General features: G+C 56.4%; 114 protein-coding genes, 2 tRNA genes and 4 pseudogenes (2 of these 120 running past the window's edge). 49 read left to right on the top strand and 71 right to left on the bottom strand.

The genetic code is table 11. From position 1 onward, the window contains the following. The 5 genes from CHB79_RS16680 to CHB79_RS16660 all read right to left on the bottom strand — a co-directional run. Positions 1–100, bottom strand: partial view of a Trm112 family protein gene (locus tag CHB79_RS16680; RefSeq protein ID WP_089360718.1) — the 5' portion only. Its footprint begins 86 nt before the window's first position; 100 of the gene's 186 nt are visible here — the first part of the coding sequence; the start codon lies at positions 98–100; its stop codon lies off the left edge, out of view. A 49-nt stretch (positions 101–149) separates the two neighbouring features. Continuing rightward, positions 150–1151, bottom strand: coding sequence for a tetraacyldisaccharide 4'-kinase (lpxK, locus tag CHB79_RS16675; protein WP_089360717.1), 1002 nt, complete (start codon positions 1149–1151; stop codon positions 150–152). A gap of 13 nt (positions 1152–1164) precedes the next feature. After that, positions 1165–1593 (bottom strand): ExbD/TolR family protein, encoded by a 429-nt coding sequence (locus CHB79_RS16670; protein WP_089360716.1) that lies wholly within the window; start codon positions 1591–1593, stop codon positions 1165–1167. Continuing rightward, a complete protein-coding gene (locus CHB79_RS16665; protein WP_010488974.1) occupies positions 1590–2222 on the bottom strand; it encodes a MotA/TolQ/ExbB proton channel family protein in 633 nt (210 codons plus the stop codon). The genes CHB79_RS16670 and CHB79_RS16665 overlap by 4 nt, the downstream gene beginning before the upstream one ends. Positions 2223–2294: 72 nt before the next feature. Then, positions 2295–4517 (bottom strand): DNA internalization-related competence protein ComEC/Rec2, encoded by a 2223-nt coding sequence (locus CHB79_RS16660; protein ID WP_425439609.1) that lies wholly within the window; start codon positions 4515–4517, stop codon positions 2295–2297. 136 nt (positions 4518–4653) lie between these two features. Between CHB79_RS16660 and CHB79_RS16655 the strand changes: the two genes are divergently transcribed. Then, entirely contained in the window at positions 4654–5184 is a 531-nt protein-coding gene (locus CHB79_RS16655; RefSeq protein WP_089360715.1) for a DUF2062 domain-containing protein, read from the top strand. Positions 5185–5237: 53 nt separating this feature from the next. Here CHB79_RS16655 and CHB79_RS16650 read toward each other — a convergent pair whose 3' ends face one another. From CHB79_RS16650 to CHB79_RS16640, 3 genes are read right to left on the bottom strand one after another with little or no spacing between them, the layout of a single operon-like run. Then, complete coding sequence (locus tag CHB79_RS16650) at positions 5238–6482, bottom strand: lipoprotein-releasing ABC transporter permease subunit (protein WP_089360714.1); 1245 nt, start codon at positions 6480–6482, stop codon at positions 5238–5240. Then, positions 6482–7165 (bottom strand): lipoprotein-releasing ABC transporter ATP-binding protein LolD, encoded by a 684-nt coding sequence (lolD, locus tag CHB79_RS16645; RefSeq protein WP_010488978.1) that lies wholly within the window; start codon positions 7163–7165, stop codon positions 6482–6484. Before lolD ends, CHB79_RS16650 begins: the two co-directional genes overlap by 1 nt. Positions 7166–7187: 22 nt before the next feature. Further along, positions 7188–8438: a lipoprotein-releasing ABC transporter permease subunit gene (locus CHB79_RS16640; RefSeq protein WP_089360713.1), complete on the bottom strand. Its 1251-nt coding sequence runs from the start codon at positions 8436–8438 to the stop codon at positions 7188–7190. Between the two features lie 96 nt (positions 8439–8534). Here CHB79_RS16640 and CHB79_RS16635 point away from each other — a divergent pair, with 96 nt between their 5' ends. The 7 genes from CHB79_RS16635 to CHB79_RS16605 all read left to right on the top strand — a co-directional run bounded on the left by CHB79_RS16635 (position 8535) and on the right by CHB79_RS16605 (position 13927). Further along, positions 8535–9116 carry a PilZ domain-containing protein gene (locus CHB79_RS16635; protein WP_010488980.1) on the top strand — a complete coding sequence of 194 codons (582 nt, stop codon included), beginning with the start codon at positions 8535–8537 and terminating at the stop codon, positions 9114–9116. Positions 9117–9139: 23 nt separating this feature from the next. Next, a complete protein-coding gene (locus CHB79_RS16630; RefSeq protein WP_010488981.1) occupies positions 9140–9442 on the top strand; it encodes a hypothetical protein in 303 nt (100 codons plus the stop codon). Positions 9443–9529: 87 nt separating this feature from the next. Continuing rightward, positions 9530–10267 (top strand): glycerophosphodiester phosphodiesterase, encoded by a 738-nt coding sequence (locus CHB79_RS16625; protein WP_089360712.1) that lies wholly within the window; start codon positions 9530–9532, stop codon positions 10265–10267. 203 nt (positions 10268–10470) lie between these two features. Beyond that, positions 10471–10875: an RNA polymerase-binding protein DksA gene (dksA, locus tag CHB79_RS16620; protein WP_089360816.1), complete on the top strand. Its 405-nt coding sequence runs from the start codon at positions 10471–10473 to the stop codon at positions 10873–10875. 55 nt (positions 10876–10930) lie between these two features. Further along, positions 10931–11836: a GTP cyclohydrolase FolE2 gene (gene folE2, locus CHB79_RS16615; RefSeq protein ID WP_089360711.1), complete on the top strand. Its 906-nt coding sequence runs from the start codon at positions 10931–10933 to the stop codon at positions 11834–11836. A gap of 175 nt (positions 11837–12011) precedes the next feature. Further along, positions 12012–12392 (top strand): tautomerase family protein, encoded by a 381-nt coding sequence (locus CHB79_RS16610; RefSeq protein WP_089360710.1) that lies wholly within the window; start codon positions 12012–12014, stop codon positions 12390–12392. Between the two features lie 443 nt (positions 12393–12835). Continuing rightward, the gene (locus CHB79_RS16605) at positions 12836–13927 is read left to right on the top strand and encodes an SMP-30/gluconolactonase/LRE family protein (RefSeq protein ID WP_089360709.1); all 1092 of its coding nucleotides are present in this window, start codon (positions 12836–12838) and stop codon (positions 13925–13927) included. Positions 13928–13958: 31 nt separating this feature from the next. On the opposite strand, the gene CHB79_RS16600 is transcribed toward CHB79_RS16605, so the two are convergent. The 10 genes from CHB79_RS16600 to hpaC all read right to left on the bottom strand — a co-directional run bounded on the left by CHB79_RS16600 (position 13959) and on the right by hpaC (position 21494). Continuing rightward, positions 13959–14564: a LysE family translocator gene (locus CHB79_RS16600; RefSeq protein WP_089360708.1), complete on the bottom strand. Its 606-nt coding sequence runs from the start codon at positions 14562–14564 to the stop codon at positions 13959–13961. Positions 14565–14672: 108 nt separating this feature from the next. After that, the gene (locus tag CHB79_RS16595) at positions 14673–15509 is read right to left on the bottom strand and encodes an AraC family transcriptional regulator (protein WP_089360707.1); all 837 of its coding nucleotides are present in this window, start codon (positions 15507–15509) and stop codon (positions 14673–14675) included. Positions 15510–15656: 147 nt separating this feature from the next. Beyond that, positions 15657–15836 carry a hypothetical protein gene (locus CHB79_RS16590; protein WP_029529619.1) on the bottom strand — a complete coding sequence of 60 codons (180 nt, stop codon included), beginning with the start codon at positions 15834–15836 and terminating at the stop codon, positions 15657–15659. After that, positions 15833–16984, bottom strand: a complete 1152-nt coding sequence (locus tag CHB79_RS16585; RefSeq protein ID WP_089360815.1) for a PepSY-associated TM helix domain-containing protein — start codon at positions 16982–16984, stop codon at positions 15833–15835. The genes CHB79_RS16590 and CHB79_RS16585 overlap by 4 nt, the downstream gene beginning before the upstream one ends. Before the next feature lie 290 nt (positions 16985–17274). Then, positions 17275–17658 carry a cytochrome c3 family protein gene (locus tag CHB79_RS16580; protein ID WP_141133432.1) on the bottom strand — a complete coding sequence of 128 codons (384 nt, stop codon included), beginning with the start codon at positions 17656–17658 and terminating at the stop codon, positions 17275–17277. Continuing rightward, positions 17655–18365, bottom strand: a complete 711-nt coding sequence (locus tag CHB79_RS16575; protein WP_089360706.1) for a ferric reductase-like transmembrane domain-containing protein — start codon at positions 18363–18365, stop codon at positions 17655–17657. The genes CHB79_RS16580 and CHB79_RS16575 overlap by 4 nt, the downstream gene beginning before the upstream one ends. 184 nt (positions 18366–18549) lie before the next feature. Continuing rightward, entirely contained in the window at positions 18550–19482 is a 933-nt protein-coding gene (gene catA, locus CHB79_RS16570; protein ID WP_089360705.1) for a catechol 1,2-dioxygenase, read from the bottom strand. Between the two features lie 40 nt (positions 19483–19522). Beyond that, positions 19523–19813: a muconolactone Delta-isomerase gene (catC, locus tag CHB79_RS16565; protein ID WP_010488993.1), complete on the bottom strand. Its 291-nt coding sequence runs from the start codon at positions 19811–19813 to the stop codon at positions 19523–19525. A 17-nt stretch (positions 19814–19830) separates the two neighbouring features. Then, positions 19831–20952 carry a muconate cycloisomerase family protein gene (locus CHB79_RS16560; RefSeq protein WP_010488994.1) on the bottom strand — a complete coding sequence of 374 codons (1122 nt, stop codon included), beginning with the start codon at positions 20950–20952 and terminating at the stop codon, positions 19831–19833. A gap of 20 nt (positions 20953–20972) precedes the next feature. After that, a complete protein-coding gene (hpaC, locus tag CHB79_RS16555) occupies positions 20973–21494 on the bottom strand; it encodes a 4-hydroxyphenylacetate 3-monooxygenase, reductase component (RefSeq protein WP_010488995.1) in 522 nt (173 codons plus the stop codon). Positions 21495–21776: 282 nt separating this feature from the next. Here hpaC and CHB79_RS16550 point away from each other — a divergent pair, with 282 nt between their 5' ends. Then, positions 21777–22421, top strand: coding sequence for a response regulator transcription factor (locus tag CHB79_RS16550; protein WP_089360704.1), 645 nt, complete (start codon positions 21777–21779; stop codon positions 22419–22421). Positions 22422–22485: 64 nt separating this feature from the next. Here CHB79_RS16550 and CHB79_RS16545 read toward each other — a convergent pair whose 3' ends face one another. The 8 genes from CHB79_RS16545 to CHB79_RS16510 form a co-directional block, all read right to left on the bottom strand. Beyond that, entirely contained in the window at positions 22486–23439 is a 954-nt protein-coding gene (locus tag CHB79_RS16545; protein ID WP_089360813.1) for a PDR/VanB family oxidoreductase, read from the bottom strand. Between the two features lie 70 nt (positions 23440–23509). Next, a complete protein-coding gene (locus CHB79_RS16540) occupies positions 23510–24250 on the bottom strand; it encodes an SDR family NAD(P)-dependent oxidoreductase (RefSeq protein ID WP_089360703.1) in 741 nt (246 codons plus the stop codon). A gap of 10 nt (positions 24251–24260) precedes the next feature. Further along, positions 24261–24761, bottom strand: a complete 501-nt coding sequence (locus CHB79_RS16535) for an aromatic-ring-hydroxylating dioxygenase subunit beta (RefSeq protein ID WP_010488999.1) — start codon at positions 24759–24761, stop codon at positions 24261–24263. Further along, positions 24754–26040, bottom strand: a complete 1287-nt coding sequence (locus CHB79_RS16530; RefSeq protein ID WP_010489000.1) for an aromatic ring-hydroxylating oxygenase subunit alpha — start codon at positions 26038–26040, stop codon at positions 24754–24756. Before CHB79_RS16530 ends, CHB79_RS16535 begins: the two co-directional genes overlap by 8 nt. A 10-nt stretch (positions 26041–26050) precedes the next feature. Continuing rightward, a complete protein-coding gene (locus CHB79_RS16525) occupies positions 26051–27193 on the bottom strand; it encodes an amidase (RefSeq protein WP_089360702.1) in 1143 nt (380 codons plus the stop codon). Continuing rightward, positions 27190–27684 (bottom strand): nuclear transport factor 2 family protein, encoded by a 495-nt coding sequence (locus CHB79_RS16520; protein ID WP_010489002.1) that lies wholly within the window; start codon positions 27682–27684, stop codon positions 27190–27192. The genes CHB79_RS16525 and CHB79_RS16520 overlap by 4 nt, the downstream gene beginning before the upstream one ends. A 3-nt stretch (positions 27685–27687) precedes the next feature. Then, positions 27688–28056, bottom strand: a complete 369-nt coding sequence (locus CHB79_RS16515; RefSeq protein ID WP_010489003.1) for a hypothetical protein — start codon at positions 28054–28056, stop codon at positions 27688–27690. 44 nt (positions 28057–28100) lie between these two features. Continuing rightward, positions 28101–29270 (bottom strand): acyl-CoA dehydrogenase family protein, encoded by a 1170-nt coding sequence (locus tag CHB79_RS16510; protein WP_089360701.1) that lies wholly within the window; start codon positions 29268–29270, stop codon positions 28101–28103. A 240-nt stretch (positions 29271–29510) separates the two neighbouring features. On the opposite strand from CHB79_RS16510, the gene CHB79_RS16505 reads away from it, so the two are divergent. From CHB79_RS16505 to CHB79_RS16475, 7 genes are all read left to right on the top strand, one after another. Continuing rightward, positions 29511–30989: an ATP-binding protein gene (locus tag CHB79_RS16505; protein ID WP_010489007.1), complete on the top strand. Its 1479-nt coding sequence runs from the start codon at positions 29511–29513 to the stop codon at positions 30987–30989. Positions 30990–31180: 191 nt separating this feature from the next. Then, positions 31181–32506, top strand: a complete 1326-nt coding sequence (locus tag CHB79_RS16500; RefSeq protein ID WP_089360700.1) for an alginate export family protein — start codon at positions 31181–31183, stop codon at positions 32504–32506. Positions 32507–32696: 190 nt separating this feature from the next. After that, the gene (locus CHB79_RS16495; protein WP_010489011.1) at positions 32697–33848 is read left to right on the top strand and encodes an amine dehydrogenase large subunit; all 1152 of its coding nucleotides are present in this window, start codon (positions 32697–32699) and stop codon (positions 33846–33848) included. A gap of 11 nt (positions 33849–33859) precedes the next feature. Next, positions 33860–34399 carry a MauE/DoxX family redox-associated membrane protein gene (locus CHB79_RS16490; protein ID WP_010489013.1) on the top strand — a complete coding sequence of 180 codons (540 nt, stop codon included), beginning with the start codon at positions 33860–33862 and terminating at the stop codon, positions 34397–34399. Between the two features lie 3 nt (positions 34400–34402). Beyond that, on the top strand, positions 34403–35017 hold the full coding sequence (mauD, locus tag CHB79_RS16485; RefSeq protein ID WP_089360699.1) for a methylamine dehydrogenase accessory protein MauD: 615 nt from the start codon (positions 34403–34405) through the stop codon (positions 35015–35017). A gap of 18 nt (positions 35018–35035) precedes the next feature. Next, complete coding sequence (locus tag CHB79_RS16480; RefSeq protein WP_089360698.1) at positions 35036–35557, top strand: methylamine dehydrogenase light chain; 522 nt, start codon at positions 35036–35038, stop codon at positions 35555–35557. 7 nt (positions 35558–35564) lie between these two features. Next, positions 35565–36086, top strand: coding sequence for a cytochrome c family protein (locus CHB79_RS16475; protein ID WP_089360697.1), 522 nt, complete (start codon positions 35565–35567; stop codon positions 36084–36086). A gap of 214 nt (positions 36087–36300) precedes the next feature. On the opposite strand, the pseudogene CHB79_RS16470 reads toward CHB79_RS16475, so the two are convergent. The 6 genes and pseudogenes from CHB79_RS16470 to paaY form a co-directional block, all read right to left on the bottom strand. Beyond that, positions 36301–36468, bottom strand: a pseudogene (locus CHB79_RS16470) (IS110 family transposase); the annotation flags it as partial. A 115-nt stretch (positions 36469–36583) separates the two neighbouring features. Next, the gene (locus CHB79_RS16465) at positions 36584–38071 is read right to left on the bottom strand and encodes an aldehyde dehydrogenase family protein (protein ID WP_089360696.1); all 1488 of its coding nucleotides are present in this window, start codon (positions 38069–38071) and stop codon (positions 36584–36586) included. A gap of 103 nt (positions 38072–38174) precedes the next feature. Next, a complete protein-coding gene (locus tag CHB79_RS16460; RefSeq protein ID WP_036988315.1) occupies positions 38175–38573 on the bottom strand; it encodes a c-type cytochrome in 399 nt (132 codons plus the stop codon). Positions 38574–38878: 305 nt separating this feature from the next. Further along, on the bottom strand, positions 38879–39796 hold the full coding sequence (feaR, locus tag CHB79_RS16455; protein WP_010489020.1) for a transcriptional regulator FeaR: 918 nt from the start codon (positions 39794–39796) through the stop codon (positions 38879–38881). 107 nt (positions 39797–39903) lie between these two features. Next, entirely contained in the window at positions 39904–40827 is a 924-nt protein-coding gene (gene paaX / locus CHB79_RS16450; protein WP_089360695.1) for a phenylacetic acid degradation operon negative regulatory protein PaaX, read from the bottom strand. Positions 40828–40906: 79 nt separating this feature from the next. Further along, a complete protein-coding gene (paaY, locus tag CHB79_RS16445; RefSeq protein ID WP_010489022.1) occupies positions 40907–41503 on the bottom strand; it encodes a phenylacetic acid degradation protein PaaY in 597 nt (198 codons plus the stop codon). A 588-nt stretch (positions 41504–42091) separates the two neighbouring features. Between paaY and paaF the strand changes: the two genes are divergently transcribed. The 12 genes from paaF (at position 42092) to paaZ (ending at position 54370) form a co-directional block, all read left to right on the top strand. Beyond that, positions 42092–42865, top strand: a complete 774-nt coding sequence (gene paaF, locus CHB79_RS16435; RefSeq protein ID WP_010489025.1) for a 2,3-dehydroadipyl-CoA hydratase PaaF — start codon at positions 42092–42094, stop codon at positions 42863–42865. A gap of 40 nt (positions 42866–42905) precedes the next feature. Continuing rightward, the gene (gene paaG, locus CHB79_RS16430) at positions 42906–43697 is read left to right on the top strand and encodes a 2-(1,2-epoxy-1,2-dihydrophenyl)acetyl-CoA isomerase PaaG (protein WP_010489027.1); all 792 of its coding nucleotides are present in this window, start codon (positions 42906–42908) and stop codon (positions 43695–43697) included. A gap of 2 nt (positions 43698–43699) precedes the next feature. Next, complete coding sequence (gene paaH / locus CHB79_RS16425) at positions 43700–45217, top strand: 3-hydroxyacyl-CoA dehydrogenase PaaH (protein ID WP_089360693.1); 1518 nt, start codon at positions 43700–43702, stop codon at positions 45215–45217. Beyond that, positions 45210–45659: a hydroxyphenylacetyl-CoA thioesterase PaaI gene (gene paaI / locus CHB79_RS16420; protein ID WP_010489031.1), complete on the top strand. Its 450-nt coding sequence runs from the start codon at positions 45210–45212 to the stop codon at positions 45657–45659. The genes paaH and paaI overlap by 8 nt, the downstream gene beginning before the upstream one ends. Further along, positions 45652–46857: a 3-oxoadipyl-CoA thiolase gene (pcaF, locus tag CHB79_RS16415; RefSeq protein WP_089360692.1), complete on the top strand. Its 1206-nt coding sequence runs from the start codon at positions 45652–45654 to the stop codon at positions 46855–46857. Before paaI ends, pcaF begins: the two co-directional genes overlap by 8 nt. Positions 46858–46953: 96 nt before the next feature. Next, positions 46954–48264 carry a phenylacetate--CoA ligase PaaK gene (paaK, locus tag CHB79_RS16410; RefSeq protein WP_089360691.1) on the top strand — a complete coding sequence of 437 codons (1311 nt, stop codon included), beginning with the start codon at positions 46954–46956 and terminating at the stop codon, positions 48262–48264. 212 nt (positions 48265–48476) lie between these two features. Further along, positions 48477–49469 (top strand): 1,2-phenylacetyl-CoA epoxidase subunit PaaA, encoded by a 993-nt coding sequence (gene paaA, locus CHB79_RS16405; RefSeq protein WP_010489034.1) that lies wholly within the window; start codon positions 48477–48479, stop codon positions 49467–49469. A gap of 21 nt (positions 49470–49490) precedes the next feature. Continuing rightward, positions 49491–49772: a 1,2-phenylacetyl-CoA epoxidase subunit PaaB gene (paaB, locus tag CHB79_RS16400; RefSeq protein ID WP_010489035.1), complete on the top strand. Its 282-nt coding sequence runs from the start codon at positions 49491–49493 to the stop codon at positions 49770–49772. An 8-nt stretch (positions 49773–49780) separates the two neighbouring features. Further along, positions 49781–50536, top strand: coding sequence for a 1,2-phenylacetyl-CoA epoxidase subunit PaaC (gene paaC / locus CHB79_RS16395; RefSeq protein ID WP_089360690.1), 756 nt, complete (start codon positions 49781–49783; stop codon positions 50534–50536). Next, the gene (gene paaD / locus CHB79_RS16390; protein WP_089360689.1) at positions 50523–51056 is read left to right on the top strand and encodes a 1,2-phenylacetyl-CoA epoxidase subunit PaaD; all 534 of its coding nucleotides are present in this window, start codon (positions 50523–50525) and stop codon (positions 51054–51056) included. Before paaC ends, paaD begins: the two co-directional genes overlap by 14 nt. Before the next feature lie 25 nt (positions 51057–51081). Beyond that, on the top strand, positions 51082–52158 hold the full coding sequence (gene paaE / locus CHB79_RS16385) for a 1,2-phenylacetyl-CoA epoxidase subunit PaaE (RefSeq protein WP_089360688.1): 1077 nt from the start codon (positions 51082–51084) through the stop codon (positions 52156–52158). A gap of 139 nt (positions 52159–52297) precedes the next feature. Continuing rightward, positions 52298–54370, top strand: a complete 2073-nt coding sequence (gene paaZ / locus CHB79_RS16380; RefSeq protein ID WP_089360687.1) for a phenylacetic acid degradation bifunctional protein PaaZ — start codon at positions 52298–52300, stop codon at positions 54368–54370. Positions 54371–54504: 134 nt separating this feature from the next. Here paaZ and CHB79_RS16375 read toward each other — a convergent pair whose 3' ends face one another. The 5 genes from CHB79_RS16375 to CHB79_RS16355 all read right to left on the bottom strand — a co-directional run bounded on the left by CHB79_RS16375 (position 54505) and on the right by CHB79_RS16355 (position 60029). After that, positions 54505–55086 (bottom strand): hypothetical protein, encoded by a 582-nt coding sequence (locus tag CHB79_RS16375; RefSeq protein ID WP_089360686.1) that lies wholly within the window; start codon positions 55084–55086, stop codon positions 54505–54507. A 362-nt stretch (positions 55087–55448) separates the two neighbouring features. Beyond that, positions 55449–56114, bottom strand: a complete 666-nt coding sequence (locus CHB79_RS16370) for a hypothetical protein (RefSeq protein ID WP_089360685.1) — start codon at positions 56112–56114, stop codon at positions 55449–55451. A gap of 194 nt (positions 56115–56308) precedes the next feature. Next, positions 56309–57727: an aldehyde dehydrogenase family protein gene (locus CHB79_RS16365; RefSeq protein ID WP_089360684.1), complete on the bottom strand. Its 1419-nt coding sequence runs from the start codon at positions 57725–57727 to the stop codon at positions 56309–56311. A gap of 254 nt (positions 57728–57981) precedes the next feature. Further along, positions 57982–59292 (bottom strand): sensor histidine kinase, encoded by a 1311-nt coding sequence (locus tag CHB79_RS16360; RefSeq protein WP_089360683.1) that lies wholly within the window; start codon positions 59290–59292, stop codon positions 57982–57984. Continuing rightward, entirely contained in the window at positions 59289–60029 is a 741-nt protein-coding gene (locus CHB79_RS16355; protein ID WP_010489045.1) for a response regulator, read from the bottom strand. The genes CHB79_RS16360 and CHB79_RS16355 overlap by 4 nt, the downstream gene beginning before the upstream one ends. 294 nt (positions 60030–60323) lie before the next feature. On the opposite strand from CHB79_RS16355, the gene CHB79_RS16350 reads away from it, so the two are divergent. The 3 genes from CHB79_RS16350 to CHB79_RS16340 all read left to right on the top strand — a co-directional run bounded on the left by CHB79_RS16350 (position 60324) and on the right by CHB79_RS16340 (position 62164). Beyond that, entirely contained in the window at positions 60324–60587 is a 264-nt protein-coding gene (locus CHB79_RS16350; RefSeq protein ID WP_089360682.1) for a DUF2790 domain-containing protein, read from the top strand. A gap of 38 nt (positions 60588–60625) precedes the next feature. Then, positions 60626–60880 carry a hypothetical protein gene (locus CHB79_RS16345; RefSeq protein ID WP_089360681.1) on the top strand — a complete coding sequence of 85 codons (255 nt, stop codon included), beginning with the start codon at positions 60626–60628 and terminating at the stop codon, positions 60878–60880. 69 nt (positions 60881–60949) lie between these two features. Next, a complete protein-coding gene (locus CHB79_RS16340; protein ID WP_089360680.1) occupies positions 60950–62164 on the top strand; it encodes a cytochrome c biogenesis protein DipZ in 1215 nt (404 codons plus the stop codon). A gap of 143 nt (positions 62165–62307) precedes the next feature. On the opposite strand, the gene CHB79_RS16335 is transcribed toward CHB79_RS16340, so the two are convergent. From CHB79_RS16335 to CHB79_RS16310, 6 genes are all read right to left on the bottom strand, one after another. Next, on the bottom strand, positions 62308–63060 hold the full coding sequence (locus CHB79_RS16335; protein ID WP_089360679.1) for a creatininase family protein: 753 nt from the start codon (positions 63058–63060) through the stop codon (positions 62308–62310). A gap of 279 nt (positions 63061–63339) precedes the next feature. Further along, on the bottom strand, positions 63340–64092 hold the full coding sequence (locus CHB79_RS16330; protein ID WP_089360678.1) for a 3-oxoacyl-ACP reductase family protein: 753 nt from the start codon (positions 64090–64092) through the stop codon (positions 63340–63342). A gap of 57 nt (positions 64093–64149) precedes the next feature. Beyond that, positions 64150–64926, bottom strand: a complete 777-nt coding sequence (locus tag CHB79_RS16325) for an alpha/beta fold hydrolase (RefSeq protein WP_010489059.1) — start codon at positions 64924–64926, stop codon at positions 64150–64152. 23 nt (positions 64927–64949) lie between these two features. Continuing rightward, positions 64950–65459, bottom strand: coding sequence for a cytochrome P460 family protein (locus CHB79_RS16320; protein WP_089360677.1), 510 nt, complete (start codon positions 65457–65459; stop codon positions 64950–64952). Between the two features lie 27 nt (positions 65460–65486). Continuing rightward, complete coding sequence (locus tag CHB79_RS16315; protein WP_089360676.1) at positions 65487–66554, bottom strand: alpha/beta fold hydrolase; 1068 nt, start codon at positions 66552–66554, stop codon at positions 65487–65489. 56 nt (positions 66555–66610) lie between these two features. Further along, positions 66611–67984 carry an epoxide hydrolase family protein gene (locus tag CHB79_RS16310; RefSeq protein WP_089360675.1) on the bottom strand — a complete coding sequence of 458 codons (1374 nt, stop codon included), beginning with the start codon at positions 67982–67984 and terminating at the stop codon, positions 66611–66613. Between the two features lie 479 nt (positions 67985–68463). Here CHB79_RS16310 and CHB79_RS16305 point away from each other — a divergent pair, with 479 nt between their 5' ends. The 3 genes from CHB79_RS16305 (at position 68464) to CHB79_RS16295 (ending at position 72340) form a co-directional block, all read left to right on the top strand. Then, on the top strand, positions 68464–71274 hold the full coding sequence (locus tag CHB79_RS16305; RefSeq protein ID WP_089360674.1) for a PAS domain-containing protein: 2811 nt from the start codon (positions 68464–68466) through the stop codon (positions 71272–71274). Then, positions 71274–71645 (top strand): response regulator, encoded by a 372-nt coding sequence (locus tag CHB79_RS16300; RefSeq protein ID WP_010489069.1) that lies wholly within the window; start codon positions 71274–71276, stop codon positions 71643–71645. Before CHB79_RS16305 ends, CHB79_RS16300 begins: the two co-directional genes overlap by 1 nt. A gap of 74 nt (positions 71646–71719) precedes the next feature. Continuing rightward, positions 71720–72340 carry a response regulator transcription factor gene (locus CHB79_RS16295; protein ID WP_089360673.1) on the top strand — a complete coding sequence of 207 codons (621 nt, stop codon included), beginning with the start codon at positions 71720–71722 and terminating at the stop codon, positions 72338–72340. Between the two features lie 21 nt (positions 72341–72361). Here the strand turns inward: CHB79_RS16295 and CHB79_RS16290 are convergent, their stop codons facing one another. From CHB79_RS16290 to CHB79_RS16270, 5 genes are all read right to left on the bottom strand, one after another. Beyond that, positions 72362–73474: an FAD-dependent monooxygenase gene (locus tag CHB79_RS16290; RefSeq protein WP_245851535.1), complete on the bottom strand. Its 1113-nt coding sequence runs from the start codon at positions 73472–73474 to the stop codon at positions 72362–72364. Positions 73475–73808: 334 nt separating this feature from the next. After that, positions 73809–74225, bottom strand: coding sequence for an organic hydroperoxide resistance protein (locus CHB79_RS16285; RefSeq protein WP_010489073.1), 417 nt, complete (start codon positions 74223–74225; stop codon positions 73809–73811). Between the two features lie 215 nt (positions 74226–74440). Further along, a complete protein-coding gene (locus CHB79_RS16280; protein ID WP_089360672.1) occupies positions 74441–77350 on the bottom strand; it encodes an ATP-binding protein in 2910 nt (969 codons plus the stop codon). A gap of 154 nt (positions 77351–77504) precedes the next feature. Then, positions 77505–77921, bottom strand: coding sequence for an Ohr family peroxiredoxin (locus CHB79_RS16275; protein WP_029529626.1), 417 nt, complete (start codon positions 77919–77921; stop codon positions 77505–77507). A gap of 37 nt (positions 77922–77958) precedes the next feature. Continuing rightward, on the bottom strand, positions 77959–78357 hold the full coding sequence (locus CHB79_RS16270) for a sigma factor (RefSeq protein WP_089360671.1): 399 nt from the start codon (positions 78355–78357) through the stop codon (positions 77959–77961). A gap of 394 nt (positions 78358–78751) precedes the next feature. Between CHB79_RS16270 and CHB79_RS16265 the strand changes: the two genes are divergently transcribed. From CHB79_RS16265 to poxB, 5 genes are all read left to right on the top strand, one after another. Further along, complete coding sequence (locus CHB79_RS16265) at positions 78752–79888, top strand: MFS transporter (RefSeq protein ID WP_089360670.1); 1137 nt, start codon at positions 78752–78754, stop codon at positions 79886–79888. Between the two features lie 66 nt (positions 79889–79954). Further along, positions 79955–81313 (top strand): MFS transporter, encoded by a 1359-nt coding sequence (locus CHB79_RS16260; protein WP_245851533.1) that lies wholly within the window; start codon positions 79955–79957, stop codon positions 81311–81313. Positions 81314–81596: 283 nt separating this feature from the next. Beyond that, positions 81597–82142 (top strand): cytochrome P460 family protein, encoded by a 546-nt coding sequence (locus CHB79_RS16255; protein WP_245851531.1) that lies wholly within the window; start codon positions 81597–81599, stop codon positions 82140–82142. Next, complete coding sequence (locus CHB79_RS16250) at positions 82111–82551, top strand: Rid family detoxifying hydrolase (protein WP_245851529.1); 441 nt, start codon at positions 82111–82113, stop codon at positions 82549–82551. The genes CHB79_RS16255 and CHB79_RS16250 overlap by 32 nt, the downstream gene beginning before the upstream one ends. 63 nt (positions 82552–82614) lie before the next feature. Next, positions 82615–84351, top strand: a complete 1737-nt coding sequence (gene poxB, locus CHB79_RS16245) for a ubiquinone-dependent pyruvate dehydrogenase (RefSeq protein WP_089360668.1) — start codon at positions 82615–82617, stop codon at positions 84349–84351. A 180-nt stretch (positions 84352–84531) separates the two neighbouring features. Here the strand turns inward: poxB and CHB79_RS16240 are convergent, their stop codons facing one another. Together CHB79_RS16240 and CHB79_RS16235 are read right to left on the bottom strand one after the other, a co-directional pair. Next, complete coding sequence (locus tag CHB79_RS16240) at positions 84532–84807, bottom strand: hypothetical protein (RefSeq protein ID WP_089360667.1); 276 nt, start codon at positions 84805–84807, stop codon at positions 84532–84534. Positions 84808–84856: 49 nt separating this feature from the next. Then, complete coding sequence (locus CHB79_RS16235) at positions 84857–85120, bottom strand: DUF2790 domain-containing protein (protein WP_089360666.1); 264 nt, start codon at positions 85118–85120, stop codon at positions 84857–84859. A gap of 487 nt (positions 85121–85607) precedes the next feature. Between CHB79_RS16235 and CHB79_RS16230 the strand changes: the two genes are divergently transcribed. Beyond that, complete coding sequence (locus CHB79_RS16230; RefSeq protein WP_010489085.1) at positions 85608–86651, top strand: ATP-binding protein; 1044 nt, start codon at positions 85608–85610, stop codon at positions 86649–86651. 151 nt (positions 86652–86802) lie between these two features. On the opposite strand, the gene CHB79_RS16225 is transcribed toward CHB79_RS16230, so the two are convergent. Further along, positions 86803–87171 (bottom strand): SDR family NAD(P)-dependent oxidoreductase, encoded by a 369-nt coding sequence (locus CHB79_RS16225; RefSeq protein WP_245851527.1) that lies wholly within the window; start codon positions 87169–87171, stop codon positions 86803–86805. A 13-nt stretch (positions 87172–87184) separates the two neighbouring features. On the opposite strand from CHB79_RS16225, the gene CHB79_RS22080 reads away from it, so the two are divergent. Beyond that, a complete protein-coding gene (locus tag CHB79_RS22080; RefSeq protein ID WP_176443210.1) occupies positions 87185–87328 on the top strand; it encodes a hypothetical protein in 144 nt (47 codons plus the stop codon). Between the two features lie 11 nt (positions 87329–87339). Here the strand turns inward: CHB79_RS22080 and CHB79_RS22250 are convergent, their stop codons facing one another. Next, the gene (locus CHB79_RS22250; protein ID WP_245851548.1) at positions 87340–87561 is read right to left on the bottom strand and encodes a hypothetical protein; all 222 of its coding nucleotides are present in this window, start codon (positions 87559–87561) and stop codon (positions 87340–87342) included. Between CHB79_RS22250 and CHB79_RS16215 the strand changes: the two are divergent. Then, positions 87484–88622 (top strand): annotated as a pseudogene (locus CHB79_RS16215) (ISL3 family transposase). The gene CHB79_RS22250 and the pseudogene CHB79_RS16215 overlap by 78 nt on opposite strands. An 83-nt stretch (positions 88623–88705) precedes the next feature. Here CHB79_RS16215 and CHB79_RS16210 read toward each other — a convergent pair. The 5 genes from CHB79_RS16210 to CHB79_RS16190 all read right to left on the bottom strand — a co-directional run bounded on the left by CHB79_RS16210 (position 88706) and on the right by CHB79_RS16190 (position 95080). Then, the gene (locus CHB79_RS16210) at positions 88706–89698 is read right to left on the bottom strand and encodes a 3-hydroxybutyryl-CoA dehydrogenase (RefSeq protein ID WP_089360664.1); all 993 of its coding nucleotides are present in this window, start codon (positions 89696–89698) and stop codon (positions 88706–88708) included. Then, positions 89695–90804, bottom strand: a complete 1110-nt coding sequence (locus CHB79_RS16205; protein ID WP_089360663.1) for an NAD/NADP-dependent octopine/nopaline dehydrogenase family protein — start codon at positions 90802–90804, stop codon at positions 89695–89697. Before CHB79_RS16205 ends, CHB79_RS16210 begins: the two co-directional genes overlap by 4 nt. Before the next feature lie 99 nt (positions 90805–90903). Beyond that, the gene (locus CHB79_RS16200; RefSeq protein ID WP_089360662.1) at positions 90904–91875 is read right to left on the bottom strand and encodes an AraC family transcriptional regulator; all 972 of its coding nucleotides are present in this window, start codon (positions 91873–91875) and stop codon (positions 90904–90906) included. A gap of 84 nt (positions 91876–91959) precedes the next feature. Continuing rightward, positions 91960–93312 carry a spinster family MFS transporter gene (locus tag CHB79_RS16195; protein ID WP_089360661.1) on the bottom strand — a complete coding sequence of 451 codons (1353 nt, stop codon included), beginning with the start codon at positions 93310–93312 and terminating at the stop codon, positions 91960–91962. A 346-nt stretch (positions 93313–93658) separates the two neighbouring features. Next, positions 93659–95080, bottom strand: a complete 1422-nt coding sequence (locus CHB79_RS16190) for an alginate export family protein (RefSeq protein ID WP_089360660.1) — start codon at positions 95078–95080, stop codon at positions 93659–93661. A 216-nt stretch (positions 95081–95296) separates the two neighbouring features. Here CHB79_RS16190 and CHB79_RS16185 point away from each other — a divergent pair. Next, positions 95297–95603, top strand: a pseudogene (locus tag CHB79_RS16185) (transposase); the annotation flags it as partial. Between the two features lie 3 nt (positions 95604–95606). Further along, positions 95607–95708, top strand: a pseudogene (locus CHB79_RS22075) (integrase); the annotation flags it as partial. Positions 95709–95776: 68 nt separating this feature from the next. Here the strand turns inward: CHB79_RS22075 and CHB79_RS16180 are convergent. The 9 genes from CHB79_RS16180 to thrS all read right to left on the bottom strand — a co-directional run bounded on the left by CHB79_RS16180 (position 95777) and on the right by thrS (position 103270). Then, positions 95777–95853 (bottom strand) — tRNA-Pro (locus CHB79_RS16180). Between the two features lie 91 nt (positions 95854–95944). Then, complete coding sequence (locus CHB79_RS16175) at positions 95945–96301, bottom strand: MerR family transcriptional regulator (RefSeq protein WP_087517316.1); 357 nt, start codon at positions 96299–96301, stop codon at positions 95945–95947. After that, the gene (gene ihfA / locus CHB79_RS16170) at positions 96282–96584 is read right to left on the bottom strand and encodes an integration host factor subunit alpha (protein WP_003243414.1); all 303 of its coding nucleotides are present in this window, start codon (positions 96582–96584) and stop codon (positions 96282–96284) included. Before ihfA ends, CHB79_RS16175 begins: the two co-directional genes overlap by 20 nt. A gap of 3 nt (positions 96585–96587) precedes the next feature. Further along, positions 96588–98966, bottom strand: a complete 2379-nt coding sequence (pheT, locus tag CHB79_RS16165; protein ID WP_089360659.1) for a phenylalanine--tRNA ligase subunit beta — start codon at positions 98964–98966, stop codon at positions 96588–96590. A gap of 44 nt (positions 98967–99010) precedes the next feature. Further along, positions 99011–100027, bottom strand: a complete 1017-nt coding sequence (pheS, locus tag CHB79_RS16160; RefSeq protein ID WP_089360658.1) for a phenylalanine--tRNA ligase subunit alpha — start codon at positions 100025–100027, stop codon at positions 99011–99013. 131 nt (positions 100028–100158) lie between these two features. Beyond that, positions 100159–100515: a 50S ribosomal protein L20 gene (rplT, locus tag CHB79_RS16155; RefSeq protein WP_010489095.1), complete on the bottom strand. Its 357-nt coding sequence runs from the start codon at positions 100513–100515 to the stop codon at positions 100159–100161. A 26-nt stretch (positions 100516–100541) separates the two neighbouring features. Next, positions 100542–100736, bottom strand: a complete 195-nt coding sequence (gene rpmI, locus CHB79_RS16150) for a 50S ribosomal protein L35 (RefSeq protein ID WP_010489097.1) — start codon at positions 100734–100736, stop codon at positions 100542–100544. A gap of 60 nt (positions 100737–100796) precedes the next feature. Next, positions 100797–101348, bottom strand: a complete 552-nt coding sequence (gene infC, locus CHB79_RS16145) for a translation initiation factor IF-3 (protein ID WP_176443213.1) — start codon at positions 101346–101348, stop codon at positions 100797–100799. Continuing rightward, positions 101348–103270: a threonine--tRNA ligase gene (thrS, locus tag CHB79_RS16140; protein WP_089360657.1), complete on the bottom strand. Its 1923-nt coding sequence runs from the start codon at positions 103268–103270 to the stop codon at positions 101348–101350. Before thrS ends, infC begins: the two co-directional genes overlap by 1 nt. A 640-nt stretch (positions 103271–103910) precedes the next feature. On the opposite strand from thrS, the gene CHB79_RS16135 reads away from it, so the two are divergent. After that, positions 103911–104783 (top strand): SPFH domain-containing protein, encoded by an 873-nt coding sequence (locus tag CHB79_RS16135; protein WP_089360656.1) that lies wholly within the window; start codon positions 103911–103913, stop codon positions 104781–104783. Between the two features lie 328 nt (positions 104784–105111). On the opposite strand, the gene CHB79_RS16130 is transcribed toward CHB79_RS16135, so the two are convergent. Beyond that, positions 105112–105188, bottom strand: a tRNA-Val gene (locus CHB79_RS16130). 185 nt (positions 105189–105373) lie between these two features. Between CHB79_RS16130 and CHB79_RS16125 the strand changes: the two genes are divergently transcribed. Then, the gene (locus CHB79_RS16125) at positions 105374–106657 is read left to right on the top strand and encodes an NAD(P)/FAD-dependent oxidoreductase (RefSeq protein WP_089360655.1); all 1284 of its coding nucleotides are present in this window, start codon (positions 105374–105376) and stop codon (positions 106655–106657) included. 56 nt (positions 106658–106713) lie between these two features. Here CHB79_RS16125 and CHB79_RS16120 read toward each other — a convergent pair whose 3' ends face one another. From CHB79_RS16120 to CHB79_RS16110, 3 genes are all read right to left on the bottom strand, one after another. Then, positions 106714–107634 (bottom strand): PA2778 family cysteine peptidase, encoded by a 921-nt coding sequence (locus CHB79_RS16120; RefSeq protein WP_245851541.1) that lies wholly within the window; start codon positions 107632–107634, stop codon positions 106714–106716. 32 nt (positions 107635–107666) lie between these two features. After that, positions 107667–108068, bottom strand: coding sequence for a PA2779 family protein (locus CHB79_RS16115; protein WP_089360654.1), 402 nt, complete (start codon positions 108066–108068; stop codon positions 107667–107669). A 180-nt stretch (positions 108069–108248) separates the two neighbouring features. Continuing rightward, positions 108249–109160 carry a LysR family transcriptional regulator gene (locus tag CHB79_RS16110; protein ID WP_089360653.1) on the bottom strand — a complete coding sequence of 304 codons (912 nt, stop codon included), beginning with the start codon at positions 109158–109160 and terminating at the stop codon, positions 108249–108251. 124 nt (positions 109161–109284) lie between these two features. On the opposite strand from CHB79_RS16110, the gene CHB79_RS16105 reads away from it, so the two are divergent. The 3 genes from CHB79_RS16105 to CHB79_RS16095 all read left to right on the top strand — a co-directional run bounded on the left by CHB79_RS16105 (position 109285) and on the right by CHB79_RS16095 (position 112001). After that, on the top strand, positions 109285–110523 hold the full coding sequence (locus CHB79_RS16105; RefSeq protein ID WP_089360652.1) for a D-amino acid dehydrogenase: 1239 nt from the start codon (positions 109285–109287) through the stop codon (positions 110521–110523). A gap of 30 nt (positions 110524–110553) precedes the next feature. Next, on the top strand, positions 110554–110910 hold the full coding sequence (locus tag CHB79_RS16100) for a RidA family protein (RefSeq protein ID WP_089360651.1): 357 nt from the start codon (positions 110554–110556) through the stop codon (positions 110908–110910). Between the two features lie 122 nt (positions 110911–111032). Further along, positions 111033–112001 carry a TAXI family TRAP transporter solute-binding subunit gene (locus CHB79_RS16095; RefSeq protein ID WP_089360650.1) on the top strand — a complete coding sequence of 323 codons (969 nt, stop codon included), beginning with the start codon at positions 111033–111035 and terminating at the stop codon, positions 111999–112001. Positions 112002–112077: 76 nt separating this feature from the next. Here CHB79_RS16095 and CHB79_RS16090 read toward each other — a convergent pair whose 3' ends face one another. Continuing rightward, positions 112078–112855 carry the 3' portion of an NAD(P)-binding domain-containing protein gene (locus CHB79_RS16090; protein ID WP_089360649.1) on the bottom strand. Its footprint extends 20 nt past the window's final position, so the window shows 778 of its 798 coding nt (coding positions 21–798); the start codon falls outside the window, past its right edge; it ends in the stop codon at positions 112078–112080.

Here is a 112855-nt window from a genome sequence, read left to right as displayed (position 1 = left end):
GCGCGTCTGCCTTGCACACCAGTTCGGTTTTATCGTTGGCCAGCTTCAGCGGGCCTTTGCACAGCGGGCAGGCCAAGATATCGAGTAATTTCGGGTCCATGGGTGATCCTTGAGGTAAAACGGCGTGCATACAGCTTGCCAGTATAAAGCTAGCGCGCAGGCAATAAAGCCTTCAATTGTGCATCAAACCAGTCGACGAATGCCTGCGAGGGCTGCGCATCGACTGCCAGATACCACCAATCATCAGCCGCAAAATCGCGGCACTTCACTGCATCTTTCTCGGTCATGACCACCGGCAAGTCTGGGCTGAAATTCAGCAACTCACGACTGTAGGCGGCGTGATCAGCAAAAGCATGCGTATTTACCCGCCAGTGTAGCCCTTCGAGCGTGTTGAAGAAACGCTGCGGATTGCCGATTCCCGCCACGCCGTGCAGCGCCTGACCCGCCGGGAAATGATCGAGCGGACGCGATTCGCCGCTGCGCACGTTGATCAGTTGGGTCGGTTGCAAGGTAAATGCAAAGGCATCTTGTGGATCGCTGGAGGCCCCGTTGTACAGCAGCGCATCGACACTTTGCAGACGCTGCATCGGCTCACGCAGTGGCCCCGCCGGCAGGCAGCGCTGGTTGCCGAAGCCTCGCGCAGCATCCACCAGCACCAACTCCAGGTCACGCGCCAGCCGGTAATGCTGCAAGCCGTCATCACTGAGAATCAGGTCTAGCGGTTCAGCCTCGAGCAAGGCTTGCACCGCGCGACTGCGGTCCGGGTCAATCATCAGCGCAACGCCACTGCGCTGGACGATCAACAGCGGCTCGTCCCCGGCCACAGCGGCGCTCTGGTCTGCCGCGACCCGCCAGGGGAAGGCCGGCGGTTTAGCGCCAAAACCCCGGCTGACAACGCCGACCTTGAGGCCGCGTTGCTGGCATTGCTCGATCAGCCAAAGGATCATCGGGGTCTTGCCGGTGCCGCCAACCGTGATATTACCCACCACGATCACTGGCACCGGAGCACGATAGATATCGCCCTCGCCCGCGATAAATCGTGCACGCTTGCGCTGAACCACCTGGCGATACAAGGCCTCCAGCGGCGCGAGAAGCGCCAACGCCGGATGCCCGGTATACCAGGCATCGACCAGTCGATCAGACAGTGCCATCACGCAATCTCCGTCAAGGCTTTGGCTGCGCCTCGACCGTGGTCATGCGCAAGTGAGCAAAACCCAGCTTGCCAGCTGCATCCATTGCCGTGATGACCGATTGGTGGGGGGTTTTACCGTCGGCGCTGATGGTCAGTGGCTGATTGAAATCGCCAGCAGCCTCTTTTTGCAATGCGGCAATCAAGGTTTCCAGATCACTTTTCAGCAACGCCTTGCCGTTGATTGAAAAACTGCCGTCTGCTGCAATCAATATCTCCAGCGGCTTGGTTTCAGCATCCGTCAGCGGAGCACCAGTAACCGACTCGGGCAAATCGACCTTCATCTGGGTTTCACGAGTGAAGGTCGTGGTCACCACGAAAAACAACAGCAGGATAAACACCACGTCAATCAGCGGCGCCAGATTGATCTCGACGTTTTCCCGCGCTTTACGCCGGAACTTCACGCCTTGTCTCCACCCAGATCAACTTCGCGGTCGCCCTGCACCACCTCGACCAGCTTGATTGCCTCCTGCTCCATGCCAACTACCAGCTCATCGACTCGACGCTGCAGGTATCGGTGGAAGAACAGCGCCGGGATTGCCACGATCAGGCCCGCTGCCGTGGTAATCAGGGCTTTGGCAATACCGCCGGCGAGCACCGGCGCATTGGCCATGCCGGCGCCCATGAATGAGCTGAAGATCTCAATCATGCCCAGCACAGTACCAAGCAAGCCGAGTAATGGCGCAATACCGGCGATGGTGCCAAGTGCGTTGAGGTAGCGCTCCATGTCGTGCACAACCCGAGCTGCAGCTTCTTCAATGCACTCTTTCATGATCTCGCGGCCATGCTTGGAGTTAGCCAGGCCTGCAGCCAAAATCTCACCGAGCGGCGAATCTGCGCGCAGCTCCTTGAGCTTCTGGTTATTGAGCTTTTTGTCTTTGATCCATTGCCAGACCTTGCCCAGCAGGTTGGGCGGGGTGACACGGCTTGGCCGTAACGTCCACAGGCGCTCGGCTACTATGGCCGCAGCAACGATAGAACACATGATGATCGGCAGCATGATCCAGCCGCCAGCTTTAACCAATTCCCACACGGTGGCGTATCCCCTCAACAAAATTGGCGTCACTCTAGCATAGGGCCGTGACCTCGCCGACCGTCGCTGTTCTCATTTTTCTCGCCAGAACCGCGGTATTTTTCGCATTCCTTGCGCAGGCAGCAAAGAACCCAGCTCAATAATCACTGCCCCCTGCTCCACGCTGTCGTACAGGGTGGCGCCTGACTGTTGATAGCGGCGCACGACTTCCGGGTGCGGATGGCCATAGGCATTATGTTTTCCCCGGGCTATCAATACCGAGTGCGGAGCAACGGCATCGATAAACAATTGCGATGATGAACTGCGGCTGCCGTGATGGGGCGCCATAAGCCATTGCGCATGCCAATCATGCCAGCTGCGCACCCAGGCCCGCTCGGCCTCGACATCGATATCACCGGTTAACAGCAAGCGCTCGCCAGCCGCCTCAACCATCAGGACACAGGACAAGGCATTGGACTCAATAGCGTCCAGCCATTGCCAAGTGCTGAAACGCACCTGATTCCATTGCCAAGTGGAAGCCGTGCACGGCTGGGCATCAAGCTCCTCGGGCAAGCCTGCAGGTTGCCCGCTGACGACCTGTCCCAGGGTCATGCCTTGATGAATCGCCAGGGCGCCACCGCTGTGATCGTTGTCCGCATGGCTTATCAGCATGATATCCAGCTCACTCAACCCCAGCGCTCGCAAAGACGGCAGGACCACGCGCTCACCGATATCAAACCCAGGCGAGCGTGCGCCTGCGTCATACAACAGCGCATGCTCGCGGGTTTGCACCAGCACAGAGGTGCCTTGCCCGACATCGAACATGATCACCCGCGCCCGCCCTTCAGGTGGCAACGAAGGCTTGGTAAAGAACAATGGCAAGACTAAAAACCACGCCAGGCTACGCCCGGGGATACCTCGTGGGGCCAACAACAGCAGCAGCGCAATGGCTACCAACAACCAGGCCCACAGCGGTAAGCCGGCAGGTAACCAGGCCGGGAACCACAGGGCGATGGACTCCAGCGCGCGAAAGAACAACTCAAGCAAGCCACCAGCAAGCCCAAGCACTGCCGTGCCGAACCAGGGCAGCGGCAACAACAAGGTGCCCAGCAATGCCAGCGGCACAATCACCAGTCCAACCAAGGGCACGGCGAATAAATTAACCAGTGGACCACTGATGCTGACCGGCAAGCCCAACCCCAGCAACAGCGGCAATAAGCCGAGGGTCATAGCCCATTGCGCGCGCCCCAGCGAACGCCAGCCGCTCAACCGGCCCAGGCGCCCATTAAACACCAGCATAAGCAAGCCCGCAGCGCCAAATGACAGCCAAAACCCGGGTTGCAGGCTTGCCAGTGGCTGCCAAAGCAGGATAACCAACATCGCGGACAGGAGCGGAAGCAACACGCCGAGGTGACGAAAACGCCAGCGCCATAACAGCACCATGCCGACCATCACGCAGGCGCGCTGCACCGGCACTTCAAAGCCTGCCAAAGCGCCATAGACAATGGCGCCAGCAAACCCGGACAAGCATGCACAGGGCAGCCAGGGCAATGCCGCTGGCCAGTAACCAAAGCGTGCGAGCCCTGCAACCAAGCCATAAAGCAACCCAGCCAACAGACCGATGTGCTGGCCAGAGATCACCATTAAATGAATCGTGCCGGTATGCTGCAACGTACGCCAGTCATCGGTACTCAGCCCCGAGCCATCGCCCAGCACCAAGGCTGTCAAGGCACCTTCGCGATCATGGGCCGGGGTGGCTAGAATGCGCTGGCGAATCTGCTGGCGCCAGGTTGCAATACCGCTACCAATGCTCAGGCGTTCACCCGCCTTGATGGTGCCGGTGCCGCCAATGCCCTGGGCGAGCAGCCAGAGTTCATAGTCGAACGACTGGGGGTTGACCAATGCATGGGGTCTTTTCAGGCGCACCGCAAGTCGCCAGGTCTCGCCTGCCGCAAGGGGCGGCCCGCCATACCAGGACAAGCGCAGTAGTTTTGGCAGCGCGGCCCGTCGCGAGTGCGCATCCGCCAACTGGAAGCGGATAACCTTGCCGTCTTGCTCGGGCAAGCCAACCACCTTGCCCTGCAGCCACAGGGTTCGACCGTCCAACTCCGGATTGAGCCGATCATCAAGCGCCCATTGCCCGCACACGCAAGCCCAGACAAAACCCAGCAGGAACAAGGCCGCTGGCAATCGCTGACGCCAAACCAGCAGCAACGCCATGAGCAGGCACAGGAGCAAAAACCAGGGCGCGGGTAAATGCGGCAGAAAGCTTAACGTGAGTAGACCCGCAATCAGCGCTATCATCTGTGTCAGCATCATTGCCTGCCTTCAGGATTTCATCCGTGAAATCCGGCTGTGTTCGGTTGTGTAACAGACAGTCTCACAATCTGAGGCGGCACCGCATGATGAATGTGTGCATAATATTGCCGCTCAAGCCTGCCAGAGAACCTTCATGCCGCGTCGTTTATTCAAACGCTACATGCCTAACCCAGATCGAATCAAGGGCAACAAATCCCTGCGTTTTCTGGGGACGCTCATGCATGACCCCAACCTCTGGCACCTCAATCGCCACTCAGTCTCGCGGGCAATGGCCATTGGTCTTTTCTGGGCCATGATTCCAATGCCCATGCAGATGCTGGCGGCCGCACTGACTGCGATTCCCGCTCGCGCCAACATGCCGATCTCCATTGGCCTGGTGTGGCTGACAAACCCCCTGACCATGCCGCCGGTGTTTTATTGCAGCTATAAATTCGGCGCCTGGCTAACGGACACACCGACCCTGCACATTCCGGAACATGTCACCCTCGCCTGGGTTGGACAGGTGCTGCAAACCCACTGGCAACCACTGTTTCTAGGTTCCTTCACCCTCGGCGCCATCCTGGCCCTTATCGGTTATTTCGCCACCAACGCTTACTGGCATTGGTGGGTCAGACACAGCTGGCGTAAACGCCAGGAACGTCGTCGCGCCAAACAGTCGGACTGACACAAAAAAGCCGCTCCAATGAGCGGCTTTTTTATGCCTGCAAAGCCGCCAACCTACTCGTAGCGCAAGGCCTCGGCAGGTTGAATGCGAGATGCTCGCCAGGATGGATACAGCGTCGCCAGGAAGCTCAGGCCAAATGCTGCCGCACAAATCAGCAGCACATCGGTCAGCTGCAGCTGCGAAGGCAGGTTGCTGATGAAATAGACATCGGAACTGAATACATGCTGGCCGCTGACCCGCTCTATCCAGCCCACCAACTGGCTGACATTCAAGGCGGCAACAATGCCAAGCGCGCAGCCGATCAAGGTGCCCACCGTGCCAATCACAGTGCCCTGCACAATGAAAATGCCCATGATCTGCCGAGGCGTAGCGCCAATGGTGCGCAAGATGGCGATATCCGCGCCCTTATCGGCAACCACCATGATCAATGTGGCAATGATATTGAATGCGGCAACGGCCACGATCAGCAGCAACAACAAGCCAATCATGGTCTTTTCCATCTTCATGGCGCTGAACAGGCTGCCTTGGGTCAGCGTCCAGTCACTGGCGCGGTAATCAGCGCCCAGGCTGGCTGCAACCTGCGCCGAAACCTGCGGCGCTGCATAGAGGTCCTTGACCTTCAGGCGCACGCTTTGTACCTGCCCTGGCTTGTAGCGTTGAATGTCTGCGGCATCGGCAACGTTAATCAGTGCCAGCGAGCTGTCCAGCTCAGCGCCTACTTTAAAGATGCCCACCACATTCAGGCGCTTCATGCGCGGGGTGATGCCGCCCGGCACAGAACTGACCTCGGGCACGATCAAGGCCAGCTTGTCACCGATATTCAAGCGGAAACGGCGAGCGGTAATCTCACCAATGACCACGCCGTACTCACCCGGCTTCAGGTCCGCCAGGCGGCCCTTGACCATATGATCGCCGATGATCGACACCTTGGGTTCAAGCTGCGGGTCAATTCCCTGCAACTGAATGGGTTGCATGGCGCCACGGAAGGACAGCATCCCTTCCAGCTCCGCGAAGGGTACGGCGGCAATGACTTCAGGATTCTTTTGTGCAGCATCAGCCACGGTTTTCCAGTCATCCAGCGGTGTGACCGCCGAGATACTGGCGTGCGGCACCATGCCGAGAATCCGCGAGCTCATCTCTTTTTGAAAGCCGTTCATCACCGACAGCACTACAATCATGGCCAGTACGCCAAGCGCCAGGCCAATCATCGAGGTCAGCGAGATAAACGAAATAAAATGGTTGCGGCGCTTGGCCCGCGTGTAGCGGGCACCGATAAAGATACTCAGCGGGCGAAACATCAGTTAGCCACCAACTTGCCGTCTTCGAGGCGCAGGATGCGATCCATCTGCTGGGCCAGTTCCAGATCGTGAGTCACCACCAAAAATGCGGTTTGCGAAGAACTGCTGAGTTCGCGCATCAGTTCCTGGATACCTTCTGCGGTGTGGTGATCAAGGTTACCGGTTGGTTCATCAAGCAATACCAACCCCGGACGATTGACCAGCGCGCGGGCAATTGCCACTCGCTGGCGCTCACCACCGGACAATTCGGCTGGCTTGTGCGACAGGCGATGCCCCAGCCCGACACGGGTCAGCAACTCCGTGGCGCGGCTACGCGCCTCGCTGATTGATGTGCGGCCAATCAGCAGCGGCATGCAGACGTTCTCCAGCGCGGTGAACTCTGGTAACAAATGATGGAACTGATAAACAAAGCCCAGCGAACGATTGCGCAACAGGCCCCGCTGCTTTTCATTCAGCGCAGACAGTTCCTCACCCGCCAGCCAGACGCTGCCAGCGCTTGGCGTATCAAGACCGCCAAGCATATTGAGCAAGGTACTTTTACCCGAACCGGAACTGCCGACGATGGCGACGCGCTCACCGGGAAACAACTCAAGCTGCAAGTCATCGAGCACCACAACCGATTGCGGGCCTTCATCGTAACTTTTGCTGAGGTTGCGGCAACTTAGAACAGCCTGATCCTGCATCACGTGCTCACCTTTAATCTGATTACTCATAACGCAACGCCTCTGCAGGCTGGGTGCGTGCGGCACGCCAGGCCGGGTACAAAGTGGCGAGGAAACTCAACACCAACGCCGCAGCACAGACTTGCACCACGTCTGCTGGCAACAACTGCGACGGCAGATAATCGATGAAATAGACATCGGCATTAAGAAACTTGATGCCCAGCAAATGCTCAAGGCCAGCGATTGCCGCACTGACATTCAGTGCGGCAAAGATACCGAGCACAGCGCCAATAGCGGTGCCGAATACGCCAATCACAGTGCCCTGCACCATAAATATGCGCATGATCTGCCCCGGCGTGGCGCCGAGTGTTCGCAGAATGGCGATATCACCTTTCTTATCGTTGACCACCATGACCAGGGTCGAAATGATATTGAAGGCGGCCACCGCCACAATCAGCAGCAGCAACAGGCCGATCATGGCTTTTTCCATGCGTATGGCCTGGTACAGGTTGCCGTGGGTACGGGTCCAGTCGCGAGCGTAGTACTCGCCGTCTCCCAGGCTTTGCGATATCTGCCAGGCCGTACGCGGCGCCTGGAACAGATCCGCAAACTTCAGGCGAATACCCTGCACCTGCCCTGGTTTCCAGCGCTGCAGGCGGGCCAAATCCTCGATATGGGTCATGGCCACGTAACCATCTATCTCACCGGCACCGACATGAAAGATGCCGACCACGGTAAAACGCTTGAGCCGCGGGAACATCCCGGCAGGCGTCACCGTCATTTCAGGTGAGACAAAGGTAATTTTCTGGCCAATGCCGACGCCGAGCTTTTTCGCTGCGTTGTCACCAATGACAATGCCAAACTCGCCCGGTGCCAGGGCCTGCAAGCTGCCTTGCTTGAAGAAGTTGCCAATGATCGAGACCTTGGCTTCCTCTTTTGGGTCGACAGCGTTGATCAGCACCTTTTGCACCTTGCCGTCATGGGTCAGCAGCCCCTGCATCTGGCTAAAGGGAGCAACCGCCAGGACTTGCGGGTTGTTCTCGGCCTTGCCAGCCAGGCTGCGCCAATCATCGATAGGCGTCGGGCTTTCAATTGTGGCGTGGGGCACCATGCCCAGCACGCGCGAACGCATCTCATGGTCAAAGCCGTTCATGACCGACAACACCACGATCATCACCAGCACACCCAGTGCCAGCCCGATCATGGACGTCAGGGAAATAAACGAAACGAAATGATTGCGACGCTTGGCGCGGGTGTATCGCGTACCGATAAATACGAACAGGGGTTTGAACATTTTTGAGGGCTTGTTCGAAGAAAAGAGAAACGTCCATGTGGCGAGGTCGGGTCAGCAGCCTTACACTCAGACAACCACTGCTGCTTCAGGTTCGCCATGTCGACTCAAGATGATCAAGATCGCCGTGAATACTATCGTATCGAAGATACCTTGGCACTGGAATTTAGCTGCCTTTCAAAGACTCAAGCGCAGTCCGCCGAGGCGTTGCATGACAACTCACCGCTGTTCAACCTGCTCAGCGAGTTGCATGTTCTCGACTTTGAATCGCAGCACCTGCTGCGCCATATCAGCGAGCGCGACCGCACGCTAGCCAGCTATCTAAAGGTGATCAACAAGCGCATCGACCTGCTCGGGCAAACCGTGGCACAAAGCCTGATGGGCGATATTGGCCCACCCAAGAAGGTGACTATCTCCGAGGGAGGCGTGAGCTTCAACAACCCACAAGCGGTTGAAGCAGGGACACACCTTGCAATTAAATTGGTGCTGATGCCGCAGGCGCTTGGGCTGTTGCTGCGCGCCAAAGTCATCCATTGCCAGGCCATTGACGAGGGTCAATTTGAAATCGGCACCGAGTTCGAATCGTTGACCGACGCACAGCGTCAATTGCTGGCTCGGCATATCCTTCAACGTCAGGCTCAGGAACGCCGGCAGGCACTTGAGCAACCCGACCCAAGCTGACGATCGACCAGGATATTCTGACTATGCCACGTCTACTGCCTACTCTGCTGGCGTTTAGCCTGATGCTGCCAATAACCGGAAGCTACGCTGAAACCCTGACCATTCCAATTGGCCAACAAGGCGACGCTAGCCAGGTACAGTCACTGCCCAGGCGCGGCGAGTCGCGCAGCTCGGTGCTTGATCGCTTTGGCCTGGCCGATGAAGAACACAAGCCAGTGGGCCAACCGCCGATCACCCGCTGGGACTACCGCGAGTTCAGCGTGTATTTTGAGTATGACCACGTCGTCGATAGCGTGCGCCACATGCCGGTACATCCCGCTAAGTAGCGCACTGCCCGCTTGACCCGCCGTGCAACTGGCTTTATCAATAGAGCATCGCTGACGCCGTGATCAGCCCAAACCCAAGGAGCAATTGTGACGCTGATCTATGGACACCGTGGCGCAAAAGGCGAAGCCCCTGAAAACACCCTGGCCAGCTTTCAGCAATGCCTTGAGCATGGCGTCAATCGTTGCGAGCTGGATTTGCACCTGTCGCGTGACGGCGAGTTGATGGTCATCCACGACCCGACCCTCAAGCGCACCACCGGCCGGCGAGGCAAGGTGGTTGAGCACGACGCCCACGAACTGGTCACTTACGATGCACGCAAAGGTGGCCCTGGCTGGGTCAAGAGCTGTCCAATTCCCCGCCTGGGTGAATTGTTCGAGCACTGCGCATTCGAGCACTGGCAGCTTGAAGTCAAAAGCGCCTCGAAAGTCCGCGCCGCACGCACGGTCGAAGCCATCGCCGAACTTGCCGAACACCATGGCCTCAGCGATAAAGTCACTGTTACCTCAAGCTCGCGGGAAGTGCTCAGCGCACTCAAACGCCTGACCCCACAGTTATCGCGCGGCCTGGTTGCGGAGTACTCATGGCTCGACCCGATCAAGGTTGCGCAACATTATGAATGCGAATACCTGGCCCTCAACTGGACGATCTGCACCCCGGAGCGTTTGGCCAAAGCACAAAAAGCCGGTTTGCATGTGTCCGTCTGGACAGTGAACGAGCCAGCACTGATGCGTCGACTGGCAGACTTCGGGGTCGACAGCATTATCACCGACTTCCCCGGTGTCGCCGTTAAAAGCCTCAAGGATCTAAACCCGACACGCCCCTGAACCCTGGTTTAACCAGGCGGGTCGATCTCTGCCCAGCGAAATCGACCCGATCAAGCCAAACCACGAGAGAACAAAGACCAATGTTTATTGGGCTTTTGTTTTGTTACGTTATAACTTAACATTAATCGAATATTGGCAACCACAGCGCAACCGGAACATAAATGAGCCCTCCAAACGACCACGGACATGTCACGCCACCTTGCTTGACCGAGGAAGAACTGCTCAAGCAACCAGCCGATGCCTATATGAACCAAGCCCAGCAAGCCTTCTTCAATGCACTGCTAAAGCGTCAACGCCTGGAATTGCAGGCGCGCATTGAAGAGCAAATGCAGGTGCTCAGTGAACAACAGTCCGACAGCGACCCAATGGATATCGGGAGCGCGGAAGAACAGCGTCAATGGCAACTGAGCTTGCTTGAGCGCGAGAACAAACTGCTCGACAAGATTGACCAAGCCCTGCACCGCCTGGCGCGCGATGAATATGGCTGGTGCAGGGAAACGGGCGAGCCTATCGGCCTCAAGCGCCTGCTCTTGCGCCCAACGGCGTCACTCGGCATCGAAGCCAAGGAGCGCCAGGAACAGAAAGAAAAACACCTGAGCAAGGCGTAGTCAGCAGACCGGCCGTGAACGCCCCGCTTTTAAAATTGACCTTCCAGAGCGCCCAATGAACAGCCAAGCCCGTTATCACCAGACAATGTCCGACATCGCAGCGCAAGCAGCCCCCGCCAGCCAAACGCTGGACTGGGTCGGGATGTGTAATATCGATATGCCCTTGCGTGTCGAAGGGCAAAGCACGACCGGCAAGGTGGATGCAGGCGTCAGCCTGGATGACCAAACCGCGCGCGGCATCCATATGTCGCGCCTGTACCTTGCCCTGCAAAAAATTGCCCAACAACCGCTTTCGCCATCCTTGCTAGAGGAGGTACTAAGCGACTTCCTGGCAAGCCACACCGGCTTATCGCAGCGTGCATCACTGAGCATATGCACGGATCTGCTGCTCCAGCGCCCGGCCCTGACCAGCCATTTATCCGGCTGGAAAGCCTACCCCATCACCATTGATGCAGGTCTCGACAGCAACGGACTGCATCTTGAGCTCGGGGTAACACTGGCCTACTCATCCACCTGCCCCTGCTCGGCAGCATTGGCACGGCAATTGATTCAGCAACGCTTTGCCCGCGACTTCAACTCAGCACCAGTCGATTATCAGCAGGTCCACGCCTGGCTAGGCAGCACTGACGGCATCATCGCCACGCCCCACAGCCAGCGCAGCACTGCACAGATTCAGCTGCGCCTGGATCGCCAAGCCCGCGACTTTGCCATACAAAGCGTGATTGATCGCGCCGAACAAGCACTGGGCACAGCGGTGCAAACTGCTGTCAAGCGTGCGGATGAGCAGGCATTTGCCCTGGCCAACGGGCAAAACCTGATGTTCTGTGAAGATGCCGCGCGGCGCCTTGACCTGACACTGCGCACACAACCGGACATAACCGGCTTCAAGCTCAAAGTTATTCACGCAGAAAGCTTGCACGCCCATGATGCCGTGGCGCAAAGCAGTTGGCATTGGCAATAGCTTTTCAAGGCTGCACGAACAGCTTTGAAATCACTGTAGGCATCTTCCCAGACAATCCACCCCCCCTGCACCAAAGAGGAATGGCTCTGTCAAAATTTCCGGTTTATGCCAGTCAGTTGCTGACTCATTAAAACCTCAAACACCCTTAAATTCGACAGACATCCAGACCAAAATCATGCCATTAATTCAAGTAAACCTACTGAGCAAACCACCTCATTTCATTAAAGAGCTGGGCGAAAACCTGCACCAGTCGCTCATGGCAACCTGGGGTATTCCTATTGATGACTGCTTCCAGATTTTCCATCAAAAACAAGAACATGAGCTGAATATCAATCCACTTATATTTGGCGGCGGGCGATCAAAGGATGTGATTGCGCTACACATCACATCGACCCCGAGAACTCAAAAAATGAAGTTGGATTTTTACCAGGACCTGGCGACTCGACTTGAGCAAAAAATGAATATCCGCCCACAGGATATCTTTATTTCCATTGTTGAAAACACCCGGGAAGACTGGTCATTCGGTAGTGGCAAGGCGCAATTGCTAACGGATTAAATCACTGCAGACCACTTGCAAAGCGCACACTTCGACAGGCCCTGATAAGAATGATGTCCCACGCAGCATTTTTCAGGGCCTTCCTGGATCAGCAGCAAATACGCCCGCCCCGCATGGGTCAAGACCTTGAAATTAGTCGCGCCCAGAGGGCGACCACAGCCATCTCTTTGTCCCGTGGCACGCCTAACGAGACAGGCAGCTGCCAACATCCACAACACTTGGCAGCGAAACAAATCGCTCATTTTCAAGTATGGGCTGGCGATATTTCACTCCAAGAATAACGATGTCGTCATACAACAAAAATAAATAAATATCGTATATTCATATAGTTACGACTTCCAAATTTACATAACGCGCCACAATCCATAAAGTCATCGTACATCTTGTATCCTACCCTTGCCTTGTGCAGTTACGCAGATCAACAAAAACAAAAGGGATACCCCATGAACGATAAGCCAGTCATCGGCAACTCTCGCCGCCTGTTTCTCAAGCACTCCCTCGCCTACTCCGCTGCTGCCGTTAGTATCGGTTCCTTGCTGCCACAACTTGCCCGTGCAACTGAACCCCTGAGCGCCCGCTATCCAGATCCCGCTGTTGCAGCCTTGGATGACAGTTTTCTCGACCTGCGCCTGTTCAATGCCAGCGTCGAGAAGCTGGCTACAGGGTTGCGCTGGGCCGAAGGTCCGGTCTGGATGGGTGCAGGCCGCTACCTACTGCTTAGTGATATTCCCAATAACCGTATTGTGCGCTGGGACGAGATCAGCCAATCGCTGGGGGTGTATCGCGAACAATCGAACTTCTCCAACGGCCTGACCTGCGACAACCAGGGTCGCTTGGTCACTTGCGAAGGCTCTACCACCCATGAACAAGGCCGGCGCATTACCCGCACTGAGCACGACGGCAGCATCACTGTGCTGGCGGACAATTTCGAGGGTAAGCGCTTCAACTCACCGAATGACATCGTAGTGAAGCGTGACGGTTCAGTCTGGTTCACCGACCCACCCTTCCAGTCTGGCAATGAATATGAAGGTCATAAGATCCAGACGGAGTTACCCCATGGGGTTTACCGCATCGACGGTGAAAGCCTGAAAGTGACCCGGGTGATCGATGACCTTGCTGGCCCCAACGGCCTGTGCTTCTCGCCAGACGAAAAGTCGCTCTATATTGTCGAAGGGCGAGCCAAGCCCAACCGACTGGTCTGGGCCTACGCTGTCAATGAAGACGGCACCCTGGGTGCGCGCAAGAAGCACATTGAAGCCACTGCATATGGCGCGCTTGATGGCATCAAGTGCGATGAAGCCGGTAATCTCTGGTGCGGCTGGGGCAGCAACGGCTCGCCGCAGGGCAAGCCCGAAGAGCTTGACGGGGTGCGGGTCTTCAACCCACAGGGCAAAGCAATAGGTCATATCTCGCTGCCCGAGCGCTGCGCGAACCTGTGCTTTGGCGGCCCGCGGGGCAATCGCCTGTTCATGGCCAGCAGTCACTCGATCTACTCGATCTTCGTCAACACTCGCGGCGCTACATTCGCCAAGTAAGCGACTGGCCACGGCCTGGCGGTCGTGGCCCTTACCGGCCCTGGATCAATAGCGGTAACCAGGCCGATATCAGCAGCAATAACGCCAGCACCTGATTCATCCGCTGCAGTGCTCGTGGCGATCTTAAAAGCCGTGCGCTGCCCAATCCGAGCAATGCCCACAACGTCATGCACGGCAAGGAAACCAGCAGGAAATACAGCGACAACAGCAGCACCTGCGGGGTCCTGTCGCCATCGCCGACAAACAGGCTAATCACAGCCATCGCCATCATCCAGACCTTGGGATTGACCACTTGCAGCGCGGCAATACCGAGCAGGCTGACGCCTTTGCTGCGCGGGCCATCCACTTCGAGTGGCGCGGGTGGGCTATTGAAAATCTGCCACGCCAGCCAACTCAACCACAGCACTGCGCACCAGGTCATAACCTGCTGCACACGGGCAAAGCGCAACAATGTTTCACCCACCCCAAGGCCAACGACCAGCACCATGAGCGCCGCCGCCACGCATGCACCGGCAATAATAGGCAGCGTGGCCCCAAGCCCACGCCTGGAGCTGTGGCTCAGCACCAGGATATTGGTTGGTCCCGGCGTCACCGAGGCAACAAAGGCAAACAACAGAAAAGGCAGCAAGGATTCCATGGTTCAGGCTCCATGCTGGCTTGAAGGATGAGGGAACGCGAGCAGTAACAACGGCATGGAAAGGACTCCTGTTCGATAGGCAAGTCCATGGTTGCAAGCCGGCGCGGATCAGTCTGGAAGTTTTGAGCAACGCTTGCGGTAATCCGCAGGTGTCAGTTGATAGGCTCGGCGGAACCAGCGGCCCAAATGGCTTTGATCGGCAAATCCAAGGCTACTGGCCACCTGGGCAGGCAACTCGCCACGGGCTAACAGTTGCCGGGCCCTGGCCAAGCGCAGCTGGATCAAATAGGCATGCGGCGCCAGGCCGAAGGCAGCCTTGAAGGCCCGCGTCAGACGGAAGCGATCCACCGCGCAAGCCTGCGCCAGATCATCGAGCCCGATGTCTTCGCAGATATTGGCATGCAGATAGTCACGGGCAACCTGGGCGACCAATGGCAAACGCGGATCTCGAGATTGGCGCTTTCGCCAATCAAGGTGGCCAGTAAGGGCATCCAGCAAGGCATCGATACTACTCTGGCGCACTATGCGTAAATCCCCGGTATGCAGCGCATCGAAAGCCCGGTTGATTGCAGTCGAGAGCCTTGGGTCCTGGCTCAGGATGGAGGCAAACCCCAATTGGCTGTCCGCGGGTGCCTGCTCGAACAGCGCGTGCAGTTCCCGCTCCAGCCAATGCGGCTCGAGGTAGAGCATGGAATAGGTAAACCCCTCCTCGGTCGGCGCATAGCCATCGTGGATTTCACCCGGTTCCAGCATGAATATCTTGCCAGGCGTGCTGAGATGACGAACCCGCCGGCAATTGAACTGCTGCACCCCCTGGCCCGTCACGCCGACCAGGAAGCTGTCATGCCAGTGCGGATCGTAGGCATGGCCCTGAAAATGAGCACGAATCGACTCGATCCCGGTATCGGCATCCTGGGACAGCTCGATCCAGTTGCGTTTATCCACCAAAGACTCCAGTGCCGGTCGTTGAGCATTAATCTGTGCGAAAGCCTAAATTACCTTGCCAGGGAAAACCCTGTTTAGAATATTTGTGCAGTTGGAAAGTCTGGAACAAGCTATGCGGCAGCGCCAGGCACAGGCGCCGCTGCATATTCATGCGCGCCGTGGCAGGCGCCAGCAGACCCAGGCAGTCACCACCAGTGGCACTCCCAGGCTAAGCCAGGAAAACAGATCGTACCCTTCATCACCGATCAATGCCGAGACCAGACCGAACAGGCTCAGTACAGCAAGCAGCAACGGCCAACGGAAGATCATCCACAATCCACGCCTCATGCCCTGCCCTCCGCGACCAATCCACCGGCATCCAACTCAGCCAAGCGTTTTTCCAGCGATGACTTGCGTCGGCCCAGCCAGAGATAGAGGCCACTGCCGAGAATCACAATGGAAATCACATCCAGCAATGCCCAGATAATCTTCAGCGGCATACCGCCGTAGTCACCGAAATGCAGCGGCTGCGAGAGCAACAGGGTTTTTACGTACCACGGCATTTCGCGCATGTCGGTCAACTCGCCGGTCTGGGCATCCACCAATGCGGGTTTGAGCAGGCGCTCGGTCACCGGCGTGGCGCCACGCATGAATACCGCGTAATGATGCTGGCTACTGAACTGGGTCCCGGGGAAAGCCACGATGCTGACCTCCATGTCCGGTGCAGCCTTGCGCGCGGTATCCAGCGCCGCTTGCAGCGAGCCCGGCGACTTGAGCGGCGGCTGGTCCTTGTAGGGTGCAGTCATTTCAGCCAGTTGCCCGGCCTGCCACAAGCCCAGAATAGGAATCGACAAGGTGTTGATCACTCCGGTCAAGCCGACCACCAGCACCCAGGCCAGCGTGACTATGCCCAGCACATTGTGCAGGTCGAGCCACTTCAGCCGGTTACTGCGCTGGGTACGCACAGTGGCAAAGTCCAGTTTACGCATAAAGGGTGTGTAGACCACCGCCCCCGACACCAACGAAGCCACCAGGAGCAAACCCATGAACCCGAGGAACAGGTAGCCCGGCAAGCCCATGAACATGTCGGTGTGCAACTTGAGCATGATGTACATGAAGCCACCGGGCGGTGGCAGCGGATCAAAGAACTCGCCGGTACGCGCATCAAACGGCTGGATATGGCCATTATCTGGCGGTGGTATCAACGTCTGCGCGGTCTGCACAGCACCTATGGGCTCATCCTTTTCGAAGAATACGAAGCGCGCGACCTCGCCGGGCCGAGCTGCCAGGGCACGGGCCATCACGTCGTCATAATTGATAGCCGGTGTTTGCGCGGTGATTGGCTTGAGCTCTGGATGCGGCTCGAAGTAGTGCTCGATTTCCTCGTGGAAGATCAATGGCAATCCAGTCAGGCACAGCATCAACAGAAAGATCGTCGAGATCAGACTGGTCCACTTGTGCACCAGATACCAATTACGCAAGGTTCGGGGGGTCATGTTTTTCTTCTCGTCAGTCACGGCTTTCGGTGGTTCAGCAAAGGGCTCGCGCAAAATCAGCAACACTCTCCGCACACCCGGGCTGCTCGCTGCCGCCAATGATTGCGCCGCTACAAAGAGCGGCGCAGGCTGACCAGTGATGACATCAAGCACCTGTGCCGGCTGACAACACCGAAACAATGATGCACATGAGAAGTATTCGCATAGTACCTATTCCCCACAGCTCTTCACAAGCGCAGGTTGGTTGCCGGGAAAACCGATTGCTCGCCTCCATGCAGCGCCAACCAAGCTCAGTCGACGCGGTTCACTGCTGCGGCAAGGCTGTGGCAGGCTTTGTAAGATCGTATGGGACCACTTTCATGAAAGCCTTGCAGCCGCTCAAGATGGCAGCTTACGCATAGCCTGTGGAAATCACGCTCGATATTGAGCGCAAGCGCTGGCGTCTCTTTGTGGCACAGCACGCAGGTGCGGTTGCCGGTCGCCGAGGCGGCTGAAGACTTATCAGCGAAGTCATGATGGCAAACAACACGGTTAACCGAGCCATGGTTACTGTGTTCGAAGTTTATCGGCAGCACGGGATGCTTGAGCGCCAGCTGATCGTGCCCGGCGCGAATTGCAAAACCAAACGCAAATAACAACAGCGCCAGCAGTAACAGCCCCGGACGCCAACTCATAACGGCAAATCCACACTGCCGAGCAGTGAATAAATACCTGCCAGTAACAGGCCTGAACACAAGACGCCAATACTCAGGTAACTCGCCAGCCGTGCCGTCTTGCGCCGTCTGCCGCCCGCCCCCAGGTTGGGCCTGGCAGGTTGGAACATACGCGCTGACAAGGCCAGGACAGTGAGCGCGACCCAGAAAACCGTTTTACTGATGGCACCGGTGTAATAACCAATGCCAATCATATGCACGGCGGTAAGCAACAGGATGACGACACTGGCAGCGTAGTGCCAGCGCCTGAAATGCCGATGCGTCGACCACAGGCGACGGCGCACGGACGCCAGGCTGAGCGGCACAAGCAACAACAGAATCAGGGTTGCGGCATTGCCCGCCACCATGGGCCAAGGCGCACCGAGCGATAACTGGTCGGCAACCAGGGGCTCATCGACCAGCATCACCGCAACATGCACGACCAGCATTGCCAAGGCAACCAAGCCCAAATCCCGGTGCAGCACCATGAAAAATTTACCATCGTGGCGAGGCTGGGCCAGGGGCCGACCGGTGTAGGCAAACAATAAAAGAAACAGCACCCCGGCAATAAAACCGCTGGCATTGGAGAAATCCCAGGCGAGATTGACACCGGGCATTGCGCCCAACAGAAATATTGCGCCAAACGGGACGATCAGACACAGCGCAATGCGCAAGGTCAGTACAAACATAGGGCAGTACCCAAAGACTATTACCTGACCAAGCGCTTAACGATAGGCACGGCAGGTCAGCGCTCGCAAAAGGCAAGCCTCAACCTACCCCATCCGGCCTGGATCAGGTCTTGGCCTGCCTGCCAACTCTATTGCTGTGCTTGCCATTGCCCATCACACAAGCCCGCGGATGGGCAATACTGGGTCAGGCCGACAGCTGCGCACGAGGACGCTGGCTTGGCTTCTCGGCCTGCGGCGCATGGGCATGCTGCAACTGAAAGTCGAATTCGATTTCAGCGAAACCAGGCTCGACCTGCAGGCGCTTTGCCATTTCCAGGTCATTGTTGAAACGCACTTCGGCGACCAGGCCGTCGCGGGTCGCAAAGGCAAAGTCATCCCACAGGTATTTATCGCCTGCCAGGTTGATCTGGGTGGTCAAATGCCGATAGCCGGGCGCGCTGATAAAGAAGTGGATATGCGCCGGTCGATTACCATGGCGACCCAACTGGTCGAGCACTTCCTGGGTCGTCCCCGTTGGCGGGCAGCCATAACCGCTCGGTACGATACTGCGCGCACGGTAGCGGCCTTCGCTGTCGGTAACAATGCGCCGCCGCAGGTTGAACGCCGACTGACTGCTGTCGAAATAAGAATAGGTGCCCATGGTGTTTGCATGCCACAGATCGACGATTGCACCTGCTACGGGCTGGCCTTGAGCGTCAAGTACGCGCCCCTGCAAGAACATTGCAGCGCCCGGGTCACTGCCATCATCCATTCGCGCCTCGCCATGACTCAGCGGCGCACCGGCTACATACAAGGGGCCTTCAATGGTCCGAGGCGTACCGCCGGTTAGGCCGGCCTGTTGGTCACGGGCGTCTTGCAGCAAGTCGAGGAAATGCTCAAGCCCCAAACCTGCAATCAACAACCCCGCTTCCTGGTTGCTGCCCATGCGATTGAGGTAGTCGACAGCCTTCCAGAACTCGTCATCGGTGATATTGAGGTCTTCAATGACCTTGGCGCTGTCCTGCAGGATACGCAGGATAATGGACTTGAGACGCGAACTGCCGACATCGTTGCCAAAGCCACTGGCCTGCTTGAAGAACGCCTGAAGCTCGGCAGTTTGGGAAATGCTTGTGTTCATGCTCAGCTACCTCTACTTATTATTGTTACAGGAAGGTCTATCAACGGTCGTCGTCATGGATCGATGAAGGATGACGGCACAGGCCGTTCACCTCGATATCCATGTAGGGAAACAGAGGCAATTGCATCAGCGTGTCATGCAGGGCCTCGATACTCGGCAGATCAAATACGCTGTAGTTGGCATAGTGACCGGCGATACGCCATAAATGCCGCCAAACACCACTGTGTTGCAGGCGCTGGGCCAGGGCCTTTTCATCTGCCTTGAGCTGGCTGGCTTGTTCCGGGTCCATGTCCCGGGGCAGCTTCACGGTCATTTTTACGTGGAACAACATAGGCATATCTCCTTCGATCAATGGCGACTGAAGAACGCCAGGCGATCTTCATCAAGGGTTAATCCAAGGCCTGGACTGCGCGGTACGTGCAGCGCGAAATCACGGTATTGCGGCGCCTCGGTGACGATTTCCTCGGTGAGCAGTAACGGGCCAAACAGTTCGGTGTGCCAGGTCAACTCTTTCAAAGTGACGAAGGCATGTGCCGAGGCCAGCGTGCCAATGGCGCCTTCAAGCATGGTGCCGCCATACAGCGAGATACCTGCGGCCTGAGCAATCTGAGCGGTGCGCAATACCGCACGAGGGCCACCGTTCTTGGCAATTTTCAAGGCAAAAACGCTGGCGGCACCGTCAGCGGCAAGGCTGAAGGCATCCTCGACACTTTCAATTGATTCATCGGCCATGATCGCCGCCGGGCTGCGTTGGTTGAGGCGGATCTGACCACTGCGATTGATCCGTGAAATAGGCTGCTCGATCAGGTCGACGCCGTTTTCTCCCAGTACCTGGCATGCATGCAGCGCAACAGATTCGGGCCAGTATTGGTTAACATCGACGCGCACGCTGGCGCGCTCGCCCAAAGCCTTTTTGATAGCAACCACATGGGCCAGGTCCTGCGCCACGGGGTTGGCCCCGATCTTCAGCTTGAACAACCGATGGCGACGCTGGTCGAGCATTTGCTCGGCTTCGGCGATATCCCGCGCCGTATCGCCGCTGGCCAGCGTCCATGCAACCTCGAGGCTGTCGCGCACCCGACCACCGAGCAGCTCGCTGACAGGAAGGCCAAGACGCTTGCCTTGGGCGTCGAGCAACGCTGACTCGATACCGGACTTGGCAAAGGTATTGCCAGTGATGTGCTTGTCCAGGCGCAACATGGCCGCATTGATATTGCCTGCGTCCTGTCCCAGCAGTAACGCGCTGAAATGCGCATCGATGTTGCACTTGATGCTTTCCGGGCTTTCATTGCCATAGGCAAGGCCACCAATGGTGGTGGATTCGCCGATCCCTTCGATACCGTCGCTGCAGCGAATGCGGATGATCACCAGCGTTTGCTTGCGCATGGTATGCATGGCCAGTTGATGCGGGCGAATGGTTGGCAGATCGACGATAGTGGCGCTGACACGCTCGATTACAGGCTGATTCATGGGCAATCCCTAAACAAGATTTAACCGGCGCACGCCGCGGCAGCGTTACGTTCAACGCGGTGGAACAGACGGTTGAAATAGACCAGGCTGGCGCCTTCATCGCGGGTCGAGACTTTATCCAGCTCGACAAACAGCACCGAATGCGAGCCCACCGATTTACAGTCGCTGATGCGCCCTTCCAGGCTGACCAGCGCACTGCGCAATACCGGCAGGTCGTGGTGCCCGGCATTCCAGATATCCCAGCTGAAACGCTCCTCCATCGACACCTGGGTCATGCCGGCAAAGTGCTTGGCAAGGTCTTCCTGGTCACTGCACAGAACGTTGATGCACAGCTTGCCGTTGCCCTGGAATACGTCATGCATGGCGCTATTGCGATTAATGCAGACCAATACGGTGGGAGGTGAATCGGTGACCGAGCACACCGCGCTGGCCGTTATCCCGCAGCGGCCAGCAGGCCCGTTACTGGTGATGATGTTGACTGCCGCCGGCAGTTGCGCCATGGCATTGCGAAAGTCGATCTGGGTCTGCTCGAGAGTGCTCATGCTGTCGCCCTTTTATTAGAGTGGGCTGCCCGCCTGTATCGCCAGCGCTAACGCCGGCTCACCAGGAGCAACAGCCGGTGACTTGATGAACACAGATTAGGGGGCGGCAAACGCCGGGTATATCCAGACGGTCCCCATCCCGTGGAGGGCTTTCCGCTAGTCGACTACGTAGTTTCTTTATCGTCACGGCGGCCAGCAGTGAGTAAGCTGCAGGGAACGCCGCATGCACATGATGCTCAACAATCAAGACCTGATAGACGGCCGCCGTACGAGAACAACAATATGCAAGCCTTGCAAACAGACAAAACCAAACCCATTGTGTACATCGTTGACGATGACCAGGCCCTGCGTACGTCGCTGGCCTGGTTGCTGGAGTCGGTGAGCATCGCCTCGCAATGCTATGCCGGGGCCGACGAGTTCCTGCGGCACTACGATGCCTCGTTACCCGCCTGCCTGGTACTGGATGTACGAATGCCCGAGACGAGTGGCTTCCAGCTGCAAGAAATGCTCAACGCGCGCAACATTCAGATGCCGACTATTTTTGTCTCCGCCCATGGCGACATTCCAATGACGGTCAAGGCCATGCAGAACGGAGCCATCGATTTTGTCGAGAAGCCCTACAACCCGCAGCAGATGCTCGACCGCATCCAGAATGCCCTGAAATCGGCAGTGCACAGCCACGCTCAGCAACAGCAACGCCAGCAGCTCAAAGACAAACTGGCACTATTGACTGACCGCGAACGGGAAGTGCTGATGATGGTGATCGACGGCAAGGCCAGCAAAGTGATCGCCCGCGAACTTAATATCAGCGTCAAGACGGTGGATGTTCACCGCACCAAGATCAAGGACAAGATGGAAGTCGGCAGCATTGCGATGCTGGTCAGAGAAGTATTGAGCCTCAATAGCGAGCAGGTGCTGGCCGACTGACGTGCAGGGCGGGATGAGCATGCGCCCACCCCGCCCGAGTCACTGACGCCAGAACGACCGAAGTCTAGAGATCAAGTACCAGCCGCGAACTTTTGGCCCGCGAGACGCAGGCGCAAATCTGCTTGTTGGAAGCCTTCTCCTTGCTCGACAAGCAATTGTCCCTGTGCTCGGGCTCTCCTTCCAGTACGTCGATAATGCAGGTACCGCAGATCCCCTCGCGGCATTCGGTGTCGATATCACATCCGTGAGCCTGCAACACATCAACCAGTGAGCTGTCCTGCGGCACCTGCAACACCACGCCGGAGCTTGCAAGTTCGACCTCGAAGCCCCCAGTGGCAGCGCCAAGCACCGCCGGATCAGCCTGGAAGTGCTCGAGATGAATGGCCTCCTCACTGCGCGTGCGCAAGGCAACCTCGACCACTTTGCTCATAAAGGGTGCCGGGCCGCAGGTGTACACATGGGCCTGGTCATCTGCCTGTTGCAGGCAGGCGCTGAGCGAAGCTTCCAGGGCTTGCGGCTCCACACCAAAATGAAACTCGACATGATCGGCAAAGGGTGGTTTCTGCAACAAGCTGGCAAATGCCGCGAACTCCGGGCCACGGGCAAAGTAATGCAGGCGGTAGGGCTGGCCAGTGGCTTGCAGTCGATAAGCCATGCTCAGCATGGGCGTAACGCCGATACCAGCCGCTACCAATACATGCGAAGGGGCACCAGCGTCGAGCCTGAACAAACAACGTGGCATCCCGATTTCCAGCTCGGCGCCCTCTTCCACCAAATCATGCAGTGCCTGAGAACCGCCGCGCGATTGCACCTCGCGCTTGACCGCAACCAGGTAGGCCGAACCGTCATCGGGAGGGCTGCACAGCGAGTATTGGCGGGTCACGCCAGTGGGCCCGGTAATGTCGACATGCGCACCCGGCTCGTAGGCGTCAAAGGGTTGCCCGTCGACTCGCACCAGCCGCAATGAGCGTATATCCCGTGCTTCCTCGGCAATTTTTTCTATTCTGACTTTCATCATCGCATCACCCACCGAAAAACTGCGCGCAGGGCGCGACCCGCCCTGCGCAAGTGGCGACTGTCCAGGCGCCCTAGCGCATGAACAAGCCGCCGTTGATGTCCCAACAAGCCCCGGTCACCGAGCTGGCATTGTCCGCCGCCAGAAGCAACACGGTATCGGCGATATAATCGGCCGAACCCAGGGCGCCCACGGGGATCATCTGCTTCATTTGCTCGATGCGTTCCGGCGCCACGATTTCATACACCACCGGCAAGTCCAGCGGCCCCGGGGAGATGCTGTTAACCGTCACGCCCTTGCTTGCCAACTCGCGGGCAAACACCTTGGTCAGCGTCGCCACACCGCCCTTGGCCGCGGCGTAGTGAGCCCCGGTGGCGGCTCCGCCGTTTTGTCCGGCTAGGGAGGCAATGTTGATGATGCGACCGAACCCCCGATCGGCAAAATGCTGGCCAAAGACCTGGCAACCGACAAAGGTGCCGCGCAGATTGATGGCCATCGACTCATCAAATTCCTGCACGGTAATATCCATCAGCGCGGCAACCTTGGACTTGCCAGCATTGTTGACCAACACATCGGTACCACCCCAGCGTTCGGCCAGTAAAACGCAGGCTTTCTGAAAGTCGCCTTTCTGGCGCACATCCAACTGCACGGCAAGCGCACGCTCACCGGATGGATCAAGCTGGTCAGCCAGGGCCTGTACCGCTTCGAGCTGCACATCTGCCAATGCCACCCGATACCCTGCCCCATGCATACGCTGGGCGATGCTTGCTCCCAAGCCGCGAGCCGCACCGGTAATCAACGCTACTCGGTTCATTCGATTGTCCTCAGAGCAAAAAGCCCAGTGCACTCAAGCTGTCAGTGGAATTGATCAGGCGTACCACTTTCTGCTCAAGCCTGGGCCCGCCCTGGCCGAAGCGGATACGGTGGGTCAGTTCGGCCGCCATTGGTGTATGCACGCCGCGCTTGTAGGCAAAGAGCAACTGCGCCGAGGTCACCTCAACCACATCACCACTGCTCTCGAGCAGGTTGAAACGCGACACCGTGCGCAAGGTGCGGGCCGCGTCTACCGCCGAAGGCGAATGCCCAGCGCTCAGGCGCTCTATACGCAAGGCCCGCATGCGCGCATCGTCGTATACGTAATTGAGGCTGCTGGCAAAGTCGCGGGTGTCCGGGTCGATCGGAATGACATAAACCCCGTCCTCGCTCCACAGTTGGGCCCAGGCGGCATAGTCTTTATTGTCGAGCAGCGCAGCTTCGTGCCAGATAAATTCAATGGCCTTGGCCAGCGGCGCGTTCAGAGCTGCAAGGGTGTTGTGTTCAGTCATTGCTCATCATCCTTTTCCACATGGCATAGGCTTCGCGCATACCGGTCTCATCGGTGGCATGCGAAACCTTGTCGCCGTTGTCTGCCAGTACTTCGCGATTAAGGCCACGGTTGACCAGAATCGGCACCTGAGGGCCAGCTTCAGCGCCCCGCTGGACGCGCTCCCAGGCTTCGGCATCATCGGGGCTGCCGAAACCGAATGGCCCCTGGAAGTGTTCGTGAATACGCAGGCGCTCACGGTTGGCAATTTCCGGGCCGCCGTCCATGCCCAGTGCCACGTGACGAATTTCGGTTTGCTTGACCGACAGCGGGTTGAGCACCCGAAAGAACGACATCGACATGGCCACGTTGGGGAACAGGTTCAGGTTGAAACCTGCGCCGTGCAGCGATCGCACGATGCGGCGCACCTGGGCTGGCTCCATGGTTTTCGACAGCTCCTCGGTAACGTGGGCAAAACGTTCCTGCAATTGCTCGCTGCCGTCATCAAACTCCAGGTCGACATGCTCAGGCACCATCACCATTACACTGTGGCCATTGCCCAGCGCGTGGGTCACGGCCTGCGGGTCGGTCATGAACGAGAGCATTTCCGAGGTTTCTTCATCCACCGACGACATGAACGATTTATGCACGATCGGGAAGTGATAGCCGTCGGTGGTGTTTTCCAGCTGGATTTTCCAGTTACCGTTGAAGGTGAACTTGTGCTCGCCTTGGGTCTTGATCGGATAACCAGCGCCCTGCTTCATAAACAGGTCCATCCAGTGCTTGGCGCCACCGAGGAAGTCCGTCAGTGGCTCGACCTCATCATTGAAGCTCGCAAAAATCATTCCGGCGTAGCTGTCGACACGCAAGCTGTTGAGCGGCAATTCGCTCTTGTCGAGAATGTCTTCATAACCATCCGGATAAGGCAGTGCGCGCAGCTTGCCATCCAGTGCGTACGACCAACTGTGGTAAGGGCATGTGAAACCTGTGGCATTGCCTTTGTGCTTTTCACAGACGGTTGCGCCACGGTGTCGGCAGCGGTTTTCCAGGACATTGATGGCGCCCTTCTTGTCGCGCACCACAATGACCGGGCGACGGCCGATGGTGGTCGTACGGAAATCACCGGGATTACGCACTTCGCTTTCATGGCCGACCCAAACCCAGGTGCGGTAAAAAATCTTCTCCAGCTCCTGCTCATACAATTGCGGGTCGTGATACAGCGAAACATCAACGCGATCATCCTGTACCAGCTGGTCCAGGCTTGGGCTCTTGGCAATCAGCCCGAGTTCGTGGCTACTCATGGGGTTGTCCTCATACAAGGTTTTTATTGTCAGGCTGGGTATTCAAGGCGCGCTCAAGCTGCGCACCAAAGGCGCAGACCTGGGCGTCGGCACCTTTGCGACCGACGATCTGCAGGCCAACGCTAAGGCTGCCATCGGCCAGTTTCACCGGAACCGATAGCGCCGGATGGCCGCTCAAGTTGAATGGCCTGGCCAGTGCAGTCATGCTGGCCACCGTCTCGCTGCTGCCCGCCTCGCTCAGCAATGGCGGCAGGCATGGCATGCTTGGCAGCACCAGCACATCTGCCGAGTGCAAGGCCGAATCGATGGCCCGGCTGAATTTTTCACGCACAGCTTCGGCCTCAGCGACCTCGGCCTCAGTGGTCTTGCTGGCATTGAGCAGGCGCGCTTCAACATCGGCGCCAAGCAGGCCGTTACCCGTCAAGTGACCGAAAGCGGCCCAGGTTTCCTGATTGATGACCGCAAGACCGGCCTTGAACGCATCGTTGAAATGCTCGACCGCCAAGGTCCTGCGCTGCCAGCCAACGGTGTCCAGCGCAGCTTCGAGCGTGGTTTTGATCAGCGCATCGCAAGCGACATCAAGCCACCCCACACGTATGCCCTGGGTGGTCACTTGCTCGGCAACAAAACCGGGACAAATGACCTCCATGGTGGCGATGATATTCGCCATGTTGGCGGCAAACGGCCCCACGCAATCGAGTGTGGTCAGTGCCGGATAGACCCCTTCACGGCTGACCCTGGCAAATGTCGGCTTGAGGCCAAAGACTCCGCAACAAGCTGCCGGCACGCGTACCGAGCCGCCGGTATCCGTGCCCAGGGCAACATCGACCAAGCCAGCGCCAACAGCTGCTGCAGAGCCACTGGACGAGCCACCAGGCACTCTCGAAGGCGCCTGCGGGTTAAGCGCTGTGCCTGTCCAGCTATTGATTCCGGTTACGCCAAAAGCCAGCTCGTGCATATTGGTTTTACCGACGATATGCCAGCCGGCTGCCAGGATTGCCTCAACCACCGCTGCATGCCTGGTCGCCGGCGTGACATTTTCCAGCGCGCGGCTACCGGCCCGGGTAGGTTGACCTGCGATATCGATGGAATCCTTGATCGCAACCCGCAGCCCGCCTTGGCCAACCTTTATGGTATTGACGAATGCATTCATCGGCGGCTCTCCCCAAGAGGCGAATGGAACAGTCGACAGGTTCGGAAATGCGCGATCTGCCATTGCCCCTCGACGCGGCTGAACTCGATATTCAAACGTGCGCTTATCAGTTCACTGCCGCCCTCGGCGTAACTTGAAATCTGCTGCATGATCCATTGCCCGGTTGCGCTAGCGGCCTGCTCATCAACCTGCAACAACTCGCTGGTGAGCAAATGCAGGTTGAGTGAAAAGTGCTGCGCCGGCGGCAGGTAGCTGGCCACAAATTCGGCCACGGCCTGCCGTCCTTGCCGACGACCAAAGGTCTGCTCGGCATCAGTGCCAACGCCTTCCCAAATCGCATCCGGGGTGAAAAGTGCTGCCAGGTCAGCCACCTGGGTTGGAGCATGGGGCACGTCGCACAAATCCATATAGCGCGCCAACAGGCTGCGAATATCATTGTGTGCCTCAAGTACGGCCACGCGCTGTTGCAGAGCCTGGATTGCACTGTCCATCGCCTAGCGCGCCGCTTCAGGAATGGTTAGCGGGCGACCGATACGCGCTTCGACCTTGGCGTACTTCCACAGGCTGTATTCACCAACCGGCGTAGTGCGGAACAGGTTGCAGGCATCAATCACGCTCTGGTGGCAATCAACGTCGGCCATGATGTAAACGGTCCAGGGCGAGGTGGTTGAAGGACCTACCATCAAGCGGTCATCATCCAGCGCGCCAAGCACATTGATGCCAGGCATCGCGCCCAGAGACCCCATCATCGCGCTGAAACCTTTCCACACCTCAAGCCCCTGGCCGGTTGGCAGATCAAAGAAATTCTGGGTGATGCCAATGCAAAACATAACGCGCAGTGGCTCTTGCGTGGTCTGAGTCATGATCAATCCTTAGCTGGTTAGGGGTTATGCGAGCGTCGTGGCACTCACAGGAATCCTGGAAACGGATCGACACCGAGCATCACCGAGCCGGCGCCGTCGTAGATGCCTTCTCCGAGAAAGGCGTGCTGGGTCACGACCATCGAGTCGCGCAAATAGCGTTGCAACGGGTGACGCGAATAGATCGCCACGATGCCGGCCAGGGTATAGGCACGCTGCACCACGTTCGCAGCGACACGTGCCATCTGCGCAGCTGACAGGCGCAGCAATGAAACCTGCTCGTTGGTCACCGGATTGGCGGCAAGGATCGAATCCCACACCTGGGTGGTGGACTCATAGAAAAAACCACGCGCCGAACGCAGGTCTGCTTCAATCTTGGCGGTCTCGACCCGGAAATAAGCGCGATCCGCCAGCTTGGGCGCACCAGTGGCACCGGTGCGGCCCGAGGCCATGTCCTTGAGTTCATCCAGCGCGGCGCGGGCCAGGCCGAGGTTGACTACTGCCAGTACCTGCGCGGCATAGGCAATGGTCGGATAGCGATACAGCGGCTCGTCGATATTCGGCTTGCCGCCGCGGATAAAAGTCCACTCATCGCTGACGACCTCGCCGTTGATTCGCAGATCATGGCTGCCCGTGCCCTTGAGCCCGACCACGTCCCAGTTCTCGACGATTTCGACTTGAGCCGCCGGAAACAAAGCCGTGCGGGGTTTGCCGCCCTGCCCCCCACCTATGCCTACGCCCAGCACGTCTGCACCTTTGCAGCCGCTGGCGAACTTCCAGTTGCCACTGACTTTCCAGCCGCCCTCGACTGCCTCGGCTGGCTGGATCGGAAACAGCCCCCCGGCAAAAACCAGATCGGGGCCATTGGCATAGAGCTTGGCCTGAGTCTCAAACGGCAATGCCGCCAGGTAAGTGCTGGCACTGCCAAAACTTGCGACCCAGCCAGCGGAGCCATCGGCCTGCGCGATCAGCTCGATCATCCGCAAGAACTCAGCCGGGGCAAGGGCATCGCCACCAAAACACTTCGGCGTGGCCGCGCGGTAGATACCAACATCCTTGAAACGCTCGATCATGTCGACTGGCACATGGCCCAGTGCATCAAACTCCTCGCGGCGCTGGCGTACCTCTTCAAGCACAGCCTGGAAGGCGGGTGAATCGATCCCCCTGCTGACCTCGGTCAGAACAGTGCTCTGCTCGGCAACTGCTGAGTGCGACATGGCGTCTTCTCCATTTGTTGTTGTAGTGCTCGCGACACACGAGGGTGCGCTCGAGCCAGGAATGGAGCCAGTCTATGAACCCAGGTCACGGGTGCTCAATTGGGGCGTGCAGCCGTAAATTAGTGGCTACACCGGGCCTCGATAAAGAAATCCCCTAGCGCGCAATGGGTTACTTCTAGGCGCGCCCAGGCTAGGCTGGAGGTATAACGCCTAGCACCTACATCGTTGAAGAGAACCGCCATGTTTACCCCAGGATCAGCAGATTTCCAGAAGTTGCTTGAGACGATGCCGATGTGCACCATCCTGCATGACGCCAAGACCAAGGAAATCCTCTGGGCCAATACTGCCGCGCTGACTGTGCTGGGTTTCACCCTTGAAGAACTGGTCCCGCTAAAGGCTCCAGACATGAGTGGCAGTCGCTACCGTCGCGCCGATGGCCTGCGCTGGCTCGAGGGCGCGGTCAACAGCGGCCAACAGGTTACCGAATGGGGATATCGCTCCAAACAGGGCGTGGAAATCCTCTGCGAGGCCGTGGCAACCCTGGTGCATCTCAACCAGCGTGATGTGCTGATGGTGCAGTTCCGTGACATTTCCAAGGAAGAGCAGGTCAAACGCGACCTGCGGCGCTTTGAAAGCCGGCTCAATACCTTTATGCAGGACCTGGCCGAAGGCGTTGCGGTGCTCGACACAGGCGGCAACATCCGGTTTATCAGCGAGTCGGGCCAACGCTTGCTTGGCGACGAGCGCACCATGCAGGTCGGTGACTGCTTCATTGATGCCTGCGATGAAGCCTCCCGTTCCAGGCTCCTGGAAAACCTCGGCGACATACAACAGAGCCGCCAGCCCTATAGCGTTAAATATCGCATCCGGCACGCTGACCAGAGCTGGCACTGGCATCACGCAACGTGCCGGTTGATCGATATTGAAGACGACCTGAGTGGTCACCTGCTGTTGTTCCGCGACGTAACCGAGCAAGTCAACATCGAGGAGGCCAGGCGCCTGAGCGAGCGCAAGCTGGAGTACCTCGCGCGCCATAACGCAATGGGTGAGATGGCACTGGCAATCGCCCACGAACTGAGTCAACCGCTGGCGGCCACGCGTAATTTTATTGAAGGCACGCTGATCCGATTAAACCAGCAGGACCCCATCCAGCAGAGCGCGGCATGGGGGCTGGACAATGCCGTGCGGCAAATCGAGCACGCCTCGGTCATTATCAAAAGCGTGCGTGAATACGTGGTTAAACTCGACCAGGCCGAGCAAGTCGCGGATCTCAACGAGATTCTTGCCGAAAGCCAGTACTTCATAAGCCTCAGGGCCCAGCCCAGTGCTATCGACATAGAGTTCGCACCTTGCCAGCAGCCGTTGCTGATCAGTTGCGAGCGTGTATTGATCGGCCAGGTAATCCTTAACCTGGCGTTCAACGCGATAGAGGAGCTCGCCGGACTGCCACAAGGCCAGCGCAAGTTGCGCCTCTACACCTACAGCTACGAAGACAAGGTCATGCTCTGCGTTGAAGATCATGGACGCGGCATCGATGCCGGCCAACAAGAGAAACTCTTCGATGAGTTCTTCTCGACCAAGGTCAGCGGAAACGGGATTGGGCTGGCATTGTGTAAAAGCATTATTGCCCGCCATCGCGGCGACATCTGGGCCCAGAACATCAGCCCCAGCGGCGCGATGTTCTGTTTCACCCTGCCCCGCATCTCAGTAGACGCCTAGCCCGCTCAGGCATTTGCGCCGACAGCCGTTCGCAAGATCAACGACCCGCCCTGGCTGCCAGAAGCTGCAGTTTGGCAGGCACAAACACAACGATGGCAGAGCCACACAAAAGGGCTCCGTTTGCTTGGACTTAGTATCGGCAAGGTCTATGCGAGCCAACTCGCCAATACTAATAACAACGGAAGCCATCCATGAAACAGTCGAATGCATTTCGCTTGGGTCTGATCGCCTCGCTCATAGCCTTCGCCAGCCAGGCCGGAGCCTACGAGCTTTACGCAGATGAAGACACACATCTCAACGCCAACCTGGAAGCCATGCTGGGCGCCTTCCATAGCCAGGAGAACTACGCGCTCTCGGGCCGGCTGCAGAAAGGCTCCTCCTCGTGGCAGGAAGGCTACATCAAGTACGGATTGAGTTTTGATCAGGGCCTTGCAACTGCTGGCACCCTGTATGGCGCGGCATCCCTGCTCAGCTCCGCCACCTGGGGCGACGGCGATGCTGCCGGTTTCAGCGACGGCTCCGAGCGCACAACAAAGTTCGAAGATGCCTACCTGGGATGGAAGTCCGCCAATCTCTTTCCCGTGCTGGGCGAGGACGGCGTGGACATCTCCTTTGGCCGGCAGAACCTGGTGGTCGGTGACGGTTTCCTGATCAATGGCGACGCCCTCAACCTGGGCAACGGCCTGGCTGATGGCAGCTTTAATCGCGGTGGTGCCTATTATCTGGCGGCGCGCAAAGCATTCGATGAAACCGCCGTGCTGCGCCTCGGTGGACAGCAAGGCTGGCGCAGCGACCTGATGTGGCTCAAGTCAGACAACCCGGGCCAGGCCAAGGCCGAAATGTACGTCGGCACACTTGAGCACGTTGCCGAGGCTGGCACCCTGGGCCTGACCTATATCGACGGCAAGGATGTGGATGAGGACTACGCCTCCCCGGTCCAGCTTGAACGCGATGGCATGCACACCTACAGCCTTCGTGGCCAAGGTAACGCCGGCGTCGAAAACCTGTTCCTGTCGGGTGAATACGCCAAGCAGGACAAACCGCACAGTGACAACGAAGATGCCTGGTACCTGGAGGCTGGCTGGACATTTGCCGACCTGCCGGCCAGCCCTTACCTGAGTTATCGCTACAGCCGATTCTCCGAGAACTTCGACCCATTGTTCTACGGGCTGGGTCGTGGTTTCGGGACCTGGTTCCAGGGAGAGGTTGCCGGCAACTATGCGGGGCCGTTCAACAGCAACTCGCGCATCCAGAATGTCAGCATGAAGATCACCCCCCTGGAGAACTTGAGCCTTGGCGCGCTCTGGTTCAACTTTGACACCATTGATCGCAACCTTGGCAACACCGATGGCAATGAGTTCGACCTCTATGCCGAATGGGCGGTTACCGACAACCTGGTGGTCATGCCTCTGGTTGGCCTGTACCAGCCGGACAAGAGTGCGGAACAAGGTGGAACGCAACTGGGTAGCAATGACAGCAACCTGTATAGCCAGTTGATGGTATTCACCACCTTCTGATGCATCCTGCGCGTTCTACTATGTCATTAAATGATTGCAGCTATAAGCGCGACGACGTGATCTGGCACAGCCACACAACAGCTTGGCAGCCACAACAATGTCTTTATCCATTTGGCAAGGCACACTCTGAATCCATGCGTGCCTTAATAATCCGCGATCCAGCAGACAATAATACAAAGGGAGTTCCCCTATGCGAATAACCAGGATCCTTGCACAGTCAACCCTGGCGCTCGGTGTAGCGCTTGCGGGCATCAACAGTGCATTGGCCGAGCTACCTGCAGATCCAGGCGTTGGCTCAACGGTATTGGACTTCCCACCCAGCCCACATCGCGCCTACATGGTCGATGTTGAGTTCGACAACTTCGTCACCGGTCGGGTAATGGTGATCGACCCCGATCAGAAAAAAATGCTTGGCATGGTCAGCACCGGCTTTGCAGCGCCTTCTACCCTGAGCAACGACCAGAAGTACCTGTACAGCGCAGACCTGTACTACTCACGTGGAGTCCGGGGAACACGAACCGACGTACTGACGGCATGGAACACCTCGACCCTGGCACCCGACTGGGAAGTGGTTATTCCATCGAAACGGTCCGAGGCTTTGACCCAGCGCTACAGCATCGCACCAAGCGCCGATGACCGCTTCGTCTACGTTTACAACTTCACGCCTTCGACTTCGGTGACTGTAGTCAATACCCAAAGCAAGTCCGTGGCCGGAGAGATTTCGATACCGGGCTGCGTGTTGAACTACCCGGTTGGCAAGCGCGGCTTTGCCTCGTTGTGCGGCGATGGCAGCATACAGGTCGTCACCCTCGATGATGACGGCAAAGAAGCCAAGCGCACCCGCACCCCATTCTTCAACCCCAATGAAGTCAAGCTGGTCGAACGGGCAATCAACCTCGGCGAGACTTATTACTTCGTCACCACGCTGGGTACTGTTTATCCGGTCGACTTCTCCAGCGGCGAACCCAAGGTTCTCGAACATTGGTCACTGGTCAATGACGAAGAAAAGAAGGCAGGCTGGGCACCAGGTGGCTGGCAGATGATGGCCATCGCACCGAAACTCAACCGCCTGTATGTGCTGATGCATGATGCGCACGAGCCGCTCAAGTGGGAAGATCCAAGCCCGCTGGTATGGGTCTATGATCTCAAAACCAGGAAAAAAATCGGCACCATGGAATCTCCAAACCTGATTTGGAGCATGAAGGCAACCACCGATGACAAGCCTTTGCTCCTGGGTGCGAATATTGATGGCGGTTTGGATATCTTCGACCTCACCACCGGGAAATACAGCAGCACCATGGATAAGCTTGCCAAGACAACCACCCAAGTCTTGAGCCACTAAGAGGCACGACCATGCAACCCGATCCAATTTTTGTCATTGCTTGCGCGCTCACCATCGCGGTGATTCTCGCCAGTGCAGCGACTCATAAATTGCGAGCGCCCAGTACATTCGCCAATCAGGTCGAGGATTACCAGTTGCTGCCCAAAGTGCTGGTAAGCCCCCTTTCGCGCCTGATCCCGGTGCTTGAGCTGGTCATCGCCCTAGGCTTGTTGATCCCGGCCAGCCGTGCCCTTGCTGCACCTGCTGCGGCGGCATTGCTGATGGGGTATGCCGCAGCCATTGCAATCAACTTGTGGCGTGGCCGCAGTGACATTGACTGCGGCTGTTCCGGCCCCGATCAAGCCCAACCGCTGCGCCCGATTCTACTGGCCCGCAATGCTGTATTGGCCCTGTTGGCGATTATTGCCAGCCTTAGCGCGCACTCGCGAGACCTGGGGGCATTTGATGCCTTTGTCGTCATCGCCGCAGCCGCTGTTGCCCTGCTTATCTACTCTGCTGCCGAAGGCCTGCTGGCCAACGGACCTCGTCTCGCTAAACTTATTGGAAGGTGAATTATGGAAGGCCTGATAGTATCCAACATTCTGCTCTGGGCACTACTGATCGCCCTGGCTTTTGCAATCATGGGCCTGGTTCGCCAAATTGGCGTACTGCACTCGCGCCTGGCGCCCGCTGGCGCACTGATGGTCGACAAAGGCGTCTCGGTCAATGAACCCGCGCCACAGGTAACAGCCGCCGACCGCAAGGGTCGCCCGGTGAACTTCGGCTACGCTGGCGAGAAAGGTCAACTGCTGTTCTTCCTCTCCCCGACCTGCCCTATCTGCAAATCATTGTTGCCGGCAATCAAGTCAATCGCCAAAGACCAGGCTGATCGTCTCGATGTGGTGTTTATCAGCGATGGCGACATGGATGCCCAGCAAAAACTGATCAGCGAGCACAAGCTTGAAGATGCCACCTACGTCGTCGGGCCAGAAGTGGGCATGACCTACCAGATAGGCAAGCTCCCATACGCGGCGCTGATCGACAAGGCAGGCATCCTGCGCTCCAAAGGCCTGGTCAATTCCCGTGAGCATCTCGACAGCCTGTTCGAGGCCGAGCATCTGGGCAGCGCCACCTTGCAGCAATACCTGCATGGCCAGAACCAGCCCCAACCTCACACTCACGCTCACTGATAAGGAAAGGAGATCCCCATGAAACTACTCGACCTCCTGTTCGAACGCTCCTCCCGACACGTAGCGGACACCACCTCGCGGCGTAAACTGCTCGCGCGCATGGGCAACCTGCTGGTGGCTGGCGCCGCCCTGCCACTGCTGTTGCCTATTGACCGGACTGGCAAGGCCTTGGCTGCCGAAGCACCGAAAGCCGGTGACCCGGGTGATCCCAATAGCTGCGACTACTGGCGCTATTGCTCCGTAGATGGCTTCCTCTGCAGTTGCTGCGGCGGCAGCGTGACAAGCTGCCCTCCAGGCACAGAAGCATCGCAGGTAAGCTGGATAGGTACATGCCGCAACCCGGCGGATGGCAAGGACTACATCATCTCCTACAACGATTGCTGCGGTAAGCACAGCTGCAACCAGTGCGCCTGCACCCGCAACGACAGTGAAGAGCCTGCCTATCGTCCGTTTAACAACAACGACGTCAACTGGTGCCTGGCTTCTAAGTCACACATCTATCACTGCACGGTCTCGGTAATCCGTGGTGTTGCGGTCTAGGTCGGCCATGCGTCGCCTGCTGGTTGCCGGCTTGGCCTGCGCCCTGGTTGTTCCGACAGCCATGGCGCGCACCATACCGAGCCCCAACCAACGTCCAGCGCCCGGCAATGAGGAGCCACAAACCCCCATTGCCGAAGCAGGCTACAGCAATCACGTCAACTACGAGCTGCAGTGTGCTGGCTGCCACCTGGGCGACGGCATGGGCTCAAAGGCCAACGATGTGCCCAGGATGAAAGACTTCGTCGGCAATTTTCTCAAGGTCGAAGGGGGCCGCGAATTTCTGATTCGCGTTCCGGGCATGTCCATGTCAGCGCTCAACGATGCACAACTTGCGAGCCTGGTTAACTGGTTGATGCGTCCAGACGGCATGGCAGGCGCAAGCGTACCGGAGCACTTCAAGCCCTTTACCCGCGAAGAAGTAGCTGCAGTGCGCCACAAAGCCATGCTCAACCTGCCCGGCACACGGGCGAAACTGATTGCACAAATGCGCACTCAAGGCATCGAGATAAACGACGGCATGGACGACTGAGCACGCACCCAACTGCTTCTTTTCAGCCCTGCAAGGTACCTCTTTGCAGGGCTTTTTTTGTTGGGCGCCAAGCTGACCATTCGGGTTCGACTTCCATGGAACAGGGCCTGTACCGCCGAGGGTTCTGCCTACCGCTTGGCAAAGGTTTGATCGCACCTATAAAGCACTTTATCCAGCACCTTGACCTGCTCGTCCAGATCGACTAAATGTGCGCCGCGCATGCGTCCATCACCGCGATGCACGCTGGCAGGTTGGCGAAGAAGCGCATCATTTGCTGTAGTGAGAACATCTTGCAAAACAGCTCCCGGCAGGGCTTGTCCTGGCCGTGCAGATGAAACCTGTGTTTGCCGAGGTCCATACCGGCCAGTGCCAAATCGCTCATGATGATGGCATCTGGAATGAAAACACCCTGCGAAAGCATAGCCCTCGCAGGGTGTCTGGGTGACCATCTCATTAACCGCCAAACACCAATGGGTTTGGCAGTTAATAGCAGCGGCTTAGTGGGCGATACAGACTGACTTGAGTTCCGTGTAGGACTCGATCACGGCACGACCAAACTCACGACCCATACCCGATTGCTTGACGCCACCGAATGGCATGTTCGGATCAAGCAGCACATGGGCGTTGACCCAGACAGTACCGGCATGAATCTTCGGCACAAGGTTCATCGCCTTGGTAAGGTCATTGGTCCAGAGGCTGGCTGCAAGCCCGTATTCGCTGTCGTTGGCCATGCCAATGGCTTCTTCCTCGGTATCAAAAGGAATGACCGATAGAACCGGTCCGAACACTTCTGCCTTGGACACCGCCATGGCCTGGGTCACATCAGCCAGGACTGTCGGACGCACGAAGAAACCTGCTCCTTCAACAGGAGTCCCGCCTGTTACAACTCGAGCGCCATCAACGCGAGCCTGCTCGATATGTTTTAGTACGCTTTGCTGTTGCTTGTGCGACACCAGAGGATTGATTGCTGCATTCTGATCAAGACCTGCGCCAATCGGCATGCCTGAAACTGCTGCCGCCAGGCCTTGGACAAACTCGTCGTAACGCGAGCGGTGCACATAGAAGCGCGAAGCCGCCGCACACACCTGGCCATTATTGAGCAAGCCACCAAGCAAGGCGCCCTCAATGGCTTTGCCAATATCAGCATCCTGCAGGATAACCATCGGATTCTTGCCGCCCAGCTCAAGCGCAAAGCGGGTCATGTTTTGCACCGCGGCCACACCAACGCTCTTGCCCACCGCAGTGGAACCGGTGAACGAAACCTTGTCGATACCAGTGTGCGCGGCCAATGCAGCACCAATATTGCCGCCACCGGTTACCAGGTTGAACACACCAGCAGGAATACCCGCCTCATAAGCCAACTCAACCAAACGCAGTGCAGTGAGCGGGGTTTCTGTCGAAGGTTTGATCACCACGGTGCAACCGCATGCCAGGGCTGGCATCAACTTCCATGAGGCAATCATCAGGGGGAAGTTCCAGGGCACTATGCCAGCGACCACGCCCACCGGCTCACGACGCGCAAATGCAGTGAACTTGGCGCCTTCGGGAATGGGAATGGAGACGTCAAGCGTCTGACCTTCGATCTTGGTCGCCCAGCCCGACATGTAGCGCATGAACTCAACTGTCGCGTTGACGTCGAGCATGCGCGCCATATTGATCGATTTGCCCTGGCTGATGGTTTCCAGTTGCGCCAACTCCTCTGCGTGCTGCTCAACCATGGCGGTGAAGTTGAGCAAGATACGCTCGCGGTCCGCAGGACGCAGGCCAGACCAGACGCCTGCTTCGTGCGCCTTGCGCGCGGCAGCAACTGCTTGATCCAGTACATCCTGGTTTGCATCGGCAACAGTGGCGATAGTTTCGCCGGTTGCTGGATTCAGGACGGCAGACGTTGCGCCATCTGGCACTACCCACTGACCGTTGATGAAACAACCGTGCTGGCGTGCGAGAAAGGCTTTTACTTGCGGCAGTAATTCAACATGACTCATGTTACGACCTCATTATTCTTGACGGATGGGATAAATGGCGCGCGACTCAATCACCACGCCAGCCCGTAATGCGAGTTGAAGCTGGATAACGGAAAAGTGACCATCACTTCTGCAGGCTCAGGTAGCAGGCAACAGCGGCCCGCCCCTCGGCACTGTCCATGCCCATGTAAGGCATGTAGGTACCCGGCACATCGGCCTGCGGCTGGGCGATGAACGCCTGGATACTGTCGTTATTCCAGGGCCGCGCCCGGTCTTTCATGGCCTTCGAATAACTGAAGCCCTGCAGGGTGCCGGAGGTTCGCCCCACAACACCAAACAGGTTTGGCCCCATCATGCCTTCCACGCCTTTTTTCGCGGAGTGGCATACAGAGCAATCGGTATCAAACAAGGTGTTGCCCTGCTGTGCCTGTTCGGCGGAGCAATTATTCGCGGCATGCGCGCCCTGCATTGCCAGCAGAAACACAAGCCCCGCCAAATGCAGGCTCAATCCAGTTTTTTGCATAACCCCAACACCTCGAAACAGAGCGCTGGCGCCATTGGCCAGCGTGAAATTCAAATACATGCCTCAATCATGCGGACAGTCCGGCGGTCCATATGAAGTAAGCGCAATGACACTCTGATTTTCACTGCTGGCACAGGTGCAGGGTTTTTCCTGCCTGCCATTCATGTTGGCAAGTCTGCCAATCCTTGGAACGCAGGTACGCGAAGACCTAGCGCAAGCCTGGCTAAAGCAGGCTGACTAAGTGCTGGAGAGAGGGAGCAACCGGATACAACCTGCAATCGGTGATGGATTACAGGAGCGCTGCATCAGTGGTGATATCGCTTGCGGTATTCACCAGGCGAAACGCCAAAACGGTTTTTAAATGCGGTTGAGAAATAGCTCGAGTCGGAAAAGCCCCAGGCATATCCGAGCGCCGAAAGCTTCTGCTCGGCACTGGAATGGCGCAGCGACTCGGCACAAAAATCCAGCCGCCGATTCTTGATGTATTGCGCAACCACCAGACCCTTTTTAGAAAACAGGCGATACAGGCCACGCACCGAAACACCCACTTCACGGGCCAGGAGTTCAGGACACAAATCGTCGCGACAGATGTACTCGTCAATAAAGCCGATGCACTTGCGGAACATCCGTTCGTGTACATCGACATCTGTTTCATCGCCGCCGATAACCGGACGTAGCAAGCTGACAATGGCATCCAGAGTGGCTTCGCTTTCGCAAAGACTCAGGCCCTCTTGCTGCGAAGCATCAAGCACCAGGCGGTTTGCCAGGGTTGCGATAGGCGAGCTGCCCGAAATTTTTTGCGCGCATTGCACACGACCAAAGCGCATGTTCTGCTCAACCATGCGTCGCGGCAGGATCAACGAAAGCTGGCGCGAGTTGTGTTCGTAGGTAAATTCGCTGGGCAGGGTGGCATCAATCAGGGTGATATCGCCGGGGCGCATGACCAGGCGCTTGCCTTCCTGCTCCATGTTCGCCTGGCCGTGCAACTGGAATGCTGCGTAGAAGTGCGAACCTTCACTTTGTTCCACTTCATGCCCGGTGCGATAAAGCTTGGCCTGTGCGACATCGACAAAACTGAGCTTTATGGCGCCGGCTTTATGCTCGCGCACTGCACCAAAAAACTCGCCGCCCAATGTCTTGGCGCGAAAGTTCCCACACACCTGATTAATGTGGGTCAACCATTGATCAAAGCTGTCAGCTCTTTGTGCGTATGCAGTCGCCATCACGCAGGCCTCACGTTTTTATTCTTGTTAGAGCGATCTACGTCACCCTAAAAATGTACAACAACACTTGATGGATCAAGCGTCGATATTAATACCACATTCTGTAGCTATTTCAGCCCACCAAAGCGCTGGTAAAACCCTTCTCCGACCTCTGGTAGCGGGCCATCGGCCGTTTCCAAACTGGTGTTGAGCCATTGCTCGGCCTTGCTGTAGATCAGCCGGTAGATATTTCGGCACAACTGGCGCGCTGCTCGCCCTTCCCAATCCCCCGGGAGTAGTTCATGGGGAAGCTGGGGGTCACGCAGCAATAACTTGCGGTATTCATGAATAAGCAATGTTCGCGCCAGGAAACAGTCGGAAGGCTCAAGCACTTCCTGCTCGCGCAGCACCTGCCACAGCGGCCGGAACATCTTGATGAACTCACTGTAGTGCGCAGCCAGTTCATTCATGTCCCAACTCTCGCGCACCTGCTTGCGCAGTGCCTTCGAAGCCAGCACATCCTGGGCCTTGGTCTCGAACATGATGGTGTCTTCGAGCACGCCCAGTTCCTGCAGGCTGGTGGCGACATCACTGCGATCGCTACTCGGGCATGCCAGCATCAACGGCGAGATTGCACCAAAACCCTGCCACTCGAATTCCTCGCGCACCTGCTTGCGCTTTTCCGGGTCAAGCTGGGTCAGCAAAAGCAGGCACCAAGAACCATCCCAGGCTGGCAAGCTCGCGCTGTAGACGCGCTTGAAGGCTTTTTCGAACCGCCTGCGACCCGCTCCGGTGAGACTGTAATAGCTGCGCCTGCCTACTTTTTCGGCGGACAACCAGCCATCTTTTGCAAGCCGGAAAATAGAAGTACGGATCAGACGCTCATTTATCCCCATTGGCTCCAGCAACTGAATCAGACTGCCGAGCCAGACCGTGCCACCGTGCGGCTCGATCGCATCACCATACAGGGTGATGATCAACGAACTGGCACGGATGGGCGTCTGCTCCTGGAAGCGCGTGATCAGTTGTTGCAGCGGGGGTAAAGACGTCATACAGAGCCGACCTCGAAAAATGATGCCGAATATACCCGCTTGGCAGATAACCTGACTATCTTCAGCGCCGGCCCGTCAGTCACAAACTGTCATCCTTGGGCCGATAGGCTCCCGGTTGCAGGCGCGGGCGATTGCTCTCGACCTCTGACAAGGGTTGGCACTCGACCATTTGCTCAAGGCACCTTTGTGCCAATTGCTGATACTCACGCGTTCCCGCCAACTTCCAGGCCACCTCCTCATCGCTCAGGCGTCTCCTGGTTACGGCAGGCGCCCCCATCACCAGCGACTGGGCTTCACAACTGAAGCCTGCCTTTACGAAGGCCGCTGCAGAAACGAATGAGTTTGCCGCGATGACAGCACCATCCATTACCACTGCATTCATGCCGACCAGCACGTTTTCACCAATGCGGCAGCCATGGAGTACAGCGCCGTGTCCGACATGACCATTGCGCGCAATCACTGTGTCGCTATCCGGAAAGCCGTGCATCACGCAGGTGTCCTGAATATTGGCGCCCTGCTCCAGCAGTATCCTGCCGAAATCCCCCCGCAGACTGGCCAAGGGGCCGACATAACAACCGGGGCCAATGACCACATCACCAATGAGCACGGCCGTTGGGTGTACGTAGGCGGTGGGATCCACCACCGGCCTCAGCCCGTTAATGCTGTAGCACGGCATCGCTGCACTCCCTGATCCAGAAATGTCGGCGACTTTGCGCCGCCCCAAAGCACGGAATAACCAAAGCGTCCGACTGCTGCACTGACACAGGCTTGGCCGGCGCGCTACCTGACGAGGCATTAGCGGCTTCTGAAGGGCTGGCAGCCTGCAAGGCCTGATCAAGCAAGCGGCGATGCCTGTCCAATTGAACCTCGGCGCTGGATGTAGCAGAGGAATGCATAAATGAAATCCTTGCGCAGTGAAAGCAACATGCCATTAGCTGCTTTTTTATATTTTTTGTATCAGATCAAAATTCAAGCACAAAAACAACAATTGTGTATCACTTAAAGCCTAATCAAGGCTTACACAGCTCCTTGACCCGATAAAACCTGGCCTATAGAGCCTGATAACAGCAGCTCTATACGAGCACCTGGATGGACCCACTCCAAATTTAAGACACAAAAAAAATATATTTTAATATTGTTTTGTATCGCTTCATACGTATACTCGACTCATTCTCATCGGTAGCGCGCCAGTTCCCGTACCTGCCCGAGAACCTATAAAACCAACAATCACCCGGCTACTGCCGTGCACCATGAGGACAGCTACATGCCTCAAATGTTGAAAGTCACTCCGACCGAACACGGCGTAAGACTTATCACCCTGCATCGTCCAGAAGCGATGAACGCCCTCAATACACAGTTGCTGGGTGAACTGGCAGCAGAACTTGCAGCCGTCGAACAAGACCCGGGCACCCGCGTAGTGGTACTGACCGGCAGTCGCAAGGCATTTGCTGCCGGGGCTGACATTAACGAGATGGCCGAGCGCGATCTTGTCGGCATCCTCAACGACCCACGCGTAAGCCACTGGCAAGCCATCAGTTCATTTAGCAAGCCGCTTATAGCTGCAGTAAATGGCTTTGCCCTTGGTGGTGGATGCGAGCTGGTGATGCATGCGGACATCGTTATCGCCGGCGAAGATGCGCGCTTCGGCCAGCCAGAAATCAATCTTGGAATCATGCCCGGAGCCGGTGGAACCCAGCGCCTGCTTCGGGCTGTCGGTAAGTCACTGGCAATGCAAATGGTGCTTTCCGGTATCGCCATTGATGCACGCCACGCGCAGCGCGCAGGCCTGGTCAGCGAAGTCACCCAACCCGAACTGACCATCGAGCGCGCTATCGAGCTTGCCCGCCTGATCGCCCAAAAGGCTCCACTGGCGGTACGCCTGGCCAAGGAAGCCCTTCTCAAGGCGCAAGACACAGACCTGGCCAGTGGCCTGCGCTTTGAACGCCACGCGTTCACGGTATTGGCTGGCACCCAGGATCGCGAAGAAGGCATTTGCGCCTTCCAGGAAAAACGCCGGGCGAACTTCACCGGCCAATAACTGCAGCCCTCCCCAAGGTTTTACAGAGAGCGTTACCGTGATGAGTTTCGAACATATCTTATTTTCAATCGACAATGGCGTTGCCACGCTGAGCCTCAATCGGCCGGGGCAACTCAACAGCTTCAATACACAGATGCACCTTGAAGTACGTGAAGCGTTGAAACAGGTGCGCGCCAGCGATGAAGCCCGGGTGCTGCTGCTTACAGGTGAAGGCCGGGGCTTTTGTGCCGGCCAGGATCTGAGCGATCGCAACGTTGCACCAGGCAGCGCCATGCCGGACCTGGGCGAGTCGATCGAGAAATACTACAACCCTATGATTCGCACGCTGCGCGACCTGCCAATGCCGGTGATCTGCGCCGTTAACGGCGTAGCTGCAGGCGCGGGCGCCAATATCCCACTGGCCTGCGACCTGACCCTTGCAGCGCGCTCGGCCAGTTTCATCCAGGCTTTCTGCAAGATTGGCCTAGTGCCCGACTCTGGCGGTACCTGGAGCTTGCCGCGCCTGGTTGGCATGGCCAAGGCCAAGGCGCTGGCCTTGCTGGGTGAGCGTATCAGCGCAGAACAAGCCGAGCAGTTGGGCTTGATCTATCGGGTGGTCGAAGACAACGAACTGCGCGATGAAGCACTCAAACTGGCACGCCACCTGGCCACCCAACCAACCTATGGCCTGGCGCTGATCAAGCGCGCACTCAATGCAAGCATGCACAACAGTTTCGACGAACAACTCGAACTGGAGCGCGACCTTCAACGCTTAGCAGGCCGCAGCGAGGACTACCGTGAAGGCGTGAGTGCCTTCATGAACAAGACCACGCCGCAGTTCAAGGGTAAATGAGCATGCAAGCACTCAACACCCAAGCCTTGATCGCTGTTATTGGTGCCGGTGCAATGGGCGTAGGCATTGCCCAGGTTGCGGCGCAGGCGGGCCATCAGGTCAGGCTGTTCGATATGCGCGATGGCGCGGCTGGCGAAGCAATTGCCAATATTGATCGACAACTGGGCAAGCGGGTTGCCAACGGCAAGCTCGATGCCCAGGACCGCGCCGACATTGTCGCCCGCCTGCGACCTGCCGACTCGATCGAAGCGCTGGCTGATTCGCATCTGGTCATCGAAGCGATTGTCGAAAACCTGGAGGTTAAACGCGGCCTGTTCACTCAGCTCGAAACCTTGTGCAGCGCCGACTGCATTCTGGCCAGCAACACCTCTTCCCTGTCGATAACCGCGCTGGCAGCCGGCATGCAGCATCCGCAACGGGTGGTCGGCATGCATTTTTTCAACCCGGCACCGGTGATGGCGCTGGTTGAAGTGGTTAGCGGACTGGCAACGGCCCCGGGTATAGCCCAGTGCGTACACAGCACAGCCGCCGCCTGGGGCAAAAAACCCGTGCACACACGCTCCACTCCCGGCTTTATTGTTAATCGCGTGGCGCGGCCGTTCTATGCCGAAAGCCTGCGCGCCCTGCAGGAAGGTGCTGCAAGCAGCGCAACGCTCGATGCACTGATGCGTGAAGCCGGAGCATTTCGCATGGGTGCATTCGAGTTGACCGACCTGATCGGCCACGATGTCAACTATGCGGTTACTTGCTCGGTGTTCAACGCCTATTACAACGACATGCGCTTTCAGCCCTCACTGGTACAGAAAGAGCTGGTCGACGCCGGTCACCTGGGCCGTAAAAGTGGCCAGGGCTTCTATAGCTACGCAGCCGATGCAGCAAAGCCTGCAGCAGATGAACTCAGCGCCGCCAGCCAGGTAGAGAGCTGCGTTCTTGAAGGCTCGCTCGGCGCTGCACAAGGCTTGATCGAACGTATCAAGGCTGCCGGCGTCAAGGTCATCGAACGCGACGGCAGCGGCGTGTTACGTGTTGGCGACGCCGTTGTTGCCCTGTCCGACGGGCGCATGGCTTGCCAGCGCAGCCTGCAGGATGGCCACCGCAACCTGGTGCTTCTTGACCTGGCCAAGGACTACAGCAAAGCGACTCGTATTGGCCTGGCTTGCGCCCAAAACACCAGCCGCGAAGCCCTGGACCAGGTGGTCAGCCTGTTGGCGCGGTGCTCAATCAAATCCAGCCTGCTGGCCGATATTCCGGGATTGGCGGTTATGCGCACTGTCGCCATGCTGGCCAACGAGGCTGCCGATGCCGCATTGCACAATGTAGGCACACCCACCGATATCGACCTGGCCATGTGTGCAGGCGTCAATTACCCAATGGGGCCACTGGCCTGGGCTGATGAGATTGGCCTGCCTGCCGTGTTGCAGACACTCGACAACCTGCAGCGCGCCTATGGCGAAGAACGCTATCGCCCTTCCCTGTTACTGCGCCGCAAAGTTGCCGAAGGGAGCCGCTTCCATGACTGACCAGCCTGCTATCTCACTGGCCCAAGCCTGCACTGAAAGCCTGTTCAACCGCGACATAGCCAGCCAGCGCATGGGCATGCGCGTAGAGCAAAGCGGCCCCGGCACCGCCGTGGTCAGCATGGTTGTGCGTGAAGACATGATTCAAGGCGTCGGCACCTGCCATGGCGGCTACTTGTTTGCCCTGGCCGACTCGGCCTTTGCCATGGCTTGCAACACCTATAACGAAACCACAGTCGCGCTCGGCTGCAGCATTGACTACATCGCTCCTGGATTTGTCGGCGACACACTCAAAGCCCATGCCGTCGAACAAAGCCGTGGTGGCCGCACCGGCAATTATGACGTGCGAATTGAAAACCAGCAGGGCGAGCTGATCGCCCTGTTCCACGGAAAATCCTACAAAGTGCGCGGCACGGTACTCGCGCAGGAGATTGCACATGACTGACGCCTTGATTATTGATGCAATGCGAACCCCCATCGGACGCTATGCCGGCGCCCTGTCCAGCGTGCGCGCCGATGACCTGGGCGCCATCCCGATCCGCGCCCTGATAGAACGCAATCCGCAGGTCGATTGGTCGAGAATCGATGATGTGATCTATGGCTGCGCCAATCAGGCTGGCGAGGACAACCGCAACGTTGCCCGCATGTCAGCACTGCTCGCCGGCCTGGCGGTCACAGTGCCGGGCACCACGCTCAACCGTCTTTGCGGCTCGGGCATGGACGCTATCGGCAATGCGGCTCGTGCCCTGCGCTGCAACGAGGCTGGCCTGATGATCGCCGGTGGTGTCGAGTCCATGTCGCGCGCGCCCTTTGTCATGGGCAAATCCGACCAGGCTTTTGGCCGCTCTGCCGAACTCTTTGATACCACCATTGGCTGGCGCTTTATCAACCCGCAACTGCAAGCGCAGTTCGGCACTGACTCGATGCCCGAAACCGCCGAAAATGTTGCCCAGCAGTTCGCAATCTCCCGCGAGGATCAGGACGCTTTTGCATTGCGCAGTCAACGACGTGCAGCCGCCGCACAAGCCAATGGCCGCCTGGCGCGGGAAATCGTCCCGGTGCGCATTGCCCAACGCAAAGGCCCGGAAAAGGTAATAGAGCAAGACGAACATCCGCGCGGCGATACCACAGCCGAACAACTGGCCAAACTGCGGGCGCCTTTTCGCGAAGGTGGCAGCATTACCGCCGGTAATGCTTCCGGGGTCAACGATGGCGCCTGTGCCCTGCTTCTCGCCAGCAGTACCGCCGCCCAGCGTCACGGTCTCAAGGCTCGCGGGCGAATTGTCGGCATGGCAACCGCGGGCGTCGAGCCACGCATCATGGGTATAGGCCCGGTACCCGCCACCCGCAAGGTGCTGGAGCTCACCGGCCTGTCGCTAAACGATATGGACGTTATCGAGCTCAACGAAGCCTTTGCAGCACAGGGCTTGGCGGTGTTGCGCGAGCTCGGCCTGGACGATGATGACACCCGGGTCAACCCCAATGGGGGCGCCATTGCCCTTGGCCATCCACTGGGCATGAGCGGAGCTCGCCTGGTCACAACTGCCCTTAACGAACTGGAAGATCGCCAGGCTCGCTATGCGCTTTGCACCATGTGTATTGGTGTCGGCCAAGGCATCGCCATGATCATTGAACGCCTGTGATCTGGCAGGCCTAGCCCAAGTATCCCGATGCGGCTACGCTGCCTCAAGTTTCAGCAGCCTGGCTTGCTGTCACACAAAAATAAATAGAGTGATGTCATGAATATGAACGCCCAACATGCCTTGCTTGATCCGGTCGAAACCTACAGCATCGATGCCCTGCGCCAGCATCAGCTCGAGCGCATGCGCTGGAGCCTTAAACATGCCTACCAGAATGTTCCGCTCTATCGTCAGCGCTTCGATGAACTGGGCGTACACCCCGACGACCTGAAAACCCTGGATGACCTGGCCAAGTTTCCCTTTACCGGCAAAAGTGATCTGCGCGACAACTATCCATTCGGCATGTTTGCTGTACCTCAATCCGAAATAGTTCGGGTACACGCCTCCAGCGGCACCACCGGCAAACCAACAGTGGTTGGCTACACCCAGAACGATATCGACACCTGGGCCAATGTGGTTGCCCGCTCGATTCGTGCAGCAGGCGGTCGACGCGGCGACAAGGTGCACATCTCTTACGGTTATGGTCTTTTCACCGGTGGCCTGGGTGCACATTACGGTGCCGAGCGGCTGGGTTGCACCGTGATTCCGATGTCAGGCGGACAGACCGAGAAGCAAGTCCAGCTGATTCGTGATTTCCAGCCGGACATCATCATGGTCACGCCTTCATACATGCTCAACCTGGCAGACGAAATTGAACGCCAGGGCCTCGATCCGCACAAGCTCGCATTGCGCTTGGGAATTTTTGGCGCCGAGCCATGGACTGACGAACTGCGCCGCTCCATTGAACAGCGCCTGGGCATCACGGCGCTGGATATCTACGGCCTGTCTGAAATCATGGGGCCTGGCGTCGCCATGGAGTGCGCCGAAACCAAGGATGGCCCAACCATCTGGGAAGATCATTTCTACCCCGAAATCATCGACCCGGTGACAGGCCAGGTACTGCCAGATGGCCAACTGGGTGAGCTGGTGTTCACCTCCCTGAGCAAGGAAGCTCTGCCAATGATCCGCTACCGCACGCGCGATCTCACTCGCCTGTTGCCGGGCACAGCGCGCCCGATGCGCAGGATGGACAAGATCACCGGTCGCAGTGACGACATGCTGATTATCCGGGGCGTCAACGTATTCCCGACTCAAGTTGAAGAGCAGGTGCTAAAAATAAAACAACTTTCCGAATTTTATGAGATGCATCTGTATCGCAATGGAAATCTTGATAGCGTTGATGTACTGGTCGAACTGCGCCATGAGCTCGATGGCATGGATGAAGCCCAGCAGAAGCTGATCGGCACCGAACTGGCCAAGCAGATCAAGACCCATATTGGCATCAGCACGCGCGTCCTCATCAAGCCATTCAACAGCCTGAAACGCTCTGAAGGCAAGGCTTGCCACGTCATCGACAAGCGTAGCGCATAAGTTATCCAAGAGTCCCTGCCCCGCTTATGCGGGGCTTTTTTTTGCCTGAGCAAAGCATTGGCCGCCCTCTCCTGCGCTCGCCATCGGTCGGATCACGCCTGCAGAAAGCAAAAAATCAATTACGACACATTAATTATTGTTTGATATTTATTTGTGTATCATTTAAAAATACACCCACGAACATAGCCCAAAGTCATAGCTGGAGGCACAGCATGTACGCACAACTCGTTGAGACCGGCGTTAAACGTCTCAAGTCATTGGACGAAATGGAGCCTCAGGAGCGCGCCTTCCAGGAACGCATCGACGCAGAGATCAAGATCGAAGCCAAGAACTGGATGCCTGAAGCCTACCGCCAAACCCTGATCCGCCAGATCTCCCAACATGCCCATTCTGAAATCGTCGGCATGCTTCCTGAAGGCAACTGGGTAACCCGGGCGCCAACCCTCAAGCGCAAACTGCAATTGATGGCAAAAATCCAGGACGAAGCCGGCCATGGCCTGTACCTGTACAGCGCCATGGAAACGCTGGGCGCGGACCGCGATGAAGAAATCGCCAAGATGCACAACGGCAAGGCCAAGTACTCCAGCATCTTCAATTACCCGACCTTGAGCTGGGCCGACATGGGTGCGGTTGGCTGGCTGGTAGACGGTGCAGCCATCGTTAACCAGGTGGTGCTGCAGCGCACCTCATACGGCCCCTACTCGCGGGCCATGGTGCGTATCTGCAAGGAAGAGAGCTTCCACCAGCGCCAGGGCTATCAGATGCTCCTGACGATGATGCAAGAAGGCACCCAGGCACAGAAAGACATGGTCCAGGATGCAATCAACCGCCTGTGGTGGCCGTCGTTGATGATGTTTGGGCCAAGCGACGAGCATTCACCGAACAGCGCGCAGTCGATGGCCTGGAAAATCAAACGCCAGAGCAACGATGAACTGCGCCAGCGCTTTATCGACCAGACAGTACCGCAACTGGAATTGCTTGGCTGCACCGCACCTGACCCGGACCTGAAGTGGAACGCCGAACGCGGCCACTACGACTTCGGTGAGATCCAGTGGGATGAATTCTATGAAGTACTCAAAGGCAACGGCCCTTGCAATCAGGAGCGCGTAAACCAACGCCGCAGCGCCATCGAGAATGGCGCCTGGGTTCGCGAAGCTGCTGTCGCCTACGCCCGCAAACAACAACTAAAACGCGACGTCGCCTGATCGCGCGAGGAGATTATTAGCATGTCTGACTGGACCCTTTTCGAAGTTTTCGTGCGCAGCAAGCACGGCCTCAACCACAAGCACGTCGGCAGCGTACACGCCGCTGATGCAGCCATGGCGCTGGAAAACGCCCGTGAGCTGTACACCCGCCGCAACGAAGGTGTAAGCCTGTGGGTTGTGCCCTCGGCAGCCATTACCGCCTCGGCGCCCGACGAGAAAGAACCGCTATTCGACCCCTCGAATGACAAAATCTATCGCCACGCCAGCTTCTACGAGTTGCCGGCTGAAGTCGGTCACATGTGAGGTTGCGGATGAACGATGATCTGATCCAATACTTGCTGCGCCTGGGTGACAGCGCACTGATCCAGGGCCAACGACTATGCGAGTGGTGCGGCAATGCACCGGCTCTCGAAGAAGAACTGGCCCTGATGAACGTCGGCCTGGACCTCATAGGCCAGGCGCGCAACTGGCTTGAGTACGCAGCCCAATTGCTGGACGACGGGCGCACCGCAGATGACTTGGCCTTCGGTCGGGATGAGCGGGCATTTCGCAACCTGCTGCTGGTTGAGCAACCAAATGGCGATTACGCCGTGACCATGACCAAACAGTTTCTCTACGATGCCTGGCACCTTGATGTCTTGCAGCAGTTGTGTGGCTCCAGTGACGAGCGCATTGCCGGTATAGCCGCCAAAGCCCTGAAGGAAGTGACCTATCACCTGCGCCGTTCGAGTGAGTGGGTACAGCGCCTGGGAGACGGCACTGAAGAAAGCCACAAGCGCATGCTGGCCGCCATCGAACAGGTCTGGCGCTTTACGGTAGAACTCAGCGCTGGCGACGAAATCGAACAGCGCCTGGCTGAAGCAGGTATCGGCGCCGACCACAACAAGGTCGCGCAAGCCTGGCTGGCCCAGGTTAGCCAAACGCTCACGCTGGCCACCCTGCCGGTGCCCACGGCAGCCAAGCATTTCTACCTGAGTGGGCGCAAAGGCCTGCACACCGAGCACCTGGGTTTCATTCTGGCGGAAATGCAGTACCTACCGAGGACCTATCCAAATGCAACCTGGTGAGCTGATCACCAGTGACCAGGGCGCCCGCCCAGGCTCAAGCGCTGATATCGCCGAGGCCTGGGCAGTGCTGGCCGAGGTCATGGACCCGGAAGTACCGGTGGTCAGCGTGGTCGACCTGGGCATCGTCCGCGAGGTGGGTTGGCAGCAGGGCCATGTGCACCTGGTGGTGACGCCCACCTACTCCGGCTGCCCTGCTACCGAAGTGATCGAAGACGATATTCGCCAGGCCCTGGAACAGGCTGGCTTTGCCGCGCCCATGCTCGAGCGCCGCCTTGATCCGGCCTGGAACACCGACCTGATCACTGAACAGGGCCGCGAACGCTTGCGTGCCTACGGTATCGCCCCGCCGGTTGGCAGCAGCAATAAGCGCAGCTTGCTCGGCGAAACAGAAGCGATCTGCTGCCCACAGTGCAGCAGCTCCAACACAGAACTGCTCAGCCAGTTCGGCTCGACCGCCTGCAAGGCGTTGTACCGTTGCCGTGACTGCCTGGAACCTTTTGATTACTTCAAGTGCATCTGAGCGCAGCCATCGCCGGAGAACAATAATGAGCAAATTCCACAATCTGAAGATCAAAGACGTCCGCCCCGAGACGCGCGATGCAGTTTCGATCGCCTTCGATATTCCCAGCGAGCTGCGCGACGAGTTTCGCTTCACTCAAGGCCAGCACTTGGTGATGCGCACCCAGATCAATGGTGAGGAGGTGCGTCGCTCCTACTCCATTTGTACAGGCATTAACGATAACGACCTGCGCGTGGCGATCAAGCGTGTTGGTGGCGGGCTATTTTCTTGCTATGCCAACGAGACGTTAACAGTCGGGCAGAGCCTCGAAGTCATGCCGCCCAGTGGCTCATTTCATGTCGAGCTGGACCCTGCGCGCCACGGCAACTACCTGGCCGTCGCAGCCGGCAGCGGCATCACGCCGATTCTATCGATAATCAAGAGCACCCTTGAAAGCGAGCCGCACAGCCACATCACCTTGCTCTACGGCAACCGTTCCAGTAACTCGACGCTGTTCCGCGACCAACTGAGTGACCTGAAAAACCTCTACCTGCAACGTTTGAACATCATCTATCTGTTCAGCCGTGAGCAACAGGATGTCGACCTCTACAACGGCCATATCGACGCCGACAAATGCGCGCAGTTCTTTAAACAGTGGCTGGACGTCACCACACTCGACGCAGCCTTTATTTGCGGCCCGCAAGCCATGACTGAAACCGTGCGCGAGCAGCTCAAAGCCAATGGCATGCCAACCGAGCGCATCCACTTCGAGCTCTTTGCCGCCGCTGGCAGCGAGCAAAAGCGGCAACAGCGCCAGGCCGCAGCAGCCGTTGACAGCGCCCTGTGCCAGATCACTGTCACCAGCGATGGCCACAGCAAGTCCTTCGAATTGGCGCGCAACAGCCAGAGCATTCTCGACGCCGCCAACGCCCAGGGCGCGGAACTGCCTTACTCGTGCAAAGCCGGCGTGTGTTCGACCTGCAAATGCAAAGTCATCGAAGGCGAGGTCGAGATGGACAGCAACTTTGCCCTGGAAGACTACGAAGTCGCGGCTGGCTACGTACTCTCATGCCAAAGCTACCCACTCAGTAAAAAAGTCGTGCTCGACTTCGACGAACTTTAAGCGCCGTCGGCGGCACGCATCCAACGCCCCGCAGATGAATCCAGTCACCTGCTACTCATTCGCTGCAGCACTCGCGACTCATACTCGCAGTTGCACAACCGCCTGATTGATCGGGCAGTCATGTATTTGGAGAGCTCAAATGTCTCAGCAAAGCATCTTGCAAAGCTTTATCGGTGAACGCTGGATTGGCCAGCACGCAGCAAAATCCCTGCGTAGCGCCATTAACGGCCAGACCATCACCCACACTCACGAAGAGTCACTGGACTTCGCTGAAGCAATTGCATACGCACGCCAACGCGGCATCAACGAATTGATGGCGATGGACTTCCAACAACGCGCACAACGGCTCAAGGCGCTGGCCAAATACTTGCTCGAACGCAAAGAAGAGCTCTACGCCCTGTCCCACCACAGCGGCGCGACCCGTGCCGACAGCTGGATTGATATCGAAGGGGGGGCGGGTACCCTGTTCACCTACTCGGGTATCGGTGCGCGTGAAATGCCCTCGGGCAATGTTGTGCACGAAGGTCCGGCGATGCCGCTGGGCAAACTCAACACCTTTGCCGGCAGCCACATCCTGGTCCCGCGCGGCGGCGTTGCCTTGCATATCAACGCATTCAACTTTCCGATCTGGGGCATGCTGGAAAAATTTGCCCCAAGCTTCCTCGCCGGAATGCCATGCATTATCAAGCCAGCCACCGCCACCAGCTATCTGACCGAGGCAGCAGTGCGCATGATGCACGAATCCGGCCTGCTTCCAGCCGGAAGCTTGCAGCTTGTTATCGGCAGCACTGGCGACTTGCTTGACCGTATGGAAGGCCAGGATGTTGTGACCTTTACCGGCTCAGCCGACACAGCAGCCATGCTACGTGTAAACCCGAACCTGATTCGAAACTCGGTGCCATTCAACGCCGAGGCAGACTCATTGAACTGCGCAATCCTGGCTCCCGAAATCACACCGGACGACCCGGAATTCGAGCTGTTCATCAAAGAAGTCGCCCGCGAAATGACAGTAAAAGCAGGGCAAAAATGCACCGCGATTCGCCGCGCCATCGTGCCTGCCAAACACCTTGATGCAGTTGCCGAAGGCCTGCGCGCACGCCTGGCTAAGGTGGTTGCCGGCGACCCATCGGTTGAAGGCGTACGCATGGGCCCCCTGGCATCTCACGCACAACAGGCCGACGTTGCTGAACGTATACAGGCACTGCTTCAGAGCAGCGACATGCTACTGGGCGCCCAAGACGGATTTTCACCATTGGGTGAAGGTGTTGGTGAAGGTGCTTTCTGTGCACCAACGCTGCTGCTCGCTCGCGATCCACACGCGGCAGGCGGCGCCCACGACATCGAGGCCTTCGGCCCGGTCAGCACGCTGATGACGTATGACGATATTGATGAAGCAATTGCTCTGGCGGCGCGCGGCAAAGGCAGCCTGGTGGCCAGCCTGGTGACCAAGGACCCACAGGTCGCTGCGCGTGCCGTTCCCGCTACTGCTGCGCTGCACGGCCGCCTGCATATACTTGATCGAGAGTCCGCTGCTGAATCTACTGGTCACGGCTCACCGCTCCCCATGCTCAAGCATGGCGGTCCAGGGCGTGCTGGCGGCGGCGAGGAGTTAGGCGGTCTACGCGCCGTCAAACACTATTTACAGCGCACCGCGGTACAAGGTTCGCCAAGCATGCTGATGGCCGTTACCGGCGAGTATGTACGCGGCGCCAAGGTCTATGAAACAGAAGTCCATCCGTTTCGCCGCTACTTTGAAGAACTGAAGATCGGCGAGTCGCTGCTGACCCACCGCCGCACCGTCACAGAGGCTGACCTGGTCAACTTTGGTTGCTTGTCTGGCGACCATTTCTACATGCATTTCGACGATATTGCAGCCAAGGAGTCGCAGTTCGGCAAGCGTATTGCACATGGCTACTTTGTACTCTCGGCGGCGGCTGGCTTGTTCGTATCGCCGGGTGTAGGCCCGGTTCTGGCCAACTATGGCCTGGATACATTGCGTTTTATCAACCCGGTTGGCATTGGCGACACCATTCAAGCGCGACTGACCTGCAAGCGCAAAATCGACCAGGGCAAGACCAGCCCCAAAGGCGAGCCGCAGGGCGTAGTGGCCTGGGACGTAGAGGTGACTAACCAGGAAGGTGAACTGGTTGCCAGTTACGACATCCTTACCCTCGTGCTCAAGCGCAATGGAGCTCAAGCGGATAAAACCTGATATTGAGCCAGTAAAAAGCCCGCGAGCAGATAACTTGCGGGCTTTTATTGTCGAGCCAATAGTTTTCAGCAACGCTATGAAACAGCGCCCACGCCAGCACCTGACTGACACGCCCGGTGGCGGCTGCCACGCACTCAAACAAACTGACTGAACTGAGCAGAATCACCAGAACCTAATGCATTTTGCCCAGGCATTCTCTGCGTCTGCCAGGGGTTGGACATCTGGCTTTCACTGCCACCACTGATTGCCACCTGTGACCGCTCCTTGATGCGCTGCACTATCTTCTCTTCGATGGCCGACTGCTGCTCCGGCGGCATGGCATCCAGCTCTTCCTCGGTCAGCCCTAATTCTTTGAGAATGCTGTCGCGCATCTTCTCGGCAGGCGTCATCTCCATGTATTTCCTGAACTCTTCGCGCGCCACACTCCCGCTGTCAGCCAGGCTTTCAGCTAGGGAGCTGCCAACCACGCTACCTGAAACCATGCCATTGCCTGCGTCTTGCAAACCTAGTCTGAGCCTGGCGAATCCTTCGTCAATCGCTTGCGCAGCCTGAAATGACTGATCATTGATTTCACGCTGGCGCGTGGGGGGCTCTTGTGCGTTGGCCTTGGGCAGGGAAAACAGCGCCTCCTCGCGAAATGCGCTCCGACTTCTCGCACCAAGGGATGAAATATCGCTGTAGCCTCCCAGAGTACCTATGCCTTGGATCGTACTCATTACCTCCTCCTTAATCGTATGCGCAATATGCGCCCAGGCTAGAAAGCAAAATCTGCACCAAACAAATAAATCATAATACTTACAACTAATTAACTCAGAGCCCAGCCGTATAACCAAGAAAAAGCGGCAAAACAGCGCCGTTCAGAGGCAAAGCCTTGCCGCCACCAACTTGGAACATGGTGGACCTTGGTAAGCTATATAGAGCATTCAATATGCTTGAGCAGCAGTTCCAGTTGATTATCCAGTCGCGGAAGAACCGCAGATAAAATCGACGAAATGATGAAAGCTGTTCAAGCAGGCTAAGTCATGGGGGCAAAGCGCAACCACTTACTTTATACAGCCTGTTTATAGTTGCGCAGGGATTAGCGAGACGAGGCATCCTGAATCTTTCCGAACAGCTCATCCCATAACCGTCGAACAGACACCGTCATATTTTCATAGTGAACCGGTAAGAGTTCAGTTCTTTCGATGTAATGCTTCGCATATATAATTTCACTGATATGTTTAACGCTGCCTTCGATCATTTCCCTATCGGAAAAAGGCAGTATTCCAACAGCCCTGAACCCGTCACGTTCAAGCATTGCCTGCATACCCTTGGACTTAAGGGTGACAAATGAATAGGCCATGGCTGAGCCCAGATAATCGGCAAGTGCATCCATGATGTAACCCGCGAATAAAGAAGCGCCGGTTCTTCTATGTTCGGGCGCACAAACGCCATACCGGCCCAGCAACGTCAGGTTATCATCGTTTTTCTCAATGCAGATCGCCGCCATGATTCGTCCCTTGTAGCGCCCTACATAGACAACGATATCCCGTTCAAGCTCTCCCTTCAGGTATACACGCTGCTCATAAAATGAAACATCACTGTAATACCTACCTGCGCCTACTGCCAAATCCGGGAACCACTGACGCATCCCATCAATTAACTCAGGCAGGTCGGCTCTCGCCAACTGATCATATGCATAATCGACCGGGGTAGCCGTATCCGGTGGCAAGTCACTCAATAGTGGCCACTGTTTTTTACTCATGACTATTTCTCGCTCTAGATTGTGAACGCCTGTTGGTAATACACGAACTGAAACCAAGCGCTTAACAATTAAAATCAGACGATGCGTTTAATATCTAATCGCAGCGGTGTATCTGATGTATTTCAGCAACCCAGTGCTGTGTAAGTTGTTGTATGCATCTGAGCTTTCACTAACAACTACTCAAGCCCTGCCCGCTAGCCGAATGCAACAGTTTTGGCTTCCAGGAAAGACTCCAGGCCAAATACGCCAAACTCCCTGCCGACCCCGGATTGTTTAACGCCGCCGAAAGGCGCCAGCAGATCTGGCACTATCCTGTTGATCAATACCGTCCCGGCCTGGAGCTGGCCGGCGATGCACTGGGCACGTTCGAGATCCGTCGAGAACAGATATGCCTGCAATCCATAAGTGCTGGCGTTTGCGATAGCAATGGCTTGCTCCTCGCTGTCGTAGGTGAAAATGGATAAAACCGGCCCGAAGATTTCTTCACGGGCGATATCCATGTCCATATTTACGTCGGCAAAGACAGTTGGCTGCACAAAGAAACCTTGGTCCAAACCCTGAGGTTTGCCTGTACCGCCGGCAACCAAGGTGGCGCCCTGCTCCAGGCCGCGGCGGATGAAGTGTTGCACCCGCTCGTATTGGGCCCGATTGACCAAAGGGCCAATAGTCGTGGCTGGATCTTGCGGATTACCAACGACCAGCGCATCAACCAACACCTTGAGCCGCTCGCTCACTTCATTTAATCGCCGACGTGGCACCAGCAGGCGTGTGCCGGCAACACAGGCTTGCCCGTTGTTCATAAACGCAGCATTCAAGGCGAGTGGGATTGCCACGTCAAAGTCTGCATCCTCGAGCACGATCGCTGCCGACTTACCAGTTAAAGACAAACTCACCCGTTTCATGGTTTCTATACCAGCGTGAGCAATAAGCTTGCCGGTCGGCGTAGATCCAGTGAATGAGATTTTCGCCACATCAGGACTTGTACTCATTTCGTCGCCTACATCACTGCCACGCCCAAGCACGATATTGAAGACCCCGTCAGGCAGCCCCGCACGATCAAGGGCATGAGCCAGCACTTGCGTCTGGACCGCGCTCAACTCACTGGGCTTGATCACCGATGCGCAGCCAGCTGCGATGGCAGATGCCAGTTTGCTGCAAATGGTGCCGGCGGCGCTGTTCCAGGGAGCAATCAAACCCACCACGCCAACAGGTTCCATGAAGACCCTGGCCCCGCCGATTGAACGCACCAACTCGTACTCCTCAAGGGTTTGCGCAGCATTGGCGAAGGACTGCGAGGCATATTGACTCACCCATTGGGCCCGAGCCAAAGGTGCGCCGTACTCTTCGATCGCACTGTCTCGCAACTGATCGGTGCTGGCCAATACGGATGCCTGGAGAGACTTGAGCATGTCGATACGCTGTGCCTTCGTGGTACAGGCCAAAGCCCCTTGAGCACGCTTAGCCGCAGCGATGGCCTCAATTGCATCGTCACGATTGGCGAGCGTGGCTGTAGCGATATTCGACTCGGTTGCCGGATTGATGCACTCCACCACTTCAGATCCCTGCACAGTGACAAAGCGACCGTCTATGTAAGCCTGATTGATCTTGGACATACGGGTTACCTATGCTTGTCGGGGGATTAACACTGATCCACTTCAGCACCACCGAGGCTTGGATGTGTTGAAATATGGACGCGTTATTTCGGGAAACGCTGCTTGCTGCAATAGGTCTGACTGAGTTGGATATGCCTTTGCTTTCAGGCCAAACTCCTGACCTGCAACCGCACGAAAACAGCCCCGCGCAATCAGGCAAGTGCTATTTACAATTGGGTTGGCCCGATCAAACGATGCTCGAGTACAAAACAGCCTCAGGCATTAAGCTTCAACTCGGCACACAAACCACCGCCTTCACGATTGCTTAGAATCAACTGACCGCCAAGAGCCATTGCCAATTGCTGGGCGATCGCCAACCCCAGGCCAGTACCGCCTGTGCTGCGATTGCGTGAATTCTCTACCCGGTAGAAAGGCTGCATTACCCGTTCCAGCTCTTGCTCAGAGATGCCCGGGCCGCGATCCATGACTTTTATAGACAGCCCACCATGGGTATCTTTTCCCACCCATAGCTCAGCGGCGCCGGCAAACTTCAAAGCGTTATCGGTCAGATTAACCACAACCCGCCGCAAAGCCTGGGGACGGGTATTGATGACGACACCGCACTTGCCGTTCAGGGCTACGCTCTTGCCCATGTCTTGATAATCGAACACCAGGCTGTCGAGAAATGAGTCGAGATCAATGCGTCGGCTTTCTTCGGTCGCACCGTGGACGCTTCTGGCATAAGCCACCCCTTCACGTACCAAATGCTCCATTTCGCCTAAGTCATTGCAGAGTTTTTCTCTTTCACTGGAATCATGCATAAACTCGGCGCGCAATTTCATCCGGGTAATAGGTGTTTGCAAATCGTGGGAAATAGCAGCCAGCAGATGCATGCGTTCCTTGAGGTAGGCAGCGATGCGGGCTTGCATCGCATTGAACGCCTTGGCCGCATGGGCGACTTCGGCCGGCCCTTTCTCGCTCAGTAATACCGGATGGTTGTTGGGGTCAAGATCACCGACAGCATTGGCCAAGCGCGTAAGTGGACCAACAGCCACTCGCACGGCCAGCAAGGTGCATACAAGCGTCAACGCCAATTGCCCCAACAGCACCGCTGGCAACCAGGGCGACAACGGCACCATCGATGGCCTGACGTCAATGGTCAAGGGACTGCCATCGGCCAGTTTGAGGTGCACCTGAAAATGCTTTACCAGTCCTGGAATGTCACTAAAGCTCAGCGGGTAATCCCTCCCAATAGCTTCCTTGATTGAAGCAATGGCAATGGGTGCATCAGCCATGCTTACATCTATTGGAACCCCTGCTGTTCCCTCATCGAGCAGGTACCTGTAGTTTCGCCGCTCAAGCTGCCTGAGCCAACCGGCCCGCTCGCTTGCAGGCAGGCGATCAAGAATGGCAACCGAAGTCGAGACATCGGTTTGCAGATTGCCGAGCATGGTGTCTTTGGCCGACTGGTAGCGCTCGTAATACTGAGCACCGAATGACAACGCATGAGCAAGCAACAAGCCGACAATAAATATCAGCGACAATCGCGACGCCAGGGTACGGGGCCAGCGCAGGGCGAAGCTCATACCGAGTCACCCAATATTTCCACTGGCAGGGAAAACACATAGCCCTCACTGCGCACGGTTTTGATATAGGCCGGCTCACGAGCATCGTCCAGAAGGCGCTGGCGCAGACGGCTGACCAGTAAATCGATGGAACGATCGAACAGATCAGCATCTCGGCCCTGGGTCAGGTTGAGCAACTGATCGCGGCTTAGTACCCGCTGTGGATGATCCACAAAAACTCGCAGCAGACGGTACTCAGCACCGCTCAAGGCAACCATTGTGCCGTCTTCGTCAAGCAGGTGCCGGGCTGAAGTGTCCAGGCGCCAGCGCCCAAACCCGAGCAAGCGTCCACTCTCGGTGACAATCAGGTTTGGCGGCAGCATTCGCGTACGACGCAACACAGCATTGATACGCGCCAGTAATTCACGAGCAGCGAAGGGTTTGACCAGGTAATCATCAGCGCCCATTTCCAGGCCGATGATACGATCGGTTTCATCATTGCGTGCGGTCAGCATCAGCACCGGCGTAGCTTTATGCTTGCCAGCACGCAGCTCACGACAAAGCATCAAGCCATCATCTCCCGGCATCATGATGTCGAGCACGATCAAATCCACCTTGGTGGTTTCCAGAAATGCCCTCATCTGCCGCCCCTCAGCCACAACAGTGGTGCGCAGGCCATTCTTCTTCAAGTAATTGCCCACCAGCTCACGGATCTCGCGATCATCGTCAACGATAAGGATGTGATCGACGTGTTCCATTGCGCTTGCCTCAAGAATATGCAGATGTGGTTCAGTTTATCGGGCAGTTGCGGCCCCTGCCCTTATCTCTTTGTATTGCAGTGTATCTGGCCTCGTGCTGGATACATGCAGAAGCAAAACCCTGTATTTCTCAGCTTTCTTGTATCGCTGTGTATCTAGCCCGGTCTTGGATACCTGAAGATTTATCCGCGCTGTTTTACGACACATAAGCGATAAACCCAGCGTTTTAAATAGGCTCCATCGAGGCCAAGCCCAGCGCCCCGAGTTAATCAACCATTGATTCAAGGAGCAGTCATGAACCCTAAAGCCATCGCTACCGCCTGTCTGTTTGCAGCCCTGAACATCTGTACCTTGTCCGCGCATGCAGAGGCCAAAGTCACGCCGCAAACATGCAGCTACGGCACACAGCTAGATATCAGCAAGGTGCTATCGCTGACCGAGGACAATGCTCCGCAGTGCGGCATCGTCAATGCCCAGATGACCTATCTCGATTCGCACAACCAAATCCATGTTCTGGACTACCGCAAGGTTGCCGAAAACTGCAGCTCGGAAAACTGAGCCCGTAACCCTTCATTAAATTGAAACAGGACAAACTCATGAACAAGTTAAGCCGTTATATCACCGTTGTTGCCTTTGCCGTGGCAGGTGTTGCAAGCCATGCCAATGCCGCTGTCGAGCAAAATGTATGTGGCAGCGCCAGTTGCTTTCAATTGACGCCTGTAGCCAAGCAGCCCACTCACAACTTGCTAGTCGAAGATGGGGCAAGCCTCACGCCACAGGGCAGGATGCTTGCCGAGAATGGCGCTAGCCGCACCCCTCAAGGAAAGCTACTGAAAGCCGAGACGGCCTGAAGTAAGCCTGCCGGCTTGGCCACAGCGCCAAGCCGGGGCAGTACAAACGTGCATATTCAAGGTGATCCCATGATACTTATCGCTTTCTTGGGCGGCATATTGACCGTCCTGAGTCCATGCATCCTGCCTGTCGTACCCTTCATGTTTGCCGGGGCCGATCGCAAGCGCTCATCAATCCTGTTAAGCCTCGCTGGCATGGCTTTTACATTTGCCCTGATTTCCAGCCTGGCCGTGATCAGCAGTGCCTGGGTCATTCAGGCCAGCAATAGCGGGCGTTATATCGCACTTGTGGTAATGGCATTGTTCGCCGTTTCACTGATTTCATCACGGGTCGGTGAGTGGCTGACGCGACCATTCGTAAGACTGGGCAACCGTCTCGACCCGGCAACTCGCCAAATATCCGGCCCGCTGCCATCAATCATGCTCGGCGTGGCCACAGGGCTGCTTTGGGCACCCTGCGCCGGGCCGATACTCGGGGTGATACTCAGCAGCGCCATGCTGCAAGGTGCCAACGCAAACACCAGCTTGTTACTGCTGGCTTATGGTTTGGGCAGCGCCTTTTCTCTCGGTATTTTGATTTTCGCCGGCCGTGGTTTGATCAATCGCCTCAAACCCTCGATTCCGGTTACCGCCTGGTTGCGCAGAGGCGTCGGCGGCGTCGTACTGGCCAGCGCTGCAGCGATCGCTACTGGCACCGATGACAACCTGCTGGCGGGCACCTCTTCGGCAGGAATAGGTAAAGTCGAAACCAGTGTGCTGCAGAACGTGCCAAAGATTGTCGATTACCTGGTGAGCAAAGTCAGAGCAGATGGTCTCAGCGATCAACCCAAAGGTGCCATGCCGTCACTGGATGGCGCGGTGCAATGGCTCAATTCCCCACCACTGAGCAAGGATCAATTAAAAGGCAAAGTGGTGCTGGTGGACTTCTGGACTTTCGACTGTATCAACTGCCGTCACACCTTGCCCTATGTGAAGGACTGGGCACAGAAATACAGCAAGGACGGGCTGGTGGTAATTGGCGTACACACCCCGGAATACGGCTTTGAGCGCATCATCGATAACGTCAAGGCCAAGGTCAAGGAGTACGGCATCACCTATCCGGTCGCCATTGACAACAACTATGCGATTTGGCGCAACTTCGATAACCAGTACTGGCCTGCACATTACCTCATCGATGCAAATGGCCAGGTGCGTTACACCCATTTTGGTGAAGGCAGCTACGACACCCAGGAAAAAATGATCCAGCAACTGCTCAAGGAGGCCAAGGCAACACCTGCGGCGTGATTCAGACAAGCGTCCTACCCCAACAGGCCGCAAGCCAAAGCTACAACACTGGACGTTTGCTTTGCGCCCATATTGTTTTCCCTGGTTAGAACAACAACGCCCGGATAAGCCGGGCGTTAAACATTCGGACTTGCCCCGATGCCCTATAAACCCGGCGCCGGCTCCTCGCTAAAAGCCTGTAGTTCCCGAACCAGACTGCGGGCTGCCATCATCACTAACTGCCCACCTTTTTCCGGAGTGGCCAGCGATGGATCCGAGCCCATGCGGCCATCTGGATGGCGGGCACGAAAATCAACGGCTTCACGAATCGGCCCCCAATTAGCGATCTTTGGCGAGTACTCCGCGTGCTTGATTGCATCCGGGTACGCCCACTGGGTAACAGCGATCTCGGACGGCGTTGCGTGAATTCCATGGCCAACAGGAAATTGCTCATTAGCCAGCTCGGCCACACCTTGCAGATCCCACCAGTTACACAGCTTCAAGGCGAAGCCAGCTTTGCGCCGAGCAAAACTGGCTTCGGCATAAAGTTCAGAGAAAGCCGCTTCGATCGATGCGATATTGCCTCCATGACCATTGAGAAAAAAGATCTTCTCAAAGCCATGGGCTGCCAGTGAGCGCGTCCAGTCGCCGATCGCCGCGATAAAGGTTGAAGGACGTAGTGAAATAGTGCCGGGAAATCCGAGGTGGTGTTGAGCCATTCCGATATTGAAGGTCGGAGCGATCAGAATATCTCCTGCCTTATGTGCTTCGTATGCAATGATTTCCGGGCACATCCAGTCCGTTCCGAGAAGCCCGGTAGGCCCATGTTGTTCGTTCGAGCCGATGGGCACCACAATGCTCCGGCTGCGTTGTAGAAATTGTTCGATTTCCGCCCAGGTTGATAGATGCAATAGCATGTGAGTTCTCTCTTTACAGGGCTCCATCTGGAGCAAAATGGCTGGAAGTCTGGATAATTAGGCTAAATACGGATGCCTACGAACGCAGCGCACCACAAAAGCCAACAGCGAAATGCCTGGCTCACTCCTACGAGTAGGGCTTTCCAGCCGGTTTCGAGGAGCACAAGCCCCAGCTGGAAAAGCCAATAGCTTCAATAACGGTCGATACACTTGGCCCATATTGCATGGGCCAATAACGCACCACTCACCCAGCGCCTGCGCTTTGGCGAGCAGCAAGCTTCAGGCCAAATAGCCGCCATCGACAGTCAGGCTCGCTCCGGTCACAAATGATGCGTCATCGCTGGCAAGATAAACCGCCATGCCCGCGATCTCATCTGGTGTGCCGAGCCTACCCAGTGGTACCTGAGCAACAGCCTTGTCCAGATGGGGCGCGTCAGGTGGGTTCATATCGGTAGCCGTTGGGCCAGGTTGAACATTGTTGACTGTGATTCCGCGAGGGGCGAAATCCAGGGCAAGTCCACGGACCAGACCAATCAGAGCAGCCTTGCTCATTGAATATGCGCTTGACCCCGGGAAGCCGGAGCGCTCGCCCGCAACACTGCCGATCATGATGATCCGATCTCCGCGACTCATCACCTTCGAGGCCACCTGAGCGACGATGTAAGCGGCACGCACATTGACTGCGTACATATCGTCAAACTGCTCGACACTGAAATCATCGACCGAGCCAAGCCCGAGAATACCGGCATTGTTGACCAGGATATTCAAGCCACCAAACTGCTCTATGGTTGCGGCCACGGCGTGCTCTATATCCGCGGCAAGACGGCTATCGGCCTTGATCGCCAGTGCCCTGCCACCCGCTGACTGGATGTAGCTTGCAAGCGCCTCGGCTTTTGCGCTGGAGGCAGAATAGGTAAAGGCTACCGCAGCGCCCTCCTTGGCCAGTCGACGGACAATGGCGGCACCGATGCCGCGTGATCCGCCGGTGACCAATGCAACTTTACCGGCGAACCGCTGATCATGAATTGACATAACTTCAACCCTCTGTTGATTTGCGTCTCAACTAAGCCCGTTACCAGGCAGTGAAAATCACTTGGCTTGTGCAGCCTTTTCAATCAGGCGAGCGACCGGTCCAGGATTGGAAACCATCACCACATGGGAAGCGCCCTTGACCACCACTTCTCCTTTGGCCTTGGCGCGCTTGGCCATAAACACCATGGCTTGTGGAGGAATGTTCTTGTCCTTGTCTCCGTAGATAAACCAGGACGGAATATGCTTCCAGGCCGCTTCACCAGACTTTTCGTTAAGCGCCGCTTCAGTGACTGGCCGCTGCTCCGCCGCCATCAGTGCTGCCTGCGCGGCGGGAACATCGGCGGCGAACTGATCACGGAATTTGGCCTGCTTTATGTACAAGTCCTTACCGCCACTGGCCAGCGCAACAGGCTCTGCCAAGGTTGGCCCAAGCGTGCTGCCCGGAAATTTTCCGGCCAGTTCTGCGGCGCTCTCACCCTTGTCTGGAGCAAATGCACTGACATAGACCAGCGCCTTGACATTCGCGTGGTCGTTGGCCGCTTCAGTGATGACATTACCGCCATAGGAATGCCCAACGAGAACCACCGGCGACTTGATGCTCGTCAGCAGCGCCGAAACCGAGGCACCGTCACTTTTCACGCTGCGCAATGGGTTAGCCGCGGCGATGACCGGGTAACCATCTTTCTCAAGTATTTTCACCACGCCGTTCCAACTGGACGAGTCGGCGAATGCGCCATGCACCAGCACCACGGTTGGCTTGCCAGTTTGGGCAAATGCACTGGCCGACAATACCAAGCTGGCAGCCAGGGCCAGCGCAACAGATAGTTTTTTCATTTCAGTGTCCTTCGATAGTGGAGTTACGGAGCAAAACGGGTGAATACAAAATCGTGATCACGGACCAACGCCTGATGACAGGCGAAGCAAGTCTTGTGCTGTGCCTCATCAGCGGGCTGGCCGTTGATAAACCGGCCAAAGCCCCATCCCCCTGTAGATGCATATTTCTTGGCGTCCTTGACCATCACTTGAACGGTGGTGGCTGCACCTGGAATCGACGCGGGTTCGAACTCCGGGGACTGAACGTGCTTCCAAGCCAACTTGACCAGCACGGTGCCGTCTGGAAACGGCAAGGTATTTTTTTCATAAGCCTTGATTGCCTGCTCATTACCAAGCACCGCGCGCAACTCGTTAAGCGGTGCAGCTTCCTGAGCAGGGGCAATCAGCGGCCATTTACGATAACCATCAGGCAGGGTCACACCGTAAATCGGTGATGCCTGACTCTTCGCCGACTGGCCATCGGCAAAACCAGCCTGACCAAGTGCAGCGGCGGCTGCACCAGAAAGCAAAATCGCCAGATGCTTGAGTTTCATAACCTGCCTCCTGTACGGGCGACCTGATCAAAGATGATCAGCGTCTATAACCGCTTGGGCGAAAGCTTGTGGTGCTTCCTGCGGCAAATTGTGGCCAACACCATCCGTTATCAGGCGGTACTCATACTTGCCCGTATAGCGCTTGGCATAGGCTTCGGCAGGTGGATGGGGTGCGCCATTTGCGTCACCTTCCATGGTGATGGTCGGCACCTTTATCGAAGGGAAAGTCGCCAGTTTCTTCTCGATAGGGTCATACTTGGCTTCGCCCTTGACCAACCCTTGACGCCAGCGGTAGTTGAAAATCGTGATGGCCACATGGTCTGGATTATCCAGTGCCGCGGCGCTGCGTTCGAAGGTGGCATCGTCGAACGCCCATTTTGGCGAAGCCAATTTCCAGATCAGCTTGGCGAAGTCGTGGGTATTTTTTTGATAGCCCGCACGGCCGCGCTCGGTGGCAAAATAGAACTGGTACCACCACTGCAGCTCGGCAGCAGGCGGTAATGGCACCTTACCTGCTTCTTGACTACCAATCAGGTAACCACTCACAGCCACAAGCGCCTTGACCCGCTCCGGCCATAGCGCCGCGACAATATCAGCGGTGCGTGCGCCCCAGTCATAGCCGCCAAGCACTGCCCGTTTAACCTTCAGCGCATCCATGAAATCAATTACGTCAGTGGCAAGCGCCGCTGGTTGACCATTGCGCAAAGTCTTATCGGACAGGAAGCGGGTCTTGCCATAACCACGAGCTTCAGGAATCAATACCCGGTAGCCTTTTTCTGCCAGTGCCGGGGCCACATCGGCATAGCTATGAATATCGTATGGCCAGCCGTGCAGCAAAATCACCACTGGACCTTCGGCTGGCCCCACTTCGGCATAGGAAACATCCAGCAGGCCCGCCTTGATATGTTTGAGCTCACCCAGGGAGGTGTGGCTCCCTACAGTGATTGGGCCAACCGTTGTTTCCGGCGTCGCGGCCGTGGCCTGGTTCGAGCCATGGGTCAAGGCACCGAACTGCAAGAGGGCAAGAGCCAGCAGCGAAGGCGCGAGTATGCGCCGCTGCGGCCTGGTTTGCTGGTTGAGCAAAGTCATCTTCATGGCAATTCTCCAATGTACAGGTTGAGTTATGGTTATCGCGAGCCGTCGCGGACGACCTATTGGCTGCTCTTGTGGCTGGCGACAGTTGCAGCCGCGCGTAACGGTCGGAATGCCTTGCGCAGCTCTTCAGAGAACAGCTGCGGCTGCTCCCAGGCGGCAAAGTGGCCACCTTTGCTGACTTCACTGAAATAACTAAGCGTCGGATAGGCGCGTTGCGCCCAGCTTTTGGGTGCACGGTAAATTTCATGAGGGAACACCGTGATTGCCACCGGAACCTTGATCTCCGAGGTCCGTTGCGCAGCCGCACTGAAGTTGTTGTTGTTATTTTCCCAATAGAAGCGGGACGAAGACGCCCCCGAATTGGTCAGCCAGTAAAGACTGATGTCGTCGAGCATTTCATCACGCGTCAATACACGCTCGGGCTTGCCGTTGCTGTCTGTCCAGGCAGCGAACTTCTCGTACATCCAAGCGGCTGTTCCAGCAGGTGAGTCGGCCAGCAAATAGCCAATTGTTTGCGGCCGGGTGACCATCATTGCGCCGTAGGCTGCGTTACGCGCAAAAAAGGTGCTCAGTGAGTCATATGCTGCTCGTTCCGATGCTGTAAGCCCGGCAGGCGCGGGCTTAGCACCATTAATCGAGGCAACCAACTCCGGTGGCACAGTGGCTGGCATGTTCAGGTGGATGCCCAGCAAGCCTGCAGGTGCCAAACGACCAAGGGCATCGGAGATCACCGACCCATGATCCCCGCCCTGTGACACGTAATGGTCATAGCCCAGACGCTTCATCAAGACGTCCCAGGCTTTGGCAACACGCTCAGGGCCCCAGCCCAGCTCCGTCGGCTTGCCAGAGAATCCGTGGCCAGGAATCGACGGAATCACCAGGTCAAAGGCGTCTTCAGCACGCCCACCGAATGCAGTGGGATTGGTGAGCGGGCCAATCGTCTTGAGAAATTCAAACTGCGAACCTGGCCAGCCGTGCGTGAGGATCAAGGGCATGGCATTTGGGTTGGGGGAGCGGACATGAATGAACTGGATGTCGACACCGTCAATGGTGGTTACAAATTCCGGTAGCGCATTCAGCCTTGCCTCTGCCTTGCGCCAGTCATAACCCTTGCCCCAATACTCGACCAATGCCTGAATCGACTTCAGCTGCACACCTTGGGTGTTATCACTTACGGTTTCCTTATCTGGCCAGCGAGTCGCCGCCAGTCGCTGGCGAAGATCAATCAGCTGTGCTTCATCAACATGCACCTGATACGGACGTATTGCTTCCGAGCCTGCTCCCTGGTCGCTCACCCCTGGGTCACTTGCGGTACCGGTTACGGCCCATGCCCCACCACTGGCACCCAGCAATACACAACTGACGGTACTAATCCTGACGGTTGAAGTCAGCCAGCGCTGCCACGTGGTGGCGGACAAAACTGCAAACATTGTGCATCTCCTTGAACATGATTGCTGGCATGCACGACCTTTGTTATCGGGCTGGCCACTGACTGTTACTGTGAATACGCGGTTACGGCTTTTTGGCGACACCCGATGATCAAACCATGTGACTTTTGCACCGGCGATTACACGATGGTGTCGGTCGATACCTAGGTATTAGCGGCTTTGCTCAGGTGATTTGCAGCCAAGCCGAGGTCGCACTGATACTGGCCAAGGCCTGTATCTGCATTGTGTCGTTTAGGGGGGGTGATTGAATCTTTGTGTAGCTCGAGTTGGGCTGGATACACTGGCTTACAAAGCCTGGGGAAATGCCAGCCAAACTCAAGGATTCCGTTAACCGGCAGCCCTTGGCTACTCGACAGTGCCGCGTTTTTTTTGCGCCCAAGCGACACCAAAGTATGATGGGCGAACGCAGCCAAAAAGGTGCATTCTCATAGAGAGACGCCTGCCGAAAAACGAGAACCGACATGTCCGATGAACTCGATCGCATCCTAGATGCGTTGCCGGGTGTGGCATTCACCGCACGAGCTGATGGCGGCGTCGACTTTGTTAATTCCGAGTGGTGCGCCTACACCGGCATAAGCCGCCAAGCTGCTTTGAATTCAGGTTGGCACAAATGCTTGCACCCTGATGACCTTAATCAATTACTCGAGAACTGGCAGGTTATTCTAAGCACCGGCGAACCATGCAGCATGCAGGCCCGCCTGCAACGATTCGATGGCCATTACCGCCGGTTTGTCCTGCAAATAAAACGACTGGACGCTAATCGCGACGGTGCAAACAACTGGTGCGCAGTCGGTACCGATATCGAAGATTATCTCGATGCCAGGCCCGAGCATCAGGTCGATGCCACCTCGATCATCGACAGCATTCCTGCGATGGTGTCGTTTATGACAGCCGACGGCGAGTTGGAGCGAGTCAACCGCCAGATCGAGGACTACCTCGGCTCAACTTACGAGGAGCTGCGGCACTGGGCAGCAACCGACAGCGTCCATTGCGACGACCTACCCATGGTGATCGCCGCCTGGACTCACTCGGTCCAAACGGGTGAACCCTATGACATTGAGCACCGCATTCGTCGCGCAGACGGTGTGTACCAATGGTTCCACGTTCGCGGCTTGCCCATTCGCGATCCTGAAGGCCGAATCACCCGCTGGTGCGTACTACAGGTCAACATCGATGAACGGAAACGCGACAAGATATTGATCGCCAACGCCCTGGCCGACGTCAGGGCCTCCGAAAACAACCTGAGCAAGACCATCAATGCCGTGCCCGGTTTTCTCTGGAGCGCAGCACCGGATGGTGGTGTCATCTTTATCAATCAACGCTGGTGCGATTACACCGGAATTTCCCTTGAGAATGCACGCGGCATCGGCTGGACCGCATCTATCCATCCGGATGATGCCGAAACGCTTGGCACCTATTGGCACGGGCTTCTGCAATCGGGCCAGCAAGGTGAGTTCGAGGCCCGCCTGAGACGTTTCGACGGGGTGTACCGCTGGTTTCTCATCAGGGCAATGCCGCAATATGACGAAGCCGGAACCTTGCTGCGCTGGTACGGTGAGAATACCGATATTGAGGACCGTAAACAGGCCGAGATGCTGCTGGCCGGAGAAAAGCACCTGCTCGCGATGATGGCCGCCAATTCACCGCTGGCCCCTATTCTCGACGCGCTTTGTGAGTTGGTTGAGAGCATGTTTGCAGGCAGTGTGTGTAGCATTGTATTGACCGACCCGAAACGTCCCTCGCCCTCCCATGAAGAGCCAATCCGGCTACAGCCGGGAGCAGGTCCCAAGGTACCCGCAAGCCTGATGCCCAGTGCCGAAGGCTCACTGGCGAGCCCGGATAGCTGCCCGATTGCCTGGGCGATTGCGGCTATTGAACCGGTCATCTCAGCCGACCTGAACCAGGAAAGTCGTTGGCCTGAATGGTGCAATACCGCACTCCAGCATGACCTGAAAGCAAACTGGTCGATACCGATATATTCAACTGCCACCAAGGTAATCGGGGTGCTCTCGGTGCTGTACCCCGAGCCGAAACAGCCTTCTAGCGAGCAGGCAAACCTGCTCTCTCAGTTTACCCATCTTGCCAGCATCGCAATCAATCGCGCATGGAGCGACGCTGCGCTCAAGCAAAGCGAAGCGTTTCTGGCCAAGGGTCAGCAGCTGAGTGCAACAGGGACTTTTGCCTGGCGTGTCAGCACTGACACTATCACCTGGTCGGACGAGATTTACCGCATACTCGAGGTCGATCAAGGCGTGATACCAAGCTTCGACTTGATCTACAGCCGGACCCACCCGGACGATATTTCAATGCTCAAGGATGTGGTCAGGCGCCAGCGTGAGCACGACCGAGACTTCGAGCTTGAGCAACGCTTGCTACTGCCTAGCGGCATGGTGAAACACCTGCACCTGGTCGCACACGCCATCAAGGACGAGGATGGTGAACTTGAGTATATCGGCGCGCTTCAAGATATCACCCGACGCAAGCTTTATGAGGAAGCCCTGGGCAAAGTCCGCTCGGAACTAGCGCATCTGGCCCGAGTAGCGAGCCTGGGTACTGTGACGGCTTCGATTGCTCACGAAGTCAATCAACCGCTTGCGGGAATCATCACTAATGCGAGCACCTGCCTACGCATGCTTAGCGCAACCCCACCGAATGTTGCGGGCGCTCTGGAAACGGCACGGCGCACGATTCGTGATGGCAACCGTGCCTCCGACGTTATCAAGCGATTGCGCGCCTTGTTCACAAATCGAAATATCACTCTCGAGAACGTCAACCTCAGTGAGGCAGCGCGAGAAGTGGTTGCGATGTTAACCGGCGAGTTGAAACGCAACGGTGTAGTGCTGCAAACCAGGTTTGCCGAGCCTGTGCCGACAATCAAGGGGGATCGAGTGCAGCTGCAGCAAGTTATCCTCAACCTGATAATGAATGCCATTGAAGTACTGAGCAAGATCACTAGCCGCCCTCGGCATGTAGTGGTCAGTACCACAACGGATGAGGACAGGAGCGTCCACTTCGCTGTGCAAGACAATGGCAGTGGTTTCGAATCAGCTGATGCGGAGCGTATTTTCGATGCGTTCTACACGACTAAAAGCTCCGGCATGGGTATAGGTCTTGCGATCAGCCGCTCGATCATCGAGCAACATGGAGGACAGCTTTGGGCAACACTCAATGATGGCCCAGGGGCAACATTGCGCTTCTCGATTACGCAGCAAGCCGATAGCAGCACCCCGGACCTGGATGCCAACCCTGATCACACCAAGGAGGATTTGTGATGGTAAGGCCTTTACTTGTTTGCGTAGTCGATGACGACGAGTCTGTTCGTGAATCACTCCCCGACCTGCTCAAAGAATTTGGTTTCGAGGTCCAGGCCTTCCCTTCGGCACAGGACTTTCTGCAATCCATTTACCTCGACCTGACGCGCTGCCTGATTCTTGATGTCGCAATGCCCGGCATATCGGGGCCGGAGCTGGCTAAAACACTCAAGCAGCGCGGCTACAATATTCCAACGATCTTCATCACCGCCCATGATGACGAAGCGCAACGACCCAGGTTGATAAGCCTGGGGGCGGTTGATTGCCTGCTCAAGCCCTTCAGTGAGGCGCAATTGCTCAAGGCTCTTAGCGCAGCCCTGCCCATCAGTTAAATGTGCGGCACAATTCAACAGGAGATGACAAGGTGGACCTAAACTGTGTGCCAACCCCTAGGCGAGGAGTTGCAATGAGCGATGCCATGCCTATCGTCTTCGTGGTGGATGACGATATTTCCGTTCGCGAGTCGCTGGAATTGTTGATCCGCTTCGCCAACTGCCAGCCGGAGCTGTTCGAATCTGCCCAGGACTTTCTCAGTTATCCTGCCCCAGAGGTACCGAGCTGCCTGGTGCTGGATATCAATCTGCCTGGGCTCAATGGTCTGGATCTTCAAACCGCCATTGCTAACGAGCGTCCGGATATGCCGATCATATTCATTACCGGCTACGGTGACATCCCGCGTACGGTTCGCGCAATGAAAGCCGGGGCGGTCGAATTCCTGACCAAACCTTTCGACGACAGCGTGTTGCTCAAGGCCATCGCAGATGCACATGAGAGCAGTCGCATCGCCATGGAGCGTGAACAGTGCCTGCGTTCGCTGCGTAAGAGATACGCCAGCCTTACACCGCGAGAGCAGCAAATCATGGCGATGGTGGTGGCCGGGCATATGAACAAAGTCATCGCCGCTGACCTCGACATCAGTGAAATCACGGTCAAGGCGCACCGTGGCAAAGCCATGCGCAAGATGAAAGCACGCTCGCTGGCAGACCTGGTGCGAATGGCTGAACAACTCAGTTCGGTGCAGAACTGAGCTGTTCGTTTGTATCACGCATCACAGTGGGGCTAACAGCGGCGTGTAGCTGCGCCTGTAAAGCTTGTCGCCAAGCAGCTTGAGAACGACATTACGTGCCATGGGCGGTAAGGCTCGCATCTTGTCACGTGCGACACATTGCTGTTGAACCCAGTCCACTCGCGGTTTTCGTCTGGCCACGTAAGCAGGCAGCGCCAGTTCAATGCGCTCACCGGCTGCGATGGCATCTGCCAACACCAGAGCATCCTCAATTGCCATCCCGGCACCCTCGGCCATGCTGGGAGACGAGGCGTGGGCGGCATCACCGATCAACACCACACGGTCCAGGTGCCAGGCATCCATCACCACTTGCTGAATACTGCCAGTATGCACTCCTGTGTGTTTTGGCATATTGGTTATCAGTGGCAATAGTGGCGCAGCAAAATCCTCGAACAAGCTCGCAAAGGCTTGCGGCTTAGCGCCCTCTCCTGCATCGCCATGATTCACTGCCATATCGGCATAGACATAAACGTCCTCATTGCTTACGGGTATCGCAAGCAAAGTCCGCCCCTTGCCCAGCATGGCCGTCCAGCCATCTATTGCGCAGGTATTTGGTGTGATGAAACGCCAGCAAATATTGCCGATACTAAAAGGCATCACCGTTGGAAACACCAGGCTGCGCACAGTCGAGTCAATTCCATCAGCGCCTATGACCAGATCATAGACGTCCGTACTACCGTCAGAGAACACCACGTTACAGCCCTTGGTGAACGGCTGAATATCAGTCAACGAGAGACCAAACCGAGTGTTTGTGCGTACCAGGGCGCCACGAAGAATTGCTTGCAGGCTATGGCGAGGTAGAGAAAGGCAAGGCCCGCACCCATCCCAGAATTCCAGGGTTTTAGTGATACTCAATGTGCGACCACGATGATCGAGAATACGCTGGGTCAAGATGGGAATAGCAGTCTCGCACACCGCATCCAATACCCCCAGTTGTGCCAGTGCCCTGGCAACATTCCCTGGCATATACAAGCCCATGCCAGCGGAGGAGTCCTCAAGCCGACGCTCGACCAGGTCAGGCTCAAAGCCCTTTAGTTCAAGCGCCCGCGCCATGGCAAAGCCGGCAATACCCCCGCCCACTATCAAAATTCTCATATTGCTACCCGTAAATGCTGACTGATCAGGAGTGCTGGGTTGATTGCGTTGGACAAAGCCTGACTTGAGCGCAAACTCAGGCACCCTAATCACTCAATGAAAAACAATGAGCCTGGAGACTGTTGACTGGGACAATGCGCCCCAGGATGGCGCCAGGTTGATGCTGGACTCAGTTTGAAGTCGCCGCGCGGCTGCGTGCAGGACGCTGTATCTTGAGCGACTCGCGTTACCGTGGCTTGCACACTCGATACCGATGCCCACCTGAGGCTGCCGGCAAGCCATAGGCAAGGTCCCGGCAGCCATGTACTGCTGAAGGCTTTCTTGTGCTGTGCCTTCAGACCAAATTGAGCACAACATCGATATTGCCGCGTACCGCTTTTGAATAAGGGCAAGTTGAATGCGCTGTCTCAATCAAACGCTGGGCGATATCCCGTTCGATGCCCGGCAGGCTGACGTTGAGCCGAGCCTGTAGGAAGTAGGCATCATTTCCCTGACACAGATCGACTTCTGCATCAATGGCAACTTCTGCGGGGAGCTTTACTTTACAGCTGCGTGCAGCGAGACCTAATGCGCCAACAAAGCATGCCGACCAACCTGCCGCAAACAGCTGTTCGGGGTTGGTCCCCCCGCCATTGCTTCCAGGCAAGGAATGATGGATATCGAGGTGCCCGTCGTCACTACGCGAAGTGCCGCCGTCGCGTGCGCCTGTGGTGAGTACCTTGGCGGTGTACAAGATTGTTTTTGCAGTCATTTCAGAGCTCCTGATTACTTGAAAGCGCCTGCAATAAGCGCTTGCTGAATCAGAACAGAACGACTGCCCGCTATCGATTACACATAGGTATCGACAAGCCTGACGCGCCCTTGCCTGACTATCCGCCGCTTGCCATAACGTGACAAAAATGGCCCAGGCTCTCAATCAAAAGCAAACCGCCGGATACCACGACCGGTAGCAGCGAGCAAAGGGCTTCAGGCCATGTCATTGACCTGCTGCCAGAGCTGCTCCAGGCGACGTACATCAAGGGTGTCATGACCTTCACAAACCCAGTTCCGGCAACTTTCCAGCCATTTAATTGCCTGCGCTTTATCACCGCTTTCCATCTGTAGCAATGCAAGGTCCATCGAACTACGCAATGTCCAGGCACGGGCGCCTTGTTGCTGGCTCAAGACCAATGACTCTTGCAGGATGACCTCGGCTGCAGTGCTATTGCTGCGAGGCTCGATGGATTTAACAATGCCCGCCTTGAGCCGCAGCAATTCAGGCAATGCGAAGGCATCACCACTCTGGCGACAATGGTTGATGGTGCGCTCCACGATAGGCAATGCCTTGGTGTGCTGGTCGCGCAATATCAAACCTTCAACCAGGGCGATTTCAAATGAGGTGGTGAGTAACTCGTAACGCATGCTGTGCAACCGGGCAAGGCTCTCCTCCAGTATCTCGACCGAATCGGCGGGCTGCTGCGCACGTATGGCTATTGCGGCCTTGAACCCTCTGGAGGCAGCCATATAGGGGCCGAATGCATTTTCCTGGGCGATTTTACTGAAGCCTTCGAGGCTGGCTGTAGCTTTGTCGAGATCGCCGGTCCAGATATAAATACACATCGTCCAGATCAACGCGATGCAATAGGTAACCGAATGCTCCAGCGCAGCTGCTTCAGCTTCGACCTTTGCCGCCCAGTGCCGCGCCTGATCAGGAAAACCCTGCAGCCAGAGCGTACGTGCTAGTGCCAGACCAGTACGGTTATGGTGGTCGAAGCCGTAGTGGATCGTGCTACTGCGCTGCGAAGGCTGACTATTACGCAATGAGCTTTCCAACTCTTGTCGCGCCAGCACTTGATTGCCTAACAAATGATGAGAAACGCCTGCCAGCGATGCAGCAATGGCAAATGCCTCGGGTTTTCCAATGATATTACCGACCTCTACCGCCTGCTCGGCCCAGGCCAGCGACGAGGCAAAGTCGCCGGTGCGCTCGTAAAAAATCTGCAGCCGACCATGCAACCGAAGTTGTGACCAGTAATCGCTTAGCGACACGGCAATATCCAGTGCCCTGAGCAATGCTTTTTCTGCTGCCGCACTATTGCCCCGGGTGAACATCAGTACCAATCCCAGTGCTGCCTGCAACTCCATCTCCACGGGGGTACCATAAAAGCCCAGTTCAAGCAGTTCGGTCGCACGTGAGCACCAGGCTCGACATTCCACCAGCAGCGAATAATGCAGGAATACCTGCGCGCTTGCCGCTGCCAGAGGCAACGCCAGCCCCGGGCTGCCATGGGGGCCAAAACTCCATTCCAACGAACTTCGAATATTGCCGAGTTGATTGGAAAGACGGGCCGCGCTGGCGAAGATCGCGCTCGGCGTGGTCCCCAGGTTCGCCAGTAAATTGGTATAAAACAGTGCATGGCGAAACGCCAGGCCATGAGTCTCCGTCTCGCCCCTTGCCGCCAGTTTTTCCCTGGTAAAGGCGCGGGTCATTTCCAACAAACGATAGGCTGCGTGCATATTTGAATGATCGACGCTGACCAGCCCTTTGCTGGTTAGCTCGTCCAAAACTGCAACTACCCTGATTGACTCAACCTGGCTGTCGGCAATGATTTGCGCCGCTGCATCTTGAGAAAATGGGCCAACGAAAATTGATAGGCGCTCGAACACCAGCTGCTCAAGCGGTGTAAGCAACTCGTAACTCCAGTCCAGCATGGCGCGCAGCGTTTGATGACGAGGCAATGCCGTTCGCCGGCCAGTCCAACCCAAGGAAAAGAGTTCGCCCATCAATGCATGCGTTGCGCTTAAGCCATGGGTAGCAACGCGCACCGCAGCCAGCTCAATAGGTAAGGCCATGCCCTCAAGCCGCCGGCACATATCGGCAATCAAATGTGCAGCGTTAGCTTCCAGCACCAGCGCTGTATTGCCCGATGATGCCCGTTCGACAAATAGCTTGACCGCCGGATATGCCAGCAGCTGCTCGACTGACAGGTCCTGTGGCTCCCGAGGGAAAGCCAGCGGGTTGAGCCAGTGCACATATTCATCGCGCACCCGCAGAGGTTCACGGCTAGTCGCCAACAAACCCACGTTTGGCGCGGCATACCTGATCTGCTCGACGACGTCCGAGACTGCGTCTATCAGGTGTTCGCAGTTATCAAGCACCATGAGCAACTTATGCGAGCGCAGATGTGCGAGCAGCACAGCCATCGGGTCCTCGGCTTGTGCCGGAATATCCAATGCGCCAGCCAAAGCAGAAAGTACCAGACCGGCATCCTCAACCTGGGCCAGGTCAACGAAACGAACACGCTCATAGACTTGAGCGCAAATCTGGTGCGCTACCTCGACCGCGAGGCTGGTCTTGCCCACTCCACCCGCGCCAACGATGGTGAACAATTTGGGATGGGATAGATGACCGACAACCAACTCAACATCTGCCTCGCGGCCGATCAGTTTTATCCGTGGCGGCAAGCTGCCGACGCCACTGACATAGCGCTTTTGGCTATTGACCCTGGGAGGAGGCTCGGCAACTGTCGGCTCAGCTACAGGTAGTTTTATTTTTTCCAGTGGAGCAACAAATGCATAGCCCACGCCCACTTGAGTCGCGATATACCTCGCACCGTCTTCGCCGTCCCCGAGAATCTTGCGCAGGCCGGTCATGTGAAAACGCAGGCTGCCTTCCTCGACAATGGTGTCGGGCCAGACCTGGCTGATCAATTCACGCTTGGATAGAACTACGCCGGGCCGTTCAAGAAGTGCAATCAATAAGTCCAGTGCGCGCCCACCGATCTCGACAGGGAGACCATGCTTGGTGAGCAATCGCTTTGACGCCACAACGCAAAATGGACCGAACCCAAGCTGGGTGATAACCGAATCATGCATCTCTGCCGGGGAAGGCTCCATAAGGGCCATACTCTTGAAATCAATAGTCGCTGGTGAGAACTATGCGCGCAGTCCTTTAGCACCATAGATGCTATACATGATTGGTCAAATACAACGCGAGCACAAGATCCTTCGACAGAAGAGGCCTTGCAGATAGGCTGGTGGCGGGCGAGGATCAGACGCGCAGGATAGAAACGTCGATATTGCCTTGGGTTGCCTTTGTGTAGGGGCAATTATGATAGGCCGCGTCCATCAGTTCCTGAGCCACATCTGCTTCGAACTCGGGTAAATACACGGCCAGTCGCGCCTGCAGGAAAAACCCTTGCTCGGCGCAAACAAAGTCGATCTGGGCATCCACCGAGGTATCCTGCGGCAAGCCGATCTTGCGCGCATTGCAAGCGTGTCGCAAAGCGCCAATGAAACTCGCCGACCATGCGATCGCAAACAACTGCTCTGGATTGCAACCACTCCCCGGAGCACCAGGAGGAGAAAGTTTCACGTTCAGTCGTCCGTCCAAACTTCGCCCCTCTCCCTCACGGCCACCAGTCGTATGGGTATGACCGGTGTAGAGTGTCTGAGCGATGCTGATCATGGTAAATCCTTATTCAAAAGCGATAGGACATGCAGGCTCAATTTGCCCGTGCAATTTCTGGCCGCCTGGCCGAGGAAGCTTCTGCCACCAACCTGACCTTGGCCCTGCCGCGCCGGTTGCGCAGGTACTCAACAAACTGGCTGCGCGCTATATCCACCAGCCATGCCCGAACAGGGCGTACTGGGTCGTAACTTGTGCAGTTCCAGCAAATCGCCACGAATGCTGACTGGACTAGCTCATCCAAGTGCTCGTCGAGCGCTCTACCCGCTTGCACCTGGCCTTCGTAATACGCACTCAACAAAGGTGATACCGCGACGTACAGCGGATCTGCAGCCTCTTCCCCGCGAGCAACAACCTCGGCGACCAACATGCCGAGTTGTTCATTGCTAGGTCGATCGACCCCGAGAACGCAATTACTGCGATAACTGTCAGTCATGATCAAGCTCCTTGCAGCCTTTGATCCACTGGATTCGTGGAGTCCGCCGTGCAGTTCCCATTGTTATTCTGGTGACGAGAGTAAAGCGTCGCGCTGATTGATGCCGTTAGCCAGTTATGGGGTGTTAGTTATTGTTAGCTGGAACCCGACTGCATTAAGTATCAGTTTGTATCTGCCGACCATTGAGATACATGGGCTTTAGCCCGAGTGGAAACTGAAAACAGCCCGGATACGAAACTGCGTTCAACTAGCGGGGCAAACTCAATCGCTAGACGCCGTTTAACCATCCGTCTTGCTTCATTTCAGTCTTAACAATAGGTGCGTGATGATTGTTCAACCTCATCGCTCAACTGGCCACAGTGTTGCCGCTATTCTCGGGCTCTTGATTCTTTCCATGTCTCTGCGCCCGGCGATCGTTTCAATCGGTCCTGTCTTGTTGCAGATTCAACAACAGTTTCGCCTCAGCTATGCACAGGCAGCATTGCTGACCTCGATCCCAGATCTGTGCATGGCCGTGTTTGCTCTGATTGCACCGAAAATGGCCAGGCGTTTAGGTGTAGATCAAACGGTTATTGCTGCACTGCTGCTGTTAGCCGTGGCTATCGTATTGCGTGCACTATCGCAATCGAGCCTCTCATTACTGTTCAGTACCCTATTGGTTGGCGTGGGTATCGCCGTAGGAGGCGCCTTGATTGGCGGTTGGATCAAAACCCACTTTGCCGATCGCGCACCGTTTTACATGGGGATATACGCCGCCGGGCTAAGTGTCGGAGCAACCGTGGCGGCAATCAGTACAGAGTCCATCTCCTTGCACAGCGGTACATGGCGCGTCGGTGCTGGCGCCTGGTCAATATTGTGTGTGGGTGCTGTGATCAGTTGGTGGCTGCTGGCACGCAGCTTTGCCAAACAGGCACCGGCACTGACTCATCCGCGACCGGTTGGCCTGCCATGGTTGGATCTTCAGGCTTGGCTGGTGGCGCTGTATTTTGGCGGTAGCCAGTTTATTGTCTACGCCCTGTTTGCCTGGCTTGCCCCAGCGGCAGCAGATTGGGATACCGGCCTGCTGACACCTGGCGCTTTGCTTGGCGTATTCACCTTGGTTTTTGCCGTTGCCAGCTTTGCCATGGGGGTCATGGCAGGCCCTGCAAAGAACAGGGGCGGATGGTTGATCACCGCGACCACCATTGTAGTTTTAGGCGCGGCTGGGCTCTGGAACGCACCTCGATCACCGGCCATTTTCGCGGTCGTTATGATAGCTATCGGCCTGGGCATGGCATTCACCCTGGCAATGACGCTGCCCTTGGATAAGGTTCACACAGCCGCAGATGCCAATGCCTGGACTGTGTTCATGCTCTTTATCGGTTATTTAATCGCCGCTGCTGGCCCTATAGCCTTCGGGTATCTGCGTGAGCACTCACACGACTATCGCCTATCCTTTGCGTTGTTAACCGGAGTTAGCCTGGCGCTGTTATGTCTGACCCCCTTACTTAAACCCGATGCAAGCAAAACAGCCGTGCTTTCAGCCAACTGAAGCCATGTAGACATGCAAGGGATTGCTGTTCTGGTCCTGGGCTCATCTTCAGCAAGCGGACCTGACTTGGAAAACAGTCATGCAGGGAGCATTGCGAGCCAGCAAAATGTGCTCAAACGCAGGGTTGGTTCTATTGAAAACCACCAAAATGCACTGTGGTATTTGCCACTTCCACACGGAACCCAACCTATTAACATGCAACCCTTTTGGTACCGCTCATTAAACAAAGACGCTCGCCGTTCATTCTGGACTGTGTTCTGTGGTTTTAGCGTCGACTCACTGGACGTTCAGTTGTATGCCTTTATTCTTCCAGTACTGCTAGCTGCTTGGGGGCTGAGCCATTCTGAAGCCGGATTGCTTGGCGCCGCGACACTGACCTCGTCTGCTTTAGGTGGTTGGGTTGCCGGAATGATGGCTGACCGCTTCGGCCGTTTGCGGGTGCTGAAGCTCACCATTTTATGGTTTGCGATTTCCACTTGCCTTTGTGGCCTCGCAGCTGACTTTGATCAGTTGCTTATAGCCCGGACTCTTCAAGGCATAGGCTTCGGAGGTGAGCTGGCGGTCGGGGCGGTATTTATCGCTGAGATAGCAGGGCCAAATGTCCGCAGCAGAATGGTAGGCATGGCCCAAAGTGGTTGGGCAGTTGGCTGGGGGCTTGCGGCAATTATCTCCGCGATCAGCCTGACCCTGCTGCCGCCTGAGCTGGGATGGCGAGTGACCTTCATCCTGGGTGTGTTGCCAGCGATTGCCATATTTATCTATCGCCTCAAGCTTAAAGAGCCTCAGGCATTTATGCGCTCAAGCCGACAGTTTTCATGGCGGGCAATACTGTCTGGTCCCTATCTGAAATCAACGATATTGGGCAGCTTACTCGCTGCAGGGATGCATAGCGGTTATTGGGCTATCGCAATATGGTGGCCCGCTATGCTTGAAGCCGAGCATGGTCTTGCAACTATTGAGAGCAGACTTTACCTGGCAGTGCTGGTGACTGGTTCCTTTTTGGGTTATGTCGCCGGTTCCTGGCTTGGCGACATAGCTGGACGAAAGGCAACCCTACTCATGTTCGCGCTGGGAGGGATCTGCATTGCACTGACGTACTCCAACTTGAGCCTGTACCCGACAGCCATGCTGCTGCTCAGCTTTCCATTGGGTTTTGTGGCCACCGGCATGTTTGGTGTCATCGGATCGGTACTTACCGAGCTATTCCCCACAGAGCTGCGGGCCTCTGGGTTGGGGTTCTGCTACAACTTTGGCAGAGGTATCGCCGGGCTTGCTCCAGCGGTAATTGGTGTCACCTCCGAAACCATGGGTATCACAGGTGCGATCGCGACCTATGTGGTATGCGCCTATATTCTGGTCATGATCGTTGCCCTCTTGCTACCTGAAACCAGAGGCGTGAGGCTGAAGAATCTTTCCGAGACATAGTGCTTCAAGCCTCGACATCAAATCAGATACAGCCTGCGCTCGGCATGATGCTTTGGTATCGCCCAACACTTTCGTGCAATCGAACCCTCTTGCCCCTCATGTTTTGATCGAACACCGCTAGCGCACAGACCCACGTCAGATGTGCTTTGTTCGATCAACCGAGGGCTTCGCCATGCTTGTCCAGAAATCTCCGGAACGCACGAACACCGCTGCTTCGTACAGCCCGTCATCGTCAACCAAACGCCAAGCCATCCCCCCAAGAAGCCCGGGATTGAAGAACTGCTTGCCTTATTCGATCCTGCTTGCGGCTTGTCTATTAAGTGCTGGATTGGCTACGGCCGCCGAGCCTGGCCACCCTTACGCCGCTATCAGTGATGCAGCCGGAAACCTGCACGTACCAGCCAATTACCGCAACACATACCAATTCCTTGGCAGTTGGGCGGTTGCTGCGGACAAGGACCAGGGCGCGAAACAACTGCATGTGGTGTATGCCTCCCCCAACACTGGGAAAAGCTACAAAAAACTGGGACATTTCCCCGACGGGACAGTGCTGGTAAAGGAAGTTTTCGATACCAGTACTGCGGGCATGACCACCGGAACCGTAAGCCACGCCACCACGCTCAAAGGCTGGTTCGTAATGGTCAAAGACAGCAAGCATGCTTATCCGCAGTCAAAGTTATGGGGCGATGGATGGGGCTGGTCATGGTTTGACGCGAATCAGCCCAATGTCACAACCACCAAGGATCACAACGAGTGCCTGGGATGTCACCAGCCTGCGCGTTCGAGCGATTTGGTCTATGTCCAGGGTTATCCAACCCTCGCTGAATAACCCGTCCATCTACCGGAGCAACGACATGCTCTTGCAAGCCATTCAAGCCGAGCACGCTCCTGCTGCGCTCGGCACCTACAGCCAAGCAATCAAGTGCGGCAATGCCCTGTACTTGTCCGGCCAGTTGCCAATCAACCCGCTGACTCTGCAACCATGCAACGCCAAGGTTGGACATCAACTCCACCATGGATTTGCCAACCTGCGTGCAGTCTCCAAGTCCAGCGGTGGCGATCTTGCGAAGGTGGTCAAGCTCAACCTCTACCTCACCGACCTGACCAACGCACCGAAGGCCAATCAGATCATGGCTGGATACTTCAGCAAGCCCTACCCGGCCCGTGCTGCTGTGGGTGTTGCCAGTATGCCGCAAAATTTCTGCATCGAAGCCGAGGCGATCAGGGTGCTCGATTGAATCACCAATATCTGCCTCCGCCCCAAGGCTTTGAGCTCCATACCAAGTTTGAGGAACCTCGCCATGCCCAAGACAGTTGCCGAACAATTCGTCGAAACACTGGTCGCCGCCGGTATCAAGCGCATCTATGGTGTGGTCGGAGACAGTCTCAATGGGCTCATCGACGTTGTGCAGCGTCGTGGAGATATACAGTGGGTCCATGTTCGTCACGAAGAAGTGGCGGCATTTGCAGCGGGGGCAGAAGCGCACCTGACGGGCTCACTGGCTGTCTGCGCAGGCAGTTGTGGCCCAGGTAACCTGCATCTGATCAACGGTCTTTTCGATGCACATCGCTCACGCGTACCGGTGCTGGCGATTGCCGCGCAGATTCCATCGGCGGAGATCGGCTCGGGCTACTTTCAAGAAACACATCCGCATAGCTATTTCAGTGAGTGCAGTCACTACTGCGAACTGATATCCAGCAATGTGCAAATGCCACGAACTCTTGAGATCGCCATACGTGAAGCGGTCGGCAAGCGCGGAGTATCGGTTGTAGTCATACCCGGCGACGTCGCCATGCAAAAGGCAGAAAATGCGCCGCTGCCGGGCATCGACAACCTGCTTCCGGCAATGCCCGTGGTGACTCCAGCTATAAAGTCACTGCAGCAACTGGCCGACCTGCTCAATAGCGATCGGCGTATCACCTTGCTCTGCGGTGCGGGCTGCGCCGGAGCGCACAAGCAGGTTATCGCCTTGGCCGAACGCCTGCAGGCGCCGGTTGTACATACACTGCGCGGCAAGGAGCATGTGGCTTACGACAACGAGTACAGTGTCGGAATGACCGGCTTGATCGGCATCTCCTCCGGTTACTATGCGATGCTTGATTGCGATGTGCTACTAATGCTGGGCACCGACTTCCCCTATCGCCAGTTCTACCCCCGTGGTAAGAACGTGCGCATCGCACAGGTTGATATACGCATCGAGAACCTTGGTCGCCGTGCCAACCTAGAGCTCGGTCTGGTCGGCGACGTGCGTGCCACGCTTGAAGCCCTGTTGCCACGCCTCAGGCGTAACACCGACAGCGACCACCTGCGACGTGCCCGTGAACATCATGACCGTAACCAACACGCGCTCGCAGATCAAGCCGCGATAACCCAGCGTAGTAGGCACATCCATCCGCAGCAGATCGTCGATACCCTTAGTGAGCTGGCAAGCGCCGATGCTGTGTTTAGTTGCGACGTTGGCCTCCCAACGGTATGGGCAGCGCGTCATCTGGCAATGAATGGCCAGCGCCGATTATTGGGGTCGTTCGTACACGGCTCCATGGCCAACGCCCTGGCCCAGGCTATTGGTGCTCAGGCAACCTATCGTGATCGACAGGTTATTTCGTTGTCCGGCGATGGCGGCTTCACCATGCTCATGGGGGATTTCCTGACCCTGGCCCAACTTAAGTTGCCTGTGAAAGTGGTGGTGTTCAACAACGGAGCGCTCGGATTCGTCGAATTGGAACAAAAATCCTCGGGCATCCTCAGCGTCGGAACCGATCTCACCAACCCTGACTTTGCCTCCATGGCCCGCGCCATCGGTATCCATGGCATTCGCCTGGAGCACCCCGGACAAATCCGCGACGGCATCGCCGAAGCACTCGCCCACAAAGGCCCTGTCCTGATTGACGCCGTCGTCAGCCGCACCGAACTGGCAATGCCCCCGAGCATTACTGCGCAGATGGCCAAGGGGTTTTCCCTGTATATGCTGCGGGCAGTGATGAACGGACGCGCGGATGAAATCGTGGATCTGGCGGTTGGAAACTGGAGGCGCTAAGCCCGTTTCTCAGCCAGAAATGCCGGGCCAGTCTTCAGTACCCCAGCTCTTGCGAACGTTTTTAACTGACGATCATCACGACTTGACCCTAGCCAAGGTCAAGTCGCTAGAACCCAGGTGTTTGCCCTGGAAGGCGACGCAGGCAGCTGGCTAAATATAGCAACTGCCTTGCTTCGATGCTCAAACCGGGTACGCCGAGCGATGCCCATGCAGCCAATAGTTCTGCAAGGTGTGGCTGGCGCCATCCTCCGCAATCATTTGCTGGTTTCGACCTTGTGGCGTACGGCTGAAGCCATTCTCAACCAGGCCATCAAGTTCACTTTGGGCAGCAAGGGATGTCAACTGAAGAGCCACTCCCATATCGCAATGCTGGCCCTGAGCAGCAGCATTGGCATGAACGGCAGCGCCCGCAAGAGAAAAAACAATCGCAACCAGCAGCTTCTTGGCAGTTTTCATGACGTTTTCCTATTCAAGTCTAAAGGCATGCCTTGAGGTTGCAGAATGCTCAACCGCCCTGGCTGCACACTTGGGCGAGCTTGCTGTAGTCGAGTACCTGGGTATGCCCCTTTGAATCCAGGTAGGTCATGTGCGCGCTGACTACACCACAGGTCTGGGCTGGAGCTTCTGTAAGCGAAACCACTTGTGCGACATCGAGCTGGGTGCCGTAGCTGTAGCGTTCATGGTCTTGAGCAGCTTGAGCCATTGCCGGCAGTACTCCCAGGCTCAGGGAGGTGAAAATGCACGCTGCGGTGATGGATTTAAGGTTCATAGTCATTTCCTCTGGGTCGATGGGGGTTAGCCGAGCCGTCGTTGTCGTCTCAGTGGTACCCATTTAATGCCCGCGAGGTATCTCGTATGTGTCTGATGAGCCCGGTATTGGCATCGCCCTGTATCCTGCACCCACTTGGATACAGGGCGTTACATTGAGGCCATATGACGCAGTGAAAAATACTGACCAATGCTAACCGTTCAACTCTGGCCGAGTAGAACCAACTTGGCGTTGCATCAAGCACGGCCATATCTCAATCACAGATATTCGACTCATAAATCCGACCATCGCCCACGAACCGACACCATCGTGCAATGGTTTCGACAGGGGCTATCTGGTGATATGAAGCTGCGTGGGAATACCGCAAGCGGGCAGCCCTATACAAGCGTTCAGCGGCTCGCGAAATTGAAGCATCACGAACCGACAAGCACCGCCAACCAGATAAGACAGATGGATGCCTGCGGTGAGGGTGAACAGGAGCAACACCATGAACCGCTTTGAACACACTCTACCAGCGCACAGCAAATCTTCAGAAGGCGATAAGTCTCTCGCGCTATCTGGGGTTCGGTCTTTAAGTTTTCGGCTGTTCAGCCTGTTCATATTGGGCCTGGTCCTGACTCACAGCCTCCTGTGGGAAGTGCATAAGAACTTCGATCAGCTCGAACTCAGCAGCACTAGCCCCTCCTTTCTCATCGGCGCTCTACTCGGCATCGTATTGATACTTGCAGCTACTTGGCTAACGGCACGACTCATAACCCAACCTCTGCACAGTTTTGAGCAAGTCTTGAATACGCTAGACCCTGCAAGCCCCGAATACTTAGAGGAGGAAGGTCCGACTGAGGTTGTCAAAGTCGTTGCCGCATTCAATGGCATGCAAAGAAGGGTTACTGAGTATTTACAACAGCGGGTGCAGGTTCTCGGTTCTATTTCTCATGATTTACAGGCCCCCATTACACGTATGCGGCTTCGAGCTGAATGCATGGGCGACTCCTTCTACCGTGAAAAGCTTTTCAAGGATTTACAGGAGGTAGAGCATCTGGTGCGTGAAGGCATCGACTATGCGCGCAGTGTTCATCTTATCGAGGAAAGCAGCTGCACCATTGATGTTGATGCCTTTATTGAGAGTCTGATCTTCGACTACCAAGACACCAGGCAACGGGTGTATTGCGCTGGAAAGAGTAATGCCTTGATTGATGCAAAACCCATAGCGCTACGCAGAGTTTTGACCAATCTTGTAGATAACGCCCTGAAATACGCTGGGGCAGCAGCCGTGACGGTAGCGGTTACAGACGCCAGGCTATCAATCAAGGTACAAGACCGCGGTCCTGGCATTGCAGAGCAGCTGTTGGCTGACGTACTCAAACCTTTCTACCGAGCAGATGAAAAGAAAAACACCTGCATTCGAGGGAATGGCTTGGGCTTGGCGATCGCGCAGCAACTAATGAACACCATGGGCGGCTCAATTAGCCTATGCAACCGGCAAGGAGGCGGGCTGTGCGTGGAGCTGCAACTTGGCTGCCGGCCTGTTTGAATGAAGCCTAAAAGTAGAATCGTATGAATGCCAGTTGGAAATTCATCGAGTTCCCCACACTGGCTATTTCAGGATGTGAATATCCCGCAAAGATTGTCACCTCACGACCGGGCAAGACACTCGCCAATGTCAGGGTTTAGGTCCAGTTGGATCAGAGCTTGTATCCGCCACTGGCTTCGATCACCTGCCCAGTGACCCAACGGGCATCGTCGCTGGCAAGAAACGCAACGATCGAGGCAATGTCCGAAGTTTCGCCGAAACGCCCCAGTGCGGTATCGGCCTCAATTGCCTTGACCATTTCGGCGTTCTCGCGCACAGCGGCGTTCATGTCCGTGCGTGTCCAACCTGGCGCCACGGCGTTCACAGTGATCCCGCGCGGCCCGAGTTCCATGGCGAGGGCATGGGTCAGGTTGTTGATAGCCGCCTTGGCCATCGAGTAGATGGGAACGACCGGCAAGGGACGCGTGGCCAGCCCGGAAGATATGTTGATGATTCGCCCGGCATCGTAAAGACGGCTCAACGCCGCTTGCACCATGAAGAGTCACTGGACTTCGCTGGAAGCAATTGCATACGCACGCCAACGCGGCATCAACGAACTGATGGCGATGGACTTCCAACAACGCGCACAACGGCTCAAGGCGCTGGCCAAATACTTGCTCGAACGCAATGAGGCCTAATGTTTGGTTCATCACGGATTGCCGGGAAACACAGAAACAAGAACGCCGATTTGATTGATGATGTTCGTGCGAGCAAACACATCTAACAAACCGGCGTTCTTATGCGTGATATTAATACTTTCCTTCCTTTTTGGGAGGGCTTTTCTGTCGTTACGATCAAGCCTGATGGCGACGCGCTTGAGATCGACCTGATTCCCCACACCACCCGACTCCCTTCCTGTGGTGGCTGCCAAAAACCCTGCTCAACCACGCATGAGTATTGCAGACGTAGCGTTCGTGACTTGCCGATTCTCGGTCGTGCAGTACGCCTGAGCGTGTTGCTCAGGCGGGTTGGCTGCCGTGATTGTGGCAAACGAGTTGGTTGGATCGCTACTCCCGTATGACGCGGCGTCTGGCAGAGGCGGTCATTCAAGCTTGCGAGCATCTCCCCACGCTACACGTAGCGCAGATGTTTGGGCTGCATTGGGGCACCGTTCGATTGCTGGAGCGTCGAGCTCTGCAAGCGACGTTGAGCGTCTTGCCAAAGGCGCAACCGCGACGTCTGGTGATGGATGAGTTCGCCTTGTTCAAAGGCCATCGTTACGCCAGCGTGGTTTTGGATGCGGATACACGAAGAGTGCTGTGGATCGGTGAGGGCCGCAGCCGAGCGGCGCTCAGGCCTTTCTTCGAAGAACTAGGGCCAGCGGGTTGTGCTCGCATCGAAGCGGTGGCAATGGATATGAACACCGCTTTTGACCTGGAGGTTCGTCAACATTGCCCCAAAGCGCGAGTGGTCTACGACCTTTTCCATGTGGTCGCCAAATATGGCCGAGAAGTGATTGATCGGGTCCGTGTCGACGAGGCTAACCGGTTGCGTCACGACAAACCTGCCCGCAAGGTGATCAAGCAAGCACGCTGGCTACTGCTGCGTAATCCAGAAAATCTCAAACGTGAAGATCAGCGGGTACACCTGCAGGATTTGCTGGCGGCTAACCAATCGTTGATGACGGTTTATCTGATGAAGGCAGAACTCAAAGCGCTGTGGTCACCGACTACGGCTTGGGGTTGGCGATCAGCGTGGAAACAGTGGTTACGGCTGGCCGATGAGAGCGCGATACCGGCGCTGAAGCAGTTCGCTAAACGCCTGAAGGGCTACTGGCGCGGCATCCTGAGCAGGGTGCGGTGGCCGATGCACACCGGGCAACTGGAGGGAATCAATAACAGGATTAAGGTCATCAAGCGGATGGCGTACGGCTACCGGGACAGCGAATTCTTTTTCATGAAGATCAAGAACAACTTTCCCGGCAATCCGTGATGAACCTAATGTTTAGGGAGTCCGCTTTGCTGACCGCTTAACGAACAGAGTCAGGGCACGGCTTGCGTACCCTGACTCTCTGTTCACTTCAAGGCACTATCAAAGGCTGGCGTAAGCCCGGAAAGCGCCAACTTGCGAGCGAACTCGCTGAGACGTCGCAGCTTGTAAGCTTCGACGTCCACCTCCCGGTAATCGTAGAACCCCTGCCCATCACGAATACCATTACGGCCGTTTTGCATATTATTGGCGATTACCTCCGGCGACTTGAATCGTGAATCAAGCGCACCAGTAAGATAGCGTGAGGCGTAGTACAGAATGTCTCCGCCGCCCCAATCTATGAACTCAAGCAGACCAAGCACCGAAAAGCGCAGGCCGAAGCCCACTCGCACAGCGGTGTCTATGTCCTCGACACTGGCAACCCCCTCCTCGACCATCCGCGCCGCCTCATTCATAGCTAACGCCTGAATCCGTGGCACTATGTAACCTGCAACCGGATTACACATAACTGGCACCTTGCCGATTAGCTTGAGTAAGGCCAATAATCGTTCGACTACCTGCGGACAAGTAGCCTCGCTGCGACTGACTTCGACCAGCGGCATCAAGTGAGCCGGATTCAGCCAATGCGCGTTCACAAATCGCTCCGGCTCATTAACCATTTCGGCCAACTCGGTCACCAGAAAAGTCGACGTAGTCGAAGCTATAATGGCCGTCGTTGCGACATGCTCACTGACCCAGCCAAAAGTCTCCTGCTTGACAGCAATCACTTCTGGCACTGCCTCGAACACCAGGTCACACCGTTGCAGCGTAGATACAGCTTGCGACTTGGACAGCAGTGTGACCCGAGACAGCGCGATATCCGCCTGCTCAGGTTGAAGCACACCGATATGCACCAGCATCTGGAGCTCGTTGCGAATATTGCTCCGTACCCGCTCGAAATAGCCGCACCGCTCGTCCTCGTCGCGTTCCTTGATATCAATCAGTGTTACCGGTAGACCGGCATTGATAAACGACAGGGCAATCCCCTCGCCCATTCGGCCGGCACCGAGGACACTGACGTTCAGTAATCCCGTACTCATTGGCTCAATCCCTTGGCCAACAGTTCTTTCATCTGCAAGCTACTCAGTTGTACCAAACCGAGGTTTTCCAGGGTGCGACCTTCGGCGTATAGGTCCCTACCGGCGACTACCGAGGCGATACTCAGCAGGCCCTGCGCCACAGGAGTAGAAACACCTGCCCAGCGGCCAACTGACACCAGAAAGGACAAGCCCAGACGAGTGTCTTCCAGCATGTATCGGTGTTTCTGCAGGTCAATGTCTTCGCGCCAATCCCCACTGTCGGTCAACTTGCCGTGAGCACCACGTCCATACATCCACTCATCGCCTTCGCTGGTGTTGTAATGATCGGCCAACGGAAAATGAGGCGCCCCATAACCAAGCGCCTCGCGCACGGCCATTCGCTCAGCGTCTAGCTGGTTGGTTACGCGGCGGATCGACGGCTGGGTGCCTTCATTGTGGATGTCCCAGGACTCGAAATGCTCCAGCGGCCCTGCGTTCATCATAATCAGCGGAGGATGAATAATCGGACCTGCGTTCATCAACGCTCCGCTCAAGCCGTCTTCGATAGGCTCGACGCTCGGATAAGCCTCACCCAATACAGCGAAGGCATGCTCCGAGAGGCTGCTCGGAAACACACCTGTCGGCAGACGCGTCGCATAGCCACTAATTACCAGATCACTGGCTCCATGCTTGCGCACCAGATACGGCAGCGTGCCGGTCTCAGCAAAAGCAACCTTGCTGTCGTTACCTGCTTCAGCCATCGCCTTGGCGAATACGTAACTACCGAACGTCCCAGGCGGCAAGAATACCACTTGGCCATCACGCAAGTGCGGCGCCACCTGCTTGGCCAAGTCTTCGTGGGAAGTCGAAGGCAGGGGAATTACAACCAACTGAGCGTCACTCAGAGCTTCACCAAGATCATCGGTTAGCGACAGTTTGTCGCCCGGCTTACCAATGGATAACTGACGCGTCCCACGATAATCCTTGACTGTCAGGCTGCCAATGGAAAGCAGTTCCTTCAGTGCAGCGGAGTCGCGACGCCACAGACGGGTCAGATGTCCTTTCTCGGCCATTTCGACAGCAGCAGCGTAGCAACCGTGGCCGCCACCCAACACAGTGATATTCATTGAGATGCTCCTCTGGTAAGAGCCTTGATGCTATCTAGCAGTGTTGGGGCAGGCTCATCCGATTGCGAAGTCTATCTACGGATTACGCAGCTCTATCAATCAGGATTGACGCCGTAAGGTTTCCGAGGGCAAACAACCATAGCGCTGTCGATAGGCACTAGAGAAATGTCCAAAGCTGTTAATGCCGTGGCGCAGCAAAATGTCTGTGACGGTTTCACCGGCCCTTCCCTGTGTCAACGCCTCATGAATAACCGCTAAACGCCGATCACGAATGTACTCGACTGGTGGCTGATGAAGAAACTGATTAAAGCCGTTCTGCAGCGTACGGATAGATACACCACAGAGTTCACCAAGAGTTGCAAGGCTGATGGGCTCATTGAGGTGTTCTTCTATGTAATCGCGGGCCCTCTTCACATGATGCGGAAGCGGTGCGCGTGAGTCGACACGCAGGTCTGCCGAATAATTGTGCGGTAATTGGGTGAGCAGCATTTGCATCAAATAGTCGGACAGGCCGCGATCAATATGCAGCCCTTCAACGCCGCTCCCATAAAGCCGGCAAATGTAGTCCAGCGTGTGATATAGGCTAATGGCACCTGCAGCCTTGTGGTCAACGCTGATATCGAAGATTACCTCCTGCCGAAGACTGCGTCCTAGCAAGCGCTGTAGTTGCGTTTCAAGGGCGTCTCGGGCGACGCGCAGAATTAGATTGCGGCATTCACCATCGGTAGTTATTCGACTTTTTGCAAAGGGCGAGGAAACGCTCAAACAGCCGGATTGCATGGCCGCGCTGCGCTTTCCATGGGTCACCTCACAATTGCCCTGCAAGGTGATTCGAAAAAGATATTGGTCGGCAATATCACCAATATTGATATCCACCGGTGCGCCATAGCGTAAATCGAGCAACGCCGAATCACCGAAGAACACACCATTTAGCTGGGTATATACCGACTCATCGCGCAGTACTTCGAAACTGTGCGGACATAAGTAATGGCTAACTTTGTCTTTGATCTCACGGTAATCAGTCGAGCTAAGCAAGCTGTGCCGTTCGAGCAGATGAACATCATTGAGCATGAGTGCGTTCCTAATCTGGAGCGTAGCGGCCCCGCACCATTTCCATGGCGCGGAGCCGATAAGCCGATCTTGTCTCGTTACCTGTCAGACCTGTTCTGGGTACTCACGCGTATAACTCTCACGGAAATGACGGCATCCGCGCCATAGTAATATCACTGTCAATGCGGAAGCTGCAGCGATCACCAGCGACATAGATGAACCAACCGCCGCCGGAGAGCCGAAGTAGCGATCTGTGAGCAGCGCGACCAGCGTGGTGCCCAAACCCAGCCCGAGCAAATTGCTGATAAGCAGGAAGACTGCTGAAACCTGGGCGCGCACCTGGTTCGGCGCAAGGATCTGCATTGCTGCGGTCGACGCCGGCATTGGAAACGAGGCAAAGAACATGGCCGGCAACAACAAGCTCACCGAAAGCCAAAGTTGATCGACTTGAGAAAATAGTACGGCCGGCAGCACCATTCCAAGGCCACCGATGACACCTGTGCGCATTGCAGCATCCTGGTAGCCTTTCTTGGCGAGATAGTCAGTCAGCCATCCACCAAACAATACGCCGGCAGTATTGGCTAGCAACAGTACAGTACCGAGCATATACCCAGCCTCTACCGGCGTCAGGCCGTACTTGCGGATGTAAAGCGCCGGGCTCCAGCTCATCATGCAGAAAAGAGACATCGCATAAAATGAAAACCCCAGGTAATGGCAAGTAAAGGTTGCACGATGACGCCCAAGAAAACGCAAGCCATCACTCAACGCGACCTTCTTGGCTCGCCCCTGAGCGTCAACCTGCAGGCCTTTTCGAGCCGGATCGCGCACTGTCAGCCAGATCAATAGACCAACAACGATTCCGGGCAAGCCGACGATGAAAAACGCCAGTTGCCAGGCCTTCATCGCACCTAGAAAGGCTACCTCGATGGTGTTCATGTCTTTGAGCAAGGCGATCACGTAGCCACCGACCAGAAAGGCCAGACCACCACCAACGAACGACCCCATTGAATAAATGCCCACGGCACGACCAAGCTTTTCCTTGGGGAACATGTCACTGAACATTGAGTAGGCCGATGGAGACAGGGCTGCCTCACCAACGCCGACACCAATGCGAGCCAAGAACATATGCACAAAGCTCTTGCTCATTCCGCAAGCGGCTGTGGCCAAGCTCCAGAACACTACTCCCCAGGCAATTATCTTGGGCCGCGAGAAGCGGTCAGCCAGAAACGCAATGGGCATTCCCATGAAGGCGTAGAACAATGAAAAAGCCAAACCGTGTAGCAGGCTGAACTGGGTATCACTGATTTGCAAATCGGCTTTGATTGGCTCGACCATCAACGCAAGGATCTGCCGATCCACAAACGAAAAGATATAGGCGACCATGCAAAGAGCCACTACATACCACTCGTATAGGTAGGTCTTTTTCTTCTGGACCGGGGTTTCGACCATGGAATTCATTAGCTTTTGTTCCTCTTGGAATCCGCTTGGATGCCCGCTAAGGCAACCTGTCACGCGCACTGTGCGCAGGGCGAAGGTGCACAAGGCACCCACAGGGAAGTTACGTGGCAGACGCTTGCTCTAGGCAGGCGGATTACATGAGAAATATGAAGAATGATGGGGTCGAACATGTTCAGGCCTCTTGTTGTTATAGGTGAAACGCAGGGAGGCTAAATTGGCCCGCCCGTAATGACGAAACGCAACTCGACAATGCAAGGTAAGCCGGTGGGCGCAGCGCCGGTATCCATATGAATTACAATCGCAAGGGGGTAATCACCAGTCTGAATAAGTGTTTTCCTTATCCAACTCAGAAGCGAAAAGTGGTTCGAACTGATAGGAACTGCGAGTCCACACCACCCACATCGCGGATACCCGAACCAACGTCGTAGTAGTTGTAATCTCCATCAACAGTCAGGTTCTGGGTCAAATTCCAGCGCAGGTTCACTCGATAGATAGTACCGCTGTAGCGCTCATCGCTATTTTGGGTGCCCGGCACCGGAATCATGCCAGGAGTGTAAACTGCGTCATCAGTTGATTGCCGCCATATAGCAAAAACGCCGGGCTCCAGACGGATATCCTGGGTCGGAGAGAACGCAAATACAGGCCCTAGGAGGACAAGATTGGACAAGGTTGTCAGACCGATTTCGCCATACCAACCGTTGGTGGGATACAGCGGATCAAAGGTTTCCAGTTTGCCATCACCACTGCTCTTATCACCGCTGGCAATGTCGAGCTTGAACCCAAGCCGCGAATTCCAAACATCACTGAAACGGTAACCTGTGTTGCTGGAAACACCCCAGGCACGAATATCGCTACCCTCCATTTCACCGAACTGGCCGGCAATGTCCCAGGTCCAATCAAAGCCACCAGCTGAACCAAACAGGCGCGTACCGAGGGTGTAGCGGTCCTCTGCACCGATCAGGTCGGCAATTTTGCGTGACTCGGTTTCAAGCCCAAAAGCATACAGGTCGATATTCAGCGCCGAGGTGACCGGTGTTGTTCCATAGAGACCATAGAATTTTTGATTATTGTCTGTGCCGTCGTTGAACGAGGCATCGGCATCCAGGCGAACCGGACGTAATGCAAAGGCATCAAGTTTCCGCCCATCGCGGCCCGCCCACGAGAGTTTCAGTCCGTCGAACGAACGACGGATATTTGGGGTTTCACGCACCGTGACAAACACCGTATTACCGTAGTAAACCTCCTGCCGACCTATCCTCGCGGTTAGCCGGCCCTGTTCGGTTTGCAGGTTGCCATCAACGAAAGCCTGCTGGATTTCCGTACGACTCTGATCAGTCGGCGCGTAGAGATCCTTACCCCAGCTGCGCGTATTTGCTAGTTGCACAAAGGTCCGTATAGCATCATTGAACAGGTGCACGTCGCCATGCAGCATGGCGCGCTGCTGTAGGTAGCTGTCGTCTTCGAGGTTCCTCAGACCAAAAAACGGCTGCTTGTTAACGTCATAGCGATAACGTAAATCACCACCAGTCTGTAACCATGCAGATTCAGAAATTCGGTTGTAGCGAAGGCTGTCATACCAATCGCTGCGCTTGCTCTCATCGTCGAGAAAACGGTAATCCTCAATCCAGCGAGGCGGCCCAGGACGTGTAGGGCGGGACAGCTCAAGCTGTTCACTCAGACTGGGTAGTGAGGAGGTCTGGGCGAACGCCACTGCCAGAGGTTGAACGGCGAACAACACACTCAGGGAAATCGCAAGGTTGGGACGCATAAGCCTTCCTAGTGCAAGGTCTTGTTTTGGGTTGCGCCCCGAACTTATCGATTTACCCCCTCAACAACTTCCCCGATTACGCAGCTGTCTACCCAATTGCGCAGCCTGATACGTAGAGATCTACTAACTCCGCACTGAATTGCCCAGAACTTCTTTGTAGTGGTCTAACGAAACCGCCCCATTCAGGCAAGACTGCTTGTAATAGAAAGGTGTCTAATATCCAAACAACACCGTACCCCTACCCCTGAATTCAAACACGAGGCTGCTGATCTCGTGCTCAAGCAAAACTACAGCTTCATCGAGGCCAGTCGCTCACTGGGTATTGGTGAGACAGCTCTGCGTCGTGGGGCCGATCCGCTTGAGCAAGAGTGAACAGACGTTACACCAGACTCCAGAGCAGCAAAAAACCCAGGAACTGGAAGCTCGAATCGCCCGTCTGGAACGCGAGATGTCGATACTAAAAGGCTACGGCACTCTTGATGTCGGAAGACCTAGAGCGTACGCACTGATCAATCAGCTAAGCATCAATGGCGCAGAGCTTGGGGAGTTGATTGATGCGGCAAACAAGGTTTCAGCAACAGACTCGCGGGGGCCAGCGCTGACAATACTGAGAAGGAAAATCGGGTGAATCCCCACAAAATCCCCAGAAATGAAAAAGCCCAATGCGCGAACATTGGGCTAAGTCATTGATATATATGGTCGGGACGGAGTGATTCGAACACTCGACCCCTTGCACCCCATGCAAGTGCGCTACCAGGCTGCGCTACGCCCCGACTAGGTGAGGTCAGTTTTTACCTTGACCTCGAAAACGTCGAGAATCATACAATAAGGTCCTGAATTATGGAACCTTTTGCTTTCGATTCTCTAATGACGAAGCACATGCAAGACGTCTTCCAACTCGGTAATGGTCTGCTTGATAAGCTGCTTATACTGAGTGGTGTCGTCTTTGGCTTCATCGCCTGACAAGCGCTGTCGCGCACCGCCTATGGTAAAGCCCTGGTCGTAAAGAAGCGCACGAATCTGACGGATCATCAGCACGTCTTGACGCTGATAATACCGGCGATTGCCGCGTCTTTTTACCGGGTTAAGTTGGGGAAACTCCTGCTCCCAATACCGCAACACATGCGGTTTGACAGCACAGAGTTCGCTAACCTCGCCGATCGTGAAATACCTTTTGCCTGGTATGACAGGTAATTCGTCGTTATGACTTGGTTCCAGCATAAGCCTCAACCCTGGCTTTAAGTTTTTGGCCGGGACGGAAAGTCACTACACGGCGAGCCGTGATAGGGATTTCCTCCCCCGTTTTTGGGTTACGACCGGGACGCTGACGCTTATCGCGCAGGTCAAAGTTACCGAACCCTGAAAGCTTGACCTGCTCGTTGAGCTCCAACGCTTGCCGGATCTCTTCGAAAAACAGTTCAACCAACTCCTTGGCTTCCCGTTTATTCAGGCCTAGCTCCTCATACAGACGTTCGGCCATTTCAGCTTTCGTCAGAGCCCCCATACGCTACTTCCTTAACGTGGCGTTGAACCTTTGTTCCAGGGAGGTGAGGATATTCTGCGTAGTGGTACTCACCTCATCGTCATTAAGAGTGCGCGATGGATGCTGCCAGGTCAAGCCAACTGCAAGACTTTTTCTATGAGGATCAATGCCTTTACCGTGATACACGTCAAATAGCTTGAGGTCTGTTAGCCATTCCCCCGCTGTTTCACGGATTAATGCCAGCAATGAAGCCGCTGGAACCTCACGATCAACAACCAGGGCAAAGTCACGACGCACCTCAGGGAAACGCGACAACTCGGCAAATGCCGGCATACGCCCTTGCACAACCTGACTCAAGACCAGCTCAAACATGAACACGCTTTGGTCGAGATCAAGCTTTTTAGCCAGCTCAGGGTGGATGGCACCCACATAACCGACCAGATTGCCATCACGCTCGATACGTGCGGTTTGCCCCGGATGCAGCGCTGGATGCTCACCTGAGACAAAACTGAATGCATCAGCTGCGCCGGCGCTCGCCAGCAACGCCTCCACATCGGCCTTGATGTCATAGAAATCGACGTCATCGCGGGCATGCGCCCAGCCTTCAGGCAAACGACGACCGGTGATAACACCTGCCAACATGGCTTCCTGCTTGAGCCCTTCGAGCTGGCCAACAAAGCGTAGCCCACTTTCGAACAAGCGCACGCGCGGCTGCTGGCGATTGAGGTTGTGTTCAAGCGCCTTGATCAGGCCAGGCCACAAGGATGAACGCATCGCCGCCATATCAGCCGAAATCGGGTTGGCCAGCATCAATGGTTCGACACCTGGCGTGAACAGCTCGAACATTTTCGGATCAATGAAGCTGTAGGTAATCGCTTCCTGATAACCACGGGCAACCAGCAAGCGACGTAATGCAGGCAGCTCGACAGCAGCCTCGGCCTTGGCTTGTGGGGCCAGGCGCGCTTGCGGGTAACGCACCGGCAAACGGTTATAGCCATACAGGCGCGCCAGCTCTTCGATCAAGTCAACCTCAAGGCTGATATCGAAACGATGGCTTGGCACGGCAACCTGCCATTGCCCTGCACCGGCAGCGCTGACATCGAGGCCAAGCCCCGTCAGCAAGCGTGCCACTTCGGCGTCATCCATCCTCAAGCCGAGCATTTGCTCAATACGTTCGGCGCGCAGCGTGACAGGAGCGATCTTGGGCAGGTCAGCTTCGCTGGCCACTTCAATGATTGGACCAGGCTCGCCACCGACGATCTCGAGCAACAGAGCGGTCGCACGCTCCATGGCCTTGCGAGCCAGTTGCGAGTCAACGCCACGCTCGAAGCGATGCGAGGAATCGGTATGCAGGCCATAGGAACGCGCCTTGCCGGCAATCGCGATGGTGTCGAAGAAAGCCGCCTCAAGAAACAGGTCACGGGTGGTGTCGGCGACACCACTGTGCTCGCCCCCCATCACACCGGCGATAGCCAGGGCGCGCTGGTGGTCGGCAATAACGAGGGTATCGCTGCGCAGGGTTACTTCCTGGCCGTCGAGAAGGACAAGCTTTTCGCCCTCTTCAGCCATACGCACACGGATACCACCCTGGATCTGCTCAAGGTCGAACGCATGCATCGGCTGGCCGAGTTCGATCATCACATAGTTGGTGACATCAACCACGGCATCGATGCTGCGGATATCCGAACGACGCAGGCGCTCCACCATCCACAGCGGTGTGGGCCTGGACAGATCGACATTACGCACCACACGACCCAGATAACGCGGGCAAGCTTGCGCGGCAAGTACTTCAACTGGACGCACCTGATCATGGACGGCGCTGACTGCAACGACTTCAGGAGTTGTAACAGGCGCGGCATAGAGCGCACCCACTTCCCGCGCCAAACCAGCAAGGGACAAACAGTCCCCGCGATTAGGCGTGAGATCAACTTCAATGCTGGCGTCGTTGAGATTGAGGTATTCGCGAACATCCTGGCCAACCGGCGCATCGGCTGGCAACTCAAGCAGGCCGTCATTTTCCTCGCTGATCTGCAGTTCGGCAGCCGAGCACAGCATGCCGTTCGACTCGACGCCGCGCAGCTTGGCTTTCTTGATCTTGAAGTCGCCAGGCAATACCGCCCCTATCATGGCGAAGGGGATCTTCAGGCCTGGGCGCACATTCGGCGCGCCGCAGACGATCTGGAATGTCTCAGCGCCATTGCTGACCTGGCACACACGCAGCTTGTCGGCATCCGGATGTTGCTCGGCGCTCAATACTTCACCGACAACGATACCGCTGAACTCGCCCGCCGCGGCACTGATGCTGTCGACTTCCAAGCCCGCCATCGACAGGCGAGCGACTAAATCTTCGCGGCTGACCTGAGGGTTAACCCAGCTGCGCAGCCATTGTTCACTGAATTTCATCCTGCCTTCCTCATCAATTCGATTAACTACTTACAGCGTTACAACTAGCGAAATTGCGCTAGGAATCGCAGGTCGTTATCGAAGAACAGGCGCAAGTCATTAACGCCGTAACGCAGCATGGCCAGACGCTCAACACCCATGCCAAACGCAAAGCCGGAATATTTTTCCGGATCGATGCCGCTCATGCGCAGAACGTTCGGATGAACCATGCCGCAGCCCATCACTTCCAGCCAACCCGTCTGCTTGCACACCCGGCAACCTTTGCCGCTGCACATCACACACTGCATGTCGACTTCAGCCGATGGCTCGGTGAAGGGGAAGAACGATGGGCGGAAACGTACGCCCAGCGGTTTCTCGAAGAACACACGGAGGAACTCTTCAATGGTGCCCTTTAGGTCGGCAAAGCTAATGCCCTCGTCGACCAGCAACCCTTCAACCTGATGGAACATCGGTGAATGGGTGATATCCGAGTCACAGCGGTACACACGCCCCGGGCAAACGATACGGATAGGTGGCTGCTGCGACTCCATGGTGCGGACCTGTACCGGCGAGGTATGGGTGCGCAACAACATATTCGCGTTGAAGTAGAAAGTGTCATGCATGGCCCGCGCCGGGTGATGGCCGGGAATATTGAGCGCCTCGAAGTTGTGATAGTCGTTCTCGACCTCGGGGCCTTCGGCAATGCCGTAGCCTATCCGAGTAAAGAACTGCTCAACACGCTCCAAGGTACGTGTAACCGGATGCAAGCCGCCAGAGGTCTGGCCACGGCCTGGCAGGGTTACATCGATACGCTCCGCTGCAAGCTTGGCGCTCAGCGCGGCGTTTTCCAGAAGATCCTTACGGCTGCTCAGGGCTTCCTGAACACGCTCTTTGGCCGCATTGATCAGAGCACCGGCTTGCGGGCGCTCTTCTACAGACAGGCTGCCCAGGGTCTTCATCACCTGAGTCAACTCGCCCTTTTTGCCCAAATAGTGAACACGCAGTTGTTCCAGGGCGTTCACATCATCGGTGTTGCGCACGGCCTCTAGCGCTTGCGAGACCAGCACATCCAGATTTTCCATTTACAGACTCCAGATACGAAATAGGGGAAGAGCTCAAGCTCTTCCCCTATCGGTGACGTTTCGAACGCACTCAAGGACGACTGCCCTTGACCCCGCTCTTGCACCGGGCGAGCCCGGTGATTGTCGGGGACTTAAGCCAGTTCGGCTTTCGCTTTCTCGACAATCGCAGCAAACGCCGCTTTTTCGTTCACTGCCAGATCAGCCAATACCTTACGGTCGATCTCAATGGACGCTTTTTTCAGGCCAGCAATGAAACGGCTGTAAGACAGACCGTTTACACGTGCGCCAGCATTGATACGAGCGATCCAAAGGGCACGGAACTGACGCTTCCGCTGACGGCGGTCACGGTAGGCGTATTGGCCTGCCTTGATCACAGCCTGCTTGGCAACACGGAATACGCGAGAGCGTGCGCCGTAGTAGCCTTTAGCCAGTTTCAGAATTTTTTTGTGACGCTTACGAGCAATTACGCCGCGCTTAACACGAGCCATGAGTTATTTCCTCTTACCTAACCGAATTAACGAACGCGCAGCATGCGCGCCACTTTTGCCACGTCAGACGGATGCACCATGGTGCTGCCGCGCAGTTGACGCTTACGCTTAGTGGACATTTTGGTCAGGATGTGGCTCTTGAAAGCGTGCTTGTGCTTGAAGCCTGAAGCTGTCTTCAGAAAGCGCTTCGCTGCACCGCTCTTGGTTTTCATTTTTGGCATGTTCGGATACTCCGCATTCAGTTAATAAATATAATCGCAAGGCCTGCCGTGCCCTGTTGATTACTTCTTCTTTTTGGGGGCGATGACCATAATAAGCTGGCGTCCTTCCATCTTCGGGTGCTGTTCAACGGTGCCGTATTCAAGCAAGTCACCTTCAACTCGCTTCAACAACTCCATGCCCAACTCCTGATGCGCCATCTCACGACCACGGAATCGTAATGAAACCTTGGCCCTGTCCCCCTCACTAAGGAAACGTACCAGGTTGCGTAGTTTTACCTGGTAATCCCCTTCCTCCGTCCCTGGGCGAAACTTGATTTCTTTGATCTGTACTTGTTTCTGGTTCTTCTTCGCCGCTGCTACCTGCTTCTTCTTTTCAAACAGGTGCTTGCCGTAGTCCATGATGCGACATACAGGGGGCAAAGCGTCAGCAGAAATCTCAACCAGATCCAGCTTAGCTTCTTCAGCTATGCGTAGCGCTTCATCAATAGAGACGATGCCAATCTGCTCGCCTTCAGCGCCAATTAACCGAACCTCGCGTGCCGAGATATTCTCATTGATCGGCGCCTTGGGTGCAGTTCGTTTATCTTGTCTCATTTCACGCTTAATAATGATTACTCCAAATCTTGGCGACCACGCCGGGAAACCGCCTGCGTAACGAAATCAGCAAATTGGGATAGGGACATTGAGCCCAGATCAGTGCCTTCACGGGTACGCACGGCGACAGTTTGCGTTTCAACTTCCCTATCTCCAATAACCAAGAGATAAGGAACCTTGAGCAAAGTATGCTCGCGGATTTTAAAGCCTATTTTTTCATTTCTCAAGTCAGACTTGGCACGAAAGCCGCTTTGATTGAGTGTTTTTTCCACTTCAAGGGCAAAATCAGCCTGTTTATCGGTGATATTCATCACCACGGCCTGAACCGGAGCAAGCCAGGCAGGAAACGCACCCGCATATTGCTCGATCAACATTCCGACAAACCGCTCAAACGAACCCAGGATTGCGCGGTGCAGCATGACCGGACGATGACGACTGTTGTCTTCGGCGATATAGCTGGCATCCAGACGCTCTGGCAAGTTTGGATCGTACTGCAAAGTACCACATTGCCAGTTACGACCCAGGCAGTCTTTCAGGGTGAACTCGATCTTCGGTCCGTAGAAAGCGCCCTCGCCTGGCTGATATTCCCACTCAAGACCCGACTCATTCAGGGCGTCGGCCAGCGCACCTTCGGCACGGTCCCACAACTCTTCGGCACCCACACGCTTGGCCGGACGCGTCGACAGCTTCATGGCGATATCAGTGAAACCAAAGTCGGCATAAACCTGCAGTGTCAGCTTGATGAAGTCAGCCGCTTCCTGCTTGACCTGCTCTTCAGTACAGAAAATGTGCGCATCGTCCTGGGTAAAACCGCGCACACGCATGATGCCATGCAGCGCGCCTGAGGGTTCATTACGGTGGCAAGCACCAAACTCAGCCAGGCGCAGCGGCAGATCACGGTACGACTTCAAGCCCTGATTGAATACCTGCACATGGCACGGACAGTTCATCGGCTTGATCGCGTAATCACGGCTTTCCGACTCGGTAGTAAACATGTTTTCCGCGTAGTTGGTCCAGTGCCCGGACTTCTCCCACAGGATACGGTCAACCACTTGTGGCGTCTTGATCTCCTGGTAGCCATGTTCACGCTGGACCTGGCGCATGTATTGCTCGATCACCTGATACAGGGTCCAGCCATTGGCATGCCAAAACACCATGCCCGGCGCTTCTTCCTGCAGGTGGAACAGGTCCAGCTGCTTGCCAATACGGCGATGGTCGCGCTTTTCGGCCTCTTCAATACGCTGGATATAAGCAGCCAACTGCTTTTTATCTGCCCAGGCAGTGCCATAAACGCGCTGCAATTGCTCGTTCTTGGCATCACCGCGCCAGTAAGCGCCCGACAACTTGGTCAGTTTGAAGGCTTTGAGAAAACGTGTATTCGGCACATGCGGGCCACGGCACATGTCGACATATTCTTCGTGGAAGTACAGGCCCATCGATTGCTCGCCAGGCATATCCTCGACCAGGCGCAGCTTATAGTCTTCACCACGGGACTTGAACAGCTCGATAACCTCGGCGCGCGGCGTAACCTTTTTGATCACGTCGTAATCTTTCTCGATCAACTGCTGCATGCGCTTTTCGATCGCCGCTACGTCTTCCAGAGTAAAGGGGCGTGGCGAAGCAATATCGTAGTAAAAGCCATCATCAATGACCGGACCGATCACCATCTTGGCTTCAGGGAACAGCTGCTTGACCGCATGGCCGACCAAATGCGCGCACGAGTGGCGGATTATCTCAACGCCTTCCTGATCTTTGGGCGTAATGATCTGCAGCGTTGCGTCGTGATCGATCAGATCACAGGCGTCAACCAGCTTGCCGTCGACCTTGCCGGCAACAGTGGCTTTAGCCAGGCCTGCACCGATGGATTGAGCCACCTCAAGTACGGATACCGGGTGATCGAATGGACGTTGACTGCCGTCGGGAAGAGTAATGATGGGCATGGCGCCTCCTCTCCTAGTGGTGACCTCTACCAAAGGCCACATGGGTTGGGATGAGCCAGTAAGCGATTCGGCGGAATTCCTGCCTTACTATGGCAGCGGCATTGAGCCGACCTGACCGAACCGCAGTCACTGGAGGTTTACGTAGCGAAAACTTGATGCATACAACACAAAAAACGGCCGCCTAAGCGACCATTTTTAGTAATTACATTTAAGCATGCTCGACCAGCGCGATTAAAAACGCACACGGGGCACACCCAAGCGACTGAAACGCAAAGAAAAAAGATATGCCTTTGCAGCCAAGAGCGCACTATAACATTAAAACCAAGGGCTTATGGCAGTTTTCAGATTATCTGGACGGCAATCAACCACCTCAAACCACCTCGGGTGCGACACAGCTTTGGATGCACAGGTCTGCACAACCTGACTACGACTTCCAAGTTGCAGTGAGCTGCCTCACAACTCAAATCAAAGGTGCATCGACTACAAAAGTAAACTTAAGTACCCTGCGCCGCCGCAGGCATAGGCAACGGACGCACAGCCGGGCGATCGCGCAACGAGACTGATCGACACACTTGTATTGATCGACCTGGCAGACCAGAACCTGCCTGCCCTGCCAAAACCACTCATAAAGGGAATTTAGATGAACCCCATTGAACTAAAGCCTAAATCCATCATTGGCTACGTAGTCGCCTTTGTTGTAGGCATCCTGGTACTCGGCGTGCTTTTTGGAAGCTGGTACACCGTCGATGAAACCGAACGCGGCGTTTTACTACGCAACGGTGCACTGGTGGGGATAGTTGAACCCGGCCTCTCGTTCAAGATGCCATTTATCGAGTCCGTAAGCTTCATCTCCATCCAAAGCCAAGCCACGAGCTACAACAAGGTCCAGGCCTACAGCAAGGACCAGCAAACCGCAGAACTGACTGTATCGATCTCCTGGCACGTCCCCGCCAGCGAGGTGGCGAAGGTCTACACCCAATACAAGGATCTCGACGGGCTATTGACCCGACTGATCTCTCGCCAAGTGGGCACTCAAATCGAGAATGTATTCGGCCAGTACAACGCAGTAACCGCAGTGCAACAGCGCGGGCGCTTTGGTGCTGATGTTTCCAAGGCGATTACCGACTCGATCAAGGGCCCGGTGATCATCGACAGCGTGCAAGTCGAGAACATCGACTTCAGCGATGACTACGAACGCTCGATTGCCCAGCGCATGAAAGCCGAAGTGGAGGTCAAGACCCGCGAGCAGATGCTGGCCACCGAGCAGGTCCAGGCGCAGATCCGCGTGACCCAAGCTCAAGCTGAAGCCGACTCCAAGGTTGCCCAGGCCAAAGCCGATGCGGAAGCCACTCGCTTGCGCGGTGAAGCTGAAGCCGATGCGATCAAGGCGCGCGCCCAGGCACTGGCAAGCAATCAAAATCTCGTGGAGCTGACCAAGGCAGAACGCTGGAACGGCGTACTTCCGACCACGGTTCTACCCAACGGAACCCTGCCGTTTATAGACGCCAAGTAATACTTCCAAGGCCAGATCGCCGATGCCTCGACGCATCCAGGGGGTCTGGCCGCCGCCTCACCCGCCCTGCCAATCGAGACATGTGCACGCCCTGGCTGCGCCGCATCCGCACGACTCGAACAAATCCCCGCCCCTAGCCAACACCCCACCTGCGACACTCCAGAGGTGACGGGACGCATATCAGGACAGGCAGACCAGCAAATCAGTAGCCCCCAGAATGCATCTGCCGGGCGGCCTGGGCAGGCAAATCGCTTGCCCAAATATTCCAGAAACAAAAAAGGCGACCCCTAAGGATCGCCTTCTAAGTACCGCCCAAGAGCGGTTTGTTTGGTAGGCACAATTGGATTCGAACCAACGACCCCCACCATGTCAAGGTGGTGCTCTAACCAACTGAGCTATGTGCCTGCAATGGGTGCGCATTCTACGTCCGAGCGCAAAACTGTCAATAGTTTTTTTCGCTAACCGACTGAATAAATGCATTTTTTAGGCATCAAGAGGCTGCTGAAGATTTCTTAAAGACCACTAGCCGGGCATTTTCAACTCGGGTAGCATCAGGATATTCGTAAAAAATAAACAACAGAGGTTGCAAAATGGCGCACACGGAATACCCACAATCCTATTACGCGGCTTCCGCGAACCCCGTCCCTGCCCGCCCTGAACTCAATGGTGACGTCGAGACTGATGTGTGCATTGTTGGCGCTGGCTACACGGGGTTATCAACTGCAATCTCGCTACTCGAAAATGGCTTCAAGGTGAGTATTGTCGAGGCGGCGAAAGTCGGTTTCGGCGCATCCGGACGTAACGGCGGCCAGATTGTTAACAGCTATAGCCGCGATATCGACGTGATTGAACGTAGCGTTGGCCCCAAGCAGGCACAGCTGTTGGGCCAGATGGCGTTCGAGGGCGGTAGCATCATTCGTGAGCGAGTCGCCAAGTACAACATTCAGTGCGACCTCAAGGACGGCGGTGTTTTCGCGGCCAATACCAGCAAGCACATGACCCACCTGGAGTCGCAAAAGAAACTCTGGGAACGCTACGGCCACACTCAACTCGAGCTGATGGATGCCAAGCGCATCCGTGAAGTAGTGGCCACGGATAACTACGTCGGTGGCATGCTCGACATGAGTGGCGGCCACATCCACCCTCTTAACCTGGCGCTGGGCGAGGCTGCGGCTGTCGAGTCATTGGGCGGAGTTATCTACGAACAGTCACCCGCAACACGCATTGAGCGCGGCGCGAACCCGGTTGTGCACACGCCAAAAGGTCGAATCAAGGCAAAGTTCGTGGTTGTCGCCGGCAACGCATACCTGGGCGACCTGATGCCTGAGCTGAGCGCAAAATCAATGCCGTGCGGCACCCAGGTGATTGCTACCGAGCCGCTGTCCGATGAAATGGCCAAAAGCATCCTGCCACAAGATTATTGCGTAGAAGACTGCAACTACCTGCTCGACTACTACCGCCTGACTGGCGACAAGCGCCTGGTTTTCGGTGGTGGCGTGGTTTACGGCGCTCGTGACCCGGCCAATATCGAGGCCATCATTCGTCCCAACATGATCAAGACCTTCCCGCAGCTCAAGGATGTGAAGATTGATTATGCCTGGACCGGCAACTTCCTCCTGACGCTTTCGCGCTTGCCGCAAGTCGGTCGTATTGGCGATAACATCTACTACTCACAAGGCTGCAGCGGGCACGGCGTAACCTACACCCACCTCGCGGGCAAGGTGCTTGGCGAAGCACTGCGCGGCCAAGCCGAACGCTTCGATGCCTTTGCTGGCCTGCCACATTACCCATTCCCGGGTGGACGCTTGCTGCGCGTACCTTTCACGGCAATGGGCGCCTGGTATTACAGCCTGCGTGACAGACTCGGCTTCTAGGCACTACCCATTAAAAACGGCGCCAATTGGCGCCGTTTTTTATAGCAGTCAAAACACTACTGCATGGTTGAGCAGGCCTGCAAAACCGAGCACTGCCCGGCCGCCTGAGTGGCCACCTTCAATGGCGAACCAAACCGCTCGTCTTTAGGTGCCAGTTGTTTTGCGCACGCCTGAGCCTGCGCAGCCTGCTGGCCACAACCGCGCTCAGCCAAGACCTGGGACAAGTTGAACCAACCGGCAGCAAAGTCCGGTTTATGCTGAACGCTTTTGCGCAGGTCCGCCTCGGCACCCGCAGCATCCCCGCCGGCATGACGACTGTTGGCCATGGCAAACCAGGTCAGCGCCTCATTTGGCCATTGTCGCGTCGCGGTGCGATAAGCGCTCAAGGCCGCCTGTTTGTGGTCGGTCTCCTCAAGGTCACTCGCCGCCTTCAACCATGTTTGCATCTCCGGATTGGCAGGCAACTTGTTGGGTGGCATCGTCACCACGGCCCAGCGTTTGGCCCGCGCCCAGCTTTCATCAAAACCGGCGAAGCCGGTCGTCCAGCGACGCGTCGTGCCGGAGCGTAAAATCAGGGTTTTGGCACGCAAATCAAAACCGACAACCACCGCAAAGTGCCACTGCGGATACCAGTCGAACGCCTGATTCTGCAATACCAGCACCGGGTTACCGGCGGCAACCTGGTGCAGTATTGACTCCAGTTTTGGCTGCAGCGGATACACCAGCATGTCATGCGCCCGCGCAGCTGCCACCATTTCTATCTGCAAGCTGCCTTCACGACCAGGAATGTAGACCTGATCCTTGAGCAAACCTGGGCTGGTTGCCACGCCCCGCTGGGTCAACATGGTCGACAGTGCCGCCGGACCGCACTGATACTCGGTTTGAGGGAAAAAAGGGACGTCACTGAGTTCAACCCGCTCAGGCAACTGCGCAGTCTGCGGTGATAACACCGGAGACTGCGCACAAGCTGAAAGCATGATAGTGAGTACGGTCGGGACCAATAGCCTGATTATCGATTTATACATTTCACAAAACTGAAGATGTCGGTAGCGCAGAGCATATCGGTAACGATGAAGATCACAAAGAACAACACGATAATACCGATAACACCACTACCTGCAGGCGCCTGATCCAGTTGCTGGTTGAACTGGGCAAGCTCGGCATTGGTCAGGCTGTTGATACGCTTCTCGACCGTGGTCCGGTCAACTCCGAGGCTGTGCAGTTTGTCCTGCACACCTTGCTCATCGAGCATGCTCAGTAACTGCTGGCGATCTACTTGTTGCTGATGTTCAGCCAAGACTTCAGAAGTGCCGATCATCGATGCATTTGCCAGCGGCACCTGGGCCACCATCAGCAGATGAAATACTGCCAGGCTTGCTGCTAGTCGACGAAATACTGAACCTTTACTCATGACACTTACCTCTCGATTTATTTCACGTTATGACTAAATCAACAAGCAAGGGTTCATCGACGCCGGGCGGCGACGATAATTTAAATTAAGCCTAGGCCTGAAAAATCTCCTCCCAGCGGGCATCTGGCTCGTTCCAGCCGTCAATGTAGTCGCCAAAAACTGACTCACACAACAAAGAGTCTAGCCAGTTTTTGGCTCATTCATCAGCCGGTCCGCGACCTGGCTGATCTGCTCGATCAACGCCTGCTGAGCCTTGGGGTACTCTTCACCCGCGCGACGCAAGAGATACAAGCCAACCATCAGGTTCGGCTCCAGCACACGCATCTGAGCGCCGCCCATGACTGCAACCCTTGCCGTCAGCGGATCCACCAAGGCCATGCCCTGCCCCGCCGTGACCAAGGCGCCAGCGAGTTGATAGGTCTGAACCCAGGTATCGATCAGCGGCGCAGGTTGCAGCCCACGAAGGTGCTCGCCTATCAAGCTGCCCAGGGCATCGCGCGTATCCAAGCCAATCAACACCGCGCCAGCAAGGTCCTGCAGGTAAACCGGCTCCATGCACTGCGATTGACTCCAGCAACCTGCGGGGGCTATTAACTGCATGCAGCCCTGGGCAAGTAACTGGCACTGCAAGCCTGGGTGCTCAACGAGCTGCAAGGTCAAGCCAATATCCGCCTCGCGCAATAACAAGCGCTGGATCATCTCGGCCGAATGCTGGGTCGCCAACTCACAATTGACACCTGCATGCCTATCTCGCCATTGGCTCAACGCCAAAGGTAAAAGCTGTTGCGCCAGGGCCGGGGTGGAGACTAACCGCAGGTTATCTTCCGCACCTCGCCTGAGACTGCCAGCCAGGCGTCGCAGGCTTTGCAAATCCGCGGACAGGCTTTCGGTCTTGTTGCGCAAGATTCTCGCCTCAACAGTCGGCTCCAGTTTGCCACGCACGCGGTTGAATAACCTGAAGCCCAGCTGTTGCTCGGCATGCTTCAATGCTTTGCTTGCTGCCGGCTGGGAAATATTCAACAGATCCGCCGCGGCAGTGACGCTGCCGGTTTGCAAGATTGCCTGAAACACTTCGATATGACGCAGGTGCATGCTTTGTTCCTCCGGGTGCAGAGCAATAGCATAGCTTTTGGTTATGGCCTAGCTGCAATCTTTCATTGGTTTCCAACTCATGCATTTACATACCCTGAAAACCAATTTGGTATGAGGTGTATGCATGCGAGTTGCGGTGATCGGAGGAGGCGTCATTGGCTTAACGACAGCCTATGCCCTAATACGCGAAGGTCATGAGGTCGACCTGATTGAGCGACGCGACGAGGTCGGGCTGGAGACCAGCTTCGCCAACGGCGGCCAGCTTAGCTATCGTTATGTGTCGCCACTGGCCGATGCGGGAGTGCCGCTCGAAGCACTGGGCTGGATGCTGCGCAGCGACGCGCCCCTGCGCTTCAAGCCGCAATTCAATCTGCAGCAATGGCGCTGGTGCCTGCAGTTTCTGGCTGCATGCCGACGCTCGGTCAACCAACGCAACACGGCTCACTTGTTGCGCCTGGCCCTGCATAGCCAAAAAATACTGAGCGCCTGGCGCGAGCAAGACGCGCTCGATAACTTCGCCTGGCGCTCAAACGGCAAGCTGGTGGTTTATCGCACCCCGACGAGCTGGGCCAAGGCGAGCAAGACGCCTGGCGATGACAACCGCCAACTACTGAGCGCAGAGCAGTGCCTGGATACCGAGCCCGCCCTCGCCGGGATCGCCAATGAACTGCTCGGCGGCGTTTACGCACCCGGAGATGAAGTCGGCGACTGCTATCTATTCTGTCGGCAATTGCTCCAGCGACTTCAAGCCAACAGCGCATTCAAGCTGCACGCCAACTACGATGTCAAAGGCTTGCGCGTCAGCAATGGCAAGGTCAAGGCGCTGCAATTGAATTGCGGTGATGAACATCTGGTGGATCATCTTGTGGTCGCGGCAGGCGTCCACAGCATCGCGCTGCTCAAGCCCCTGGGTATCGATGTGCCGCTCTACCCGCTCAAGGGCTACAGCCTCAGCCTGCAACTCGATAACCCGAAAGCGGTGCCTGAAACCAACGTTACCGACTACGACAACAAAGTCGTTTACGCCCGCCTGGACGACCAACTTCGAGTTGCGGCCATGGTTGATGTTGGCGGCTGGGATAGCCAGCTAGATGCTCTTCGAATCAAACAGTTACGCGATCTTGCCGCCCGTAGCTTTCCCGAGGCTGGAGACTTCGCTGCGGCGACGCCTTGGGCGGGACTGCGCCCGGCCACCCCACAAGGCACACCCTGGCTGGGCGCGAGTGGCATCAATAATCTCTGGCTGAACCTGGGCCATGGCAGCCTGGGCTTTACCCTTGCCTGCGGCAGTGCCGATGTACTGGCACAGCTGATTGCCGGCTCACCCGCCCCGATCGCCCTGGACGGCCTCACGCATACATAAGGCATTCACCATCATTCAATAGGGAGTTTTATGAATATCCAACGCATGCAAACCAATGATCGCCTGTCAGGCGCCGTAAACTTCGGCGAACTGGTGTTTTTGTCAGGCCAGGTTCCCACCAACCGCTCGCTCGATGTGGCAGGTCAAACCGTTGAGGTCCTGGCCAAGATCGACACTTTGCTGACTGAAGCAGGCTCTGATCGGAGCCAATTGTTAAGCGCCCAAATATGGCTCAAAGACATTGAGCACGACTTTGCAGCCATGAACCAGGAATGGATCAAATGGCTGCCACAAGGTTGCGCCCCAGCCCGTGCAACCGTTGAAGCGCGCCTGGCATCAGGCGATGTGCTGGTTGAGATCATGGTCATTGCAGCACGCAATAGCTAAGGCCCTTTTCAAGCCCGGGCTCACAAAATCGATGCTCGTTGCTGAGCCCGGGTGCATTCAAATAGTGGTGAGCGAGCATAAAAGATAGTCTGTTCAAACAATTACAATCAGGGGACATACCGATGAAAAATAACAAAACCCGGTTTCTTATCAGCGCACTGGCCGGTCTCTGCCTGGCCACTCCAACACTGGCAGCAGAACGCTATGTAACCATTGGCACCGGTGGTCAAACAGGTGTCTATTACACTGGCGGCCAATCAATTTGCCGGTTTCTCAATCGTGCACAGGTGCAACCGCCAATCAAATGCAACGCCACCTCAACGGCAGGCAGCGTGAGCAATATTGTCGCGCTCAATGGCGGCGAATATGACTTTGGCTTTATTCAGTCAGACCACCAGTACAAGGCCCAAAAAGGCCTCGCACCTTTCGATAAGCTCGGCCCACAAACCAAGCTGCGCACCCTCTTCTCGCTGCAAAGCGAAATCCTGACCATCGTTGCCCGCAAAGACAGCGGTATAGACACAATCGAAGACCTCAAGGGCAAACGCGTCAATATTGGTGTGCCTGGCTCGGGCAGCCGGGATACGGTTGATGAAGTCATGGCTGCCGAGGGCTGGACAAATGCCAGTTTCTCCCTGGCGGCTGAACTCAAGCCTGCGGAAATGGCGGCGGCTCTCGGCGACAATAACCTGGACGCCATCACCTATGTGGTTGGCCATCCAAGCGGGGCGATCCAGGAAGCCCTGGTCAATGTCGATGCGCAGCTTATCCCGGTCACAGGCCCGGCAATCGACAAGCTGTTGAGCAAGGCCCCCTACTTCAGCAAGGAAAGCATTCCGGGCGGCATTTACCCAGGCGTCGATGCCCCGGTACCCTCGATTGGCGGCAAAGCGGTACTGGCTACCATGTCGAGTACCGATCCTGAGTTGGTCTACCAGTTGGTCAAGTCCGTGTTCGACAACCTTGAACGCTTCAAGCGCTTGCACCCAGCCTTCAAAGACCTCAAGGCACAAGACATGATCAAGGTCGGCCTCACTGCGCCCCTGCATGAAGGCGCGGTGCGCTACTACAAAGAACAAGGCTGGATGTAGATCCGGATTGGCTTTAGCGAGGCCCTGCGATTCAGGGCCTCGTCATAACCAGATACAGCCGCTATCAAGCAAGAATTCAGTCACTACCCGCCTCGTCTTCGTTGCTTGCCGTATCTGCCGTAAGCCATTGCAGCGTAGCGTCGCACGCAGCGGACCAAGGCCTGCTCATCTGATGCCTTCGCAGCAGCTCAACACCCCTGGCGGTGAACGTACCTGGGGACGCAATAGCATTACCCATGGCTGCCAGGTCTGCATCGGGATTGTGATGAGCGCTGGCAAGGCAGTCCTGCATATTGCTCAGCACCAATTGCCTGGCTTGAGCCTCTGGCATCCCTTGCGCGACGAACCATTGCTGAAGATCCTGCAGCCAGAAATAAAACCAGCCATTCATGCACGCAGCAACGGTCGCCAGTTCAAAAGCCTCTTCCTCGTCCAGCAAAACAGCTGTACCCAATGGCGCCAGATACTGCTGGACAAGGTCATTGCGCGGGTAGATCACAACCGTGGTGCTGTTGATCTGGGCCGCGTAGGAAAGCATCGCCCGAACCACCTGCGCACCGGGAAAATAACGCGCTAACGCATCGAGCTTCATGCCGGCCACCAGCGAGACCAGGGTTTTACCAGGCGTAATTGTCACCTCTTCGGCCAACTGAGCAACGGCGTCAGGACGAACACCGAGGATAAGAAGGTATGAACTATCAATGACCGCCTGATTGCCTGCCATGATCTGGCAGTCGAAGGCGTCCGATAAAGCCTGGGCACGGGCCTGATTACGCGGAGACAGCCTTATCGCGCCAGGGTAACCGCTGCGCCGCAAGCCGCGAACAACCTTCTCCGTGAGTTCGCCTACCCCC

This window comes from Pseudomonas segetis, from assembly GCF_900188155.1.
Lineage (GTDB): Bacteria > Pseudomonadota > Gammaproteobacteria > Pseudomonadales > Pseudomonadaceae > Aquipseudomonas > Aquipseudomonas segetis.
Note: the sequence above shows the minus strand (reverse complement) of the source record. Positions and strands in the feature narration are given on the sequence as shown.

Bases quoted from the DNA above. Each gene is read 5' to 3' on its own strand.
- lpxK (WP_089360717.1), bottom strand. From the start codon at position 1,151: ATGGCACTGTCTGATCGACTGGTCGATGCCTGGTATACCGGGCATCCG.
- CHB79_RS16660 (WP_425439609.1), bottom strand. From the start codon at position 4,517: ATGCTGACACAGATGATAGCGCTGATTGCGGGTCTACTCACGTTAAGC.
- CHB79_RS16655 (WP_089360715.1), top strand. From the start codon at position 4,654: ATGCCGCGTCGTTTATTCAAACGCTACATGCCTAACCCAGATCGAATC.
- CHB79_RS16650 (WP_089360714.1), bottom strand. From the start codon at position 6,482: ATGTTTCGCCCGCTGAGTATCTTTATCGGTGCCCGCTACACGCGGGCC.
- lolD (WP_010488978.1), bottom strand. From the start codon at position 7,165: ATGCAGGATCAGGCTGTTCTAAGTTGCCGCAACCTCAGCAAAAGTTAC.
- CHB79_RS16640 (WP_089360713.1), bottom strand. From the start codon at position 8,438: ATGTTCAAACCCCTGTTCGTATTTATCGGTACGCGATACACCCGCGCC.
- CHB79_RS16635 (WP_010488980.1), top strand. From the start codon at position 8,535: ATGTCGACTCAAGATGATCAAGATCGCCGTGAATACTATCGTATCGAA.
- CHB79_RS16630 (WP_010488981.1), top strand. From the start codon at position 9,140: ATGCCACGTCTACTGCCTACTCTGCTGGCGTTTAGCCTGATGCTGCCA.
- folE2 (WP_089360711.1), top strand. From the start codon at position 10,931: ATGAACAGCCAAGCCCGTTATCACCAGACAATGTCCGACATCGCAGCG.
- CHB79_RS16610 (WP_089360710.1), top strand. From the start codon at position 12,012: ATGCCATTAATTCAAGTAAACCTACTGAGCAAACCACCTCATTTCATT.
- CHB79_RS16605 (WP_089360709.1), top strand. From the start codon at position 12,836: ATGAACGATAAGCCAGTCATCGGCAACTCTCGCCGCCTGTTTCTCAAG.
- CHB79_RS16600 (WP_089360708.1), bottom strand. From the start codon at position 14,564: ATGGAATCCTTGCTGCCTTTTCTGTTGTTTGCCTTTGTTGCCTCGGTG.
- CHB79_RS16590 (WP_029529619.1), bottom strand. From the start codon at position 15,836: ATGAGGCGTGGATTGTGGATGATCTTCCGTTGGCCGTTGCTGCTTGCT.
- CHB79_RS16585 (WP_089360815.1), bottom strand. From the start codon at position 16,984: ATGACCCCCCGAACCTTGCGTAATTGGTATCTGGTGCACAAGTGGACC.
- CHB79_RS16580 (WP_141133432.1), bottom strand. From the start codon at position 17,658: ATGAGTTGGCGTCCGGGGCTGTTACTGCTGGCGCTGTTGTTATTTGCG.
- CHB79_RS16575 (WP_089360706.1), bottom strand. From the start codon at position 18,365: ATGTTTGTACTGACCTTGCGCATTGCGCTGTGTCTGATCGTCCCGTTT.
- catA (WP_089360705.1), bottom strand. From the start codon at position 19,482: ATGAACACAAGCATTTCCCAAACTGCCGAGCTTCAGGCGTTCTTCAAG.
- catC (WP_010488993.1), bottom strand. From the start codon at position 19,813: ATGTTGTTCCACGTAAAAATGACCGTGAAGCTGCCCCGGGACATGGAC.
- CHB79_RS16560 (WP_010488994.1), bottom strand. From the start codon at position 20,952: ATGAATCAGCCTGTAATCGAGCGTGTCAGCGCCACTATCGTCGATCTG.
- hpaC (WP_010488995.1), bottom strand. From the start codon at position 21,494: ATGAGCACTCTCGAGCAGACCCAGATCGACTTTCGCAATGCCATGGCG.
- CHB79_RS16550 (WP_089360704.1), top strand. From the start codon at position 21,777: ATGCAAGCCTTGCAAACAGACAAAACCAAACCCATTGTGTACATCGTT.
- CHB79_RS16545 (WP_089360813.1), bottom strand. From the start codon at position 23,439: ATGATGAAAGTCAGAATAGAAAAAATTGCCGAGGAAGCACGGGATATA.
- CHB79_RS16540 (WP_089360703.1), bottom strand. From the start codon at position 24,250: ATGAACCGAGTAGCGTTGATTACCGGTGCGGCTCGCGGCTTGGGAGCA.
- CHB79_RS16535 (WP_010488999.1), bottom strand. From the start codon at position 24,761: ATGACTGAACACAACACCCTTGCAGCTCTGAACGCGCCGCTGGCCAAG.
- CHB79_RS16530 (WP_010489000.1), bottom strand. From the start codon at position 26,040: ATGAGTAGCCACGAACTCGGGCTGATTGCCAAGAGCCCAAGCCTGGAC.
- CHB79_RS16525 (WP_089360702.1), bottom strand. From the start codon at position 27,193: ATGAATGCATTCGTCAATACCATAAAGGTTGGCCAAGGCGGGCTGCGG.
- CHB79_RS16520 (WP_010489002.1), bottom strand. From the start codon at position 27,684: ATGGACAGTGCAATCCAGGCTCTGCAACAGCGCGTGGCCGTACTTGAG.
- CHB79_RS16515 (WP_010489003.1), bottom strand. From the start codon at position 28,056: ATGACTCAGACCACGCAAGAGCCACTGCGCGTTATGTTTTGCATTGGC.
- CHB79_RS16510 (WP_089360701.1), bottom strand. From the start codon at position 29,270: ATGTCGCACTCAGCAGTTGCCGAGCAGAGCACTGTTCTGACCGAGGTC.
- CHB79_RS16505 (WP_010489007.1), top strand. From the start codon at position 29,511: ATGTTTACCCCAGGATCAGCAGATTTCCAGAAGTTGCTTGAGACGATG.
- CHB79_RS16500 (WP_089360700.1), top strand. From the start codon at position 31,181: ATGAAACAGTCGAATGCATTTCGCTTGGGTCTGATCGCCTCGCTCATA.
- CHB79_RS16495 (WP_010489011.1), top strand. From the start codon at position 32,697: ATGCGAATAACCAGGATCCTTGCACAGTCAACCCTGGCGCTCGGTGTA.
- CHB79_RS16490 (WP_010489013.1), top strand. From the start codon at position 33,860: ATGCAACCCGATCCAATTTTTGTCATTGCTTGCGCGCTCACCATCGCG.
- mauD (WP_089360699.1), top strand. From the start codon at position 34,403: ATGGAAGGCCTGATAGTATCCAACATTCTGCTCTGGGCACTACTGATC.
- CHB79_RS16480 (WP_089360698.1), top strand. From the start codon at position 35,036: ATGAAACTACTCGACCTCCTGTTCGAACGCTCCTCCCGACACGTAGCG.
- CHB79_RS16475 (WP_089360697.1), top strand. From the start codon at position 35,565: ATGCGTCGCCTGCTGGTTGCCGGCTTGGCCTGCGCCCTGGTTGTTCCG.
- CHB79_RS16465 (WP_089360696.1), bottom strand. From the start codon at position 38,071: ATGAGTCATGTTGAATTACTGCCGCAAGTAAAAGCCTTTCTCGCACGC.
- CHB79_RS16460 (WP_036988315.1), bottom strand. From the start codon at position 38,573: ATGCAAAAAACTGGATTGAGCCTGCATTTGGCGGGGCTTGTGTTTCTG.
- feaR (WP_010489020.1), bottom strand. From the start codon at position 39,796: ATGGCGACTGCATACGCACAAAGAGCTGACAGCTTTGATCAATGGTTG.
- paaX (WP_089360695.1), bottom strand. From the start codon at position 40,827: ATGACGTCTTTACCCCCGCTGCAACAACTGATCACGCGCTTCCAGGAG.
- paaY (WP_010489022.1), bottom strand. From the start codon at position 41,503: ATGCCGTGCTACAGCATTAACGGGCTGAGGCCGGTGGTGGATCCCACC.
- paaF (WP_010489025.1), top strand. From the start codon at position 42,092: ATGCCTCAAATGTTGAAAGTCACTCCGACCGAACACGGCGTAAGACTT.
- paaG (WP_010489027.1), top strand. From the start codon at position 42,906: ATGAGTTTCGAACATATCTTATTTTCAATCGACAATGGCGTTGCCACG.
- paaH (WP_089360693.1), top strand. From the start codon at position 43,700: ATGCAAGCACTCAACACCCAAGCCTTGATCGCTGTTATTGGTGCCGGT.
- paaI (WP_010489031.1), top strand. From the start codon at position 45,210: ATGACTGACCAGCCTGCTATCTCACTGGCCCAAGCCTGCACTGAAAGC.
- pcaF (WP_089360692.1), top strand. From the start codon at position 45,652: ATGACTGACGCCTTGATTATTGATGCAATGCGAACCCCCATCGGACGC.
- paaK (WP_089360691.1), top strand. From the start codon at position 46,954: ATGAATATGAACGCCCAACATGCCTTGCTTGATCCGGTCGAAACCTAC.
- paaA (WP_010489034.1), top strand. From the start codon at position 48,477: ATGTACGCACAACTCGTTGAGACCGGCGTTAAACGTCTCAAGTCATTG.
- paaB (WP_010489035.1), top strand. From the start codon at position 49,491: ATGTCTGACTGGACCCTTTTCGAAGTTTTCGTGCGCAGCAAGCACGGC.
- paaC (WP_089360690.1), top strand. From the start codon at position 49,781: ATGAACGATGATCTGATCCAATACTTGCTGCGCCTGGGTGACAGCGCA.
- paaD (WP_089360689.1), top strand. From the start codon at position 50,523: ATGCAACCTGGTGAGCTGATCACCAGTGACCAGGGCGCCCGCCCAGGC.
- paaE (WP_089360688.1), top strand. From the start codon at position 51,082: ATGAGCAAATTCCACAATCTGAAGATCAAAGACGTCCGCCCCGAGACG.
- paaZ (WP_089360687.1), top strand. From the start codon at position 52,298: ATGTCTCAGCAAAGCATCTTGCAAAGCTTTATCGGTGAACGCTGGATT.
- CHB79_RS16375 (WP_089360686.1), bottom strand. From the start codon at position 55,086: ATGAGTACGATCCAAGGCATAGGTACTCTGGGAGGCTACAGCGATATT.
- CHB79_RS16370 (WP_089360685.1), bottom strand. From the start codon at position 56,114: ATGAGTAAAAAACAGTGGCCACTATTGAGTGACTTGCCACCGGATACG.
- CHB79_RS16365 (WP_089360684.1), bottom strand. From the start codon at position 57,727: ATGTCCAAGATCAATCAGGCTTACATAGACGGTCGCTTTGTCACTGTG.
- CHB79_RS16360 (WP_089360683.1), bottom strand. From the start codon at position 59,292: ATGAGCTTCGCCCTGCGCTGGCCCCGTACCCTGGCGTCGCGATTGTCG.
- CHB79_RS16355 (WP_010489045.1), bottom strand. From the start codon at position 60,029: ATGGAACACGTCGATCACATCCTTATCGTTGACGATGATCGCGAGATC.
- CHB79_RS16350 (WP_089360682.1), top strand. From the start codon at position 60,324: ATGAACCCTAAAGCCATCGCTACCGCCTGTCTGTTTGCAGCCCTGAAC.
- CHB79_RS16345 (WP_089360681.1), top strand. From the start codon at position 60,626: ATGAACAAGTTAAGCCGTTATATCACCGTTGTTGCCTTTGCCGTGGCA.
- CHB79_RS16340 (WP_089360680.1), top strand. From the start codon at position 60,950: ATGATACTTATCGCTTTCTTGGGCGGCATATTGACCGTCCTGAGTCCA.
- CHB79_RS16335 (WP_089360679.1), bottom strand. From the start codon at position 63,060: ATGCTATTGCATCTATCAACCTGGGCGGAAATCGAACAATTTCTACAA.
- CHB79_RS16330 (WP_089360678.1), bottom strand. From the start codon at position 64,092: ATGTCAATTCATGATCAGCGGTTCGCCGGTAAAGTTGCATTGGTCACC.
- CHB79_RS16325 (WP_010489059.1), bottom strand. From the start codon at position 64,926: ATGAAAAAACTATCTGTTGCGCTGGCCCTGGCTGCCAGCTTGGTATTG.
- CHB79_RS16320 (WP_089360677.1), bottom strand. From the start codon at position 65,459: ATGAAACTCAAGCATCTGGCGATTTTGCTTTCTGGTGCAGCCGCCGCT.
- CHB79_RS16315 (WP_089360676.1), bottom strand. From the start codon at position 66,554: ATGAAGATGACTTTGCTCAACCAGCAAACCAGGCCGCAGCGGCGCATA.
- CHB79_RS16310 (WP_089360675.1), bottom strand. From the start codon at position 67,984: ATGTTTGCAGTTTTGTCCGCCACCACGTGGCAGCGCTGGCTGACTTCA.
- CHB79_RS16305 (WP_089360674.1), top strand. From the start codon at position 68,464: ATGTCCGATGAACTCGATCGCATCCTAGATGCGTTGCCGGGTGTGGCA.
- CHB79_RS16300 (WP_010489069.1), top strand. From the start codon at position 71,274: ATGGTAAGGCCTTTACTTGTTTGCGTAGTCGATGACGACGAGTCTGTT.
- CHB79_RS16295 (WP_089360673.1), top strand. From the start codon at position 71,720: ATGAGCGATGCCATGCCTATCGTCTTCGTGGTGGATGACGATATTTCC.
- CHB79_RS16290 (WP_245851535.1), bottom strand. From the start codon at position 73,474: ATGAGAATTTTGATAGTGGGCGGGGGTATTGCCGGCTTTGCCATGGCG.
- CHB79_RS16285 (WP_010489073.1), bottom strand. From the start codon at position 74,225: ATGACTGCAAAAACAATCTTGTACACCGCCAAGGTACTCACCACAGGC.
- CHB79_RS16280 (WP_089360672.1), bottom strand. From the start codon at position 77,350: ATGGAGCCTTCCCCGGCAGAGATGCATGATTCGGTTATCACCCAGCTT.
- CHB79_RS16275 (WP_029529626.1), bottom strand. From the start codon at position 77,921: ATGATCAGCATCGCTCAGACACTCTACACCGGTCATACCCATACGACT.
- CHB79_RS16270 (WP_089360671.1), bottom strand. From the start codon at position 78,357: ATGACTGACAGTTATCGCAGTAATTGCGTTCTCGGGGTCGATCGACCT.
- CHB79_RS16265 (WP_089360670.1), top strand. From the start codon at position 78,752: ATGTCTCTGCGCCCGGCGATCGTTTCAATCGGTCCTGTCTTGTTGCAG.
- CHB79_RS16250 (WP_245851529.1), top strand. From the start codon at position 82,111: ATGTCCAGGGTTATCCAACCCTCGCTGAATAACCCGTCCATCTACCGG.
- poxB (WP_089360668.1), top strand. From the start codon at position 82,615: ATGCCCAAGACAGTTGCCGAACAATTCGTCGAAACACTGGTCGCCGCC.
- CHB79_RS16240 (WP_089360667.1), bottom strand. From the start codon at position 84,807: ATGAAAACTGCCAAGAAGCTGCTGGTTGCGATTGTTTTTTCTCTTGCG.
- CHB79_RS16235 (WP_089360666.1), bottom strand. From the start codon at position 85,120: ATGAACCTTAAATCCATCACCGCAGCGTGCATTTTCACCTCCCTGAGC.
- CHB79_RS16230 (WP_010489085.1), top strand. From the start codon at position 85,608: ATGAACCGCTTTGAACACACTCTACCAGCGCACAGCAAATCTTCAGAA.
- CHB79_RS22080 (WP_176443210.1), top strand. From the start codon at position 87,185: ATGAAGAGTCACTGGACTTCGCTGGAAGCAATTGCATACGCACGCCAA.
- CHB79_RS16210 (WP_089360664.1), bottom strand. From the start codon at position 89,698: ATGAGTACGGGATTACTGAACGTCAGTGTCCTCGGTGCCGGCCGAATG.
- CHB79_RS16205 (WP_089360663.1), bottom strand. From the start codon at position 90,804: ATGAATATCACTGTGTTGGGTGGCGGCCACGGTTGCTACGCTGCTGCT.
- CHB79_RS16200 (WP_089360662.1), bottom strand. From the start codon at position 91,875: ATGCTCAATGATGTTCATCTGCTCGAACGGCACAGCTTGCTTAGCTCG.
- CHB79_RS16195 (WP_089360661.1), bottom strand. From the start codon at position 93,312: ATGAATTCCATGGTCGAAACCCCGGTCCAGAAGAAAAAGACCTACCTA.
- CHB79_RS16190 (WP_089360660.1), bottom strand. From the start codon at position 95,080: ATGCGTCCCAACCTTGCGATTTCCCTGAGTGTGTTGTTCGCCGTTCAA.
- CHB79_RS16175 (WP_087517316.1), bottom strand. From the start codon at position 96,301: ATGCTGGAACCAAGTCATAACGACGAATTACCTGTCATACCAGGCAAA.
- ihfA (WP_003243414.1), bottom strand. From the start codon at position 96,584: ATGGGGGCTCTGACGAAAGCTGAAATGGCCGAACGTCTGTATGAGGAG.
- pheT (WP_089360659.1), bottom strand. From the start codon at position 98,966: ATGAAATTCAGTGAACAATGGCTGCGCAGCTGGGTTAACCCTCAGGTC.
- pheS (WP_089360658.1), bottom strand. From the start codon at position 100,027: ATGGAAAATCTGGATGTGCTGGTCTCGCAAGCGCTAGAGGCCGTGCGC.
- rplT (WP_010489095.1), bottom strand. From the start codon at position 100,515: ATGGCTCGTGTTAAGCGCGGCGTAATTGCTCGTAAGCGTCACAAAAAA.
- rpmI (WP_010489097.1), bottom strand. From the start codon at position 100,736: ATGCCAAAAATGAAAACCAAGAGCGGTGCAGCGAAGCGCTTTCTGAAG.
- thrS (WP_089360657.1), bottom strand. From the start codon at position 103,270: ATGCCCATCATTACTCTTCCCGACGGCAGTCAACGTCCATTCGATCAC.
- CHB79_RS16135 (WP_089360656.1), top strand. From the start codon at position 103,911: ATGAACCCCATTGAACTAAAGCCTAAATCCATCATTGGCTACGTAGTC.
- CHB79_RS16125 (WP_089360655.1), top strand. From the start codon at position 105,374: ATGGCGCACACGGAATACCCACAATCCTATTACGCGGCTTCCGCGAAC.
- CHB79_RS16120 (WP_245851541.1), bottom strand. From the start codon at position 107,634: ATGCTTTCAGCTTGTGCGCAGTCTCCGGTGTTATCACCGCAGACTGCG.
- CHB79_RS16115 (WP_089360654.1), bottom strand. From the start codon at position 108,068: ATGAGTAAAGGTTCAGTATTTCGTCGACTAGCAGCAAGCCTGGCAGTA.
- CHB79_RS16110 (WP_089360653.1), bottom strand. From the start codon at position 109,160: ATGCACCTGCGTCATATCGAAGTGTTTCAGGCAATCTTGCAAACCGGC.
- CHB79_RS16105 (WP_089360652.1), top strand. From the start codon at position 109,285: ATGCGAGTTGCGGTGATCGGAGGAGGCGTCATTGGCTTAACGACAGCC.
- CHB79_RS16100 (WP_089360651.1), top strand. From the start codon at position 110,554: ATGAATATCCAACGCATGCAAACCAATGATCGCCTGTCAGGCGCCGTA.
- CHB79_RS16095 (WP_089360650.1), top strand. From the start codon at position 111,033: ATGAAAAATAACAAAACCCGGTTTCTTATCAGCGCACTGGCCGGTCTC.